This window comes from Acinetobacter sp. SH20PTE14, from assembly GCF_021391555.1.
Classification (GTDB): domain Bacteria; phylum Pseudomonadota; class Gammaproteobacteria; order Pseudomonadales; family Moraxellaceae; genus Acinetobacter; species Acinetobacter amyesii.
The window spans coordinates 1,381,207-1,494,424 of sequence record NZ_CP090067.1; the positions used below are offsets into that span (position 1 = coordinate 1,381,207).

Sequence of the window (113,218 nt, forward strand, 5' to 3'; positions counted from 1 at the left end):
GATTCAGTCTGAGGAATCGGACGAGATTATTGATGATGAGCCTACAAAGAAGCCAAGTACTTTACCTATCGGTAGTACTTATCGTGGTGGGGTATTTGGTGACGATGTCTTAAATATGATGCCTAGCATCAAGTGAGGCAATTATGGCGTTTGCAATCTCCATTAAGGCTGATAGCTCACCAATAGAGGCCATTCTTAATGAACTCACTAATTTTGATACCTATAAAGATGATTTATATGTAGAAATTGGTGGGTACGGTGTTGCTTCAACTCAAGAGCGTTTTTTTAACCAACACAATGTAGATGGTAATCCATGGAAGATGTCTTGGCGTGCAAGCTTGCAGGGACGAGAGGGCATGCAAGGTGGTCAGACTGGTCGTGACAATGGCGATTTGATGAATGAGCTGCATTTTAATTTGCATCCAAACGGAGTTGAGTGGGGATCAAATAAAACGTATGCACATGTCTTTCACTTCGGAGCTCATATCACTCCCAAAAATGGCCAGTACATAACTTTTGCCGTTGGTGGTCAATATCGGAAAGTGAAAGAAGCAAACATCCCTTCAAGAACTTTTCTAGGTATTAACGCAGAGGATGAGCAATCAATACTAAACATTGTTGGAGCTTTTATTGATGAGCACCTTCTTCGCGGTACGTGATGAAATTGCAGAAAAACTGAAAGAAATTTCAGAATTTAAGCAGATTTATACCCCGCTAAATTCAGTAGTGGTCACAGAGATGTCTCAGGTCACTCCATCGGCGCATATCAACTTTGTACGTATAGATAAGAAAGCCAGCGCGGGTAAAGGGCGTATTAATCAGATAGGTCAACAGTGGGCTGTGACAGTGGCGTGTCGCAATGCTCAGTCACAGAAGAATGATGGTCGAGCAGTTAGTGATGAAGCAGGGCTATTAACTGAAAAAGTAATTCAGCTTCTTTCAGGTTGGAAGCCGCAATCTTCTCGCAATGAATTAGATCTGATTTCGGTTCGTGATGGCTATAGCCCCGGGTTTGCATACATCACTATTATCTTTGAATCACAAAAATTTATTTAGGAGCCATTCATGGCAAAACAATATAAAGCCCGGCAACCCGTCGGGCGTTTTTCTGCCGGCGATATTGTTGGTGGACTGACAGAGAATCAAATCAGCAAATTACTCGCAGATAAAATCATTGAAGAAGTGAAGCCATCTGCTCCAAATAAACCCGCTAAAGAGGTGAAAACCGATGGCTAAAAATTATATTTCACTCCAAGGTAAATTCTATTTATCTGAGATTGCAAATGGTGTTGCAGGTGCTATGCGTCATATCGGTAACGTGCCTGAATTTGAACTTGAAATCACAACTGATCAGGTTGAGCACACAGAAAGCACATCCGGTCAGCGTACAACAGACTTTGTGCTAACCAAGACCACTGGTGTGAACTTTTCAGGACAACTCGAAGAAGTGGATGATGCCAACCTTCAGTACATCCTTTCTGGTATGAAGTCAGAAGTTGCTAGCGATACAGTGACGGATCAAGCACTGGGTACCGTGAAAGTCGGTGAAGAAATTAAGCTCAACGGCTATAGCCTTACAACAGTTTCGTTTAAAGCTGGTTCTACAGCAGTGGATGAAAGCAAATATGACTTAGATGCTGTATTCGGCACTGTGATCTTTAAAGAAACGATTGCAGAACCAGTAACGGCAACCTACACCACGGGTGCAGTAAGTCATACGACCATTGCGAGTGATTTCAATAAAGAATATGAACTGTTCTTTAAAGGGATTAACACAGCAACTGGTGACAATATGGCTATTCGTTTATGGCGTACTAAAAAATCACCAGAAACTACATTCCCATTAATTCATAAAGACCTTGGCCAATATGAAATTTCAGGTCAAGCCTTATCTGATGTGACCAAAGGAACGGATGCAACACTCGGTCTATATGGCCATGTGGTGACAATTCCAAAAACCTAAACCTATTCAGGCACAAAGAACTCCACGGCGCATAAGCGTCTTTTTTTGTGCCTGAATTTTGAGATTCAATCATGAATGATTTCTTTTTAGCGAATAATCGCTCGATCACAATTAAAGTGCTTGGCAATGATGTGGAAGTGAAGCAGCTGCAGATGCAAAACTTTGATATCTGGTCACCGATTGCATCAGTTATTCGTGACAGACTAAAGCAAAGTGATTATTCAGATTTAATCGGCGCAGGCCTGGTTAAAGATTATGGCGCGCATGTATTTCAACTTTGCTCAATGTGTACAAACACTGAAATAGAGATGCTATTAGATCTCGCTGAATCAGATCCGTTGGAGTTTAGCCATCTTCTTAAATATGTGATCGAAGTAAATGGTGCATATTTCAATGAAGACGTTAAGCCAGGCCCTAAAATTCGTAAGAAGAAAGGTGGTGTTGAACAAACTTGGTTTGATTCATTCCAGTACTTGATAGCTTATGGCCATCGTCATGAAGATATTCTGCAAATGACCTATGGGGCTTTTATTGGCTACTTAAAAGCGGCTGAAAAGTATCAACGAAACCGAGGCAAGTTTGACTCAAATGTCATTCGTGCAGCTCATCATGCTGATAAAAAAGGATTTACAACGTTCCAAGATGAGCTAAGTAAACATTGATGTAAGTTACGGTTTTCACTTAATATGTGCTCAATAATAAAATATTGAGGGTGTTGGGGTGAGAAAGCTAGCTTTAATATTGGCTCTATGTGTGTCTGCACAAGCATTTGCAGTAGATATGAGAGCACTGCGTGGTAGCAATGGTTTTGTTGAGCTTGGTAACTCAGAAGCTAGACTTAAAGATGTACTTGGACAACCTGAATCTGTAGATCGTCAAGTTGTGCACGACCGCAACGGATGGCCACATAAGGGCACAATCTACATTTATAAAGTAGATGGCCAGACCTACACCATTACTGTTATTGGTGGCAATGTTTACAAGATTAATTGGGAGCGTTGAGGATGGAGTTCTCTAAACAACAATTAATTGGCATGATTGGTGGGGTTGTATTATTACTTGGGATTTTTTTACCAGTTGTAAGTATGCCTATAATGGGATCAATTTCCGTATTTAGTAGCGGAAGAGTAGATGGTTATATATTGCTCGGATTGGCAATAATCAGTTTAATACTTTCGTTTATAAACAATTTAAAACCTTTGCGAATCACCGGTGGTGTATCGTTAGCAATGATTGTTTTTGGTTTTATTTACATCTTATTTAAATTAAACAATCTAAAAAGTGATGTTGCTGATAAGTTAAAAGATAATCCTTTTGGTGATATGGCCCAAGCAATGATGAGCACTGTTCAAATACAGTATGGTTGGGTATTTTTATTTATTGGTAGCCTTATGCTTGTTTATGCAGCTTTTGCTAAAAATAGTGAGAAATCTGTAGAGCTAGTTGCGGCTGAATTGATACCACAAGAAAGACAACCACCTAAAATAAGTAAGACAAAATTAGTTGCGACAGATATGTTTGAGCACAACTTAGGTAAAAAGGTTTCACAAGAAGCTCCAACTGATAGAACAGGTATAAAGTCATGTCCGTTCTGTGCCGAAGAAATAAAAATTGCAGCTATTAAATGCAAGCATTGTGGAAGCATGGTGGAAGAATGAAATACGGATTAATTGCAGCCGTAATTGTTGTTATGGCACTTTTTTATTTTATGTCACAAAGTAATAAGGCAGATGCCGAACGACTAAAGCAAGCTGAGGTTGCGCATCAGCAAAGACTTGAGCAAAATAGAGTTGATGAGGAAAAAGCAAAAAAGAGTCTTGAAGCGCAACGTATTCAAACTGAAAAAGCTAGGGCGCTGAAGGCTGAGCAGGATGAGCTGAATAGTCAGAAACAAGCGAAAGAGTTTGAACAAGCCCGACAAGCCAAAATACAAGCAGGGTTAAAGAAAATTGAGGATAAAATCAAAGCCGAAGCATTTGATGCTGCATCAATCCAATTTAGAAACCAAAAAGGAAATTGTGGTGAAGTGAATGCAAAAAATAGATACGGAGGGTATGTTGGCTTTAAGCGCTATATCTATGATCCTCAAACCGATTACGTTAGGATTGAAGGTGAAGCAAACGGATACACCCCATCTCTGGTTATTGATGCTTTATGGAAAATAGAGTGTGAATAAGGAAAAGCACCCTAGGGTGCTTTTTTTAAACCTCATATTTGAGGAGTGATCTGCAAATTTGCATATCATGATGCTGGAATTTCGGCATCATATCGAGACACTCAATTTGAGTGTCTGGAAGCACTTCTCATATTTGAGCATTGACCCTCAAATTGAGGGTCAAGGGTAACGGCACTCAATTTGAGGGTGGTTAGTCAGTGCTGATTTACTTTTCTTGGATGTCCTTTAGTTTTTTGGATAGCAATTGAGATAGGTGTTGCTGTGTTTTAAGTAATTCTTCTTGAATGGCCTTATTTTTTTTCATCTCTAGCATCAAATTTTCTAAAACTTCAACATTTGCTGATGCTGTCATGATGTTATTTAAATGGTTCTGCTCAATAACTGCTTGTCTTTCAGAGAGTTCAAAACTTTGCTCTAGGCGAGCAACCATCTCGGCACTTTGGGATCGATTGTTTTTCTCAGCCGACTCTTCAATTTTTTGTTTTAGCTCAGGCGGCACACGCAATCTAACTATGGTGTGATCAGTTTGATTACTCATTAAAAAAACCTCAATGCCACAAATTGTGGTAAATATTTCGCGATAGGTATTTACATTACCACAAAGTGTGGCTATAGTTATTAAAAGCCACAAAGTGTGGCATATGTGTGAGGCATCATGAAAGACAAAAGAAAAGACTCAACTGACGTGCGATTCCGCTTAATAAATGAATTGCATGAGCCGTTGAAAGAGTTGGCAAAAAAAGATCAGCGTTCAATGAATTATTTAATGAATAAGGCTGTTGAACTTTTATTAAACAAAGAGAGTGCGAAAGCATGAAACTTATAGGCAATAAAAAACCCCTAGCAATCTTGGCGGATGAAGGGGCTTTGAATGTTGACAAACTACAGGAATATCAACAATGAATAGTTTAACTCAAATCGCAGTACCTTTCCATAATTCTGAATTAATTGTTGTTGATTACAACAATCAGCCATACACAGCTATGCGTCCAATTGTGGAAGGTATGGGTTTAGCATGGCAGGCACAGTTTGATAAGCTAAAACAGCGCTTTGGTTCAGTTATCATGGAAATCATGACAACTGGTAAAGATGGCAAGCAGTATCAAATGTTGTGTTTACCTCTTAAAAAACTTTTCGGTTGGCTGATGACAATCAGCCCTAACAAGGTAAAACCCGAACTTAGAGACACGGTTATAAAGTACCAAAGCGAATGCGACGATGTGCTATGGGATTATTGGACAAAAGGGAAGGCGGTTAATCCACGTAAAACAACCCCGAAAGAACGCGAAAATCTACGCCATGCTGTATCGAACTTAGTATCACGTGTGAAGATCAATTTTTCAGATGCATACAACATGGTTTTGCAACGATTTAATGTTGAGCATATTGAAGAGATACCACTTGATAATCTCGATGATGCAGTTGAATACGTTCACGGCTTGATTTTGACATTTGATAAAGTTCAGCAACATTCACCAGTAGATATTAATGCAGTGCAGGATTGTCACGGTGTATTGCAATATCGCTTGATTGAGTATCACAGTCAGCTTGAAAAGGAAGTAAAGCGTTTAGGCGGCAAAATGCCTGAACACCCATCTTTTAATCCTGACCAAGTTGCACAAGCTTTGATGTCAAGAATACTTCAAGGTAAGCAGATGATGATCAAGCTAAATTATCAAGGCGGATTTTCTCTAGATTTGATTCCAAGGGATGCAGTAATGGTGGATGCCAATAGCATTCCAGAATTGGTAAATCGCACTGACCTAGTCTCAAAGGAGCAATTGCCACTAATAGTGCAAAATGCTATGGGTCGATTAGTTAAATAAGATCAGACATTTAAAAACCACTCTTCGGAGTGGTTTTTTTATGCCTAAGATTAAAGGAAAAAGTTCATGTCAGGCAAAAATCTTACTTTTAAATTAATTTTGGATGGTGATAGCAAGGGCCTGGTGTCCGCTGCAAAGCAATCGGAAGATGTAACGAAAAAACTGTTTGATTCAATTAAGTCTGAATCAGAGAAAATTAAACAAGCTTCAGAAGCAGCGTCAAGCCAAGTTGGGAATATCATTCCAAAGGGCACGACTGAATTAGCTGATAAATTAACGCAATCTCTAACAGCTGCAACTGGAATCATTCAGGATGCGGGGGATAATGCTAAATCCACAGCGAATAATTTTACTGATTTTGGGAACCAGGCTGAAAAATCTTTAGGCCAATTAAAAAGCGACTTAGCTGAAGCTAAGCGAAATTTAGAGGCATTCTCCAAAACAAATGCATCACCAGCTGATATTGAAGTTGCACAACGACAAGTCGATCAACTTGAAAAGGAAGTTCAGCAAGCAGACCAGGCATTTAACGATTTTCATGCTGAAGTTGGCAGAGCAAATAATAATTTAAAAGAAACTGATAGTGCTGCTCAAACCGCCCAGAAAGGTATTGCTGGTCTTAAGACTGGGTATACAGCTCTTGTTGGTGCTATGGCTGCCATTGGTGTTGGCCTGGGAATTCGCGAACTAGCCGAAACAGCAGATGCTTATACTAATCTTTCAGCACGTATCAACATTGCGACAAGTGAAGGCGGGAATTTCACTCAGGCCATGGCAGGTGTTCATCAAGTTGCATTGATGACAAATACAAGCCTTGACGCCACAGCAGGCCTATTCACGAAAGTGAATGATGTTGGCAAGCAAATGGGGATGACTCAGCAGCAAAGCTTAGATCTGGTCAAGACCATTAACATGGCCATCCAAACAGGTGGTGGATCAGCGCAAGCGAGTGAAGCCGCAATTGTGCAATTAACTCAGGCTCTACAATCTGGCGTACTTCGTGGTGATGAGTTCAACTCGATCATGGAGCAAGCCCCAGGCATTTCAACAGCATTAGCTAAGTCTCTAGGTGTTACCACTGGTGAGCTGCGCAAGATGGCTGAAAATGGTGAGCTGTCAGCAGAAAAAGTAATTAAAGCACTGCAAGATCAGTCAGCGGCTATTGAGGCAGATTACGCTAAATTTCCGACAACCATTGGGAATGCATTACAGCGTATTTCTACACAATGGCAAATCTTGATCGGCACTATGGATCAATCAACAGGAGCATCGGCAACGGTAGCGCAATGGCTGGTAACTCTTGCTGACAATATGGGTGTAGTGGAGACCATACTTGAAGATATTGGTGAAGGCTTTATTTGGGTGGGGGATCAACTCAAGAAGATTGATCCAGCCACAATTGAAGCCTTAAAAACAGCTCTGACTTCTGCTTATGAGGCAGTTAAGTCGATGGGGAGTGCATTAGGATCAGCATTTGAGGCCACTTCACAAGTATTAGAAACTGTTCTTTCTTCTATATTTGATTTTAATAGCGGAATTGATGGGGCGGATGACAAAACTAATGGTTTTACCAAGGCACTACAGGCACTTGATGTAACACTAGGTACGGTTAGTGATGGTTTTTCAGGGATAGCAATTTTAATCAATCTTATAGCGGGAGCGGCTTATTCAGCAGCAGGGGCATTCGCTTATTGGACTTCAAAAATTTCATTTGGAGAGGCTAAAGAAAGAGCTTTTAAAGATTTCCAAGATCTAACTAAGCTCTCTGATCAGTATTATGAAAAAGCCGATAAGCTCGCGATGGGTTTTGAGTCTAAAAGAAAAGAAGCCGTTGAGGAGATAAAAAAGACTCAAGATGAGAAAAACAAGGAAACAGTTGAAAATAACAAGGCAACTTTCGCTGAATTAACCAAACAAAACGAGGAATTAACCCAGAAGTCCAAAGAGCTTGCCACGGAGCGTCAAAGTATCGATGCACAGCTCAATCAGGCTCGCAAGGACGGCAACCAGTCCACCATTGATTCAATCCTTCAGAAATCCAATGAACTGGAAGCTCGTGAAAAAGAACATGCCACAGCCAAAGCAAAACTGGATAGCGATTTATTAGCATCAGCTCAAGCAACTGCAGAAGCTGCCATTAAAGCCAATGGCGGCGTAATGGATGGCGTGATGCAAGCCGATCTATTAACCAAAGGCTACATCGTCACCATTGATGAAGCGGGTAAAGTTTCAGTTCAGGCAGGTGAAAGCGCAGCGCAGGCAGCAGAAAATGCCAGAGTAAAGGAAGAGGCCTTAAAGCTAGCCAAAGACAATGTCAAAAAAGCTGACGAAGAATTGCTTGCCTACCAAAAACAAGCTGCTGTTGAGCGAGTTTTGTTGGATAAGCAGATCGAGGAGGCAAAAAAGACCGGTGACTTAAACGCATTAGCTTCAGCACAAGCATCAATAGATACTATTAACGCTAAGGAAATTGAGCTTAAGAATAACCGCGATATCCGTATTGCTGAACTCAATAATGCTTTAACTGGTTCTGGTCAAGTTGCTGAATCTGCGTACTCAAGAGCTTCAGCCGCGGCAAAACTATTTGGTGTTGATCTTGATGTTTCATTGAACAAAGTTTCTAAATCATTTTCGAGTTCCGGAAATGAGTTAGAGGAGTTTAGAAATCGACTGAGTGAAGCAGGAATTACTGGTAAGCAAGCTGGCGATGTAACATACCAGGCCTGGTTAAAATGGCTAGAAACAGCCAAAAGTCAGGCTGAAATTGATGCAGCTAATGCCAAAATGCGCGAGTTTGAAGCGCAAGGGGTGTTTTCAACCAAGCAGGTCGAGTTAGGCATCATTGCAATAAAACGGGCAAACTCCGAACTATCCGATGATTTGGATGAAACTGGAAAAGCTTTTGAGCGACTTGGTATTAAAACCAAAGAGCAGCTTAAGCTTGCAGCACAATTGGCTTTGGCTGACTTTGAGCTTGTCCGCAAGAGTGGGCAAGCGACACAAGAAGATCTCCAGAAAGCCTATGAAGAAACTATTCGTTTAGCTTATGCATCTGGAGATGCACAAGCAATTGCTGCTGCAAATTCTAAAGCAGCTTCACTGGGTTTGAAGATTCAGGTTGACGAAACAGGTAAAGCCTCGGTTGTATCAATGTCTAACCTTGAACAGACAATGCACAAGGTAAAGAATGCCACGTCTGGCGCTGAAGATGGATTTCGCAACCTTGGCCAAACTGGTCGAGACGAAGCGGATTCAGTTAAAAGCGCGTGGGAAGAAGCCGTTAGTGCTGCTTCAAGCGGTATGCATGAGACTCGAAAAGGTACCAAAGGTAAGATGGCTAAAAATGCCGAGGATATCGAAGCTGAACTTAAGGCCATGGGATATTCAGATGCGGCTGCTAAACAGCATGCAAAAGATATCTATGAAGGGACCAAAGGTTTGAATGGCTATAAGTCCTCAGGCTTTGGATTCTTTGGTGGCTTAAGCAACGTAGAGCAAGTGAATCGAGAATTAGAGCGTATGCAGCAGTATGCGCCGAATAATGTGTCTACCAAGGCGAGTGGCTTAGGGGCTTCATCAAAGAGTATTTCATATGAACTCAAACTAGGTAATGAAACAGTGCAACTAACAGGATCGGCTGAGAGTCAATCAAGCCTTGAAGCGATGCTTAAGCAGTTGGGTACATTGAGTAAATCAACATGAAAATAAAACGCATCTCAACATCAGAAACCGTCTCAATTGAAGACGGTTTTTTTTGGTCTGATGAATTTAGCTGGAAAGCCAAAGAACAGTCTTTGGAATATGCCATGGATGGCACACCCATTATTCAAGAGGGCACCAAGCTTTCAGGTCGGCCAATCACTTTAGAGCCTGCTGACAGTGGAATGGGGTGGGCATCATTAGGTGTCGTCCGCACGTTGCAGGCCTGGTCAGTGCTCAATGAGCAGTTTCAGATTCAATTTGAATGGGCACATGACACACGTACTTTTAATGTGGTTTTTAATCATGCTGATGGTGCTTTAGAAGCCACACCTGTGAAAGGTATTCCACCTGTATCACTTGATGATCCTATGAACTTAACGCTCAGATTTTGGAGTGAGTAATGCCAATTGAAACTAAAGATTTAGTGATCTATCACGCTGAGCGTGACACCGATAATAGCGACGGTGGTGGGAAATATAACGGTCAGATTGTGGCAGACGGTTTAAGTAATAACTTGTTCAATGACATATCTGAACTAGATCGTACCGTCGGTGATGTATCGATGCGAAAGATCTTTCCAGCTGTGACCACGAATGACACTGACTTACTTATGGGTGCCACGGTATTTGTATCTAAGCTTCCCGAGGATCCAAACGTATCAGCACTACTATTTAGCACAGAGTCATGGACCGACGAACGCCAGGCCGCACAAAACCGTGTCGAAAACTATCTGGCTAAAGGTGGCCAAATTGCTGGAACACCACTGGATACGCACTGGCAAGGTATGTCATCACTGCAAGTGGTAATGTTTCCCCAAGAAACTGAATCCAGTGTCGGTGATACGATCGTATTGATTTCAGATGAAGGAAAAGCGCTTCAATTTGAACAGTACGTGCGAATTACTAAGGTTGAGAACCGCACAGCAGTGATGGTAGTTGATCAAAAAGAAGTGGAATACAAAGTTGCGACTTATCAAATCAATGACCCTTTGGAGCGTGACTTTGTAGGCTTATCGGCTCGTCAGTGGTACGCCGGTAATACACCGTCCAAAACGGTTCTTCGCGATACGCTTGTTGCTGATACTGGTTTGTATTATTCATCGACACAACTAGCATCTGATGCTCATGTTGGTGAATACACGGTTAATGCTGATTCAATGTTTACGCAGCTCATTCCATCTGCTCAAAGTGAAACACCGATCATTGATATCAATGCTGCAGGTGAAAGTGTTGTGTTGGTGCCGGGTAGTGATGGTCGAATTACTGCTAATTTCACAGCAACTATTGGTTCGAATCAAAACATTTTTATAGGTTCATCTGTAATGCCATCTAGCATGTCATTTACATTGTTTGGACAATCAATAGCCGATCAGGCTGGGCTTTTGAAAACTCCCGCAGGCACACAGGTTGGAACAATTGACTACCAGAAAGGTCACATTAAATGGACTGATTCTGCGGGTACAGGGACCACAACTTTAACTATTAGCTTTACTCCAGCTTCAGCTCCGAATCAATACTATCAGTCATATTCACTACCAGTGACAAAACAAACCCAAGCTATGAATTACACGGGTGTGCTGATGCCAACCCCCACCCCAGGGGCTTTATCTATCACTTATATGAGTCAGGGAAAGTTCTACGAACTTAAGGACGATGGTGCCGGACAACTTAAAGGCTCCAACCCTTCATTTGGTTCAGGCATGATTAATTATGAAACTGGATCTTGGATTTTAACAACAGGCGCATTGCCCGATGTGGATAGCCCAATAATACTTCTTTGGGGTACACCAATTTCAACATTTATTCGCTCAAACTTGCCAGTATTACCAGCTAAGTTTGAATTTGATCTTGAGCAGGAGGCTCTTTTAGCAGGTGCTGTATCAGTCACATGGATGCTTGAGGGTGTAGAAAAAACAGCAACATCGAACAATGCTGGTCAATTTGTTGGTGATGCTGAGGGATTTGTTAATTTTGCGCTGGGACGAGGCACATTAATACCCAAAAAACTACCGCAAAAGGGTACGGTTTTTAATTTTTCTTATCAATTTGGGGATGCAAAAATTCAGGATGTACCAGCTGCGATTCCTAATGCAAACCAGCAGTTAGCTTTTACGATAGGTACTGGTGCGGCACTTCAACCAAACTCAATCATGCTTGAAGTGCCACTAACTTCAGCACTTGGTGACACTATAGTTTTTGTTGTAACTGATAATGGATCTGGAGTGCTAACTGACGCATTTGGTCAAGCACAAGGAACAGTGAATTACACAACTGGTGCTGTAGTAATGTCACCTATGATTTTATCGAGTTACTTTTATGAGAAAAAAATAGTAAACAACAATCTTTCAAGTGTGACGATCGAAGGAAGTTCGAGCAGCCCAGGAAAAACTGTGGCTAAGATCGAAAATTCAGTCACATATGCACCAAAAACAAATCCTTGGGCAAATTATGTAGCAGGTTAAAAAATGACAATTTATCAGTCATCAGTTAAAAATATAGTTCAATCCTCTGTGACATATAAAGCATACTCAGAAACAACCGGAATTAAAGCTCGTTATCGGGATGCGGATGGAGGTGCAATAGGTGCAAAGTCAATCACTAGCGGGAATTTAAAGTTTGATCTAACTTATGGTTTTAGTGAACAGATTTTACCAAGCTCTATTCGTTTCATATTAGGTGGAGAGACTTATATTGACCGTACTGGGACCTTATATAGAAATATTGATCAAAATAACGGGAGCGGCACACTTTCGGGTGAGGTTAAATATGGTACAGGTGAGATAAGTGTTAGCTCGTGGGCACCCAACACAGATAACATCTTAACACTGGAGTCATTAGCAACAACAACCGACCTGCCACCACTAAGCCATATTAGCTTCAGAACGCCCGTGATTCCACTTCGACCCAGCTCATTAACCGTGGTCGTAGGCACGCTTGAGCATGGTCAGCTCACACTGACTGCCGATGAAAACGGGGTGATTGAGACATCCCGTGCTCATGGCCTGGTGAATTGGGACAATGGTTTTGTACAGATTTATTTCTACACCAAAACTGAAGTGACTGCTGCCAATCGTGCGGAGTTGGAAGCTGAAGACTGGTACGATCCACTGCTTGAATATGAAGAAGCGAGTAAGACTTACATCAATGTGCCAGTGTGGGTAGATGCTTCAAGCGTTCGCTATAACGCTATTGCTTATACCTATCTGCCGATTGATTCTGAATTACTGGGCTTGTCTGCCACGCGCCTACCCATCGATGGTCGCGTACCGATTTTCCGAGTCGGTGGTATTGGTATTGTCAGCTCAACTAAGTCGCAGGAATTACCAAGTGCGATTGCTGGTACGACATACGATTTAAATGATCAACGTATTGCATGGTGTGAACTTGAAGATGCAAACGGCGTAAAAGTGGGTTATGACCTGTATACAGTTGATTATGATTATGGTCGCGTGACATTGGGTGGTGATTTTGTTCTGGCAAGTTTGGTTGAGCCATTGGTTGCCAAGTATCGTTATCAAGATATGGGGCAGATTCGTGATGTGCAGATTAATGGCCAAGTCACTTTTACCAAGCCATTAACCCACAACTACGATGCAGACAATACGATCGTTGGTTCTGCATTAGTCATTAATGACATGCAGGCACGTTATACCAAGAAATTCGTGCAGCAAACCTGGTCTAATCAATGGTTGGATGAACCGACAGGTACTTTGATTAGTGCAAATTACAACGATGCGCTTTACCCAATTCAAGTCACGAATAAAGGTGCAATTCAGGAGCGTTGGTATATCCAGTTTACAGACAGTACAAACTATAAATGCGTGGGCGAATACACTGGGCAAATCGGTACAGGAACAACGAATGCAGATTATGCACCGATCAATCCGGTCACAGGGGTGCCATATTTCGTGATTAAAAAAGAAGGTTGGGGTAGTGGTTGGGCCAATGGTAACGTTCTGCGATTTAACACCATCGCTTGTAATTTCCCGGTCTGGGTGATTCGCACTGTTAAGCAGTCTGAACCTGCAGTAATTTCCGATGCTTTCCAAATCATGCTGCGCGGTGATATTGACCGTGTTATTTAAAGTTTAAATTCAATATGGCCGCTTTATGCGGTCTTTTTTATGGATATTAAAAAATGGTCGCAAGTACAGATATCAAGTTTTATGTGCATACCAATACCAATGCACCGCAATTAACAAATAATTTCGGCTGTATGATTAATGTGCTTGATGCATGTTTAATTAATGGTATTAATGTTGGTCAAGCAACATCATTAACAGCAACCGGCACGGCAGCCACGTTACTTTTTGGAACAGGTCACAACTTAAAGCAAGGGCAAGTGATTAAGATACATGGTGCAGATCAACCTGAATTTAATGGTGAACATCGTGTTTTAACTATACCAAATAGCAATACAGTTACTTTTGAGTTGTTATCACCCTCGAGTGTATCAATAGCAACAGGCACCATCAATGCTTCTTTACCACCACTGGATTGGGAAAAGCCTTTTTCGGGCACAGGAAAAGCGGCTTATCGCTCCCCCAATACTATGTTGCCGACACGGCCTTTTTTGCGTGTTGTTGATGATATGGATGCCGCCTGGACTTCAACTTATGCCAAATATGCAAAGGTGGGTATCGTTGAGGAAATGACGGATATTGACACTATGTTTGGGGTTCAGGCACCGTTTGATAGCGCTAGCCCAAACAAGAACTGGGTTGGAACTGGTAGCGGCTCAAGTGCTCATAATGGCTGGGCTAAGTGGTTTTATGCTTTGGCATCTAATGAAGACACTAGCTCAATAAAGTCGGCTACGCCGCCAGAAGGTGCAAGGTCTTGGCTAGTGGTTGGTAATTCTGACTGTTTTTATATTTTCAACCGATTCCACACGGATTCTCGGTATGGGCAGCGTTTACTACCTCAATTCTTTGGTGCTATTGATACTGATTATAGTAAGGTATTCGGTCTAGCGGCTGTTTTTGACTACACCAGCGCAAGTACAAGCACTGCACCTTTTTCGGCTACACCTGTTTCTATTTCAGATATAGCAAATCATTTAATATTACAGCGTAATCATAATCTGAATGCCATTCCAGTTTTTTGTAACACAAAATCCCCTGCTGGAAGTAATGTCAGGTCTGGTTTCAGCAATTACATTGCTGCTCCAAGTGGCGCAGTTCCAGTTTTTTCATTCAAGGTTCCTGTATATGAGGGATCCACGCCTAGAGGGGTGATGCCTTTAATTGAGTGGTTGCAGCAGACTACACCATACGCAGACCTGACTTTTTTTAAAGATAGTCAGAGTTATAAAATTGCCGCGAATTGCATGGCTTACGGAGACGGGCAGGTACTCTTTAATTTAGGGAATTAATATGCTTTTTGATATAAAACCAAACATAAACCCACATGCTTATGATTTTAGCGTTAATTTTGAAAAACCCTTGAGTATAAAAGGGGTGGTAACAAAGCAAAATGTCAGAATACCCTGCAAGGTTAGGCTTTACGATAAACAGTCTGGTAGTTTCATTAAGGAAGTAGCCACAGATGACCAAGGAAATTATGAATTTACCCAAATCTCAAAAATGGTCTTTTTTATCGTGGCTCATGACCCAGCCTCTCAATTCAACGCTGTCATTCAAGATAACGTGGTGCCAAAATGAGTAAAACATCGATCAATGCTCGGCTTGCCATGATTCAAGCCTTTTCGGAATTTATGGATAACGGTAGCCAAAGTGCTACCGTTATTTTTTATGAGGGTGTGCAGCCTGCAAATACAGACGTTGCGGCAGATTCTAACAATGCTTTGGTCACTTTGGTTTTTCCTGAACCCTGCATTAAAGAAACTACGCCAACTTATGTTGAATTACATCCCACTGATACAGGCTCGGTGATTAAGTCGGGCACAGCTACATGGGCACGGATTTATAATGGTGCGGGCGAGGTGGCAGCAGATCTAACTGTGGGTACTGACATTAGCTTGGCTAATACCAATTTGGTCGTGGGCGGCACACTGTTTATCCAGTCCATCAAACTTAGACCGTAACTAAAAAGGGTGCTCATGTGGATTTTAAAAATAAGCTCGGCACCGTTGATGTACACAATCTAAACTTAAACTTTAAACCGGATAACACTGATAGCCATAACATCATTCTGAATTTTGAGCACCTGGCCGATGGCTCGACTAATCTCAACTTTGGGGATGATGTATCTGCAGTTGTTGATACGGTTTTAGAGACTGATTTTAGTTTTGAAGTCACTGTAATTTATGCCGAAAGTGATTTAAATACTGCAGTCATAGACACGGTGCTGGATTCCGAGTTTAGCTTTGAAGTTGTCGCAGTCTTTAAAGACAATATTGATGTCATTGGGCAGATTGATACCGTCCTAGACACCAGTTTTAGCTTTGAAATTGTTGCTGAATTCGCTGAAAACCTATGTACGATTGATACAGTTCTTGATACAAACTTCATGCTTGAGGTCGAGGCACTATTCGATATTAACCATGTTTTGGGTGTATCAATAAATCTTAGTACACAGTTCAAAAAAGCCATCGCAAGTTTAAGCGTGGTGGAAATACCGTGGTCAAAACCAATTCTAAGAGTCTCAAATGAGGCTCTTTTTTATGAGCAGGGTTTGGTTTTATGTAATCAAGCAAATATTCAGTACGAGCAAGCAGGATCATTGAGTCGCGCGATCAGATCCATTCATGAGCAAGCAACTGGTTTAAATTCTGATGCATATATGCACTGGGAGGAAGGTGATAAGCGCTTTATTCATCAACTCTATGTACATGAAGAGTCAATTAAGCTGCGTCACAATCGCGAATCAAAATGGCAAGAAATGATTCGTCGGCGTAAGCAATTCACCTACTCACATGAAGTCGCTGAGCAATTTGAGAAGCGCTTTTCATTTGAATGGGATAAAGGCTTAGAGATTATCACCAAGTCAGAATTGCCTTGGGATAAAGCCAAATCCATACATTATCGCAAGCATCCGATCCAACCTTGGCCAAAGCCTGAATTACCTAAATATGAAGGTAGCGGTGATTTAAATTTTGTCTGCTTGTGTCATGACGTTGATTCACACAATGTCATTTTAAATTTTGGTGCGGATGATTGTATTCCAGCACTGCCCAATCGTAATTGGTGGTATATCGTGAATAATTTAAGTGCTGAACGCTTGGATAATGGTGAGTCGATTAAGGTCATTAATGGCACATACAACGGCAGCCGCAGCACTTGGTGCTGGTCATACTCAATTAACGTGGCACACACTGAAAAAGAGAAGTTACAGCCAATCAATGACCTACCAGTGATTCTGAAATTGATGATCAATGGCTTTGAACATCATGTGTTACTTGAGACTGAAACAGAAACGATTAAGTTTGCGAATAAATCTTATACCTATGATGGTCGAAGTGTTACAGCGTTGAATGCAGTAGATTACGCTGCAAAACGATCCTTTATTCAAGACAATGAGCGAACGTCTGTACAGCTCGTGCAAGCAGAAATTGATCGAGCTCAATCTGGTACCGAATTGGATTGGAAGTTGATTGATGATGTGGGGTGGATCGTACCAATTGAGAGTCTGAGCTATGCAGAACTTGCACCTTTGGATGCAATAAAGCATGTTGTTGAAGTTGGTGGTGGTTTCATCTACAGCCAAAAGTCAGGTAATACGCTTTCAATCTTGCCTCGTTATAAAAAGGGCTATTGGGATGCAATGACTGTGGACGACTACGATATTCTGATTTCACAGAGTATCGTGATTCAACAAACCATTGAACAAAACAAGGATTACATCGCCGACTTCAATGCCATTAATGTCGTGAATAGTCGAAGTGGTGACAGCCTGACTGTGAAACAGCGCAATACTGCAGGTGATATTCCTCTTGAGGCTGTGACTGGTCCAATGTTCGATGTCGTGTCGGGTGCAAGCTTTGGCAAGATGGAGTTAATTAAAGCCAATATTCAAGAATTCCACACCTTGTCTGGTTTACCGGTCTCTCAAGAAATTGGAGAAATGCTGCCGGGTAAAACCGTGGCATTCCACGGACAGTGGTGGGGAGTCATTGATTCGGTGAGCGGTTCATTTAGTCATGGCAAAGTCACAGAATCTATCAAAGTGGAGCGCATTCATCGTGAGTAATCCATTATTTGAACTTCGCAAACTACTGAACCCGACGCATGTTGAGTTAATTGGAACAATTACTTCTTCAAACCATCCTGAATATCGTGTTCAAGTGGATGGAGGATCTGGACCTGTGCTTTGCACAAGCGGGACAGCTTACAACATCGGCCAACGTGTATTCATTTCAAATCAACAAATTTTACGGCCAGCACCATTAGGTCAACACAGTCAGATTGAAGTCTGAATCATTTAAACAATGGCACCGAAAGGTGCTTTTTTATTGCCAAAAATTAGGGGGCGCAATGTCGAATGACTACACAACTGATCCACCGATAGCAACAGCAGGGCAGTTGCTTGCTATCTCAGACAAGATCAGCGACATATCAAAAAATATGGATAAGTTAGCTGAAATGCCTCAAAAACTTGACCGCATGAATATGCAGTTGGAGCAGCTTAATAAAGACCATCAGCAGACCAGAAGTGATTTGTCGCAAACACGCGACAATCTGCAAGAAGATTTAGAACGAGCAAAGTTAAACTTCAAAAGTGAGATTAAGCAGCTCAGGAATGAAGTTGAGCCAAGATTTAAGGAGGTGGACTCACAGATCAGAGTGCTACATGAAAGTAAAACCAAAATTGATAGCATTACTAATCTTGTGCGCTTTGGGGGCATTTTCTTAGCAGGTTTATTCGTCGTCGCTTGGAATACTCAAACATCCAAGACAGACACAGTAAATACTCAAACCACGACCAACGCTCAAAGCATTCAGGTTCTTGAAAAACAATCTGACCAACTCTTAAGAACGGTTGAAGAAATCCGCAACAAAATTTATGAACGAAATATGAGAGAGGAAAAATGAAATTGATTGATAACTGGAAACAAGCTTGGAAACTCAAGTCGGTACAAGTGGGCGCATTAAGCGCCTTTTTTTATGCATTGATTTTATTCTCAGAGCAATTTTTAAATATCTGGAATGTTATTCCACAGGAACTTAAAAACAAGATTCCTGAAAACATTGCGGAGTGGGTTGGTGTGTTTGTTGGTGTGGCCATGGTGCTTGCCCGCCTGAAAAAGCAACCCGAACTGCACGATGTAAATCAATTTGTGACAATTACAGCAGGGCATAGCAACTCGGATCCGGGTGCGGTAAATGGCAAATATAAAGAAGCTGAATTGGTGCGACAATTCCGAAATGCTGTAGCACATTATCTTGCAGCCGCAGGCCTGTCTTATAAAACCGATGGCGCAGGAACAATCAATCTCCCGCTTACAAATGCTATCGCATTGGCGAAAGGTGCATCGATCGCAATTGAATTTCACATGAATGCATCTACAAATAGCCAAGCAAATGGTATTGAGACAATTGCCCTCCCCAAAGATAAGATCTTGGCTCAAAAATTATCTAAAGCTGTGGCCGATGTTTTTGGCAGTCGCTTACGTGGTGATAAAGGTTGGATTGATCAATCACAGTCAGCACGCGGTAAACTTGGATTTATCAATGCTGGTGGCTTGATTGTCGAGCTAGGCTTTATTTCCAATGAAGATGAGCTTGCTCGATTTAATGCGCGTTACTGGCTGGCTGCTAAGGCTGTGGCCAAAGTGTTGATCGATTATGAAAGTCGTAATTAAGGCTTTATTGCTGTGCCTCCTCTTATCAGGCTGCACAGCTCATTCAATTACGACGAATGTGAGTGTGGGGATATGCGTGAAGGTTATCTAGGTGCGGATTGTTTTTAGCTTTTCGAAAACATTATCCAAATTAGCCAATTCAGAAATATAGCCTAGTTCACCACTATAACTCTTTATCAGTATGCTTACTTGACCTTTGAGAGCCTGCCTATCATGCTGATACAACTTAATAGCGCCAATATAATCAATCATAAATCCTTGAAAATTATCATTCACAAGGTGCATTTGATTATCTTTGATTTGCCTATTTAAGATTGCTAATTTAAATGTAATCTGCGATTGAATGGGCATGATTTGGTTAAGCAGGTTTTCCTCTTCTTCAATGTAACCCTGCATAATATTAAATAGAGTTAAAATCAAACTTGATGTTTCATAAGCTACATTTCTGATAAATATTGTTTTTTCTTGAACCCTCCAATCATTAAATAAATAAGCTGCAATAAAAGCAGCCCAAAGCGTCGCAACCCCTCCAAAATAACTACCTAAAACATTAATAGCTTCCCTAGCTGCATTAGGTGAATCAAGACATAAAAATAAAACCCAAAATAAAATATAAGTTGCTGCGAGTATAGACACCCCGCCGACAACACTTAAAACAACTGGATTAATCTTCCTCAACTCCACACCCCACTCATCACTACAAAATTACTCTGTAAATTTAAAGCCCACCCGGGCTCCTTCCTAAAAATCTCTCCATTCTTAATCGTGTGCTCTATATAAAAGTAGGTCCATGTTTTCATATCCATCTCTTGTAGTTATTTTTTCCATCCAAATTATACCTATATATAGTCATTAAAAAAATGTAGACTGATTTGTAGACTGTTGAATTATATTTGTAGACTACTAGTGGTTGTTAGTGCGAAGTGTTGCATATATACAATATATTTAAAAACAATGATATACCGTTATTTACAGCCAATTAGATTAAACGCAGAACAATGTTCTCAGAACTGGCGCTTCTAGTAGTCAGAAAGTACAGGGTGATTTAAGTTGTTGTTATATATTAATTTATTATACATCACGTCTACACTAAAAAATAACGTGTAGACTATATGTAGACTGTTGAGTAATTTCAGGCTTAAAATGCAAGTGTCGAATTTGTAAATTAAGCTTGAAATGAAACTCAACAAATCTAATGTTGATGCTATTGCATTGACTGAAAAAGGGCAAGCCATCTATCGTGACTCAGATTTGATTGGTTTTGCAGTCCGAGCTACAACAAAAAGCAAATCTTATATTGTCGAGCGGAGACATGCCGGGAAGCTATTCCGTGTGACGCTAGGCAAGACTAATGAGATTACACCTGCAGAAGCCAGAAAAAAGGCTCAGTCCATTTTGGCTGATATTGCTAATGGTGTTTTTGAGAAAAAGAAAGATGCCTTAAATAATGAGATCACATTAAGTCAGGCGTTCGACCTGTACTTAAAGCAAAGAAAATTAAAACCGCTTTCTGTGAATACCTACAATCACTGCATTAATACCTTTCTTTCAGACTGGAAAGAACGGCCTATATTTGAAATCAATAAAAAGGATGTATTTGACCGGTTCATTAAGTTGACCGAATATAGCCCCACTCAAGCCAACCTTACTTTAAAAATGCTTGGGTCCATCTGGCGCTTCGCCCAAATCCATTGCTCAACTGATGAAAATCCCATTCTCAAACAAAACCCGGTTGATGTGATTCCTGCAAAACGTGGCTGGAATAAAACTAAAGCACGTACACGCCATCTGGATGAAAGTAATATCTATACTTTTTATAATGCAGTCTTGAATTATTTCACTGAGCGTTCTTTATATGAGGACGCATCCAAGAATGCCACACGAGATCTGGTGCTATTCATCATGTATACCGGGTGCCGCAGAAATGAAGCACAAACCCTGAAGTGGGAAAATGTAGATATTGAGAAGGGCTTATTTGTCTTTAAGGATCCAAAGAACGGTGATGACCACTTATTACCAATGGGTGATCATCTTTTTGAGATTATCAAACAGCGTTATGAGCTGCGAAGAAATGACTATGTTTTCCCGGGCTCCAATATGACTTCAGATGCAAAGCATATTGCAGGCGCTCAAGGCTTGTTAAGAACGATAGGCGAGCAAACAGGTATTGAAATTTCACTGCACGATTTGCGTCGAACTTTTGCGACAATCTGCAATAATTTGGACTATGGTCCATACACCATTAAGCGACTTTTAAACCATCGCTCTGGTGCTAAAAACGATGTGACTGGTGGTTATGTGCAGGTATCACTCAAGAAATTACGGCTTGCAATGAATGACATTGAAGCCGTGTATCAGGGTAAGCTCAACTGCTTCGACTAAGAGGCAAGTTGGGCTGTATTCATTACGGTTTGTCGCTCTTGGTAGGCCAGCACATCCGACTTCTTGTAAGTTACACATCGGCCTACCTTTGTATAAGGAATGCCACCACCTACACAGCGCAAGCGCTGCAAGGTATGAATGGAGCAGGAGAGGTATATTGCTACATCTTCCTGCGGAAATAACTGTTGATCTGATGCAGCAAGGAAGCGATCTAAGCGCATATCTTTGTCTTGCTGTGACATTTCATTTAGCTTAATTTTCATGACACCTCCTTCAAACTTTCCACAACATTTCTAGGCAACCCACTCAAATAACAACTAAACAAGTGATATAGCTCATCCGCATTCATTTCATTTACTTCGATCATTCCGCCTGTGCCATTCACTACACGTTGACGAGACCAACCGCGCATATTGAAAGTAAACTCATTGTCGTAATCGACTGCATTAACAATCGCATTAAACAGTTCAACCTCCTGTGTATCCCAATTTTCAAAGTAGGGCATATCTTTAGATGTGAGGTTGTCAATTTGGAGCTGAGCGAATTGAGGTTTTGTTAATTGAATTTCAGTCATTTTGATCCACCTTAACTTGAACAACACCACCACAAGAAAAATGTGCATTGCTGGTCATATCTTTCGCGCCATCATCTTTCCAGGTGAAGCTATCGAACACAGCGTCAACCACAGGGATTTCAAAAGCTACCATTTGAGCATGCATCAACTTTAGGCCATCTTTTAACTCATCCAAGCAATCATCAATTCGATCCACAGGGATGTTTAGTAGATCCTTTAGACTTGTAATTTTGTATTCAGTCATTGGTTGGCTCCTGAATTTCATATTCACCATTCGCCCAACCATCTTCATAATCAACATCAGGTGGTGAGACCATTTTCGCCACACCTTTAACATCGCTAAAATTTAGATTGTTCGCAGCCCAATCATGAATTTCATATTCATCTTCTTCAAAAAGTGGAGAGGTGTCTTCATTTAAGCTTTCGGCAATTGACACATTGTCTTTTTCCGCAAAATACTTAGCACGATGCTCCGCAATAAAGCGAACAGGGACCGCCCATTTGCTTCCATCTTCCATAACCACAACGTAATTTTTAGTTAAAATACCCATTAGTCTTGCTCCTGTGCTTCGATCACTGCCTCATACGCTTGTTTTGCCTCATCAATTGATAAGTAAACAGAGTTGCCGTGTTGATCTTCACCTAGTGCCACCGACCATGACATTTTTATAAGTGTCTTCTCATTGGGTTGTATTGGCACCAAAACAAACCCTTCCGGCACCGCTTGGGCTTTGGCTAATTCATCAAACATACGCTCAACGATTTCAGTAAAGGTGCAGCCTTCCATATTGTGATCAGCACCAAATTTGCAAAGTTTATTAATCGTTCTTAAGCCTTCGATTTCAATTTTTTCTGGATTTTCCATCACACCACCTTTGAGTATTTTTTATAGTCTTTAGCAAAAGACCAAGCCATAGGTTTCTTTCCAAACCCCAACAACTGCTCGCCATTCTGGACTTTAATATGTCTAATTTGATGGACTGAATTATTGTTGATATTTACAGCTAACTGACCAACCTTAAACATCACGCCACCTTCGCTAAATTATTTATCATCACAGCCTTGCGATACTTGCTCGCCATAGCTAAATGCAAATCCTGAATAAAACCTTTCCCATTATTGAAATACTGCTTTAGAAAAATCTCATAACGCTGGGATAGGTATTCGTCCAATTCGTAAAACTCTTTAATTTCGTGACGCCCGAAAGGAATCACGCTGCGTTTCACACCATCGCTAAATTGCTTTTTTACAATCATGGCGTTTTTCTTGAGTTCGATTTTGTGACCGCCACGATCTAGCCATTCTAAAAACGCTGCAGAAACCGAGTTTGCAAGTCTAGCCATGTCGATACCCCCAACTATTCACGAAATCCTGAATGCAATCCTCAATCCCAAATAGATTGATATTGCGGTAAGTTTTAACCCGACCGTTGTGCTGAATTAACAGCACTCGGGTGATTGCAGAATATTGATAGCTCATGGAGTTAGTGCTGCCTCTTGAGCATCGTAAGCACTACTGATCTGGTTGATTTGAGCCTCTGTCATTTGTGCGGTAAATGGCTCAAAGCGAGACTGCATTAGCTCATTTAGTTGATCTAAATCTGAGGCATTATTGATTTCAGAAATAACCGACTGTACAGAGGAATCAGGGAATGCTTCCGAGAGTTCAGCTTTGCGTGACTTATAAACGGAGTTAATCGTGGATTTGGCAGGCTCACCCAAATTTGCAGGAATTGTGTTGGCAATAGCCTTCAAATCATCCAATGATTGAGCTGTTTCAATAGCATCAAGACAAGCTTGAACATCAAAATCAACTTCAACAGCAGTAGATTCAACAGCTTGCTTTTTTGCCATCCGAGCTTTTAAAGCTGATGAACCACTATTGGATTTTGGCGCATTTACTTCTGATGAGGCTGGGGTGATATCGATCTCCTTATCTTTTTCCTCCTCAGCAATTGCCATGCCTTTTAGAACATCAGGGAAAATATCTCGCAAAGCGTAAGATCGTGCACGTAGCTTCAACATGCGTTTAGGGTATTGAGTCCATGGGCCTTGTTTACCTGATAATCCTGCTTTTTTCGCATCCTCCATAGTGAAGATCGACACCGCAGGTTCTTCGTTTTTACGCTTAACAGTACAGGTCGCTTTTGTACCATCTTCCGAGATTTCTTCACGAATAAAATCAAGTAGACCTGAGCTACGCACAAGTGCAAGCATTGCATCACCCCAGATAGAAGGGCGACCATTGATGACGGCAATATTTTGCATAGCCTGTAAAGGTTGTAATCCAATTTCAGCACCCCATTGCATAGCAACAAGAATGTTGCCAGGCTTGCGCTGATAATCTTTTGGCACAATATCCGAACCAGCAAGCAGATCCGCAATCTGCATAGCTTCCTGCAAGTTGGTTGGCGTTAAGAAATTCACACTTGCGGTTGGCACTTTAACGATTGAGTTCATTTTTTATTCCTTATAAATACTGGTTAAGACACACGTAAAACACGAGTGCTTGAAGTCTTCACAAATTGTTCGTAAATTTTTGGATGAGCTGCTTTCAGTGCTTTGCTATCCAGTGTGTTGCGCTCTTGGTACTTGAAAGTTGCCAGACGCTTTTCTTCTTGAATAATCATTTCCGCATCTTCCATGCGGCTGCAGATTTTTAGCTTCAGAGCATCCAGCTCTTTATCAGCGTCCTTAATGGTTTTGTTAAGGTCTTTATATTCAGCAATGGTTTCTACTAAATCATCATCAGCAGTTAAGGCTTGGTCAGCATTGTGATGTGACCAACGGTGCAACACATCATCGAAAGTTGTAGGGGCAGGCGGCATGTCTGCTTGCACATGCTCAAACCAAAACTTTGAGCACTCTTCCTGAAGCATTGCAAATAACTCTTCATCAAAATCAATCTGGTAGCTTCGAAATTTTTGCCCACCAATCAGCACACCTAGGCCACATAGGGTTGCGCCCGTATTTCCCATGTACCACTGACACTGAGTCAGGTAATAATCTGGTACTTGCTCGGATTGTTCATCACCCCAAAGCTTTGCCAAATATTGGTTTGCAGTCTTACACTCAAGAATACGATCAGTTGTAAGCTTGCCGTCTTTAATGCGTACATTGCCCGAGATTTCAGGGTTAATGATGGCGCGGTCAATATTGGCAATCATCCAGTCGTGTTCAGGATTTTTAATCGTGGCATTCACACGCTGGATCTTCACACCGTTTCGCTTTGCGTATTCCTTAGCTACAATATCTTCAAGTTGGTTGCCCCAGTAAGCAGGCTCACTTTCAGAATCATCCAAGTCAGCACGATTGGTCTTATCTAGCCATAACTGGTACGGAGACTTGTATTTGCTTAATCCAAGAATTGCAGCAACATCAGAACCACCAATACCAAGGCGACGAGAAGCAAGCCATTCTTGACGAGCGTTTTCAATTTCCTTCACATTAACTTGTGTGTTCATATCAATCCCCTTGGTACGCGCCAAGCACGTTTTTACGTGGGTAAATAGGTGAGGGTTTAATTTGTACAGTGTTTCTAACCACTGGTTTTTGATTAATGCGAGAAGCCCAACTTGCTACGTTTGCGTCTTCGTACAGGTCAACCCAAGTACCATTAACTAATTTTTGATTTGGCTTTGTGTCGCTACGAAAGAGACAAATCTGCCCATCTTGCAAAATGTGATGTGTTGCCAGAAGAGTGGGTTTAAGGTGTGCATTCATACTGATACCCCTAACCATTAACCGAGATGCGGAGAGATTCTTTACATTCGGCTGATTTCTCTTTTAACGCGCCATAAATCTTCTTTGCCGTCTCAACATCACCACACACCAAATTGAAAGGAATATCAAAACAGTGCCATTTACCAGGCTGAACATTTTGAGCACTTGCCTGATGGTTATCACCCATGAAGTCAGCAATCTCCTGAGGGAACTTAATTCCGAGTCTTAATTCAATTTCTGCAACACTTAGATTTCCAAGAAGGATGCTCATTTGACACCTCCCTTAATCGCAGCAACAGCCTGACGATCCATTTGTTCCGCATGCTTATAAAAAGCCATTAACGCCAATCCAAAGAAGATTGAAATAAGCAGGGCGATAGCGAAGAAATCACCAATGCGTTTTTTAGCTTTAGAAGGCTTCATTTCTTCAGCGGTAGGGTGTTGATAAAGACGCGCAGATGTTTGGCTTTTGTTAGAAGCAAACTCTGGTGTATTGCTATGTGAAAATTGTTGTTCCATAATGACCTCGCAAGTTGCAAAGCACATCAGTAGGTAAGAGGATTGATGTGCTTTTTTAATGTCTGTGAGATAAATATAAGAAAACTTAGTTTTATAGTCAATAGTTTTTATAAGAAATCTTATATTAATTCTTTGGAAACTTATTTTTGTGTTTTAATAGACAAAAGAAAACCCACCGCTGGGGTGGGTTCAATGGAGTTTCACCATGTTAGATCATAATGAAAAACTAAAACTTGTGATTGAGTTTATTCAGTCTGGCATCAAAGATGCTGATGCAATTATCTTTAATATCAACAAAATTGAGAAAGAGCTTTTTGAGAAAAAGAATTAATTATTCCCCTAGAAGCTTATCAATATCAACATTCTTATAATCAACAACCTTGTAGCATTGATTATAGAGCTTAAGAAAATACTCTCTAGGATTTTTCTGCTTTTGCTCATCCAGATTGTAATAAGATTCGGATTGAGAAATTTTTTCCATTAAATCAAAAGCAATTCTTTCAATCGAATTGTCTTTAATTTCAATTGGTTTGCTTATTTCCATTCTGTCTACCATTTACCTCTCCGCCCGATCTGTTCTTAAGGACTGCGTCGGGTTCGCAGTTTCAATAAACCCCAAGCACCCTCATGCTTGGGTGAATTGTCTTAATTCATTCTTGTTCTACGCTTAGCGCGATATGTATAGCGAATACAATCAACAACCTGACCAACAAAATGACAGTCCTCATCTAGAGGAATAATATTGGGTTGAAAGTTTGGATTTAGTGCTTGAAGGTATCGAGATCCATCAGTCTCAATTACCAATTTCTTAAATGTAGCGTCTTCAAGTCTTCTTACAACAATCATGTCTCCAGATTGCATATCATTGTAATAAACATCAGGATCAACAAGAATATAGTCACCTTCAAGGAAATCAGGATTGTTACTAATACCTTGAACTTTTAAGTAAAAACAATTTGTACATTCTTCAGGAAGTGGAAGCCATTCCTCTACTTGAGACATATCAACAGCTTGAACACTGGTGAATACGCCAGCCTGCACCCATGAAAGTACTGGGGCCATCTTTGACACAACAGGTGTTACATTTCCAAAAGTGCTACAAGGCTCGCCTTTACCGGTAAGAATGTACTCAGTAGAAACACCTAATTCATTTGCTATTGCATCAAGTGAAGCTGCTTTAGGTAAATAACTATCCTTTTCCCATTCCGTGACAGCAGGCGAACTTACACCTGCAATCTTAGCTAATTGCGCTTGAGTTAATTTTTTTGAGCGTCTAAGCGCACGTATACGCTGACCAATAGTTTGATTTTCCATATAAGTTATCTTACATATTGCTTTTATAAGTTTTCTTTGATTAAATACTAAGAAATCTTATTTTTAAGGTGTGCGAAATGACCAGACAAGAAGCTTTTGAGCTACTTGGCGTTAATGGTGTTGAGTTGGCTGAAATGCTTGGAATCAAGCCGCCAGCTGTTTACCAATGGCCAGAAAATAAAATACCACTTGCACGTGAATATCAGATTCGCGACTTAGCAAGCGGAAAAGTTCCACTTAAGCGCCAAACAGAGGTGTGCTTATGAGTCTTGATAAAAAATCTACACATGTTCGCTTGTCTCCTGAGAACCATGAACGTGCAAAGGTTCTCTCAAATATCAAAGGAAAAGATCTTGCACAGTACCTTGCTTATTTACTTGAGAAAGAAATAGCAGGTGAGTGGCATGTACTTAATTTACAAGCAAAATCATTCGAGCGCTTGGGAGTATCAGCTTTGTTGCGGGATTTAAGTACTGAGGTTCAATTCCACGAGGGATCGGAAGGGATTTGTAGGGATTTAGGCAAAGAAAAAGCCTGATGGTCTAGATCAGGCTTTTAGTAATTCAAATAACAGGAGTCATTGAATATGAAATCTAATTTAGCACAACAGCCCCAATGGGGCAAATGTCTAAGCCCTAAAAATATTCATTTCATCAGTGGTTTAACCCTTGCAAGCCCCTTCGAAGGAGCTTAGAAGCTATGCGCGAATATGGAAAAGTATCACCACACTTTTGGACAGGATCGACTGGTAAACAGTTGAGACAATGTCCTGAGTCTTTAGTGGTGTCTATGTATTTAATGACTAGCCCTCACGCCAATATGTTGGGGCTTTACTACATGCCACTTTTATATGTAGCTCATGAAACAGGCTTAGGCATGGAAGGGGCTTCGAAGGGGCTTCAATGGGCTTGCGAAGCAGGTTTTTGCAGTTATGACCACGCTTCCGAAATGGTGTGGGTGCATGAAATGGCTCGCTTCCAAATTGCTGACAAATTAAAGAGTACTGATAAGCGCAGTATTGGTGTTCAAAACGAATACAACTCATTACCTTCAAACCCTTATCTAGCAAGCTTTTACGATAAATACAGTCAAGCATTTTGTATGACTGAAAAACGTCAAAATACAGTTAAAAAAGTAGTTAAAAACGAAGCCCCTTCGAAGCCCCTTGCAAGCCAAGAGCAGGAACAGGAGCAGGAACAAGAGAATACACACACAAACGCGCAAGAAGATTTTTCAGAAAGTGATCATTGGAAACCAGATCTTGAACAACTGGCGATTGCTTTGAGAACCACAAAATATTCTCGACGAGTTTCTGAAATCCTAGGCATGGAAGATTTTCAATTCCATCTTGGGAATTTTAATACTCACCATGAAAACAATCACCAGCTCACTGATAACCAAAAACTTCGGAAGTTTGCACAGTGGATTTTTCAGGAATTTGAAAAACAACTGGCTAAGACTGAGCGTGAAGCTAAAAAATCTACAGGCCGTATTCCTGAAAAACAAAATTCACGAAACGTAAACGATGCGTGGGGTGAGGTTCAGCATTACGCACCTGCTAGTGACAACGTTGAATTGGAGGATTTGGTATGAACGCCTCAATCCTGAATACAAAAATCCAAATGAGTGCTGAGTTCTGTGAAGCTCACAAGGTTCAAAAAGTTCGAGTAGGGCAATCTGCAATTTGCAAGCAATGCGCTTCAGAGATTTTAAACAAAGCTCACAAGGATCACGAGGTTGAAGTAAATCGCATGGTTCGTGAAAAGCATTTTGAGGGGGCTAAGTTACCAGCTCGTCATGCGAATAGCGGCTTCAAAGATTACATCGTAAAAAATATTGGTCAGCAGAATGCCAAGCAACACTGCACAGTATTCACTAAGGACTTCAAGCAAGGCGTTAACCGCAATTTGATTATGGTGGGTCGTACAGGCACAGGCAAAACACATCTGGCATGCGCTGTAGCTCGAAACGTCTTGGAATCACGCAAATATGCTCGTTACATCACTTCGGAAGATATGGGTAATGAGATTGCGAATGCTTGGAAAAAAGCAGATGACAATGAATCAAACGCAATTCACCGATTCACCGAATATGACCTGTTAATTCTTGATGAATACGGCTTGCATGACCGTCACGAAAATCGGTTGCAGCTTGTGCACAAAGTTTTGTATGCGCGTTATGACGCAGCAAAGCCAACGATGTTGATTTCCAATATGACGATGGCTGAGTTGCAAAAGGATTTGGGTGATCGTCTTTGGTCGCGGTTTCAGCATGATGGCCTAGTGATTGTGGAATGTAACTGGGCGGATCAGCGTGTAGGAGGTGGGGTGTGAAGGATCAACATGACAACCTTACGATCGATTGGCTTGAACAAAATAATAATACAGGTGGTTTAAATGAGTTGGCTCTTTTCGCAGGCGCTGGTGGCGGAATACTCGGATCGCATTTGCTTGGATGGAACACAGTCTGCGCAGTTGAACGTGATGCCTACGCAGCACAAGTTTTGGCGCAACGACAAAATGATGGAGTTCTCCCGCTTTTCCCAATTTGGTCTGACGTGTGCAGTTTTGACGGAAAACCATGGCAAGGAATTATTGACGTTATATCTGGCGGATTTCCATGCCAAGACATTAGCTCAGCCGGAAAAGGTGCAGGCATTGATGGAGCAAGATCAGGAATGTGGGCCGAGATGGCTCGAATTATTGGTGAAGTACGACCTAGATACGTCTTCGTGGAAAACTCACCAATGCTTGTTTCCCGAGGACTTACCCGAGTCATCAGTGACCTTGCCAAAATGGGGTATGACGCAGAATGGGCACGTTTTTCAGCATCCAATTTTGGAGCGCCCCATCAACGGGACCGAATCTGGATTGTTGCCAAACGGGGAGAACTTCTTTCATACGCCCAACTGCACCGGCCTGAATGGTGGAAGCAACTCCAGGAGGGCTCTAATAAAGAGGCGGCAACAATTTCCAACACCCGTGGCATCCGATTGGAAGAGAAATGGATCTCCTGCGGATCTAGCGAGAAAATCACCAACCTTGGAGGTAATTGTTCAAACATATCCAACACCAAAAGCATCGGATGGAAACAAGCGAGGCAAGGTGAGCAGCCATCATCAAAACGGATTGGCGGGTGCGGTCAAGAGTGGACACGGTGGTGGAGTATTGAACCCGAATTGGGTCGAGTGGCTGATGGGGTGGCCAATCGGGTGGACAGACTTAAAGCCATTGGAAATGGACAAGTTTCAATCGTGGCTAAAAGCGCATTTGAATATTTAGGCGGTGCAGCATGAGCAAACCTAAAAAAAGAGTTCTCTTTGAAGACCAAATTAGTTTGATGTTGTTCGCTTGCTATGCAACTCAACCGTTTTCAGTCGCAGATGTGCAAGAGGCAGTTTTTGATTTCCATCGAGCAACAGTCTACAGCTTGCTAAATGAGCATGTGAAAGCGGGATATTTAGAGCGCGTTTCATCGAGTCATTATCAAGCGACTCAATACGCTAAAGACATCATGAATGTGAAAGGAGATGCAGCATGAATCTAACAATCGAACAAATGCGGGAAATTGTGGATGGGGCGCCTGAGTGGGCGGTTTTTTGGATCACTCGAAACGAGTACCACATTTCAATGCTGAGCTTTCCTAACATGACAGGGCAGCAAAGTTACTTAATTTCCGATCTACGTGCAGCCATCGCAGACCACGACCGAACCGATCATGTATCAGACATTCGCAATCATATTGCGCCGACGACGAGGGTGATTGAGGGATGAGTATGAATAAACGTCAGAAAAAGAAACTCAACAAAAGGGCTATGGATTTGTTAATTGATTGCGGCTGGTGTGAATCGGGTGATTTTGATCTCTGGGGTGGCGATTGGATTAAGTATGTACACATCGAAACCCGTGAGGAGTCTTGGGTTGATGAGGTTGAGCCTTTTGGCTATCTGAAAGGCTTGGTTCAAGACACATTGCTGGAATACATCGAAGTTAAAGATGATTCTAAATATGGTTTTCATATCGAGCAAGTTTGGAAAAGAGACCCAAATCTCAGTGTGATTGATGTGTTTTCAATTTTTAAAAACACCTATGGATTGAGATTGCATGACCAGTATCTCACTCGCTGAATATCACGCTCAATACGCGCACAAGACCAAACCCAAGTCAGGGCGCAGCAAATTTAACGCTCAGCGCATTGAAAAGGATGGAATGAAGTTTGATAGCGTCAAGGAGTATAAGCGCTATATCGAGCTTACAGCGCGAATGCAGAGGGGTGAAATTTCAGAGCTTAAGTGTCAGGTCAAATTTGTCTTGGCACCTAAGGTGAAATTGGAAGGAGAGAAAAGGGCAAAACCTGAATTGAGGTATTACGCGGATTTCACATACATCGAAAACGGGAAATTCGTTGTTGAGGATGTGAAGTCGCCGGGAACGAGAAATTTACCGAGTTATCGCAATAAGAAACACTTGATGAAAACAGTACACGATATCGATATTAGAGAAGTTTGAGGGATTGGGATGAATGCTAATAATTTTGATTGGGCACTTTATTCAAATGGTAAGTATTGGCTTTATGAGCACTGGAATGAGACCAATACAAATATCTATGGAAAAGCCAAATTTGATTCCAAGGAAGACTTCCTAAAACACGAAGGCAAACACTTAACAACAGAACAGATTGAAACTTTAGAGCAGGGCCGAGGCGTTTCAATCCCTCAACAGGACGGGACTACCTTGTTTTTTAAATACGTGAATTTGTAAGAGGGAATAGGGATGAATGCAGTAGCAGAAAAATTTGAACCGTTTGAGTGGTTGACCAAAGGTATTGCAGCGAAGTCACCAAACTTTGAGCCACAGGCACATGGCACTGGGGAGAAGCCTTTGAATTATGAAGATCGTTTGGGTGCGATTGCGAGCATGGAAACACAGCTTGCAAAGTCAGTTACAGCGCTTATTGTCTTTGATGGGAAGTGCGAAAGCGATTATGAGTATGTGCGTAATCACTTGGTTAAAATTATGTTGGTCAATGCTAAGGATGATAAGAAGCGCGAGCCTGAGCATATCACCATGAATCATTTGGCATACTTGGTTGCACGTATGGTAATTGACTTTGCATTAAATCCTGAGCTTGAAGGAAATTTTACAGCGCAAGGTCGATTGTATTATGCGGGTATTAATTCGATGCAGATGCAAGCCGAACTTTATCGTAAGACGTGGAAACCATACGAAAACCTGATGTGTTTGGCGCTTGAGTCTGCGATTGAAGAGGCTTCTCAAGCTGTTCAGAAGTATAAGAAAAATACTTACAAAGAAATGCGTGCATAGGGATTCCATTATTTCGGAAACCAAGGTATAGTTTTACTATACTGGTCGTATTACGCAGTTTCTGACCATGATTAAATTAAGCTCACCAAACGGTGGGCTTTTTTGTTGCCTGAAATTTATAAAGGTGCTTGTGACATGCACAAGTGATTTAACTGGAGAGCGGCCATGCCAGCATTTGCCTAACTAGCTATTAAGCTACGCTTAGACCCCGCGAAAGAGGGTACAACCCATGCAGTTCATCGAGCATGAATAGGATATGCAGGAAAGTAAAATCAGAATTGGGAGTGATGCCCCGCCAAAAAAATGAAGATGAAACCGAAAATTGATTAGTAGTGTGCCTATTCACTGGCGATCAAAGTAGGGAGTAGCTATGGACCACGGCATAGATCTACCGTGGTGATCTTTAATAGCTGAAATTTAGGGTATATTTGATATATTCTAGTAATTTGATTTTTTGATAATGAAAACGATTTTGAAGAATAATCCTAAGCTTTTTATTTTGTTGTATGTAATCTATGTGATTTTAATTGCAGTAATTACCGGTAATGAATATTCATTCTTAGTTCAGCCACTCATGGTACCCATAACTATTTTAGTCGGTATATTTATTTGGGAGTGGTAAGAGGGTGTAAAAAAGGATTCAGCAAAACAAGAAGTATATGAGAAAAACCTGAATGAGAAAGCTGAAAAAATATTCTTCATTTATACAATGTATGAGAAATGCATTCAGAACTTATATCGTTATTTCACTGATTTGAATGCAGTGCTTCAACCTCAAGCCTTAAGGCCAGTTTCGAAGTCTCAAGCAATTTCTCTTTTAATTGAAAAGATGGAGGGGGAAATAAAGCTCATACAGGGATTGGAAATAGAATTATATAATGAGGCTGTTCTATTTTATTACTTAGTGTCAAAAAAGCAGCCGGACATTAATGTTTATGAAGATGCAACAAACTTGAAGAATAATTTACACCAATTCGCATTTGTATCTGAAAAAGTCGCTAAATTTTTAGAAACCCATAGATATAGCGAAAAGTCCGGGCAAGATAAAGAGTTAGATCTACTTCAAAATTATTATAGATTGAAACCTGACATTAACTCTTTTAATTTCGGAGACCCGCAGGATTCTAAAGAAATTATTTACGTGAGGCCTCGAAAAAAGTTTTTAGAATTAACAAAGCCTTTATAAATTGTATTTTTAAGATTCATTGATAGCTACAGTTGATTTTTGCTACCCGGAGATCCACATGCTCCAATTTTTAAAATGCTTATTTGGCTTCCACAGTGCGGTTGAAATTGATCACACGATTGATGGTGATGAGATAAAGGTTTGTCGTAGTTGTTTGAAAGAAGTTAAATAATTTGCCGAACGTATTACGGCACATAAAAGCCCTCGCATTCTAGATGTTGAGGGTTTTTCTTTTCTATTGCGGGGTGATTATGGTTGATCGAGTAGAGGCATCCAAAAATTTAGAGCTGCTTAAAGCAAACCAAGCTCGCTTGATGAATTACAATCATTTGTATTCAAGTTATGCATTTCGTCAAGACTGCGGTGCTGAGTTGAGAAAGATTGGTAAGCAGATCGCAAGCATAGAAGAATTACTTCATGAGAAACCCAAAACGACTCGCTGAAATTAGAAAGCTACCGTGTGTGCGTTGTGGTAATCCAAACTCACAGGCGGCTCACAGTAATTCAGCCAAGCACGGTAAGGGTAGATCAATCAAAGCCAGTGATGAGTTCACAGTGCCGCTTTGCCATTCCTGTCACTTTAGGTTCGATACCTTTAAATTGGGTAATCGGGCAGAGAGTGAAGCAATGTTTGAGCAGTGGTTGGTGAGAGTTGAGCGGATGTTGGTGATGGAAGATAGAGAGGTGTTTTGATTAATTTTAGTTTGTTAAAAAATGTAATGTGATATTATTTTACTCCATAAGATAAATTTTATATTTAAGTAATGGGGAAATTATGCATACGCTACATCCGTACGGGATAAGAATGCACGATAAGATTGATGGAAAAGTCGGATATCCCTTACTTGGGTCCTTATTTAATGGCAAAGTAGATGCATTTGAATTGCTAAAAACATGGATCGAAGAAAAACAAAAGGAAGGTGCGGAAGTCGACCCAAAAGTTAAGTCAACAATAGTTTTTAGGGATGACTTTGTTTTTGATGTAGTAAATAGAAGAATTTATGGATGGATTTGCACTGGAAACTATGGGCAAAAAAATACAGTAATAAATGTATTTAATCCAGAAGAAAAATATGAAAAAGGGGTGAACTTCGCTGAACAAATACCTCATTTTATTTATTTCTATCTTCCCGCCTCAAAATCGGATGGTTTAGTATTATTTCATGGAGTTAGGGGATCAGGAATAAAAGCTGCGTTCTTAGAAATGCTTAATAAGATGTGCCGAACTAAATACGATAGAGTTTTCCAAATGAAATCGAAGTCGTATGCAAAGTCTCTTAAGATGTGGCAAGAAGCGATGACTAAAGAGATAAAAGCCATTCCTAAGAATAACCACTCTGATTTAGCGGATAAGGTTGCGAATATAACTCCTAAAGCAGAAACTGTGATTAGCATTAAAGCACCTAAGGGCGGCAACTTTGGTACTTGGGGTTCGTTTGGAAAGGACGACTCCAAACAACATCAATTACTAGAAGTCCTTGAACAAGATTATCAAAATATTGTAGCAACCGTTCAAAGAGATGGGAAAACAAGAAAGGTAAGAATTGGTACAAATATCACAGATGCAATTTGTATAATTGAAGCACCTGATGAGCTTGATTTTAATGATGGAAATCCAACTACAGAAAGTATCTTGGCGTGGTGCGAAACGATTAAATCAGATTTTTCAGCTTAACTGAAAATATTGAGTATAAAATTATGAGCAAAAAAATCGATATCATTTCTATTATACGAGGGCATTGCTCAACCTTAGGGAATAGTGATGGAACTTTTAACAAGTATGATTTTTTTACTTTCTATATTGTACCTCTAATTCTCTCCGGCTTAGCGGTGTATTATATGTCTGAAATTACAGGAGATACTCTCTCACTACTTGTTAATTTTGGATCCATATTTACAGCTTTACTATTATCGGTTTTGGTTTTGATCTTTGATCAAGAGAATAAAATAGATGAACAATATGAAAAGTATCTACTTTTTAAGGAAGAAATTGATAAAAACCCAAGTTTGAATGATTCTGCTGCATATAGATGGATTTTTAGTAAGAATCTTGATGAAAATTACACAGACAAAAAGGCGTTATTGAGACAGTTATATTTTAATATTAGCTTTTCAATTGTAGTAGCACTTTTGCTTGTCTTGGTGTGTTTAATTTACTCAAAAGTAGGGGAATTAACTCACACGGTATACACATGTATTTCTTCAAAGATTCTCATTTTTTTAATTGCATTTTTAATGCTCACAATATTTTTAAATATCTTAATGATTGTGAAAAGAATGCATACTATGCTTATTACCAATTAAATTAATGTGAAATTATGAACCACTCCATTCGGGGTGGTTTTTTTATTGGGAATAGGAAATGCAAAAAGCCGTGTTTCCTATCCAGTCACATGCCGACATCACCAAAGCCATTAACTTCATGCATACCAATTACACTCAGGCGATTAATGATGGCAAACCTTTGGTCGTTCGGATCAATCAAAAAGAAGATGACCGGAGTAAAGCACAGAATCGCCTTTATTGGATGTGGATGAACCAGTGGGCTAAGCGTCAAGGCACGGATAAAGAATACGAGCACTTGTATTTTAAGAAACAATTCTTGGCGCGTATCTATGCGCGTGATGATGTGGGCCAGTACAGAGCCACGTTTAACGCAGTCAAAGTTTTAAAAGAACAAAATCATCCGATGTATCAACAAGTGGCAGATGGGCTAAATGAGCTAATTAGCACAAGGGATGCAACGGTCGATCAGTTCACCGAGTATTTGAATGACATTCATGCATTCTGTAATAAACATGGGTGTTGGTTGCAAACACCTGATGATTTGATGTTTGCTTGGGAGATGAAGCAGTGAAACGTCCAATGCCGCCAGACGCTTTACTGGATATTGATCCTGTTGACCCAATGGGATTTGAACCAGCGCATGAATTAAAAGACTGGATATTGCAGACTTTCATTAATGAAGAAGGCGAACTACACAACCCCGACCATGCTCATATCTCTCCATGGGATGATGATTTATTCAAAGTGCTATGGGCTTCAAAAGGGTTTATTAAGGCTGAGCAAGTGGTATTAGGGCAGACTGAAAAGTTTGCACCAATGGCGGGTGGTTGGCGTAAGGCTCGGCAAGAAAAACAAATGATTGATTGGTTTGGCTGTGTGCCTAAATTCATTATCACTATCGATGCATGGTTTGCTTACAAGGCAAGCGATGTTGATTTTTGTGCCTTGATTGAACATGAGTTGTATCACATCGGCGCTAAGCGTGATGAAGATGGAAACTATCTGGTAAGCACATCCACTGGTGAATACAAATATTATTTACGCGGTCACGATGTCGAAGAGTTCCATGGAGTCGTCCAGCGTTACGGTGCATCTGAGTCAGTTAAAAAAATGGTAGACCTTGCAAACAATGGCCCAACAATTTCTAAGGCAAATATTGCTCAAGCATGCGGTACGTGTTTATTGAAGTTGGCTTAAGTTTTTTTGCCTATCTTGCTATACGTAGCTATACAAAGAGGTGGTTATGGCAGCCCTAAAAGAGCCTGTAAAAATATTTATAGTTCAAGCTCTTGCGTGCCGTGATACCCCTCAAGAAGTCGCGGATCTTGTTAAGCAAGAATATGGACTGAAAATTGAGCGCTCACAAATCGCTTTATACGACCCAACAAAGATATCCGGCAAGAACCTATCAAAGAAGTTTGTTGATTTATTTCATGAAACCCGAGCTGAATTTGACAAAGGCTTAATTGATATACCAATTGCTCAGAAGTTTTACCGCATGCGCCAGTATCAAAAGCATCTCGAGAAGAATGCTAAAAATACAGTGATGTCACTCAAAATTCTAGAACAGGCTGCAAAGGATGCAGGTGGTCAGTTTACAAATAAAACCGAGGTAACAAGCGAAGTAACCCAAACCACGGTTACCCAGGCCACTCCTGAGCAGGTTGAAGATGCAATAAGGAAGGCTAAAGAGGAATATTAAAATGGATCTGCAAACACAGGTTGAAAAGAAGCTGTGTGAGGATGAACATTTATATTTCACACGGCGTTTCTTTAAGCCACGCATGGGCTTTAAATTCACCGTAAATTGGCACCATGTCTATATTTCATGGATTATCGATCAAGTCATTGCTGGTGAAATAGCCAACGTTGTGATTAATGTTCCACCTGGTGCAGGTAAAACAGAACTCATGACTAATTTGATTCCACGCGGCCTGGCATTAAATGCACGTTCACGATTCCTTTACTTATCTTTCTCCCAATCCTTAGTTGAAGGTGTTTCTGATGTGGCTAGGGATATTGTTAAGTCAAAAGACTTTCGTAGCATGTGGGATTTGAATGTATCGAATAGCACAGACTCCAAGAAAGAATGGAAGATCACAGTTGAGGACTATGATGTTGGTCATGTGTACGTAGCTTCAATGGGTGGTCAAGTTACAGGTCGTCGTGCTGGCACATTGGCTGATGACGGTTTTACTGGTTGTATCACCATCGATGACCCATTAAAGCCTGAAGATGCTTTTAGTAAGATTAAGCGGGATGCGGCGAACCGTAAATTATTGAACACGGTGAACTCACGTAAAGCGAAGTCTGATACGCCGATCATCATGATTATGCAGCGACTCCACACTGAAGATCCGACTAACTTTGTAATGACTGGAAACCTACCTGGTGAATGGACTCAGATATCTATCCCAGCACTGATAGATGATGAATACATTGCAACCTTGCCAGAACATATCCAAAAGCTTGTACCGCGAGATGTTGAGTGTGATGAGCAGGGTCGTCAAAGCTATTGGCCTAAAAAGGAATCCTTACAATCGCTACTTCAGTTAGAGAAGGGTGGTAAGGATAAGGAAGGTGCAACCGTCTCACGTTACACCTTCAGCAGCCAATACATGCAACAACCTAAGAAATTGGGCGGGGATTTAATTAAGTCAGAGTGGTTTGGGTTCTATAAAGAAATCCCTACGCTTCAGTGGCGTGCAGTCCTTGTAGATACAGCTCAAAAAACCAAAGAGCACAACGATTACTCAGTATTTTTACTTGTTGGCCTGGGTGTTGATGGAAAGCTGTACCTACTGGATCTTTTGCGTGGTAAATGGGAAGCACCAGAACTTAACCGTCAGGCGAAAGCTTTCCTCGACAAGCATAAGGAATATACATGGGAAACCAAGCCTATTCGCTATATGAAAGTAGAAGACAAGGCATCGGGTACGCAACTAATCCAAACTCTAGGCACTTACTCGGGTGTGGCTGTCATACCAGTCCAGCGTCATACAGACAAGCTATCCCGTTTCATGGATGTACAGGTCCATCTTGAAGCGAACTATAAAGATAAGCCGGAAGATCGCTTTGTAATGGTACCTAAGGATGCACACTGGGTTGGGGAATTTTTTGAGGAGTGTGAGGCATTTAATGCAGCATTTACTCATGACCATGATGACCAAGTCGACACATTGATTGATGCAATTGAAGACGCAGTAATCGCAATTAATTACAGCCCTCCGGCTGCATAGGTTTTATTTATGGCTAAGAAAAGAAAAAATCCTGAGAATAAAAAGCCGGAGTCTGGTGCACTTTATTCTCATGAGGCTGAACAGGCTTTAATCAGCTATCTAACCAAAATGCCTGACGGTGATGAGGTGCTACGAAAAGCTGGTGTTACTCGTCCACGCCTAAAAGTCATGATGTATGACGATGAGATTTATCAGGCAATTGAAAAACGCCAAGATAAACTTGAGAGCGCGGCATGGCGTGTAGAACCAATGGATCGACCTGAATCTAAAATCATCATGGAGCATTTGCGTGAATGGTGGTCAGAGATTCTACTTGGTGCACAGAATGCTCGCTGGTACGGGTATTCGGTATTAGAAGCCATCTATACGAAGCCTGAGGAGCCGAGCTTGCATATTGATGGCGATACAATTACACCGTTTATTGGGTTTAAGTGGATTGGTGAAAAACCTATGCAATGGTATGAGCCGAAAAATGATGGGCGTTTATTATTGCTCGCCAATTACAACGCAACTCGGCAGGATCAGGAAGTGGACCAACGGTTTAAGCACTTTCTGACACGTTGCAAATCTACTTATGAAAATCCATTAGGCGAGGCTTTATTAAGTCGACTGTACTGGGTGTGGTTCTTTAAAACATCGGGCTTCAAATTCTGGGCAAAGTTTGTAGAAAAATTTGGTTTGCCAATGCTGGTTGGTAAAACTGCTGGCAAGACTACAGATATGCGTGACGCACTACTCAAAGCTCATGCTAGCTCGGTTATTGCTCTAAGTGGTACGGATTCAGTTGAAATCCAAACTGCCAATACCAATGGCAATGCTTCTCAAACATTTGAAGTGTTTGATAAGAATCTTGAACGTCGTATACAGAAAGTCATCTTAGGTCAGACATTGACAAGTGGAACTGATGGAGCAGGCTCAAGGGCTTTAGGGGATGTTCATCTAGAAGTACAGAATGCGAAGTATAAAGCCGACGTACGAATGATTATGCCTACGATACAAGCCATTATTAATGCGCTATGTGATATCAATGGCTGGGAGCGTCACCGGGTTATCATTGGTGAAGAGAAGTCACTGGAAGAGCCTAAAGCAGACCGTGACGTGAAGTTAAAAAATGCTGGTGCAGTACTAACCCCACAATACTTCAAACGTGAGTATGGTCTGGAAGATGGTGATGTGATTGAGCAGGTATCTACTAACTTAAACCAATTCTCAGCTATACCCAAACGTGCATTTAGCTTTAAAGCCCAGGCCAATAAACTTTCAGCTGAACAGCAAGAAGTTGAGGAATTAACCGATGGCCAAAAGGATCTGCAGCTTTTAAGTAATGAGCAGATTAAGCAGCTTGTTGCTGAGTCGGATAGTCCCGATGGCCTGGCATTCAATTTAATGCAGTTGATTCCGTCTGTATCTGAATCTCAGTTTAAGGCCAATTTAGATCAGGCTTTATATGCTGCAGATGTATTGGGGTATGCGACTGCTGCTAAGGGGAAATAGATGCAACCAGTTACGTTCCTTGAGGCGCTTCAGTACGCGCATGACAAAAAGATTGTGCTACCTGATGAGTTTTACTCAATGGACTTAAAGACTCGGCAGATGGCGACAACAGTGAGCTTTCTATCGAGTCTTGAGCAAATTGAGACAGTGATTAGGTCACTGAATACAACATTGGCCGATGGCGGAACGTTTAACGATTTTCAGAAGCTCATTGCTGAGTCTGAAATCATTCTACCTAAGCATTATTTAGATACCGTATTTCGTACCAATATCCAAAGTGCTTATGGTCATGGGCGATGGCAGCAGCAGAATCGAAATAAAGCCAAACGTCCTTACTTGATGTACTCGGCTATCGATGATAGTCGTGTACGTCCTGCACATTTGGCATTGAATCGAATTGTACTGCCGATTGATCATCCATTTTGGCTAACGCATTACCCGCCACTAGGCTTTCGTTGTCGCTGTACTGTTATCGCACTCACAGAGGCTCAGGCACTCAAATACGGCATTACACCGGATGATAAGTTGCCGGAAGTTGCTGAGGCATTGGACTGGTCATCGCATCCTTTGCAGTTTGGTGATCTAGAAGAGTTAGTTGATAAAAAGATCAATGTGTCGGTACTAGATAAGGAATATCTCCTCGAGCAGAAGGAGGTTATCAAAGCTGAATGGACTGCATCGAAAAAGCTTACGAGCCTATTTGCTCCTATGGATGATAAGACTCGGGACCTATTCGATACGGTGGCCAATACTGTGATTCCACTTGATCCATCGATTCGACCTAGTGCTATTCGTACTTTCTTGGACTATGTGCAAGGCAATGACCAGGCCATTACAAACTATTTGAATAGCAAAGCTGTATCGAAAGCTGACCAAGTGCTTAAGCAATGGTTGGTTCAGGATATAGCAGCGATTCATGCTGTTGCTAAAAACACTGCTGAAGTTGTTACCGGCACAACCACACTGGCTTACGCAGCTTCACTTGAAGTAGGCAAGGTGGTGACTTTGGATGCACCAATGCTTTTGGCAGGTCAGTCAAACATCATGATTCAGATTGAGAATGCTAATGGCCTGGGGATTGATCTTGAAAAGCTGAATGTTGGTGAAGGGGTCTTGCTACCTTTGGGAGTCTCATTTGAAGTTGTTTCGATGGAGATGGTTGAAGGGGTGATGGTTTATACACTGAAGGCATTGGTAAATTAAATTGAAATTAACTAGAGACCGTCCGAAAGGGCGGTTTTTTTATGGAGCATGAAAATGCCAGATCCAAATGAAGAGCGATTGAAGTATCTATTCAATGCTGCAGCTATTGAAGTCCTGAAGGTTGAAGAGGGGCAAAAACGAAAATTTAAAGGCACTGCTTATGCAGGTGGCCGTGTAGATGGTCATTGGTATTGGGGCCGTTCTGGTGTGGTCTTTGATCTTGATGGGATTGAGATTGATAAGCCAGCAGCCTTACTTGAAGAACACTTTAGCTCAAGTCGAATTGGTGTTGTTCAAACAGTAGATACAAACGGAAAGATTGATGTTTCAGGCGATTTTCTTACGAATGCTAAGGCGCAGGAAATCGTTCAGGACTCTGATGATGGCTTTCCATTCCAGATGTCAATGATGATTGATCCTGGATCTATTGAAGAAGTCTCACAAGGCAAGACAGTGACTGTGAATGGTCAAGTATTTGAAGGTCCTATCACAATCTTCCGTCAAAACCGCATTCGTGAGTTCACGATCTGCTCGACTGGTGCCGATCGCAATACCTCAATTAAAGCCTTCTCAGGCAAAGCTAACCCTAACCCAACCAAAGAGGACACCGACGTGACCGAACTTGAAAAAGAAAAAGCTGCTCGTGAAAAGGCAGAGCAAGAACGCGATGCTGCACAAGCCGAACTTAAAAAGTTTAAAGCAGACAAGCGCGAAGAAGACATCAAGTCGCTTGAAACAGCAATGAATAAACAATTCAGTGCTGAAGAAAAGAAATCCTATACAGATATGGATGATGCTGCATTCGCATTTATGGCACAGCAGTTAAAGCAATTCTCTGCAGGTAATCAACAACCAGCTGGTCAACAGCAACAAACACAGCCAACACCTGGTGTGAATCCAGCATTCGCACATTTATTCACTCATCAAGCGAATGGTGGTCAGGGTGGTCAGCAGACTAACCAAAATGACACTCACAAATTTACTTCAGGTGCACAAGCATTTGCACAGCAAAAGGGGAAATAATTCATGGTAACTCACTATGTACCAGCTGTTTCAATCACCTCAAAACGATTGGTCTTGGACAATGAAAAGTTACGCCGTTCCAATGCAAAAGTACCAACCGCTACAGCATTTAAATACGGTGATCTATTGACGCTGTCAGATACCAATGTACTGGCTCACGCTGTAGATGAAAAAACATGGGATGTGATCTGTGGTCAGGATGTGTCAGCTGCAGAAGCCACAATCAAGGCCGCTGATGGTATCGAAATACCAGTGTATTACGGCGGCGTTTTTAACGTTGAGGCTGTATCACTTAATGGCGCTTTGCTTGCTGCTGAGAAATATGATGCAGCACGTGCTCAAGCAACTAAAAACAAAATCGAACTTTCTAAGGTGTAATAAACATGCCACAGTCTTTTAATATTGAGGGTGCTCCGCTCGAACTTCTTGATGTTGGTGAACTTGCGTTAATTCACTCGAATTACCGCCCAATGGATACTTGGCTTTTAGATAAGCTTTTTCCAAATCGCCCCTTATTCACTCGTGATGATGTGCCACTGGCTGAATTGTCAGCTGAACATGATCTTGCACCATTGGTATCTCCACAGCAGCCTGGTAAGCCATTTGATACTACTCAATCTGGTGAAGTGCGCCATGTAAAGCCGGCTTACTACAAACCAAAGAACCAGGTTACTCCAGCAGATACGTTTGAAATTGCATTACTGGAGCGTTTACGTACAGCAGGCATCATTTCTACTGGTAATCAGCAATTATCTGACCAAGAAAAAATGATCATCGCTCAGATCGCAGTGATGAAGCGTAATCATGACGCGATTGATAACTCCGTCTTGATGATGGCGATTGATCTCCTAAAAAATGGTAAATACGCGCTTCATTCAGATGACTATGAATACAACTTAGTGGATTATCGCCGTGATGCATCTTTGACATTCACACCGCTAACGAAGTGGAATGATGCTGGTGCTAAACCAGTAACAGATATTCGCACAATGCTTGAACGTCAATTGGCTGCCGATGGTGGTGAGGCGAAACTAGCTGTAATGTCTGGTTTGGTGTGGGCTGCTCTATGGAACAATGAAGAGTTCAAGAAAGAATTCATTACGCCATATGCAGGTATTTCTGTTCCAGTTAATCCAAGTTTTGGTGCCAAAGAGTCTGCGACTTTTAAAGGTACTTTTGACGGGATCGAGTTCTGGGTTTATGACGCGACCTACCGAAACAAAGGTCAGGTGAAGCGCTTTATTCCTAAAGATTACTTCTCATTAATATCTGATACGAATGGCTCAGTCGCTCACTGTAAGATTAAAAATATGTTGGCCAACGGTGTTGCTCAGCAGTATTTTGACCGTCAGTGGTACTGCGAAGATCCAAGCGGCATCATGCTGATGACTGAATCAGCTCCATTAGTTGTACCGTCTAACAAAAATGGTGTAGTCGGTGGTACTGGATTTATCACCCTATAAGGAGCATGAAATGCCAAAGTACATAGCAAAACAATCCATCGGGCATTTTATGCCAGGCCAAGAAATCACAGGGCTTGAAGCTAAACAACTTCAGGCCCTTTTAGCATCTGGGGCGATTGAAGAAGAAAAAGCTCCAGCAGAACCCAAGGCTGATGGTGCAGCCGCACGCTTAGCTGAGCTTGAAAAAGCCAATACTGATCTTATTGCAGCAAATAAGCTGATGACTGATGAAAAGGTCAAATCAAATCAGGAGAATGGTGAGCTTAAAGCGAAGGTTGCAGAGCTTGAAAAAGCATTAGCTGCATCTGAAGCTGCCCTGAAAAAAACAACTGCCGAAGCGAAGAAGGCTGCTTCAGAAGCTAAGTAGGTGACCTATGTATGCGACTAAATCTGACTTGGTAGCGCGATTTGGTGGTGAGTTAGAGCAGCTTTTAATGATGCTACCAAACGTCACTGCTGTAGATGATGCCATTCAGGACGCGACAGAGGAAATTAACGGTCACATAGGTGGCCGTTATTCTTTGCCGTTGCCAAATGTGCCAAGCAACTTAAAACGCATGGCATGTGATATTGCTCGCTACCGCTTGTATTTCCAGCAACCAACTGAAGAAGTCCGAAAGCGCTATGAGGATGCAATCTCATTCTTAAAGCGCGTGGCTGAAAACAAGGCACATTTACAGATTCAGTCTGAGGAATCGGACGAGATTATTGATGATGAGCCTACAAAGAAGCCAAGTACTTTACCTATCGGTAGTACTTATCGTGGTGGGGTATTTGGTGACGATGTCTTAAATATGATGCCTAGCATCAAGTGAGGCAATTATGGCGTTTGCAATCTCCATTAAGGCTGATAGCTCACCAATAGAGGCCATTCTTAATGAACTCACTAATTTTGATACCTATAAAGATGATTTATATGTAGAAATTGGTGGGTACGGTGTTGCTTCAACTCAAGAGCGTTTTTTTAACCAACACAATGTAGATGGTAATCCATGGAAGATGTCTTGGCGTGCAAGCTTGCAGGGACGAGAGGGCATGCAAGGTGGTCAGACTGGTCGTGACAATGGCGATTTGATGAATGAGCTGCATTTTAATTTGCATCCAAACGGAGTTGAGTGGGGATCAAATAAAACGTATGCACATGTCTTTCACTTCGGAGCTCATATCACTCCCAAAAATGGCCAGTACATAACTTTTGCCGTTGGTGGTCAATATCGGAAAGTGAAAGAAGCAAACATCCCTTCAAGAACTTTTCTAGGTATTAACGCAGAGGATGAGCAATCAATACTAAACATTGTTGGAGCTTTTATTGATGAGCACCTTCTTCGCGGTACGTGATGAAATTGCAGAAAAACTGAAAGAAATTTCAGAATTTAAGCAGATTTATACCCCGCTAAATTCAGTAGTGGTCACAGAGATGTCTCAGGTCACTCCATCGGCGCATATCAACTTTGTACGTATAGATAAGAAAGCCAGCGCGGGTAAAGGGCGTATTAATCAGATAGGTCAACAGTGGGCTGTGACAGTGGCGTGTCGCAATGCTCAGTCACAGAAGAATGATGGTCGAGCAGTTAGTGATGAAGCAGGGCTATTAACTGAAAAAGTAATTCAGCTTCTTTCAGGTTGGAAGCCGCAATCTTCTCGCAATGAATTAGATCTGATTTCGGTTCGTGATGGCTATAGCCCCGGGTTTGCATACATCACTATTATCTTTGAATCACAAAAATTTATTTAGGAGCCATTCATGGCAAAACAATATAAAGCCCGGCAACCCGTCGGGCGTTTTTCTGCCGGCGATATTGTTGGTGGACTGACAGAGAATCAAATCAGCAAATTACTCGCAGATAAAATCATTGAAGAAGTGAAGCCATCTGCTCCAAATAAACCCGCTAAAGAGGTGAAAACCGATGGCTAAAAATTATATTTCACTCCAAGGTAAATTCTATTTATCTGAGATTGCAAATGGTGTTGCAGGTGCTATGCGTCATATCGGTAACGTGCCTGAATTTGAACTTGAAATCACAACTGATCAGGTTGAGCACACAGAAAGCACATCCGGTCAGCGTACAACAGACTTTGTGCTAACCAAGACCACTGGTGTGAACTTTTCAGGACAACTCGAAGAAGTGGATGATGCCAACCTTCAGTACATCCTTTCTGGTATGAAGTCAGAAGTTGCTAGCGATACAGTGACGGATCAAGCACTGGGTACCGTGAAAGTCGGTGAAGAAATTAAGCTCAACGGCTATAGCCTTACAACAGTTTCGTTTAAAGCTGGTTCTACAGCAGTGGATGAAAGCAAATATGACTTAGATGCTGTATTCGGCACTGTGATCTTTAAAGAAACGATTGCAGAACCAGTAACGGCAACCTACACCACGGGTGCAGTAAGTCATACGACCATTGCGAGTGATTTCAATAAAGAATATGAACTGTTCTTTAAAGGGATTAACACAGCAACTGGTGACAATATGGCTATTCGTTTATGGCGTACTAAAAAATCACCAGAAACTACATTCCCATTAATTCATAAAGACCTTGGCCAATATGAAATTTCAGGTCAAGCCTTATCTGATGTGACCAAAGGAACGGATGCAACACTCGGTCTATATGGCCATGTGGTGACAATTCCAAAAACCTAAACCTATTCAGGCACAAAGAACTCCACGGCGCATAAGCGTCTTTTTTTGTGCCTGAATTTTGAGATTCAATCATGAATGATTTCTTTTTAGCGAATAATCGCTCGATCACAATTAAAGTGCTTGGCAATGATGTGGAAGTGAAGCAGCTGCAGATGCAAAACTTTGATATCTGGTCACCGATTGCATCAGTTATTCGTGACAGACTAAAGCAAAGTGATTATTCAGATTTAATCGGCGCAGGCCTGGTTAAAGATTATGGCGCGCATGTATTTCAACTTTGCTCAATGTGTACAAACACTGAAATAGAGATGCTATTAGATCTCGCTGAATCAGATCCGTTGGAGTTTAGCCATCTTCTTAAATATGTGATCGAAGTAAATGGTGCATATTTCAATGAAGACGTTAAGCCAGGCCCTAAAATTCGTAAGAAGAAAGGTGGTGTTGAACAAACTTGGTTTGATTCATTCCAGTACTTGATAGCTTATGGCCATCGTCATGAAGATATTCTGCAAATGACCTATGGGGCTTTTATTGGCTACTTAAAAGCGGCTGAAAAGTATCAACGAAACCGAGGCAAGTTTGACTCAAATGTCATTCGTGCAGCTCATCATGCTGATAAAAAAGGATTTACAACGTTCCAAGATGAGCTAAGTAAACATTGATGTAAGTTACGGTTTTCACTTAATATGTGCTCAATAATAAAATATTGAGGGTGTTGGGGTGAGAAAGCTAGCTTTAATATTGGCTCTATGTGTGTCTGCACAAGCATTTGCAGTAGATATGAGAGCACTGCGTGGTAGCAATGGTTTTGTTGAGCTTGGTAACTCAGAAGCTAGACTTAAAGATGTACTTGGACAACCTGAATCTGTAGATCGTCAAGTTGTGCACGACCGCAACGGATGGCCACATAAGGGCACAATCTACATTTATAAAGTAGATGGCCAGACCTACACCATTACTGTTATTGGTGGCAATGTTTACAAGATTAATTGGGAGCGTTGAGGATGGAGTTCTCTAAACAACAATTAATTGGCATGATTGGTGGGGTTGTATTATTACTTGGGATTTTTTTACCAGTTGTAAGTATGCCTATAATGGGATCAATTTCCGTATTTAGTAGCGGAAGAGTAGATGGTTATATATTGCTCGGATTGGCAATAATCAGTTTAATACTTTCGTTTATAAACAATTTAAAACCTTTGCGAATCACCGGTGGTGTATCGTTAGCAATGATTGTTTTTGGTTTTATTTACATCTTATTTAAATTAAACAATCTAAAAAGTGATGTTGCTGATAAGTTAAAAGATAATCCTTTTGGTGATATGGCCCAAGCAATGATGAGCACTGTTCAAATACAGTATGGTTGGGTATTTTTATTTATTGGTAGCCTTATGCTTGTTTATGCAGCTTTTGCTAAAAATAGTGAGAAATCTGTAGAGCTAGTTGCGGCTGAATTGATACCACAAGAAAGACAACCACCTAAAATAAGTAAGACAAAATTAGTTGCGACAGATATGTTTGAGCACAACTTAGGTAAAAAGGTTTCACAAGAAGCTCCAACTGATAGAACAGGTATAAAGTCATGTCCGTTCTGTGCCGAAGAAATAAAAATTGCAGCTATTAAATGCAAGCATTGTGGAAGCATGGTGGAAGAATGAAATACGGATTAATTGCAGCCGTAATTGTTGTTATGGCACTTTTTTATTTTATGTCACAAAGTAATAAGGCAGATGCCGAACGACTAAAGCAAGCTGAGGTTGCGCATCAGCAAAGACTTGAGCAAAATAGAGTTGATGAGGAAAAAGCAAAAAAGAGTCTTGAAGCGCAACGTATTCAAACTGAAAAAGCTAGGGCGCTGAAGGCTGAGCAGGATGAGCTGAATAGTCAGAAACAAGCGAAAGAGTTTGAACAAGCCCGACAAGCCAAAATACAAGCAGGGTTAAAGAAAATTGAGGATAAAATCAAAGCCGAAGCATTTGATGCTGCATCAATCCAATTTAGAAACCAAAAAGGAAATTGTGGTGAAGTGAATGCAAAAAATAGATACGGAGGGTATGTTGGCTTTAAGCGCTATATCTATGATCCTCAAACCGATTACGTTAGGATTGAAGGTGAAGCAAACGGATACACCCCATCTCTGGTTATTGATGCTTTATGGAAAATAGAGTGTGAATAAGGAAAAGCACCCTAGGGTGCTTTTTTTAAACCTCATATTTGAGGAGTGATCTGCAAATTTGCATATCATGATGCTGGAATTTCGGCATCATATCGAGACACTCAATTTGAGTGTCTGGAAGCACTTCTCATATTTGAGCATTGACCCTCAAATTGAGGGTCAAGGGTAACGGCACTCAATTTGAGGGTGGTTAGTCAGTGCTGATTTACTTTTCTTGGATGTCCTTTAGTTTTTTGGATAGCAATTGAGATAGGTGTTGCTGTGTTTTAAGTAATTCTTCTTGAATGGCCTTATTTTTTTTCATCTCTAGCATCAAATTTTCTAAAACTTCAACATTTGCTGATGCTGTCATGATGTTATTTAAATGGTTCTGCTCAATAACTGCTTGTCTTTCAGAGAGTTCAAAACTTTGCTCTAGGCGAGCAACCATCTCGGCACTTTGGGATCGATTGTTTTTCTCAGCCGACTCTTCAATTTTTTGTTTTAGCTCAGGCGGCACACGCAATCTAACTATGGTGTGATCAGTTTGATTACTCATTAAAAAAACCTCAATGCCACAAATTGTGGTAAATATTTCGCGATAGGTATTTACATTACCACAAAGTGTGGCTATAGTTATTAAAAGCCACAAAGTGTGGCATATGTGTGAGGCATCATGAAAGACAAAAGAAAAGACTCAACTGACGTGCGATTCCGCTTAATAAATGAATTGCATGAGCCGTTGAAAGAGTTGGCAAAAAAAGATCAGCGTTCAATGAATTATTTAATGAATAAGGCTGTTGAACTTTTATTAAACAAAGAGAGTGCGAAAGCATGAAACTTATAGGCAATAAAAAACCCCTAGCAATCTTGGCGGATGAAGGGGCTTTGAATGTTGACAAACTACAGGAATATCAACAATGAATAGTTTAACTCAAATCGCAGTACCTTTCCATAATTCTGAATTAATTGTTGTTGATTACAACAATCAGCCATACACAGCTATGCGTCCAATTGTGGAAGGTATGGGTTTAGCATGGCAGGCACAGTTTGATAAGCTAAAACAGCGCTTTGGTTCAGTTATCATGGAAATCATGACAACTGGTAAAGATGGCAAGCAGTATCAAATGTTGTGTTTACCTCTTAAAAAACTTTTCGGTTGGCTGATGACAATCAGCCCTAACAAGGTAAAACCCGAACTTAGAGACACGGTTATAAAGTACCAAAGCGAATGCGACGATGTGCTATGGGATTATTGGACAAAAGGGAAGGCGGTTAATCCACGTAAAACAACCCCGAAAGAACGCGAAAATCTACGCCATGCTGTATCGAACTTAGTATCACGTGTGAAGATCAATTTTTCAGATGCATACAACATGGTTTTGCAACGATTTAATGTTGAGCATATTGAAGAGATACCACTTGATAATCTCGATGATGCAGTTGAATACGTTCACGGCTTGATTTTGACATTTGATAAAGTTCAGCAACATTCACCAGTAGATATTAATGCAGTGCAGGATTGTCACGGTGTATTGCAATATCGCTTGATTGAGTATCACAGTCAGCTTGAAAAGGAAGTAAAGCGTTTAGGCGGCAAAATGCCTGAACACCCATCTTTTAATCCTGACCAAGTTGCACAAGCTTTGATGTCAAGAATACTTCAAGGTAAGCAGATGATGATCAAGCTAAATTATCAAGGCGGATTTTCTCTAGATTTGATTCCAAGGGATGCAGTAATGGTGGATGCCAATAGCATTCCAGAATTGGTAAATCGCACTGACCTAGTCTCAAAGGAGCAATTGCCACTAATAGTGCAAAATGCTATGGGTCGATTAGTTAAATAAGATCAGACATTTAAAAACCACTCTTCGGAGTGGTTTTTTTATGCCTAAGATTAAAGGAAAAAGTTCATGTCAGGCAAAAATCTTACTTTTAAATTAATTTTGGATGGTGATAGCAAGGGCCTGGTGTCCGCTGCAAAGCAATCGGAAGATGTAACGAAAAAACTGTTTGATTCAATTAAGTCTGAATCAGAGAAAATTAAACAAGCTTCAGAAGCAGCGTCAAGCCAAGTTGGGAATATCATTCCAAAGGGCACGACTGAATTAGCTGATAAATTAACGCAATCTCTAACAGCTGCAACTGGAATCATTCAGGATGCGGGGGATAATGCTAAATCCACAGCGAATAATTTTACTGATTTTGGGAACCAGGCTGAAAAATCTTTAGGCCAATTAAAAAGCGACTTAGCTGAAGCTAAGCGAAATTTAGAGGCATTCTCCAAAACAAATGCATCACCAGCTGATATTGAAGTTGCACAACGACAAGTCGATCAACTTGAAAAGGAAGTTCAGCAAGCAGACCAGGCATTTAACGATTTTCATGCTGAAGTTGGCAGAGCAAATAATAATTTAAAAGAAACTGATAGTGCTGCTCAAACCGCCCAGAAAGGTATTGCTGGTCTTAAGACTGGGTATACAGCTCTTGTTGGTGCTATGGCTGCCATTGGTGTTGGCCTGGGAATTCGCGAACTAGCCGAAACAGCAGATGCTTATACTAATCTTTCAGCACGTATCAACATTGCGACAAGTGAAGGCGGGAATTTCACTCAGGCCATGGCAGGTGTTCATCAAGTTGCATTGATGACAAATACAAGCCTTGACGCCACAGCAGGCCTATTCACGAAAGTGAATGATGTTGGCAAGCAAATGGGGATGACTCAGCAGCAAAGCTTAGATCTGGTCAAGACCATTAACATGGCCATCCAAACAGGTGGTGGATCAGCGCAAGCGAGTGAAGCCGCAATTGTGCAATTAACTCAGGCTCTACAATCTGGCGTACTTCGTGGTGATGAGTTCAACTCGATCATGGAGCAAGCCCCAGGCATTTCAACAGCATTAGCTAAGTCTCTAGGTGTTACCACTGGTGAGCTGCGCAAGATGGCTGAAAATGGTGAGCTGTCAGCAGAAAAAGTAATTAAAGCACTGCAAGATCAGTCAGCGGCTATTGAGGCAGATTACGCTAAATTTCCGACAACCATTGGGAATGCATTACAGCGTATTTCTACACAATGGCAAATCTTGATCGGCACTATGGATCAATCAACAGGAGCATCGGCAACGGTAGCGCAATGGCTGGTAACTCTTGCTGACAATATGGGTGTAGTGGAGACCATACTTGAAGATATTGGTGAAGGCTTTATTTGGGTGGGGGATCAACTCAAGAAGATTGATCCAGCCACAATTGAAGCCTTAAAAACAGCTCTGACTTCTGCTTATGAGGCAGTTAAGTCGATGGGGAGTGCATTAGGATCAGCATTTGAGGCCACTTCACAAGTATTAGAAACTGTTCTTTCTTCTATATTTGATTTTAATAGCGGAATTGATGGGGCGGATGACAAAACTAATGGTTTTACCAAGGCACTACAGGCACTTGATGTAACACTAGGTACGGTTAGTGATGGTTTTTCAGGGATAGCAATTTTAATCAATCTTATAGCGGGAGCGGCTTATTCAGCAGCAGGGGCATTCGCTTATTGGACTTCAAAAATTTCATTTGGAGAGGCTAAAGAAAGAGCTTTTAAAGATTTCCAAGATCTAACTAAGCTCTCTGATCAGTATTATGAAAAAGCCGATAAGCTCGCGATGGGTTTTGAGTCTAAAAGAAAAGAAGCCGTTGAGGAGATAAAAAAGACTCAAGATGAGAAAAACAAGGAAACAGTTGAAAATAACAAGGCAACTTTCGCTGAATTAACCAAACAAAACGAGGAATTAACCCAGAAGTCCAAAGAGCTTGCCACGGAGCGTCAAAGTATCGATGCACAGCTCAATCAGGCTCGCAAGGACGGCAACCAGTCCACCATTGATTCAATCCTTCAGAAATCCAATGAACTGGAAGCTCGTGAAAAAGAACATGCCACAGCCAAAGCAAAACTGGATAGCGATTTATTAGCATCAGCTCAAGCAACTGCAGAAGCTGCCATTAAAGCCAATGGCGGCGTAATGGATGGCGTGATGCAAGCCGATCTATTAACCAAAGGCTACATCGTCACCATTGATGAAGCGGGTAAAGTTTCAGTTCAGGCAGGTGAAAGCGCAGCGCAGGCAGCAGAAAATGCCAGAGTAAAGGAAGAGGCCTTAAAGCTAGCCAAAGACAATGTCAAAAAAGCTGACGAAGAATTGCTTGCCTACCAAAAACAAGCTGCTGTTGAGCGAGTTTTGTTGGATAAGCAGATCGAGGAGGCAAAAAAGACCGGTGACTTAAACGCATTAGCTTCAGCACAAGCATCAATAGATACTATTAACGCTAAGGAAATTGAGCTTAAGAATAACCGCGATATCCGTATTGCTGAACTCAATAATGCTTTAACTGGTTCTGGTCAAGTTGCTGAATCTGCGTACTCAAGAGCTTCAGCCGCGGCAAAACTATTTGGTGTTGATCTTGATGTTTCATTGAACAAAGTTTCTAAATCATTTTCGAGTTCCGGAAATGAGTTAGAGGAGTTTAGAAATCGACTGAGTGAAGCAGGAATTACTGGTAAGCAAGCTGGCGATGTAACATACCAGGCCTGGTTAAAATGGCTAGAAACAGCCAAAAGTCAGGCTGAAATTGATGCAGCTAATGCCAAAATGCGCGAGTTTGAAGCGCAAGGGGTGTTTTCAACCAAGCAGGTCGAGTTAGGCATCATTGCAATAAAACGGGCAAACTCCGAACTATCCGATGATTTGGATGAAACTGGAAAAGCTTTTGAGCGACTTGGTATTAAAACCAAAGAGCAGCTTAAGCTTGCAGCACAATTGGCTTTGGCTGACTTTGAGCTTGTCCGCAAGAGTGGGCAAGCGACACAAGAAGATCTCCAGAAAGCCTATGAAGAAACTATTCGTTTAGCTTATGCATCTGGAGATGCACAAGCAATTGCTGCTGCAAATTCTAAAGCAGCTTCACTGGGTTTGAAGATTCAGGTTGACGAAACAGGTAAAGCCTCGGTTGTATCAATGTCTAACCTTGAACAGACAATGCACAAGGTAAAGAATGCCACGTCTGGCGCTGAAGATGGATTTCGCAACCTTGGCCAAACTGGTCGAGACGAAGCGGATTCAGTTAAAAGCGCGTGGGAAGAAGCCGTTAGTGCTGCTTCAAGCGGTATGCATGAGACTCGAAAAGGTACCAAAGGTAAGATGGCTAAAAATGCCGAGGATATCGAAGCTGAACTTAAGGCCATGGGATATTCAGATGCGGCTGCTAAACAGCATGCAAAAGATATCTATGAAGGGACCAAAGGTTTGAATGGCTATAAGTCCTCAGGCTTTGGATTCTTTGGTGGCTTAAGCAACGTAGAGCAAGTGAATCGAGAATTAGAGCGTATGCAGCAGTATGCGCCGAATAATGTGTCTACCAAGGCGAGTGGCTTAGGGGCTTCATCAAAGAGTATTTCATATGAACTCAAACTAGGTAATGAAACAGTGCAACTAACAGGATCGGCTGAGAGTCAATCAAGCCTTGAAGCGATGCTTAAGCAGTTGGGTACATTGAGTAAATCAACATGAAAATAAAACGCATCTCAACATCAGAAACCGTCTCAATTGAAGACGGTTTTTTTTGGTCTGATGAATTTAGCTGGAAAGCCAAAGAACAGTCTTTGGAATATGCCATGGATGGCACACCCATTATTCAAGAGGGCACCAAGCTTTCAGGTCGGCCAATCACTTTAGAGCCTGCTGACAGTGGAATGGGGTGGGCATCATTAGGTGTCGTCCGCACGTTGCAGGCCTGGTCAGTGCTCAATGAGCAGTTTCAGATTCAATTTGAATGGGCACATGACACACGTACTTTTAATGTGGTTTTTAATCATGCTGATGGTGCTTTAGAAGCCACACCTGTGAAAGGTATTCCACCTGTATCACTTGATGATCCTATGAACTTAACGCTCAGATTTTGGAGTGAGTAATGCCAATTGAAACTAAAGATTTAGTGATCTATCACGCTGAGCGTGACACCGATAATAGCGACGGTGGTGGGAAATATAACGGTCAGATTGTGGCAGACGGTTTAAGTAATAACTTGTTCAATGACATATCTGAACTAGATCGTACCGTCGGTGATGTATCGATGCGAAAGATCTTTCCAGCTGTGACCACGAATGACACTGACTTACTTATGGGTGCCACGGTATTTGTATCTAAGCTTCCCGAGGATCCAAACGTATCAGCACTACTATTTAGCACAGAGTCATGGACCGACGAACGCCAGGCCGCACAAAACCGTGTCGAAAACTATCTGGCTAAAGGTGGCCAAATTGCTGGAACACCACTGGATACGCACTGGCAAGGTATGTCATCACTGCAAGTGGTAATGTTTCCCCAAGAAACTGAATCCAGTGTCGGTGATACGATCGTATTGATTTCAGATGAAGGAAAAGCGCTTCAATTTGAACAGTACGTGCGAATTACTAAGGTTGAGAACCGCACAGCAGTGATGGTAGTTGATCAAAAAGAAGTGGAATACAAAGTTGCGACTTATCAAATCAATGACCCTTTGGAGCGTGACTTTGTAGGCTTATCGGCTCGTCAGTGGTACGCCGGTAATACACCGTCCAAAACGGTTCTTCGCGATACGCTTGTTGCTGATACTGGTTTGTATTATTCATCGACACAACTAGCATCTGATGCTCATGTTGGTGAATACACGGTTAATGCTGATTCAATGTTTACGCAGCTCATTCCATCTGCTCAAAGTGAAACACCGATCATTGATATCAATGCTGCAGGTGAAAGTGTTGTGTTGGTGCCGGGTAGTGATGGTCGAATTACTGCTAATTTCACAGCAACTATTGGTTCGAATCAAAACATTTTTATAGGTTCATCTGTAATGCCATCTAGCATGTCATTTACATTGTTTGGACAATCAATAGCCGATCAGGCTGGGCTTTTGAAAACTCCCGCAGGCACACAGGTTGGAACAATTGACTACCAGAAAGGTCACATTAAATGGACTGATTCTGCGGGTACAGGGACCACAACTTTAACTATTAGCTTTACTCCAGCTTCAGCTCCGAATCAATACTATCAGTCATATTCACTACCAGTGACAAAACAAACCCAAGCTATGAATTACACGGGTGTGCTGATGCCAACCCCCACCCCAGGGGCTTTATCTATCACTTATATGAGTCAGGGAAAGTTCTACGAACTTAAGGACGATGGTGCCGGACAACTTAAAGGCTCCAACCCTTCATTTGGTTCAGGCATGATTAATTATGAAACTGGATCTTGGATTTTAACAACAGGCGCATTGCCCGATGTGGATAGCCCAATAATACTTCTTTGGGGTACACCAATTTCAACATTTATTCGCTCAAACTTGCCAGTATTACCAGCTAAGTTTGAATTTGATCTTGAGCAGGAGGCTCTTTTAGCAGGTGCTGTATCAGTCACATGGATGCTTGAGGGTGTAGAAAAAACAGCAACATCGAACAATGCTGGTCAATTTGTTGGTGATGCTGAGGGATTTGTTAATTTTGCGCTGGGACGAGGCACATTAATACCCAAAAAACTACCGCAAAAGGGTACGGTTTTTAATTTTTCTTATCAATTTGGGGATGCAAAAATTCAGGATGTACCAGCTGCGATTCCTAATGCAAACCAGCAGTTAGCTTTTACGATAGGTACTGGTGCGGCACTTCAACCAAACTCAATCATGCTTGAAGTGCCACTAACTTCAGCACTTGGTGACACTATAGTTTTTGTTGTAACTGATAATGGATCTGGAGTGCTAACTGACGCATTTGGTCAAGCACAAGGAACAGTGAATTACACAACTGGTGCTGTAGTAATGTCACCTATGATTTTATCGAGTTACTTTTATGAGAAAAAAATAGTAAACAACAATCTTTCAAGTGTGACGATCGAAGGAAGTTCGAGCAGCCCAGGAAAAACTGTGGCTAAGATCGAAAATTCAGTCACATATGCACCAAAAACAAATCCTTGGGCAAATTATGTAGCAGGTTAAAAAATGACAATTTATCAGTCATCAGTTAAAAATATAGTTCAATCCTCTGTGACATATAAAGCATACTCAGAAACAACCGGAATTAAAGCTCGTTATCGGGATGCGGATGGAGGTGCAATAGGTGCAAAGTCAATCACTAGCGGGAATTTAAAGTTTGATCTAACTTATGGTTTTAGTGAACAGATTTTACCAAGCTCTATTCGTTTCATATTAGGTGGAGAGACTTATATTGACCGTACTGGGACCTTATATAGAAATATTGATCAAAATAACGGGAGCGGCACACTTTCGGGTGAGGTTAAATATGGTACAGGTGAGATAAGTGTTAGCTCGTGGGCACCCAACACAGATAACATCTTAACACTGGAGTCATTAGCAACAACAACCGACCTGCCACCACTAAGCCATATTAGCTTCAGAACGCCCGTGATTCCACTTCGACCCAGCTCATTAACCGTGGTCGTAGGCACGCTTGAGCATGGTCAGCTCACACTGACTGCCGATGAAAACGGGGTGATTGAGACATCCCGTGCTCATGGCCTGGTGAATTGGGACAATGGTTTTGTACAGATTTATTTCTACACCAAAACTGAAGTGACTGCTGCCAATCGTGCGGAGTTGGAAGCTGAAGACTGGTACGATCCACTGCTTGAATATGAAGAAGCGAGTAAGACTTACATCAATGTGCCAGTGTGGGTAGATGCTTCAAGCGTTCGCTATAACGCTATTGCTTATACCTATCTGCCGATTGATTCTGAATTACTGGGCTTGTCTGCCACGCGCCTACCCATCGATGGTCGCGTACCGATTTTCCGAGTCGGTGGTATTGGTATTGTCAGCTCAACTAAGTCGCAGGAATTACCAAGTGCGATTGCTGGTACGACATACGATTTAAATGATCAACGTATTGCATGGTGTGAACTTGAAGATGCAAACGGCGTAAAAGTGGGTTATGACCTGTATACAGTTGATTATGATTATGGTCGCGTGACATTGGGTGGTGATTTTGTTCTGGCAAGTTTGGTTGAGCCATTGGTTGCCAAGTATCGTTATCAAGATATGGGGCAGATTCGTGATGTGCAGATTAATGGCCAAGTCACTTTTACCAAGCCATTAACCCACAACTACGATGCAGACAATACGATCGTTGGTTCTGCATTAGTCATTAATGACATGCAGGCACGTTATACCAAGAAATTCGTGCAGCAAACCTGGTCTAATCAATGGTTGGATGAACCGACAGGTACTTTGATTAGTGCAAATTACAACGATGCGCTTTACCCAATTCAAGTCACGAATAAAGGTGCAATTCAGGAGCGTTGGTATATCCAGTTTACAGACAGTACAAACTATAAATGCGTGGGCGAATACACTGGGCAAATCGGTACAGGAACAACGAATGCAGATTATGCACCGATCAATCCGGTCACAGGGGTGCCATATTTCGTGATTAAAAAAGAAGGTTGGGGTAGTGGTTGGGCCAATGGTAACGTTCTGCGATTTAACACCATCGCTTGTAATTTCCCGGTCTGGGTGATTCGCACTGTTAAGCAGTCTGAACCTGCAGTAATTTCCGATGCTTTCCAAATCATGCTGCGCGGTGATATTGACCGTGTTATTTAAAGTTTAAATTCAATATGGCCGCTTTATGCGGTCTTTTTTATGGATATTAAAAAATGGTCGCAAGTACAGATATCAAGTTTTATGTGCATACCAATACCAATGCACCGCAATTAACAAATAATTTCGGCTGTATGATTAATGTGCTTGATGCATGTTTAATTAATGGTATTAATGTTGGTCAAGCAACATCATTAACAGCAACCGGCACGGCAGCCACGTTACTTTTTGGAACAGGTCACAACTTAAAGCAAGGGCAAGTGATTAAGATACATGGTGCAGATCAACCTGAATTTAATGGTGAACATCGTGTTTTAACTATACCAAATAGCAATACAGTTACTTTTGAGTTGTTATCACCCTCGAGTGTATCAATAGCAACAGGCACCATCAATGCTTCTTTACCACCACTGGATTGGGAAAAGCCTTTTTCGGGCACAGGAAAAGCGGCTTATCGCTCCCCCAATACTATGTTGCCGACACGGCCTTTTTTGCGTGTTGTTGATGATATGGATGCCGCCTGGACTTCAACTTATGCCAAATATGCAAAGGTGGGTATCGTTGAGGAAATGACGGATATTGACACTATGTTTGGGGTTCAGGCACCGTTTGATAGCGCTAGCCCAAACAAGAACTGGGTTGGAACTGGTAGCGGCTCAAGTGCTCATAATGGCTGGGCTAAGTGGTTTTATGCTTTGGCATCTAATGAAGACACTAGCTCAATAAAGTCGGCTACGCCGCCAGAAGGTGCAAGGTCTTGGCTAGTGGTTGGTAATTCTGACTGTTTTTATATTTTCAACCGATTCCACACGGATTCTCGGTATGGGCAGCGTTTACTACCTCAATTCTTTGGTGCTATTGATACTGATTATAGTAAGGTATTCGGTCTAGCGGCTGTTTTTGACTACACCAGCGCAAGTACAAGCACTGCACCTTTTTCGGCTACACCTGTTTCTATTTCAGATATAGCAAATCATTTAATATTACAGCGTAATCATAATCTGAATGCCATTCCAGTTTTTTGTAACACAAAATCCCCTGCTGGAAGTAATGTCAGGTCTGGTTTCAGCAATTACATTGCTGCTCCAAGTGGCGCAGTTCCAGTTTTTTCATTCAAGGTTCCTGTATATGAGGGATCCACGCCTAGAGGGGTGATGCCTTTAATTGAGTGGTTGCAGCAGACTACACCATACGCAGACCTGACTTTTTTTAAAGATAGTCAGAGTTATAAAATTGCCGCGAATTGCATGGCTTACGGAGACGGGCAGGTACTCTTTAATTTAGGGAATTAATATGCTTTTTGATATAAAACCAAACATAAACCCACATGCTTATGATTTTAGCGTTAATTTTGAAAAACCCTTGAGTATAAAAGGGGTGGTAACAAAGCAAAATGTCAGAATACCCTGCAAGGTTAGGCTTTACGATAAACAGTCTGGTAGTTTCATTAAGGAAGTAGCCACAGATGACCAAGGAAATTATGAATTTACCCAAATCTCAAAAATGGTCTTTTTTATCGTGGCTCATGACCCAGCCTCTCAATTCAACGCTGTCATTCAAGATAACGTGGTGCCAAAATGAGTAAAACATCGATCAATGCTCGGCTTGCCATGATTCAAGCCTTTTCGGAATTTATGGATAACGGTAGCCAAAGTGCTACCGTTATTTTTTATGAGGGTGTGCAGCCTGCAAATACAGACGTTGCGGCAGATTCTAACAATGCTTTGGTCACTTTGGTTTTTCCTGAACCCTGCATTAAAGAAACTACGCCAACTTATGTTGAATTACATCCCACTGATACAGGCTCGGTGATTAAGTCGGGCACAGCTACATGGGCACGGATTTATAATGGTGCGGGCGAGGTGGCAGCAGATCTAACTGTGGGTACTGACATTAGCTTGGCTAATACCAATTTGGTCGTGGGCGGCACACTGTTTATCCAGTCCATCAAACTTAGACCGTAACTAAAAAGGGTGCTCATGTGGATTTTAAAAATAAGCTCGGCACCGTTGATGTACACAATCTAAACTTAAACTTTAAACCGGATAACACTGATAGCCATAACATCATTCTGAATTTTGAGCACCTGGCCGATGGCTCGACTAATCTCAACTTTGGGGATGATGTATCTGCAGTTGTTGATACGGTTTTAGAGACTGATTTTAGTTTTGAAGTCACTGTAATTTATGCCGAAAGTGATTTAAATACTGCAGTCATAGACACGGTGCTGGATTCCGAGTTTAGCTTTGAAGTTGTCGCAGTCTTTAAAGACAATATTGATGTCATTGGGCAGATTGATACCGTCCTAGACACCAGTTTTAGCTTTGAAATTGTTGCTGAATTCGCTGAAAACCTATGTACGATTGATACAGTTCTTGATACAAACTTCATGCTTGAGGTCGAGGCACTATTCGATATTAACCATGTTTTGGGTGTATCAATAAATCTTAGTACACAGTTCAAAAAAGCCATCGCAAGTTTAAGCGTGGTGGAAATACCGTGGTCAAAACCAATTCTAAGAGTCTCAAATGAGGCTCTTTTTTATGAGCAGGGTTTGGTTTTATGTAATCAAGCAAATATTCAGTACGAGCAAGCAGGATCATTGAGTCGCGCGATCAGATCCATTCATGAGCAAGCAACTGGTTTAAATTCTGATGCATATATGCACTGGGAGGAAGGTGATAAGCGCTTTATTCATCAACTCTATGTACATGAAGAGTCAATTAAGCTGCGTCACAATCGCGAATCAAAATGGCAAGAAATGATTCGTCGGCGTAAGCAATTCACCTACTCACATGAAGTCGCTGAGCAATTTGAGAAGCGCTTTTCATTTGAATGGGATAAAGGCTTAGAGATTATCACCAAGTCAGAATTGCCTTGGGATAAAGCCAAATCCATACATTATCGCAAGCATCCGATCCAACCTTGGCCAAAGCCTGAATTACCTAAATATGAAGGTAGCGGTGATTTAAATTTTGTCTGCTTGTGTCATGACGTTGATTCACACAATGTCATTTTAAATTTTGGTGCGGATGATTGTATTCCAGCACTGCCCAATCGTAATTGGTGGTATATCGTGAATAATTTAAGTGCTGAACGCTTGGATAATGGTGAGTCGATTAAGGTCATTAATGGCACATACAACGGCAGCCGCAGCACTTGGTGCTGGTCATACTCAATTAACGTGGCACACACTGAAAAAGAGAAGTTACAGCCAATCAATGACCTACCAGTGATTCTGAAATTGATGATCAATGGCTTTGAACATCATGTGTTACTTGAGACTGAAACAGAAACGATTAAGTTTGCGAATAAATCTTATACCTATGATGGTCGAAGTGTTACAGCGTTGAATGCAGTAGATTACGCTGCAAAACGATCCTTTATTCAAGACAATGAGCGAACGTCTGTACAGCTCGTGCAAGCAGAAATTGATCGAGCTCAATCTGGTACCGAATTGGATTGGAAGTTGATTGATGATGTGGGGTGGATCGTACCAATTGAGAGTCTGAGCTATGCAGAACTTGCACCTTTGGATGCAATAAAGCATGTTGTTGAAGTTGGTGGTGGTTTCATCTACAGCCAAAAGTCAGGTAATACGCTTTCAATCTTGCCTCGTTATAAAAAGGGCTATTGGGATGCAATGACTGTGGACGACTACGATATTCTGATTTCACAGAGTATCGTGATTCAACAAACCATTGAACAAAACAAGGATTACATCGCCGACTTCAATGCCATTAATGTCGTGAATAGTCGAAGTGGTGACAGCCTGACTGTGAAACAGCGCAATACTGCAGGTGATATTCCTCTTGAGGCTGTGACTGGTCCAATGTTCGATGTCGTGTCGGGTGCAAGCTTTGGCAAGATGGAGTTAATTAAAGCCAATATTCAAGAATTCCACACCTTGTCTGGTTTACCGGTCTCTCAAGAAATTGGAGAAATGCTGCCGGGTAAAACCGTGGCATTCCACGGACAGTGGTGGGGAGTCATTGATTCGGTGAGCGGTTCATTTAGTCATGGCAAAGTCACAGAATCTATCAAAGTGGAGCGCATTCATCGTGAGTAATCCATTATTTGAACTTCGCAAACTACTGAACCCGACGCATGTTGAGTTAATTGGAACAATTACTTCTTCAAACCATCCTGAATATCGTGTTCAAGTGGATGGAGGATCTGGACCTGTGCTTTGCACAAGCGGGACAGCTTACAACATCGGCCAACGTGTATTCATTTCAAATCAACAAATTTTACGGCCAGCACCATTAGGTCAACACAGTCAGATTGAAGTCTGAATCATTTAAACAATGGCACCGAAAGGTGCTTTTTTATTGCCAAAAATTAGGGGGCGCAATGTCGAATGACTACACAACTGATCCACCGATAGCAACAGCAGGGCAGTTGCTTGCTATCTCAGACAAGATCAGCGACATATCAAAAAATATGGATAAGTTAGCTGAAATGCCTCAAAAACTTGACCGCATGAATATGCAGTTGGAGCAGCTTAATAAAGACCATCAGCAGACCAGAAGTGATTTGTCGCAAACACGCGACAATCTGCAAGAAGATTTAGAACGAGCAAAGTTAAACTTCAAAAGTGAGATTAAGCAGCTCAGGAATGAAGTTGAGCCAAGATTTAAGGAGGTGGACTCACAGATCAGAGTGCTACATGAAAGTAAAACCAAAATTGATAGCATTACTAATCTTGTGCGCTTTGGGGGCATTTTCTTAGCAGGTTTATTCGTCGTCGCTTGGAATACTCAAACATCCAAGACAGACACAGTAAATACTCAAACCACGACCAACGCTCAAAGCATTCAGGTTCTTGAAAAACAATCTGACCAACTCTTAAGAACGGTTGAAGAAATCCGCAACAAAATTTATGAACGAAATATGAGAGAGGAAAAATGAAATTGATTGATAACTGGAAACAAGCTTGGAAACTCAAGTCGGTACAAGTGGGCGCATTAAGCGCCTTTTTTTATGCATTGATTTTATTCTCAGAGCAATTTTTAAATATCTGGAATGTTATTCCACAGGAACTTAAAAACAAGATTCCTGAAAACATTGCGGAGTGGGTTGGTGTGTTTGTTGGTGTGGCCATGGTGCTTGCCCGCCTGAAAAAGCAACCCGAACTGCACGATGTAAATCAATTTGTGACAATTACAGCAGGGCATAGCAACTCGGATCCGGGTGCGGTAAATGGCAAATATAAAGAAGCTGAATTGGTGCGACAATTCCGAAATGCTGTAGCACATTATCTTGCAGCCGCAGGCCTGTCTTATAAAACCGATGGCGCAGGAACAATCAATCTCCCGCTTACAAATGCTATCGCATTGGCGAAAGGTGCATCGATCGCAATTGAATTTCACATGAATGCATCTACAAATAGCCAAGCAAATGGTATTGAGACAATTGCCCTCCCCAAAGATAAGATCTTGGCTCAAAAATTATCTAAAGCTGTGGCCGATGTTTTTGGCAGTCGCTTACGTGGTGATAAAGGTTGGATTGATCAATCACAGTCAGCACGCGGTAAACTTGGATTTATCAATGCTGGTGGCTTGATTGTCGAGCTAGGCTTTATTTCCAATGAAGATGAGCTTGCTCGATTTAATGCGCGTTACTGGCTGGCTGCTAAGGCTGTGGCCAAAGTGTTGATCGATTATGAAAGTCGTAATTAAGGCTTTATTGCTGTGCCTCCTCTTATCAGGCTGCACAGCTCATTCAATTACGACGAATGTGAGTGTGGGGATATGCGTGAAGGTTATCTAGGTGCGGATTGTTTTTAGCTTTTCGAAAACATTATCCAAATTAGCCAATTCAGAAATATAGCCTAGTTCACCACTATAACTCTTTATCAGTATGCTTACTTGACCTTTGAGAGCCTGCCTATCATGCTGATACAACTTAATAGCGCCAATATAATCAATCATAAATCCTTGAAAATTATCATTCACAAGGTGCATTTGATTATCTTTGATTTGCCTATTTAAGATTGCTAATTTAAATGTAATCTGCGATTGAATGGGCATGATTTGGTTAAGCAGGTTTTCCTCTTCTTCAATGTAACCCTGCATAATATTAAATAGAGTTAAAATCAAACTTGATGTTTCATAAGCTACATTTCTGATAAATATTGTTTTTTCTTGAACCCTCCAATCATTAAATAAATAAGCTGCAATAAAAGCAGCCCAAAGCGTCGCAACCCCTCCAAAATAACTACCTAAAACATTAATAGCTTCCCTAGCTGCATTAGGTGAATCAAGACATAAAAATAAAACCCAAAATAAAATATAAGTTGCTGCGAGTATAGACACCCCGCCGACAACACTTAAAACAACTGGATTAATCTTCCTCAACTCCACACCCCACTCATCACTACAAAATTACTCTGTAAATTTAAAGCCCACCCGGGCTCCTTCCTAAAAATCTCTCCATTCTTAATCGTGTGCTCTATATAAAAGTAGGTCCATGTTTTCATATCCATCTCTTGTAGTTATTTTTTCCATCCAAATTATACCTATATATAGTCATTAAAAAAATGTAGACTGATTTGTAGACTGTTGAATTATATTTGTAGACTACTAGTGGTTGTTAGTGCGAAGTGTTGCATATATACAATATATTTAAAAACAATGATATACCGTTATTTACAGCCAATTAGATTAAACGCAGAACAATGTTCTCAGAACTGGCGCTTCTAAGTGAAGCAAAATTTGAGCAAAAAAAACGCAGCTTAGGCTGCGTTTTTTTTGCAAATGATGAGCTGAGAAATCAATCTTTAAACGTATCATTCAGTGCCTGTTGTACTGCTTCAACACGGGTCTTGCAGGCTTTATAGGCTTGCATCGATTCTTCAACGATTTTCATAAGATTATCAATATCGGGTTCTTGCTGAGATTCGAGTAATTCAGCATTACGTTTTAAAACTTCATAGCCTTCTTTAAAACTTAGAGTATCAGTCGTCATGATTTTTTACCTGTATATGTTGAATGTCAGCCGTGATGATGCCGTCTTGCATTTCAATTTCAATCGGTGAATGCGTTGAAGGCTGAAGATTTTTCGTTGCGCGAATGGCGTGACCTTGCTGCCGCACGATGGCATAACCTTTGGAGAGCACATGTGCAGGGTTTTGCAACAAAGTCTCACGCATGAGTATTTCAATATTCTGTGCAGCTGTTTTAAGTTGTAACTGAGCAAAATAAGCAGTGTTATCTTGGTATTGCTGTAAGAGCCGAGTTGAGTCATTGATTTGACTTTGAGCCAAGGTCTTTATGACCTGTAGCAACTGATCATTTTGACTTTGATACAGAGCAATTTGATGTTGAGAGCGTAGTTGAAGGCTTTGTAATGCCTCTAAAACTTCCTGAGTTCGCTCAACAATATGATTACGAATCCCCCCAATCACTTTACTCGGGGTGTCGAAAGAACGATGTGCAATTTCATCTAAGATCGTACGGTCTTTTTCATGGCCGATACCGACCCAAATTGGCACGCTACGCTTAGATAGAAGTACAGCCAAATCATAATCATTCAGATAAGCAAGATCGTTAACAGCACCGCCACCACGAATAATCACGATCAAATCTGGCGCAGTTTGAAAGTCATTGGCCCATTGTCTTAAACCCAGTGCTAAAGCATCTCGGATACTTTGTGCTGCGGTATTTCCTTGAAAGGTTGCAGCATGATAGACAAATTCACACACGCCAGCATGTTGTAGTGCATCTGCATCTTTTTTAAAGTCACCTAAGCCAGCCGCATTTTCAGGCGCAATAACCAAGACATGCTGAATATCAAATGGCGCAGGCAAGTTTCGATTTTTATGAATCAGACCTTCGCTGGTGAGTTTTTCTAAAATTTGTTGATAGCGTCGAGCCAGATCACCCAAAGTAAAACTCGAATCAATTTCTTCGATATTGACTGAAAAGCCGTACTGCGGGTCAAATTTGGCACGCACTTTAACCAAGACATTTAAGTCACGACTGAGCTCAATGCCGCTTTCACGTTCAAATTTTCCGACAACTTTATTTGCAGTAAATTTCCAAATTGTGGCCTTACAACTGGCAATGACTCTATCACTTTCTTGTTCTTTTTCAGCTAATTCTAGATAGTAATGTCCACCTTTGATGTTTAAATTTCGAATCTCGGCTTTGACCCACACGGCATCATCAAAAGCCAATTGAATGACTTCTTTGACCGCAGATAGGTATTCGCTCAGCGTTAATTGAACATCAGACATAATTTAAAATAGGAGAATATACAAATGAATATTCATTTAAATACTAAATAAATATTCAGCAATTGCAAATGATCATTTCGGTTAACACAGCAGACATTAACAGCGCCACTACAGCGTAGCGTTTCAATCAAACGTTTTATTTCACACGGAGCAGTTCGTTCCAATTACTCAGATAAGCGGGGGAACACAGATTTTTCTTCATCCGCCATGTTGCAGCATCGTCCTGCGCTAAGCCGATCGAGACAAAATGATGCCCAAATTTTTTTTGAATATCGTCGATGGTGTCGGACAGTTTCAAACGGCTTTGTCTTAACGCCATATCGCAAAACAAATCTGGGGTAAAATTTTGTTTTGGAATGATTTCTAATAACACTACACCGGCTTTTTTATATTTAAATCCCGCTCTAAAGATTTTTTCGGCGGCACGCGTTGCTGCTTGGGTGATACTAATTAAGTCATCGGTATGCTCATTCAGTGTAATGGCCAGATAAGGTGCGTATTTTTCAGCAGAATTAAAGCGACTCGTTTGAATAAAAACTCCCACCATACGACATAGAGAATGATCTGCTCTTAAACGTGTGACGGCTCGCGCGATATATACACGAATAGAGGCCTTAATATCTTCCAGTTCGTAGACTGGCTGACCATAGGAACGACTACTGATAATTTGCTGTTTGCTCGGTGCTTCTTCTTCAATAGACAGACAAGATAGACCTTGCAGTTCCAAGACGGTTTTTTCCATCACCACACTAAATTTTTTTCGAATATCTTTAGGCTGTGCATTGATCAGATCTAAAACATAATGAATGCCAAGCTGATTCAGGGCTTTTGTATGATTGCGACCGACGCCCCAAACTTCATTGACTGGTGTCTGCGCAAGGAGTTGTTCTGAGGAACAAGGGTCCATTTCAACTAAATTGCACACACCGTTCAAATAAGCATTTTTTTTGGCAAAATGGTTGGCCATTTTGGCTTCCGTTTTAGAGCGACCAATCCCGACACAGCAGGTTAAACCTAGCCATTTTAGGATCGTATCTCGTATTTCTTTGGCATATAGGCTCAAATCAAACAGTTCTTGATAGGCAGTGAAATCTAAAAAACACTCATCGATCGAGTAAACTTCACGGTCTTCGGGGCCGACATACATGCCTAAAATATTCATAAATCGATTAGACATTTCGGTGTAGAGAGCATAGTTACTCGACAACACCTGAACATGATGCTGTTGGATTAAATCCTGAATTTGATAGACCGGTACAGCCATTTTAATCCCGAGGTCTTTGGCTTCCTGACTTCGAGATACAACACAGCCATCGTTATTGGACAGCACGACGACAGGGACATTATTGAGCTTTGGGTTAAAGACACGCTCACAACTGACGTAGCAGTTGTTAAGGTCAACTAACGCAAATATTTTATTTGCAGCTTTCATGGTGAATTCTTGTGTTTAGGTGTGTGATGAGCGCTTATAAAATTGCTTTAAATTAAAGGTCACGACACCCTGAACAACGATAGATTCGCTATCTGAAGGGATAATATGCGCATAGGCTGGATTTTCTGCTTTTAGCCAAATTTTGGGTAAGACTTTATTGGGGTCACCAAAAATGTCGGCAATTTCTTCTTTTGACATTTTTGCGGTGATCATCAATCGCTTTAAGGTGATTTCACGATTATCAATCAGTGCAACCACGATATCGCCATGTTTGGCTTTTAAGCTACGATCGACTAAAAAAGTATCATTAATTTCAAAGCCGGCGTTGAGTAAAGACTCGCTATCGACATGCGCAATAAATGTAGCGAGCGGGTTAATTACCAAATAATCATTTAGGTCTAAGGCTTTTTCAAAAACATCTTTATTGGCGAAAGCTGGGCCAGCAGGAATACGTTCCAAGGCAACGGGAAGTTCAATACAGGTATTTTTCTGAACAGGCTGAACATTGAGCGAAGAATCCAAAAATGGATCCATAGATAGTTCTTGAGATTGCCTTTCAAGCAGGGCATTGATGGTGGGACTGGGTTTGCCATCTGCGCCCATGAGCTGTTGCAAAGACGACCAAGCTTCGTCCGAAAAATAAATCGGCAGTTTTTTTGACATATTTTGCTCCTACGCAACGTGGCGTGTTTGAAGAAAAGTACTTTTTTAGCATACGCGTTGAGCAGGTCATTTTTCAAATTTATAAAACCTTTAAAATCAAAGCTGCGACAAGTTTAGTCGTTTTAAATATTGCAAAAATCATCATCAGTTCAAAGAAAATGACGTTCTGTATTTTGAACATAGGGCACATTGCTGCCGAATTACAGAACGTGGAATGACAGCTAAAAATTGCAATAAATAACTCGTTTATTTGGCACAAACTTGATAAGTTAAATTTTTATATTCAGAAATAGACTTGATGAAAAATATATGGATTTTAGCTGCACTGACAGCATTTATGGCGGGTTGTAGCACAACACAGCAAACTGAAACGACACCAAAAAAAATTGGTATGGCAAATCCAGCCAGCCAGTATTGTGTAGAACAAAAAGGTAAACTTGAAATTCGTGATGAAGCAAATGCTCAGGTCGGGTATTGTCATCTGCCAAACGGACAAGTGGTTGAAGAGTGGGCATTATTCCGTAGTAGCCAAACTGAATGTGTCGCGGATAAAGCCAAGACGCTGATTGGCCAAGCAAAATTGACTGAAGATCAGATCAAGGCGATTAGCCAAGCTCAAATTGTCCGTTTAGTAAAACCTGGGCAGCCAGTAACAATGGATTATCGTGTAGAGCGCGTCACCGTCACTGTAAATCCAATCAATCAAAAGATTATTCAAGCAACTTGTGGTTAATTTAAACGCATAAAAAAGGCCCGAAAGGGCTTTTTTTGTTTGTTCGGTTGCGACTAATTTAAATGACAAATCCATTACGATCTTTTATATTGCCCCTCGTAAGGAGAAGTTCATGAAAAAGTTATTTGCTTTATCCGTTATGGTGGCTTTGGTCGGCTGTGCTGAAAAAAAACCATTAACCCCTGAAGAGCAGTGGCAGGGTTACTGCCGCAGTGTAGGTAATGCTGCACGTACGATTATGTTAGATCGTCAAAATGCAATTGAAAAAGACAAAGCAGTTGAGCATGCCAACAAAATTGAGGATGAAACCACCAAAGGATTTATCCTGAACATCATTGATGAAGTTTATGCCTTGCCGCAAGCTGAGATTAATACTGATGTTGAAAAAGCACGTGAAAAAATTCGTGCTGAGTTTACTGAAAAATGTATCGCAACACCGCATACCGAAATGCCAGATTATAAACCGTTCTAAGGAACGGTTTTTTATGCGAGAAAGCGCGTAAAGCAAAACCTAAAGGCTCTATTCAGCAGTGAGTAGTTACAACGGGGCAACTATCCGTTGTTTAGCCATATGATGGAGTTCATGCTTATTTTGCGAATGCATATTTATCTTCGGGTTACTTTGAATATGAGATGCTTAAAGATTTTTAAATAGCCTAAGCAGAGAGAAACACAAATTGTGACAACTTGCTAAATCATAAATATAGAAAAGCAAATCTTTTTAATGAATAATGAAATGGAGAATAAAAAACAGTAGAGGAGCAGAATATGGACGTTATAGGTTATATGCATCACTCAGATCTACTCCTAGAAGATGAACAAGGCGTAGCAATTATCGGTGGTGGGAACTACGTGCTCAGCATTGGAGATAAAGTCACATTACGCCAAAAAATAGATGAATTTTCTCAGCGTTATTTGGTCGATATCAGCTTTGCAAGTAATCAACATCAAACCACATGTCAGGACGAATGGTGCCTCAGATTTACAGGCGATCGAGCAGAACTTCAGCAATATATCACTGCAACCACTGTACACTAAGGTGGAATATCCAATACTGATAAAAACAGGCAACATTTAGTTGCCTTTTTTTGATGGTTAATTTTAGTCAAAAGTTAATATGCGCAAGAAAAGCGTGTTCTAAGTATTGATTTTGCTTAATGTATAAACGATATGAGGATCATTTATTTATAAAATAACGGGCATCACGAAGAAACACTTGTAGTGCATTAACTTTTAACTGGAATTTTAGTAAAATTTAGCAGTCCATATTATTTGCGTAGCTTTATTTAAAGCAGGAATGCGTAAATAATTTTTTAAAAAAGAGGAATAACACCGTGCTAGAAGCTTACCGCCAACACGTTGAAGAACGTGCCGCACTCGGAGTCCCACCGAAGCCACTTGACGATGCTCAAACAGCTGCATTAGTTGAATTATTAAAAAACCCACCAGCTGGCGAAGAAGCATTTTTAGTTGATTTACTAGAAAACCGTGTTCCAGCGGGTGTTGACCAAGCTGCATACGTTAAAGCTGCTTTCTTAGCTGCTTTGGCAAAAGGTGAAGCGACTTCTCCACTAGTAACTAAAGAACGTGCGGTTTACCTACTAGGTACTATGCTTGGTGGTTATAACGTTGCTCCTTTAGTTGCACTTCTTGATGATGCAGAGCTTGGTGAATTAGCTGCTGACGCACTTAAGAAAACTCTTCTTGTATTTGATGCCTTCCACGACGTTGCTGATAAAGCAAAAGCGGGCAATGCGAATGCACAAGCAGTTATGCAATCTTGGGCAGATGCTGAATGGTTCACTAGCCGTAAAGACGTTCCTGAAGAAATCAAACTTACAGTTTTCAAAGTAACTGGCGAAACGAACACAGACGACTTGTCACCTGCACAAGACGCGTGGAGCCGTCCAGACATTCCGTTACATGCTAATGCAATGCTTAAAAACGTACGTGACGGTATCAATCCAGAAGTTCCTGGCGAAGTTGGTCCACTTAGCCAAATCAAAGAGCTTATCGCGAAAGGCAACCAAGTTGCTTACGTAGGTGACGTTGTTGGTACTGGTTCTTCTCGTAAGTCAGCAACTAACTCTGTACTTTGGTTCTTTGGTGACGAAATTGCTCACATTCCGAACAAAAAAGATGGTGGTTATTGCTTAGGTTCTAAAATCGCTCCGATTTTCTTCAACACTATGGAAGATGCTGGTGCATTGCCAGTAGAAATCGATGTTCAAAACATGAACATGGGCGATGAAATCACGCTTAAAATCGACCACGCTGCTGCTAAAGTAACTGCGTTCAAAGACGGCGTTCAAATCGCTGAATCTGAACTTAAAACTCCAGTTCTTTTAGATGAAGTACGTGCTGGTGGCCGTATCAACCTTATCGTTGGTCGTGGTTTAACAACTAAAGCTCGTGAAGCTCTTGGTCTTGCACCTTCAACTTTATTCCGTACTCCAGTTCAACCTGCAGCTACTGGTAAAGGCTTCACTCAAGCTCAAAAAATGGTTGGTCGCGCTTGTGGTCTTCCTGAAGGTCAAGGTGTACTTCCAGGTACTTACTGTGAACCTAAGATGACTACTGTTGGTTCTCAAGATACAACAGGTCCAATGACTCGTGACGAACTTAAAGATCTTGCTTGCCTAGGCTTCTCTGCTGACCTAGTTATGCAATCTTTCTGTCATACAGCTGCGTATCCAAAACCAGTTGACGTTCAAATGCAGCACACGCTTCCTGATTTCATCATGAACCGTGGCGGTGTTTCTCTACGTCCAGGCGATGGTATTATCCACTCTTGGTTAAACCGTATGCTTCTTCCAGATACAGTTGGTACTGGTGGTGACTCGCATACTCGTTTCCCAATCGGTATTTCATTCCCAGCGGGTTCTGGTCTTGTAGCGTTTGCTGCTGCAACTGGCGTTATGCCACTAGACATGCCTGAGTCTGTTCTTGTTAAGTTCAAAGGTAAAATGCAACCTGGTATCACTCTACGTGACCTAGTACATGCGATTCCTTACGTTGCGATCCAACAAGGTGACTTAACTGTAGAGAAAAAAGGTAAGAAAAACATCTTCTCTGGCCGTATCCTTGAGATCGACCTTACAGAAATGGAAACTGACCTTACTGTTGAGCAAGCGTTCGAACTTTCTGACGCATCTGCTGAACGTTCAGCTGCTGGTTGTTCTATCACGCTTTCTGAAGAGAAAGTTGCTGAATACCTTCGTTCAAACATCACTATGCTTAAGTGGATGATTTCTGAAGGTTATGGCGATGCGCGTACTATGGCTCGTCGTGTTGAGAACATGGAAAAATGGTTGGCTAACCCAAGCCTAATCAAAGCAGATCCAGATGCTGAATACACTAAAGTGTATGAAATTGACCTTTCTACAATTACTGAACCAGTTCTTTGCTGCCCGAACGACCCAGATGACGCTAAATTGCTTTCTGACGTTGCTGGTACAAAAATTGACGAAGTATTTGTTGGTTCATGTATGACTAACATTGGTCACTTCCGTGCGGCTGGTAAACTTTTAGACAAAGTTCCTGGTGGTTCTTTATCTACTCGTCTATGGTTGGCTCCTCCAACTCGTATGGACGAACGTCAATTGATGGAAGAAGGTTTCTATAACATCTATGGTAAAGCTGGCGCTCGTACAGAAATGCCAGGTTGTTCATTATGTATGGGTAACCAAGCACGTGTAGCTCCGAACACTACTTGTGTATCGACTTCTACTCGTAACTTCCCGAACCGTCTAGGTCAAGGTGCGAACGTTTACTTAGCTTCTGCTGAGCTTGCTTCTGTTGCTGCTGTACTTGGTAAATTACCAACTCCAGCTGAGTACCAAGAATACGCAGCTCAAATTGATAGCATGTCTGCAGACATCTACCAATACTTAAGCTTCGACAAAATGAGCGACTATACTGACGCTTCTAAAGATGTTGATACTAAGAAAATTGCTGCTGCTCAATTGTCTTAATTGATTGATAATTAAGCAATTGGTGGTATAAGATAAGGGCTGAGTAATCAGCCCTTATTTTTTGAGAATTTTATGATAGATGATTTAAATAAAATTAAAGAGATAATTAATAATTTAGAACAAATAATAAGTAAATTAAAAATTAAACTTCCTGATATTGAAGTTGATGAAAAAGTTTTAAAGTTTTATAAAGTAATAATGTCAGAAATTAATCTATTGTCTGAAATTCATGAAGATATTGTATATAGAGCAAAAAATCTTATACGTATACTAATTATGATTTAAATAAAAATCCATTTAATGGACAAGGTGCGGAGTATATAGCGAAAAATAATCAAAAAATTATTGTTGAATTATCAAATATAGAAAAATCTATTGCAAAATTTATAGAGAAAGTGGATGAAGGAGTTTATGAGAGTAAGCTTGAAGATTCAATGTTGAATATATTTGCAATAAAAGAAATGCTTAAGGATACATATGGTAAATTTGGTTTAATTGATTTTACGCTCTGTAGTAATTTTCAAAGTGATCTTGATTTTAACGAAAAGAAAATTCGTGAACTTTCTAAATCTTACAAAAATTTAGATAATGAATTTAAAGAACTTAATCTCTGTACACGACAAAAATAGATAACTCATTGAAATAATGTCACAATAATTGTTTTCTAACGACGAATACTATGACACATCTCAATGAGTTATATCTTATCTTAAACAAATCTCTAAAATGGAACAAGTCACATTTAAAGTGCTTTGCGCTCATCATGCTTGTGATTATTTTAAAGCAAACATGTAATCTTTCTTCTGCATCTAAAGCCTTGCCCATCAAGTGTTTACCACAATCATTTTATCGACGTATGCAGCGCTTCTTTGCAGGTCAGTATTTTGATTATCGTCAAATTTCTCAGTTGATTTTCAATATGTTTTCATTCGACCAAGTGCAACTGACTTTAGATAGAACCAATTGGAAATGGGGAAAACGAAATATTAATATCCTGATGCTCGCAATCGTTTATCGTGGAATAGCGATACCTATCCTTTGGACATTGCTTAATAAACGTGGAAATTCAGATACGAAAGAGCGTATTGCTTTGATTCAACGCTTTATAGCCATTTTTGGTAAAGACCGTATTGTGAATGTGTTCGCAGACAGAGAGTTTATCGGTGAGCAGTGGTTTACATGGTTAATTGAACAAGACATCAACTTCTGCATTCGTGTTAAAAAAACTTCATTGTCACCAATCATTTAGGAAAGAATCATAAAATTAGTGATTTATTTCGCCATCTTAAAGTTGGTCAAATTGAATGTCGTAAACGACGGATTTTGGTTGGTCGGGTGAAACTATATATAAGTGCACTACAGTTAGAAAATGGAGAGCTTTTACTCGTCGTTTCTCCTCAGTTTAATGCCAATGCTATTCAGGATTATGCATTACGCTGGGAAATTGAAACCTTATTCAGTTGTCTCAAAGGACGCGGGTTTAATCTTGAAAATACGCGCTTGACAGACCCTAGACGAGTGAAAAAATTGATTGCGGTGTTAGCTATAAGCTTCTGTTGGTTGAATATATCAGTAATAATGATCCACTAATTACACTTAAAAGTAGTCCACTTAATTCACGCAAAAACCGGCAAGATCATGACCTTAAAATTCATTAACAATCATTTTAAGATCTAATGCGTATTCTTATCCAACTGGACAACGGTTCTACGTTTATAATTCCACCCCATATTATAATAATAAATATTTCAGTATAATTTTAATAAGTATTACAAAAGGTCTACCTGCTTTTTTATCTTCCAAATAGACCAATAGTATTTATAGTTCAATGAAACTTAAGAAATTTACTTACTTATCTGTTTCCATTTCAATCATAAACCTAGATTTTCGCTGATTTTTTATGTCTCCCCATGGCATTCTTCTTTGTTTAGGATACGAGACATACAACCACCGTTTAGCTCTTGTTATAGCGACAAATGCACTATTACGTTCTTCCTCAAGTTCTTTTTGTGAAAGTGCACGATAATCAGGGAATACTCCTTCACACATCCCCATTAAGAAAACAATATCTTTCTCTAAACCCTTCATTGTATGAACTGTACTAAGAGTTAAACCTTTTTCAGAATTACTTTCAGAAAGCTGTCCTAACACTAGTGCATTCCTAAAAGCTGTCAAAGAGTCTCCAATGCCTTTTCTTTTAAATCTTGTCCATGTGTGATCAAATTCATCTAACTCTTCAAGACTTCGTTTAATATCCTCATATTCTGCATCTAAAATATTTAATTTATCTTCACGATAAATAGTGAATTTATCACGAAAATCTTTGATTAATTTAGGTATTTTAGGGTTGTTAATTTCCAAATTATAAACAGCTATTAATAATTCTGAGAGCAGTTGATGATTAGAATCACTTGAAATATTCATTTTTTCTGCTAAGTCTAATAACAAATCATTATTCCAATTTACCGGTTCATCTAATTGGAGCAGTTGACATAATTTTTTACCGTTCACCCAATCCTTTGGATTCAGCTTAATTCGAATAGAGAAATCTAAGGTTTTAGCAAATTTAGTTGAAGGCTCAAGCAGCCTTTCTCCTTTCTTAAGAGAATAGACAATATTGTTATCTTTAAGACCACTCTCTAAACTATGAAACACGAAACGATTTCTCGCTATAACCACCATCTTTTCGAGTGTGATTTCACCTTCAATTTCATCATGTACTCTCATTTGAAGTAAATTTTGAATCTGAGCTACTATCCCTTTAGCTTCATCTATTTCATTCTCATACTCATTGAAATGTACTTGCCCCTCTAGAGCATACTCACTTACAACCTGAGAATCAGATTTTAGCTTATTCACAACTTTAATAACTTCTCTAGTACTTCTATAGTTCTCTTTTAAATCATATTTATTTGGTAAAAAATCCCTAACAAATTCTTCACATAAATATCTATTAGATGATCCATTAAAACCATAAATCATCTGATTAGGATCACCAACCATAAAGACACTTTTTAATGTATCACCACAAAAAGCCTTGATAAATTCATACTGTATTTTGTTAAGATCTTGAGCCTCATCAACACAAATATGTTTATATTTAGCTCTATAAATTTTGGCTATCCAATCATGTGTTATCAATATTCTGTGTGAGTAAACTAAAATATCATCATAATCAATTCCTCCACTACGGATCATGGAATCTTGATAATCTTGATATATCTTCCATACATTTTTATTTGGATACTTTTCAAAAATATCAAACTCTGTAAGTAGCTCTCTTTTAATCTGAGCAAATACATCTAAATACTTCTGTAACTTCTTCTCCCTATCTTTTAACTCTCTCGAATCATCCACATTAAGATATTCATCAACATTTATGCCATCTTCACGTAAAGATTGCATAAAAATTTCCATTTTATCCTGATCTCTTTCATAAACATGAAGATTGGTAGGTAATCCCACAGTATGACCATATTTTTCAAGAATCCTTTGTCCCATTGAATGAATAGTCGTAATCCATGTTCTTTCTTGAATATTTTCCTCTAAAGATAATCGCATCAACATTTCATCAGCAGCTTTATTAGTAAATGTTAGCGCTATCACTCCATTCTTTTTTGTATTCGCTAAGATATATTTTATACGCTCAGTTAAGACCCTAGTCTTTCCTGCACCAGCAGATGCTAAGACCTGAATTGGTACATCCAGAGGAGACTCAACAACCTGAAGTTGTGTTTGTGAGAGATTCATATCCAATTCCAGTAGTTATTTGTTGAAAAAGATCTTTTAGTTTTTGTGGCAATTCATCAGCAGTTAAAGACACTAAACTTTCAGCAATAGCCTTTGCATACTGAGGTTTACTTGAATCTAAAATTTCAAGAATCGCTCTCTTTCTACCTTCATCTCCGCTAAAATCTCTAAGTGGCGATTCAAATATAGGTTGATTACATGATGTACATGGTGGTCTCGCCGATCTTGTAGGTTTTAATGGAGTACCATTTTTACGCTCTATCCAGTCTTCTATAAATTCTTCACCCTTTAGCGATTTAATAGAGCTCACTATCAATTCAATATAATTCTGTTCTAATAAATATCCTTCAAAATCTGTATCCTCTAAAATAGTTATATTATTACAACTTGCTAAGTCAACTTCTCCAAAGACTTTTTCATAGTTAGTCTTTAGCTCTCGTACAGTTTTAGATTCCCCATCAGAAAATATAAATACTGGTATATCAAAATCTTTAGCTAGTATAAGAAAAGGAAGATATTTAGCCCCTGAGCCGTTTACTCCAACAAAATTTACACCTAGCTCAAAAGGCGTCTTTCCAGAGTAAGCCTCAAATAACAATGGTAAAACTTGATCTTCTGTCTCTCCTTCAGAAAGAACTATGGCCCTTGAAAATAGCAATTCTCCTCTCGAATGAATCACTTCACGTTTTATTTTTCTTAAATCATCGTCTTCAAAATTTCCTCTTAACTCAAATACCTTTACTGAATCCTCAATAATCTTCAAGTATCTAATCTCATTAACATCTGCTAACCCAGCAATATAAGGTGAGTGCGAACTAATTATGACTTGGCCAGGGGAGTTAATTAATTGTTTATACAACGTCCTTTGAGCATTTGGATGTAAATGTGCTTCAGGTTCTTCTGCTGCCATGATTGGAAACAATGGCTCCATTTCCTCTGTATGTTTATGCACTAATAACTCAGAAAAGGCTTTAACAGAAAGCATAGATGCCCAACTTCTTGTCCCCATCCCATGGTATTCCATAGAAAATGAACTATCGACTGAGCTACCATAATGCACACTAAACCTTTTTGAAAAATCTCGTATCTTTTTCGGAAATGGTGTTAATTCAGTTGATCCTTGGCTGTTTAAAGATTGGTTTAATGCATCTAAATGGCCTTTTAGTTTTTTTAATGCATCACTTTTTTCGATGGCTGTGTGATTTACCGTAGCAACCATTTGTTCTAGTGATGCAACATCTTCTAGATTGTATTCTATACCAGAAAGAATACGACCAATAAAAGACGATTTCTCTTTTAATTCGCTGTGAATATCACGTTGAGCATCAATCGAAATAAACGGAATACAATCTAATTTTTTCTTTAATTTATTATTAATACTTACGTTTGTAATCTGCCAATTATCGAAGCTTGGCCAATTATCTAGATGATACCTTTCAAGAGTATATCCACCTTTAATCAAGTCAGGTTTGACAATAGTTCGAATAACTACAAATTGCTGCCCATCTGCTTGTGACTGTATCTTATCCTCAAAAGCTTGTTGCCAAGCTTCAGAAAAGCTCTCTTTTTGTTCATCTTCAAATGCGATAAACCTCACATCAATAATGATTTTCTTTTGATCAGATGTATTTTGATTTATATGAAAGTCTTCATCCGACAAAAAACGAGAATAATCTCCTAATGCTAACTGTAGTGCTTTAATGACCGAAGTTTTACCAGCATTATTTTGCCCTAAGAGTACCGTGACTTTAGACAAAGTCATTTCAAGATTCGAAATACCGCGAAAACCACAAACTCTGACCTTATCTAATAATATACCCAAAATTTTTCCCCAAAAAAATAATATAACTAAGCCACCGCATCATTAAACGCTTCAACAACCCCAAATATGTTGTCAGCATCCGCATCACCAAACACACCATCAATCCCTTCATAGTGGATCTGATTAAACGGTGGTTCATATAACTGCGCTGCTTCTAGCACGCCATTTTGAGTTAAATGATCAATTAGCATTTCCACAAAACGTATTTGTTTCTCGTTATACGTTGAGCCTTGCAAATACTTAGAAAAGGCTTCTTGTACCGCCTGACGCTCTAATCCGACCAGAGAACGAATGAAGAGAGGTAAGGATTTTTCAGTCCCAAAACATTCTTCAAATTTATCTCGGCTTTCAACTTCTTGAGCTTCAAAAACAAAGCGTTCTAACTCACTTAAATCAGTCGGTGTAAGAGTCAAACCACGTTTTAACTTTGCAATCGTAATATGATTTTCATTCGCTTTGATGAAACTTTCTACACGCTTACGGTACTGTGCAAGATTGACACCACTTGATACGACAGGAATATCAACCGCTTGCATATCTCCAATTTCATCATCAAGCATGGAGTAGACAATGGTTGAGGTTGATTTCTCTATAAGTTTGACCAAACCGCGAATACGTTTACGCATCGCCTCAAGCATTGGCAAGGTAATGCCTTTCCAATATTCAACGGTTTGAATGTCTTGAATTAGCGCAATCTGTTCTGCAACAACAGGAATATTTTCTTTGCTTTCCAGTTTAGAAGCAATTTCAATCACTTTATTGGCATAACTCTGAATCGCTGTATTGTTCTTTTGCAATACTGCCAACTCAAGGTTGTAGCAAAGCATATCAAACAGTTTGGCTTCTAAGGTTTCAGGCTCAAGTTGGTTTGGTAATTTAGAAATGTGTTCTCGTAACGTACCAATGGCAAGGTCATCCAAGTTGTTCCAAGCATCATCATTTTTGAAGTGTTCAACATGCTCAAGTTCAGATTTCACAATGAAATTCTCATTGTTCATGGACTTCACTTCAGTCTGTAAACTCTGACGCATATCTTGCTGTACAGCTTTTAATTCTTCGGTGGCATCGTCCTTCGCATTGAGCAGACTAATGATATTTAAACGTGCTTTAAACAAGCGTTGTCCGAGTGGCTCTGTGGTCGCAACAGGCGCACCATCTGGATTTTCATTGAAGTATTCAAAGTTAGAACAGTAGTCAAAGATATAAAATTCTTTTTTATCATCTTCAGGGCTAAACAATTCTTTGCAGAGTCGTGTACCACGCCCAATCATCTGCATAAATTTGACTTTAGAGCGAACCGCTTTAAAGAATACTAAGTTGACCACTTCAGGTACATCAATCCCTGTATCGAGCATATCCACTGAAATCGCAATCTGTGGCTCAGGTAAATCTTTCTTGCTAAAGTCATCAATTAAGCTTTGTGGATACTTAGTGGCATGAGTAATGACACGGGCAAACTTACCATCATATTGCGGATAGTTTTCATTGAAGCGATCAGCAATAAACTGGGCATGTTTTTGATTGACGGCAAAGATAATGGTTTTACCAAGACGATCACCGCCTTCGGTCTTAATACCATTTTCCATCAAGTGCTTGAGCATTAAATCAATCGTGCCTGTATTAAACAGCTCTTTATTAATCTTGGATGCTGAGACTTCTTCAGGTGCATCTTGATTGCCCCAATTTAGACTATCCCAATGTTGTTTTTCTTCTTCTGAGAGTTCATCATATTTCACGCCTTCACGCATGAATTTAAGTGGGACAGAATAGGCTTTCGGTGGCACAAGATAGCCATCGGCAATGGCTTGATCAAGGTCGTAGTAATCGGTTGGGACACCGCTTTCTAAGCCAAACAGTGCGTATGTATCACGATCTACTTCATCTCGTGGCGTTGCAGTTAAACCAACAAGCAAACTATCGAAGTATTTAAAAATCTCACCAAATTTTTGGTATACGCTTCGATGCGCTTCATCAATAATAATTAGGTCAAACATGCCTGTACCGAATTTACGTGTACCATCGGCATTCATTTCATCAATCAAACCCATCATGGTTTGATAGGTCGAGAAATACACTCGACCAACCTGATTTTTATCCTCAAGTAAATTAACGAATGAGGCATCTTTTAAATTGGCTTTAAAAGCGTTGTGTGCCTGATTGACCAATGAAGTTCGGTCTGCAAGGAATAATGCTTTTTGCACTACATTGGCTTTCATCAGCACATCGACCAGTGCAATGGCAGTACGTGTTTTACCTGTGCCTGTTGCCATAATCAGTAAGCCTGCACGTTCTTTACGTTGATAGGCTGCAAGCATGGCTTTGATGGCACGAGTTTGGTAGTAACGCTCGACAATCTCTGCATTGATCGGGAAGCTGCTTAAATCAGGGTTGTTCTTACGTCTTTCGATCAAGCGTTTGAGTTCTGCTTGTGTGTAAAAGCCATGAACTAAGCGTGGTGGGCCACCTTGCACATCATTCCAGATTCGGGTTTTGTAGCCATTGGTATAGAATATGACTGGTCGTTGTCCTGTTTGTTGCTCTAAACAGTCTGCATAGAGTTTGGCTTGTTGCTGTCCTATATCAGGATCAGTCGATGTGCGTTTTGCTTCAACCACCGCCAAAGGCAAGCCATTGGCATCATACAGCACATAATCCACTGCACCTTTACCCGATAGACTCGGCATACCTGTTACAGCAACTTCCTCTCGAACCGATGTACCTATTTCCCAGCCTGCTTCTTCAAGCATGAGGTCAATTTTAAGTTTTCGAGTTTCGTCTTCTTTATAGTCGGTAGGGTCTTCGATTTTGCTGTTGGCAATCTTGGCTTGTTCAACGTCTGCACGTTTTTGTGCAAGTTCAGCATCTATATTTGCAAGTAATTTTTCACGCTCTTCTAAACTTGCGGACAGTTCAAATAATTTTTGTTCACGTTCCCGTAAAGCTTTATGTTGTTCAGCAAACTGTTTTTCTTTAGCTTCTGTTTCTTTTTGCAGTTGTTCTTGGTTGGCGATGATTTGCTGAGTATTGTCAGCATTTGGTATTAGTTTTGGGTTAAATAAAATCGACTGTGAACGATCTTTTGATGGTGAACCATAGTTGCGTTCAAACCAAACATACATCAGGAATAAATGGCTGATGTGCTTGACGGTTTCTTCGGTGGTGAGTTGTTTGAACTTTTTCCCATGTACGGCACTGTTGCCGACCATGCGGATATTATCCATTTTGTCCCAAATATAGGGCGGGATAATTTCTTTAAACTTTATGTCGTTGAGTAAGTTATGCAGTGAAGCATCATAGGGTTGGGTCAGTTTTTTATCGTATTGATACAGCCACAGTACAAGGTTTTCAAGTGATGTTCGAGCCGCAGCAAGGGCAAATTGAGGGGATATATACGTGAGCTTTTCGGCTTCTTTAGCAGTCGCTGCCAAGCTTTTAAATTCAGGTTCTAAAAACTGAAAATTGCTCATGTATATATTCCCTCATATTTTAATTAAATGTTATAAAGTGCCGTTAAATGCTTGGGTTTGTAATGATGCAAAAAGATTGTCATTCTGCACTTCAGAATCACGCATTTTATCTTTTTGAATGTTAATTAACTTGGCAATTTTCTCAAATTTTTCGATCATATGATTAGCAGGTTTAATTAAATCAAATGACTTAAAATCCGTTGGAGATATATGTGGGACTGTAGTTTCAGTAATTCGACAATGTTTTTTAAATTCAGGCATAGAAAGTATTTGAAAAAGAAAATTTGCTCCGAAACTTTCTTTAACTCTTAACCTAGCAACACGTTGAACTAAAAGCATATTAGGGTCATTTTCTTTAACTAAAGTTATTTTAAATCCAGTTGAGATCCATGGACGATCCATAGCTACTAAAATATCATTTTGAAGAATTTTAAATCTTGAATATTTTTCAAGTTCTTTCTCATTCCAGTAAGCAGTATCATTCCAATCTAATGTATTTGGTAAAATATTAATACCTCTACATAACTTGATTCCTGAATCCTTAAAATCAGCACTTTTAAATGCAAAACCTGTTAAAAATTCAACTTCATCTTCAAATTTAACTTTTTCCCACCCTTTAGGATTACTGACAGGATCGCCAAACATATCAATAAACGTGGCTTGTAAAAGCTGATCTAACTTTTCAATCGCTTGCTGACGTTTTTGGCGTAGCTCATCCGCTTGATCTAAAATAGAAGCAATTTGGCGTTGTTCTGCAAGTGGTGGGAGTGGGACAGATACAGATTTAACTAATTCTGTATTTAAGTTTTTTACGACTGCACCTGCGGCTAAGCCTGTGAATTTTCGATACATAAAATCACTACCTAATAAGTGATAAAAATAATCTGTATCTACTTTTGTTTTGTCAGCACTTAAAACCAACCAGCCATCATGAATACAACCAGTCGTTTTCATGATGTAAGGACGACCAAAACTCATCGAATTAGTCAATAGAAAATCATTTGGATGCACTAAACGAGTTTTATGCAGACCTTCAGGTTTAATCTTTTTTTCAGTTTTATAAATATATTTTGAACTATTAGATGCATCTTTAATGCTAATCCAATTTAATCCATTAGGATCATCTGTAATATATTGATCAATCGGACGTGGAGAACCACCACGAGCAATTTCGAAAATATCACCTAACTTAACTTGCTCCCAACTCACTTAAGCATCTCCTTAAGCGTAGCCATTCCTTTTAAAATATCCTGCTCAAGCACTTCTAAATCCGCCAAAATCTTGCTTGGTGCTTCATATTCTACTTGCTCATACACCACTTCTTTATAACGGTTAATCGACAAGTCATAACCATTGGCAGCAATATCGGCTTTATCCACCATAAAGCTTTGCTCTGTGGCTTTACGGTCTTTTTCACCCTCTAAGTTTTTAAAACGGGCAATAATGTCAGGAATGTTGTTATTTTCATGCTTTGAACTATCTAGCTCATTGCGCTTATCATCAAGCGAATAACCATCCGCCTGCATATCATAAAACCAAACTTTGTCCGTACCGCCCGACATGGTTTTGGTGAAAATCATAATGGCAGTTGAAACCCCTGCATACGGCTTAAATACTCCTGACGGCATCGAAATAATCGCTTCAAGCTTTTGCTCTTCCACAATCTTTTGACGCAAATCTTTATGCGCTTTTGATGAACCAAATAACACACCATCAGGCACAATCACCGCAGCACGACCACCTGTTTTTAATAGACGTAAGAACAAGGCTAAAAATAACAATTCAGTCTTTTTGGTTTTAACTACGGCTTGAATGTTCTTGGCACAGCTTTCATTGTCCAAACTGCCTGCAAATGGCGGATTGGCAAGAATCAGACTGTATTTTTCCGCAATATGCGAATGCGCTTCACTTAAAGAATCACGGTTTTCAATTCGTGGGTTTTCAACACCGTGCAGCATCATGTTCATCGAACCAATACGAAGCATGGTGCTATCAAAATCATAACCAAAGAAAGTTTCTTCACTAAAACGTTTTGCAGCTTCAGGATTGGCAAAAATCTCAGTGCTGTAATGATCGTTTAAATATTCACTTGCAGCGACTAAAAAGCCCGCTGTACCACAAGCAGGATCACAAATGGTATCGGTTGGCTTAGGTTGCATCAACTCCACAATCATCTTGATGATATGGCGAGGAGTACGGAACTGACCGTTTTGACCTGCTGAAGCAATTTTACCGAGCATATACTCGTAAATATCACCTTTGGTGTCTTTATCATCCATTGGCACTTCAGCCAATAGGTCAACCACTTTGGTTAAAAGTGCAGGTGTAGGAATAGTAAAACGAGCATCTTTCATATGATGACTGTAAGTAGTGTCATCCTCATTACCAATATTTTTTATGAATGGAAAAACTTCATTAGCAATGGTGTCATAAAGCTGTGTTGGATCACCAAGCGTAATAAATTTAGACCAACGTAAATGGTCTTGTTCTGGCGTGAAAATTGGTTTTTCTACAGCAGTTTTTAAACGGTTGGCTTTCTTTTCTTTGGTGATTTGAATTTCATCGAGTCGGCGGATAAAGAGCAGATAAGTCATTTGCTCCATGACTTCTAGAGGATTGGAAATACCACCACTCCAAAAAGAGTTCCAGATCTGGTCAATTTTGCTTTTAATTTCGCCTGTAATCACAATGATGACTCTCAAATTTCTTTGAGGGTATTGTGGTAGAAATCAAGAAAAAAAGCCATTTGAATTAAAGGGGATGCGACAAGGCTTGGCGTTATTAGATGATATTTAAAAGTAAATCAGAATAAACTTAGCAATAACTCTTAATGCTACCATTTAAATTTTATGAATGATTTCCCCCAAGTAATAGTTTTTGACGCTTTTGGAACTCTTGTGAAAATTGGTGAGAGCCGATCTCCATATCGTAAGTTGATGAAATGGTTGAAAGATAATGGTAGAAAACCAGGCACAAAAGACGCCAATATTATTATGTCTAATGCTGTTGATATTGAGCAATTGACTAAGCTCTTTGGAAAAGTGATTCCAGCACCACTTTTGAATGAAATTAATGATGATCTACAGTTTGAGGTAAATACAATCGAACTATACGAAGATACTGTTCATACACTTAGAAGTTTAAAAAACCTTGGCTTCAAAATCGCGCTCTGTTCTAACCTGGCAATGCCTTATGGCGAAAGGCTTAAAACACTGCTTCCTAATCTATTTGATGTGGTTATTTTGAGTTACGAGGTAGGAGCAATAAAACCTGAACATCACATCTATGAAGTAATACGAGAGCAATTAGCCTGCCAAATGCCAGATATGCTATTCATTGGAGATAATCCTCTTTTAGATGTGGAAGTACCTATCACTTTAGGAATGTCGGCAAGGTTAATTGAAAGAAATAAAATGCAAAATTTAAGGGAGGTACTAAGCGATCTACTACCTAATGACTGATTCTCTTATGGTAATAACTCTTTGGGATCAACTTTCAAAGTATTCGCAATTTCATAAAGCTTATCAATCGTCATATTGACTTCTCCACGCTCTATACGCCCCATATAACTACGATCAATGCCACACTGCAATGACAGAGATTCTTGCGTAATATTTTTCTCTTTTCTTTTATTGCAGATTAATTGACCAATTTTGATGGATAATTCTGACATTTGAGATCAACTGTTTAAAAAACAGAAATATCAGCAATTGAGGACTATACATCCACGGACTATAATCCTCTTTTTATGTAGGTCTATGAAACATGGCAAAAAATTTACCTCTACTTGATCGCTTTTTTGACATTTTTGAAGAACATGAAATTATTGATTGGAAAGCTAATCGTTTTTGGCAGCACATGGAATCAGAATTTTTAGATAACACAAACAAAGTTAAGGGACAGATGTATAGATATTTAAAAATATTTGTACAAAAAGGTTTTTTAGTCGCCAAACCATCTAAAATAAATAAAAGAATATATTTATATAGTGCCTCTGAAAATTTAATTAGTATGCAAAAAAAACATAAAGAAGATAGATTGAATCATGTTTTTGAAGAAAATATTATTGATATAAAAGAAAATTTAAAAAATATAGAGATAGAATTGGATTTTATTAATAAATTAATTTTACAACATTCTGAAATTAGTGAGAAATTAGAAGAATATAAAAATAAAATATTAATAGATTTTAAGAAGTATGAAATTCAATTAAAGACAATTGAAAATGTTGTTAGATTTTGTTTTTAAATAAAAATAAACACCAAATAACAAAAACATATATTTAGTTATATCAACAACTTAAATATAATTTCAGCTTGACAAGAGCTGTTTTTTTATTCTAAATTTAGCTCAAATTTAGTCAAGTTTATTCAAATATGATCAAGTCTATTGAACAGGTAAAAGAAGATTTTTCTTCTACTGGAAAATCGATTGCTAAATGGGCTAGAGATAATAAATTTTCTCCTGATTTAGTATATAGAATTTTTAGAAACAACAAGATTCCACAACGTGGCGAAAGCCATAAAATAGCTGTGAAGCTAGGAATTAAGGAGCAAAAAGATATGGATTAATTTACATTAATTTTTTATTTAAACTGCAGAAAGTATAAAGACCCATGCGGCAACATGAGTCTTTATAGATTTGTCTTTAACTTGCACGTACAAGACAAATTTATTCTAAAAGACATTGATGCTTTTATCAATGTTTAGGGTGCTTTCTGCCTCATTTTTTATTCTGAGGTATAATTATGAACACATCTATTGAAAAAATTAGGCTAGTAATTAGCTATATATTTAGTCATAAAAGCAATCGAGAAATAGCTAAAATTGTAGAAATCTCTCGTGAAACTGTGTCAAAAATCAAGTCCTTACTAATTTTGACAGAATTAACTTATGAAGATTTTACTAAACTAAACAATTCAGAATTAGAACAAAAATTAAAAATTAATCGCTCAATAAAACGTATCAAAAAGTCACAACCTGACTGCGAAGCGATTTGTAGTGAGTTAGCTACGTATAAAGGGCTTACAAAGGCTATTCTTTGGGAAGAATATAGATTGAAAACTCATGGAAATGGTGTTGGATACACACGGTTTTGTGAACTAATAAATCAAGCACAAAAACAAAAAGACATTCCAATGAAGCAAGAATATTATCCGGGTGAAATAGTACAAATTGATTACAGTGGGGATCTTGTAGATATTGACTTATTTAATGGTGATGTAATAAATGCCAATATTTTTGTTGGGGCTTTACCTTTTTCTAGTTTAATTTTTGCTTATGCCACGGAATCACAAAAAACCGAAGATTGGATTCGAGGATGCTCTCAAATGTTTGATAAAATTGATGGTATTCCTCAAACTATTGTTTGTGACAATGCTAAAGCATTAATTACCAAACATAGAAATCGAATCGTTGAAGTTAATCCATATTTTCAAGAATTTTTAGAATTTCATAAAATTAATGTTCTTCCAGCTCGACCACGGAAACCAAGAGATAAGGCAGTCAGTGAAAATGCCGTGAATATTGTACAAAAGCAGATTTTAATGAGAATACGTCATGAAAAATTTACAAGTATAAAGGCTTTGAATGAAAGACTTGAATATATGGTGGATTGCTATAATCATAAAAAAACTAAAACTTTTTCGCAGGGGCGGATGGCTATATTTCTTGAGCATGAAAAAAAATTACTTAGACCCTTACCTTTAATCAAATACAAAGTATTGAATGAATATTCGAAAACAATAGTACCTTCTGATTATCATGTGAAATATTTGAACAATTCTTACTCTGTTCCTCATCAGTATATTAGAGAAAAAGTTGAGCTAAAAATTTTAGATAATCAGCTATATATCTATCAAGATAAAAAACTAATCGCTCAACATACGCTTCTTCAAGGCGAAGGAAAAATCTCTACATTTTATGAACATAAAACGGAGAATCATAGAACTACAGATTATCTATCGAAGGAAAGTATTTTAAATTGGTCCCAATCAATTGGCACTAACACGTTTAATTACTGCAATATGATTATTTGCAAAAACTCAAATTTATACAACAACTTAAATTATTTATTTGATTTCAGAAGTTGGGTTAATAGTAAACAATTCATTGATCGACTTGAACAGGCCTTATGTTATGCCTATAAATTAAAAATAGAAAATTTGGCTAGATTAAAGTCCATTATTGAATCAAGATCATATTTGGAGTTTGATCAACAAGATGTTGTAAAAGAACATAAAAATCTGCGTGGTTCCAGTTATTATAAAGGGGGTAAATAAATGTTAAATCCTCATTTATCAACATTACTTGCACAGTTGAAATTGCATGGTTTTACTCAATCATTAGATTCTAATATTGATGCTGTTTATTCAGGTGAAATCAATTTTGAAGAAGCTATGATTGATGCTTGTAAAACCGAGTTGTTAACTCGAGCACGAAAGCTCACTGAACGACTAATACGAAATGCGCATCTAAGATATCCTCATGCTTGTATTGATGAAATTAAGTTTGATATAGAACGTCGTGGCTTATCAAAGCAATTTGTTAATAGATTTTCAGAGTGCACTTGGATTAATTTACATAAGAACATGAGCATACAAGGTCCAACTGGGGTAGGAAAAACATGGCTTGCATGTGCTTTCGCAACTGAAGCATGTAAAAAAGGTTATAAGACTATTTTTTATAGAGCATCTGAGTTTTTTGAAGCATTAGAACAAGCTATAGATCAATCAAATGAAAAGCTTTTTATTAAAAAATTGATTAGATATGATTTACTGATAATTGATGATTTTGGTCTTAGTAATATTCCTCCAAAAATAGAAACTCTTTTACTAGAATTTATTGATAATTATTCAATATGCGGCAGCTTACTTATTACAAGTCAATTCACATATGATTTATGGCACACAAAATTCCAAGATCCTACCATTGCTGATGCAATTCTAGATCGAATTATCCATAACTCTTATACACTGGAAATAGATGGTGACTCAATGAGGAAAACTGTAATGCTAGATACAACTACCACTCTTTAAGAGTGGTAGATTTTAAAGTGAAATGGGTGGCAGATTTTGAGTGTGATATACATGTTGGTGTTACTTAACGGGTGAATGGCAACATAATCAAAAAAAAGCGATAAAAATAAAGAAGCATGGACGACTCTCAATGAGTTTATTTCGCTATGGTTTAGACTATGTTCAAATGGCGATTCAGCGTTTAATTGGTTTTGGGAAAAAAGAAGAGTTTAAGGAAATTTTGGCAATTTTAAGAAAGCAGAATCCTGATAGGATAAGGGTTCTGTGAAATTTGTCGTGTACAGAGGAACTTAATATAAATTATATTGACTTTAATAATAAAATTTCAGACTCTTTTAAAAAGCTTACTTCAATCAGTATTGAAATAAATACACTAGAAAATGAGCTATCATTGTATAAAAATAGCATTAATAAACAGTTATCAGAATTCATCTCAGTTGAAAAAAAGTATATTGATGATCATCTTGTAAATTTACTAAATAATTTAAATATTAAATTTGAAGAAGCCGAAGTACAGATTAATAATCAAATTGAAAAAATAGAAAACACTAGTAAAAGTTTTAACGATTTTATTAGTGATGAGACTTCTATTAAGTTAACAAATAACTTCAAAGAAAAATCTGAGAGTGAGAGGAAATGGTATTATGGCTTCAATATGGTTAGTGGGATAGCAATTATATTTGCTATTTGTATGTCGTATTTTAGTTTGACTGAATTTGCTGATAATCATGCTAAAAATTTCACCCAGTTAGATTTGTATTATTTAGGAATAAGACTTTTATTCTCTTTTTTAATTTTTTCGACAGTTGCCTTTACAAATAAATTGGCAAATAAGCATTATTATCATTGGAAGAAAAATGAAAGTACGTATTTAAAATTGACAGCACTTAACTCATTTATTGCAAACATGTCACCTGAAAAACAACAGGAAATTCATGAGAAATTGATAGATGTATATTTTGGTAAGGAGGACTTAGATCCTACTATTTATAAGAAATATGATAATACTTCAGAAAATATTCTAAAACTATTTGCTGATAAGCTACCTAGCATTGGAGCTGAAACGAAGAAAGGAAATTAATATAATTGCATGATTTATGACATAATCCATTTTATTGAATTTAGTTTTTAAATTTATGCCCAAACAATCTCGCTTTCTCTGTATCGGTGGCTTCCTCAACGGAACACAAGTCAAAGACCAAGGTGACAGCTTTGTCTGTGTCGAAAATGGCAAACAGGTGACTTACTACAAAAAAGAAATCTTTAACCAAGATGCTTGGGATCAAGATTACTATGTCTGTGAAACCACCAGTGATAAAGAGGCGCATAACTGGGTATTCGACATCAAATAATATCTCAAAAATCTTTATATTCAGTCATAAATAACCAATGCTCAGCACATCACATACGCTGAGCATTTTTATTTATTTCAATTATTAGAGTTCAAAAAAGTGCTACAAATGAGGGGGTGAATAGCGTATTTACATTTTTCTAGCTGAAAAACTCCAATAATTATATAAAAAGATAAATAAAATTGAGCACTTAAGATTAAATTATGAATTATGAGCTAGATGCTTTTTTGACAATTGTCGTGGCGGTATTGGTTTTATTTATCGGGTATTTCTTTGTACATAAAATTTCCATCCTGAAAAATACAACATTCCTGAACCTGTAGCAGGTGGTCTAGTTGCAGCTGTAATTACTTTTATATTATTTAAAAACTTTAATATCACCGTAAATTTTGATGCAAAAATTCAGCAAATATTCATGCTGATGTTCTTTACATCTGTGGGTTTGAGCGCAAGTCTTGGAAAACTCAAAGAAGGCGGAAAGGCGCTGGTGCTGTTTTTAGGTTGCGTGATTGTTTTTGTCATGCTGCAAAACATCGTTGGTATCAGCTTGGCCAAAGTTTTGGGACTAGATCCACTCATCGGCTTAATTACAGGTTCCGTAACACTTACAGGTGGTCACGGTACAGCAGGCGCATGGGGTACAGTCTTTGAACAAGATCATGGTATACAAGGTGCAGTCGTACTCGGTATGGCAAGTGCAACCTTTGGCTTGGTGATTGGCGGCATGATGGGCGGGCCAGTGGCGAAATTCCTCATCCGCCGTTTTCAGTTGGCAGAAGAACTTGTACCGACAACAGGGCGTAATGAAGCACCGCCTGCATCCGAAACTGCACCATTCGAATATCCTGAAAAAACTCGTTTAATTACCGCAGATGATGCCGTCAAAACGATGGGGATGTTTGCCATATGTATCAGCTTTGCTTATTTCATGACAGACTTTGCTCGCGGTCAGTGGTTTGAGTTGCCTACATTTGTTTGGGCATTGGCTTGCGGTGTATTTTTAAGAAATACCCTAGAGCTTGGTTTTAAGATTGAAATGTTTGATCGCTGTATCGATGTCTTTGGTAATGCATCATTAGCGCTGTTTTTATCGATGGCGTTGATGTCATTGCAGCTCTGGTTATTGGCAGATCTTGCAGGCCCACTGGTAATTATTTTACTGGTACAAACCCTTGTTTTAGCACTGTATTTATACTTTGTAACTTTTAGGGTCATGGGAAAAAGTTACGATGCAGCAGTACTTTGTGCAGGGCAATGCGGCGTGAACCTCGGTGCGACGCCTACAGCGATTGCCAATATTCAGGCAGTGACTAATACCTATGGACCTTCACATAAAGCCTTTTTGATCATACCTTTGACAGGGGCGTTTTTTGTAGACATCGTCAATGCCGTGGTCATTCAGGCAACGATAGGCTTCTTCGGTTAACGCTGTATACAACGTTTAAAAATTGCTAAAGCATCTTTAGAGGGTGCTATAGCATTTCATTTTTTTCATCATCTTATTGATCAAGAATAATTAACAATGAAAACTTCAAAACATTACTCATCTCACATCAAATTGTGCATGCTATTTGTATTAACAGTACTTCCATTTTCCATAACCTATTCAGCTGAAATTGATGTCCAAAAGACCATCATTCAAGCGCAAAATAACCAAAAGCAGGCGCTGTATGATTTGGCTGTGCTGAAACATATGGGGCTAGAAGGTGTGGAGATTAATCTGCCCGAAGCCATAGCGTTGTATAAACGTGCTTCTGCCTTAGGGCACCGCTCTGCAAATCAAAATTTGGGATTGATATATTACAAAGGTGTCGGTGTAAAAGTAGATTATGTGGAAGCTGCAAAATGGTTTGAGATTGGTGCTGAAAGAAATTTAGAAGATTCAAAGCGTATGCTATTGATCATGAATAAATATGAACTCATTCCAAGGAATGAGAAAAAATTGGAAAGTCTTTTAATTGAATTTGCTAATAAAGGCAAGCAAGAAGATATCGAACAATTGGCCGACTATTATTACTATACGAAGCAAAATATGCAACTTGCTGAAAAGCCAACGATGTTATTGGCTGAACAAGGCTTGGCTCAATATCAGTCCCGTTTGGGTATGATTTATTATCAAGGTATTGATGAAAAGCCTGATTATAAAAAGGCTTATCCGTGGTTTTTAAAGGCTGCGGAAGCAAATGATTTGAACGGAAAAATTAGCGTAGCAAGTTTTTATTTGGGTGGGCTAGGCGTACAGCAAAATTTTGAAAAAGCTGCTGCATGGTTTAATTCGGCTTATGAGCAAGACCCTGTGAAAACATGTGAAATTCACAGTCTTGTTTTGTCAAAATTGAACAATGAAATACAACAATGTGAGCTAAGTAGAAAACAATAAAAAGCCCCATGGTTAGGGGCTAGTCGTATCACTCGCGTGATACTCATATAAGGCTCATCTCATACTGCGTGTATTAAAGCATAAAATTGAAAAAAATGCTGAGTAAATTGACAGTTAAAACTTTGTTGTTTTAGGAAAAAGCGATCGCTATACTTTGCCATGAACATTTGTTCACTTCACTATAACCATAAAGAACTATATTGATGAAAGAATATAAAGTTGTTATCTATCAAGAAGGTATGCTGGGATCTTTGCTGCTTGGCTCTTCAAAAGTTGATCCTGTTAAATTCACCAATTTTTTAAATCAAAATGCACAGCAAGGTTGGGCGGTGATTACGATGGAAAAGGATATCCGTCGTATGCTGCTTTTTTGGAAGCGCGAAGCTTATGTAGTTGTTTTGGAGAGAGAAAAATGAAATACGGTGTCTTTAGTGCACTTATTATTTCAGTTTTATGGGGTTTATTAGCCATCGCTCAATTATGGTTTGAGTTGCTCAGTGTCGAAGTATTTACCAAACTAACCGTCACAGTAGCGATCTTAGAAGCCATCATTATTATTGCAACATTGGTCATACGTGAGTATTTGACAGATAAAAAATTGAAAAAAGATGGCTATATAGATTAGAACACATAAATAGGGCAATTGAGTGCTGAACTCAATTGCCCTTAAATTTTAAAGTCATCTTATAGATTAGATCTATATTGGCTCATTACTCAATCATCATGAGGTCAGCACTGCTGGCAGATTTTAATTGTCGTAGCGCAAAAATAGAGCGGGTATGGCGTATACCTTTCATAGAATATAAATTTTTACGTAAAAAACGCTCATAGTGTTCAGCATTTTTAACTGCAACTTTCACCAAATAATCATAATCGCCAGTGACTAAATGTGCTTCTACTACTTCTGGCATATTGGCTAAAGTTTCACTAAATTGATCTAAAATTTCATCGTCGTGACGTTCTAATGTGATTTCAATAAAGAATAATTCATTGATCCCAATCGATTTTGGATTAATGTTGGCTGTATAGCCGTCGATAATTTTTAAATTTTCTAGACGCTTTAAGCGTGTCCAACACGGCGAAGAGGAGAGACCAACACGTTCAGAAAGCTGGGCTATGGTGAGTCGTCCATCTTCTCTTAATGCGGATAATATTAAACGATCAATTCTGTCGAGGTTGTGTCGTGCTTCACTCATGCCAAAATAGAATATAATTGAGAAAAAATAGTTATATCATTTTTTGCAATAGTCGGCTGATGAAAATAAGTACACTTGGACGTTCAGTGCAGATTTTAAAGATAGAAAATAGAATATGTAAGCTGTCAGGCAGTTTGAATGAATCTAAAAGTAGAAATTATTGTGCAGTCCATAAAAAGACCACTCAGCCGGATTACTGACTGAGTGGTAAAAACTTAAGCGTGTAACTGTTGTTCAATGATCGGCCATAGGTTTTGATGTGACGATTTAAACATCAACATATGTCCGATGGCTTTATGACCTGTTTCTTTCGGTTTTAACTCAATCATTTGAGTCAAAGCATTCGGGTATAAACGCAACAAGTCTTTGACATTGGCTTCCGTGGCGATTTCGTCATCAGAGCTCCATACGGCAGTGATCGGGCAGCTCACTTGTTGATGAAAATCATGCTGAACAGTTTTGCCTAAGGCATTGATGACATAACCGGGTTTGCTACAAAATTCAGCCCATTCACGAGCTACATCTTTTGGCAAATTTTCCCCCATGCCAATTGCATTGGTCGGGCCATAGCCAATGGTATAGCGTGCAATGGGGAAGATCACATTAAACATCACTGGAGCTAAAAGCTTGGTGCGACCTTTAAGATCTTTGATATGACCTGTAGAGCCAGAAACAGCAACCATTTTGGCGACTTTGTCAAAATTTGGCACGATGCCTAATAGTTGTCCGCCTGCGCTATGACCAAGTAATATCACTTTAGGCGCCTGCGTTTTACTGATTAAAGCGTCGATTGCCGCCGGGATATCAAGCTGCCCCCATTGAACAATACTTGCTGTCGATTCTTTTAGAGGGCTGTGTAGCGACTCACCAATACCACGAAAATCAAAAACTAAAACGTCATAGCCTTGTTGGCTCAACCATGTTGCATAACTATTATAAAATTGCTTGGTAATGCCTGTGGCTGGACAAATCAACACAGGTAAAACCTGTTTGAGCTCTGTCTGGTGTGGATAATAGCGCGCACTCAGTGAATAGCCGTCTTGGCAATGAATCGTGAGTTTTTCAGATGATGACATGATTCAAACTTCATGGGTGTGTTCCGATGACTCTAATTTACACAAGTTCCAAAAAGAAACCTGAAAAGAGTATGACTCTAAAGTCATGTCATAACAGGTTTGAAGTAAGTATTATTGGAGAAGAAATACAGATAAAAATAATGCGTGTAATTGAACAATGGATGTAAATTAAAAATGGACATGCTTCAACTTTCGGGTGCAGTAAAAATTGCGATAGTCTTTAGTGGGATTTATTTATGGGTAGGTATGCTCACGGGTGTGTGGAAATATGCACAAATAAGACAGTCTGAACTGGCACGTGCGCATTATTATGTCGATATAGCACATCGGAGCAGTTTGTTATACGCCCCAGCGACACTCATTTTGGCGGTATTGGCCTATTTTTCAGCACTTCCACATACACTCAATTTACTGTTTGTAATCATCAATCTGTTCTTTTTTAGCTTTTCGATTTTAAGCTATATACTGCATGGCTATTTAGCCGATACCACCAATCAATTTAAAGTCCCGCACGTCTTAGGCAAATGGCATTTACCTAAATGGATGATGAGTATGGCAATGCTTGGATTGGTGATTGGCGAGTTAATTGCAACACTCGGATTGCTCTTTGGAGTCATTGTTAAATTTTGGTTTTAAGCAAAGTAGTATCAATCATAAATAGTACCAATTAGATTGGAAGCTAATCAGGAGATAAAAGCTTTTAAAGTGCAGACGATGGCTATGTAGAAGAATTTATAAAACAAAATTTGAAGTTCTGCAGAATTGAAAATTTATGAGAAAAGGCTGATGATTTTCTGGTTATTTTAGGGATTATTTGTATTGTTATTTAAAAAGGATTAAATGATCGAGAAGGTAGGGATTGGCATCTTTTCTTTTTTCAAGATGGATGATGCCTCATCCATCTTCTAACTTAAAATTCTGTTGATTTTTGCTTTCGATATTTGTGGTCAATGACTGCCCATAAATAAAAGGCTACAGAGACAATAAGCGCATAAGCAAAATATTCAGGTCTTAAATTTCCTTGTATTAAGCCTTGAATAAGTAGTGTCAGCATGAGAGCAATAGTGGTGCTTGTATAGGTCACCATGTTCTTATTTGCCTTCAGAGCGTTAATGAAGAATTGCTTTTTGAAATGTACTGATAACATCTCCACCCCTCCGTGTTGTTGTTAGCCAAAACCCATGATTTTGGTCAGGTTTGAACTACTGTTGTACTTCGAAACTAGAAGTATTTCAATAGCAAATGTCATTATTTTGTCATAAAACTATGTTAGATCATCATATAAGAATAATCATTTTATTCATATACTAAATATTATGAATCTAAAGGTGTTGACTGGTGAGTAAAATGGTCGATGCATAATATCTATGTATGAATAAGCAATATATATACCAACACGAGTATATCGGCTTTATGACACGAAACCGCCTAGCTTACAGTCTGAATCGGGCTTAATCATGGAGTTTGTGTACGGTGTATTTTGCAGAAAGTATTTGTATTTTAACTATTATTATATTTTGTAGCCAAATGGCTGGCTTTTTTTCTCATCATGAAAATAAAACTTTATTTAAAAGTTCAATGAATTAGGATTATTGCGCTGTAGTAGGACAAATAAATGTCAGTTTGGGTAAAACTCGACAATTATTGGTCACAGGTAAAATCGTCATTCGGGTAAAACTCCGATTTTAGACAAGTCAAAAAAGGTTATTTTTTAACTTTATCAATTACAGCAGCAATAATCAGCACAATCGCAGAAGGGATCAGCCATGCTAAATTTTGTTGAGCAAGCGGTAGATTGGCAATAAAGCTTGGAAGTGCATCTTCGAAACCAGCCACTTTTAAACCGTCAAAAATACCGAAAATAAACGCACATGCGGTAACAGGCGCAATAACTCTTGATGGTGAAATAAACCATTTAGAGCAGAAGCTAAGTAGGATAACTGCAATCGCAGGTGGATAAATCGCACTTAAAACAGGTACTGAAACAGCAATGAGTTTGGTTAAACCTAAGTTTGAAATAAGCAGTGAGAAGCCAACTAAAATGAACACAAAAACTTTGTATGGAATTTTAGTCAATTCTGAGAAATATTCAGCACATGCGCAGGTTAAGCCAATCGCGGTCACCATACATGCAACAAAGATCATTGCAGATAGGAAATAAGCGCCCATATCACCAAAAGCATGTTGTACATATGCATGCAGGATCACTGCACCATTTGTTGCATTTGGAGCAATATCATGGCTGCCCATACCGAGTTTGAATAAGCTGATATAAACCAGGGTAAGACCAATACCAGAAATAATACTGGCAATGACAGCATATTTGGTGACGAGCTTACTATCCGTTACGCCGCGTGAAGTAATGGCTTTGACGATCACAATACCAAAAACTAAAGCGCCTAATGTATCCATGGTTAAATAACCATTTACCACACCTTCTGAAACTGGTGCAGCCACGTAGTTATCAATTGCAGGTGAAATCACACCGGCTGGGATAAAGAACGCAGAGATACCCAGTATAACGAGGCCTAAAATCTTGAGTGGTGAAAGGAAATAACCCACAGTATCCAAAATTTTGTTTGGATAAAGTGAAACAATGGTCACTAATGCAAAATAAATCACGCTATAAATCAGCAGACTGTTTGCGCCGTTACCAAAATAAGAAGAGAAACCAATTTCATATGAAACGGTAGCTGTACGAGGTGTTGCAAATAAAGGTCCAACAGCTAAGTAACACGCGACAGTAAGGATAATGCTGGCTACTTTACCCAAAGGCGAACTTAAAACTTGAATAGAACCTTCAACACGCGACAAAGCAATAATCGTGATGACAGGTAGACCAACTGCGGTGATTAAGAAACCAAATGCAGCTAACCAAACATGTTCACCCGCTTGCTGTGCGACAATTGGTGGGAAAATAATGTTACCTGCACCAATAAACAGTGCGAAGGTCATAAAACCTAAGGCAACAATATCCCGTGTACGAAGACTTGTCATAAAGGGGAGATGAACTGTGAAAAAGGCAATTTTAGTGCAATTAAGCTCGTTTTTGGAGCAAAATTTATAAATCGTATAGATAGTTTTTATAATACGAATTATGAATATATTGACAGATAAAATAATGTTTTATTTATATCTATGATAAATAAAAGAAATTTATTGTATATAAATTTTTTATAGGAATATGTTTAACTATTAAGATTTATCAGATATAAATCAATTGTTCTAATTTTCAGCACTAAATAGGATGCTATAAGCCGAATAAATGCAGAAATATTGGCTGAATAAAACAAAAAAAATCTAAAAGGTCTATAATTCGGTGTATTCAAATTTGAGGATATTCAGATGAAAGCTTCCAAAATCACGATTAAAACCGAGCAAGATATTGAAAAATTACGCATTTCAGGTCGTTTAGCTGCTCAGGTTTTAGAGATGATCGGGGAGTATGTCAAGCCGGGCGTGACCACTGAATATCTAGACGATATCTGCAATGATTTTATCGTCAACACACTTAAAGTGATTCCTGCCAACGTTGGCTACTATGGCTATACCAAAACCACCTGCATTTCACCGAATGAAGTGGTTTGTCATGGTATTCCTTCGAAAGAAACCGTATTGAAAGATGGTGACATTATCAATATTGATGTTGCCATCATTAAAGATGGTTATTTTGGTGATACCAGTCGTATGTACTATGTGGGTGAGGTTTCGCCTGCGGCTAAAAAGTTAGTCGAAACTACCTACGAAGCGATGGTTGCAGGGATTCATGCAGTTAAACCGGGAGCAACTTTGGGGGATGTAGGCTATGCCATTCAACAAGTTGCTCATCGTGAAGGCTACAGCATTGTACGTGAATATTGTGGTCACGGGATTGGTAAGGTTTATCATGAGCAACCAAGTGTTTTACACTATGGTCAACCGGGTCAAGGTGTCATTCTGAAAAAAGGCATGGTCTTTACCATTGAACCGATGATTAATAGCGGTAAAGCGCGTACTAAAGAGTTAAAAGACGGCTGGACAGTAATTACTGCAGACCGTTCTTTATCGGCACAGTGGGAACATATGGTTGTTGTAACCGATACTGGTTTTGAGTTGTTATCTCCATGGCCAGAGGGTACAGGCGAATATCCCGCGATCTAAGCTCTGTAGTGTTGTTAATGCCATATCTGCTGTGTCCAAATGATTGAAGTTAAATAAAGTTATACAGTTGTATATTTTTTGACTTTAGTCTAGATGTTCGTGGTGATTATGGGCGTTATCGTTTTTAAGACTAACTACATTTCTCTAAGTCTTAATTTGTAAGGCTTTGCCTATAGCTCAAAAAATCAGTTAGAGCTATTAACGATTTAATAAAGATGTATTTTATTTCTCTGTACACGACAAAAATAGATAACTCATTGAAATAATGTCACAATAATTGTTTTCTAACGACGAATACTATGACACATCTCAATGAGTTATATCTTATCTTAAACAAATCTCTAAAATGGAACAAGTCACATTTAAAGTGCTTTGCGCTCATCATGCTTGTGATCATTTTAAAGCAAACATGTAATCTTTCTTCTGCATCTAAAGCCTTGCCCATCAAGTGCTTACCACAATCATTTTATCGACGTATGCAGCGCTTCTTTGCAGGTCAGTATTTTGATTATCGTCAAATTTCTCAGTTGATTTTCAATATGTTTTCATTCGACCAAGTGCAACTGACTTTAGATAGAACCAATTGGAAATGGGGAAAACGAAATATTAATATCCTGATGCTCGCAATCGTTTATCGTGGAATAGCGATACCTATCCTTTGGACATTGCTTAATAAACGTGGAAATTCAGATACGAAAGAGCGTATTGCTTTGATTCAACGCTTTATAGCCATTTTTGGTAAAGACCGTATTGTGAATGTGTTCGCAGACAGAGAGTTTATCGGTGAGCAGTGGTTTACATGGTTAATTGAACAAGACATCAACTTCTGCATTCGTGTTAAAAAAACTTCATTGTCACCAATCATTTAGGAAAGAATCATAAAATTAGTGATTTATTTCGCCATCTTAAAGTTGGTCAAATTGAATGTCGTAAACGACGGATTTTGGTTGGTCGGGTGAAACTATATATAAGTGCACTACAGTTAGAAAATGGAGAGCTTTTACTCGTCGTTTCTCCTCAGTTTAATGCCAATGCTATTCAGGATTATGCATTACGCTGGGAAATTGAAACCTTATTCAGTTGTCTCAAAGGACGCGGGTTTAATCTTGAAAATACGCGCTTGACAGACCCTAGACGAGTGAAAAAATTGATTGCGGTGTTAGCTATAAGCTTCTGTTGGTGTTACTTAACGGGTGAATGGCAACATAATCAAAAAAAAGCGATAAAAATAAAGAAGCATGGACGACTCTCAATGAGTTTATTTCGCTATGGTTTAGACTATGTTCAAATGGCGATTCAGCATTTAATTGGTTTTGGGAAAAAAGAAGAGTTTAAGGAAATTTTGGCAATTTTAAGAAAGCAGAATCCTGATAGGATAAGGGTTCTGTGAAATTTGTCGTGTACAGAGATTTTATTTATACAATAGCCCTACAGATTCTGCTGTAGTTTCTGATTTTACTTAGTTTTTAAGTTTTCGCTTACCCATCACATGGGTAAGCTTTTTTTTTGCTTAAAATTTAGCGTGTTCATGTTGGCTGAGTTTTTTAACTAAGTAATCAATGAATACACGGACAGCAGGTAGTAAGCCACGACGAGATGGATAAACTGCATGGAAAATACCATGTGCAGCTTTCCATTCAGGTAGTACACGAACCAAAGCACCTGATTTCACGTGATCGGACACAATACTGTCGGGTAATAACACCACGCCACAATCTTGGCAGGCCAGTGCAGCTAACATCGATAGGTCAGAGCCCATCACGGTTGGGTTAACTTTGATTTTTTTCTGATGATGCTGTGCATCGGTCACAATAATATGTTGATCGAGATGCTCATCCGCCATACTTAATATTTGATGCTGTGATAAATCTTCGGGCTGTTTGAGTTCACCAAATTTATTTAGATACGCCTGACTGGCAAATAAGTGCTGCTCAATTGTTTCAAATTTACGAATGACTAAATTTGGGTCATCGTCTAAATTTGAACGGACACGTAGAGCAAGATCGAAGCCTTCATTAATGATATCTACGCGGCGATTGGTCACCATCATTTGCACTTTAATTTCTGGATATTGCTTTAAAAATTTAGGCAAAATTTTGGTCATTTCATTTTGCGCGATGGAAACAGGTAAGCTGACTTTAATTAAGCCGCGCGGCTGTGTGCTGAGATGATCAACCAAATCGTGTGCGGCTTGAGCGGCATTCATCATGACTTGTGCATGGCGATAGATATTCATACCAATATCTGTAACAGCAAAATGTCGTGAGCTACGTTGAATCAGGCGGACACCTAAACGTTCTTCTAAGTTATAGACCCGACGACTCAGTTTTGATTTTGGAATATCTGTTGCACGTTCTGCTGCACTAAAACCACCATGTTCGACCACTTGGGCAAAACAATAAAAATCATCTAGATCACTCAGCACTGTTCTTATTCCATATTTGCAACGATTTTGCTAATTAACTTGAATTGTTTCATGAAGTCAATCACGTTTTGTAGTTTTTCATGTGAGAAGGTTGAGCAAAATTGCCAAGACTAAAGTCGGGTTAACCTTGTAATCGTTTCACATTAGCATGACCAAATAATAAATCTGGTGTATACATCTTTTAAATAACCGAATTTGAAGGATGTGATTTGAGTGTCGTCCTGATATATTCAAATAAAAGACCATTATGAAAGAAATTCGACATTAAAGGACAATGTCATGGAATTAAGACATTTACGTTACTTTGTCGCCGTTGTAGAAGAACAGAGTTTTACGAAGGCTGCTGAAAAGCTATTTATTGCTCAACCTCCTTTAAGTCGTCAAATTCAAAATTTAGAAGAAGAGTTGGGTGCACAGCTTTTTGAGCGTGGCAGCCGTCCTTTGAGAACCACCACCATTGGCCGTTTCTTTTATCAGCAAGCCGTGAAATTACTTTCCAATGCAGAAGAAATTAAGCTCATTACGCAGCGGGCCAGTGCCACTGAACGTACTATTAATATTGGGTATGGCGGTTCGTTACTCTGTGGTTTATTACCTCGAATTGTTTATTTGTTCCGTCAGCAATATCCACACTTAAATGTAAATTTAATTGAACTGAGTGCAGTCGATCAAATTCAGGCTTTAAAAGAAGGTCGGGTTGATGCATGTTTTAGCCGAGTTCGTGTGTCGGATCAGGCGGTTAAACGTGTGCTATTGCGTGAAGAGCCGCTAATTGTTGCGGTGCATTCAAGCCATCCTTTATCTTCACAGCAGCAGATTGCATTAAATAATCTCAAAGATGAGCAGATTTTTATCTATCCAGCAACGGATGGTCAAAGTTATGCAACGCTGATCAAGTCGTTGTTTTTAGAATATGGTATGGAGCCGAAACGCTTTAACACTCAAGCAGATTTGCAGCAATCACTAGGCATGGTTGCCGCAGGCGAAGGCATTTGTATTGTTCCTGAATCTGTACAAATTATGCAGTTTAGGCATGTGAATTATGTGAAATTATCGGATAGTGCGGCCATTAGCCAAATTTACTTGATCGTGCGGAATGATGATGAAGGGGAATTGGCGCGTCCTTTATTTGATTGTGTTTACCAAGTATATGATTTGGAAGCAATTGAATACGATCGTCGAGTTTTCTAACATTTGTTTTAAAATTAATTTAGATGTTAATTTCGAAATTCAATTTAGAAGCAAACAGTTAAGTAACACTTTCCTTCATACAAAAATAGGCTCAATCTTGAAAGTTTTGAGCCTATTTTTTTTATTTAGTGTTATTAGACCGCTTGTTTTAAAAACTTGGTGACTTCACGGCTGAATTTGACCGGTTCACTGATTAATGGAGTGTGTCCCGATTTTTTAAAAATAATCTGCTCAGCATTGACTAGGCTGTCAGCAATAATTTTTTGACCTTGGGCAGGATAGAGGATCGATTTTGCACCGGTGAAAAAAGTCGTCGGTGCGGTGAGTGCGGCAATGGCTTCACGATAATCTTCAGTATGGTTTAAATAATTTTGAATATACCAATATAAATAGGCCACACTTTGTGAAGGTAACATCAGCTTCTGTAAAGTTGGTTGTTGGTATGCAAAACGGAAAGCGGATAATGCATAAGGATTGCTATTTTGTAAGTCTATGAATCTTAACCAAGCATCGACCAGACCTTGACGGTCATGTTTATTCATCTGCTGTGCAAATGGCACGGAGAGGTTAGTTACAAGTACCTTCGATATGTCTTCTAAAATACTTAAAAACTCAGTGTGACGTTTGCCATATAAACCATATTGCCAATCTTCATCTACTCTAATTTTAGGCGTTTGATCGATGTGCAAATAACGTTTAATTTTTTCGGCAAACTGACCGTATTTTAAACCGTGCATGGTGGTCGTTGCCCCCATGGAGTAAGCAATCACCGTGATTTTATCGTAACCAAGCTGGGAAACTAAGCTGTCAATATCTCGCCAATGGCTTGAAATGGTGTCCGTATTCGGAATTTGACAATGTTTAGAGCCGCCAAATCCACGCCAGTCTGGAATGATAAATTTAAAGTGTTTTCGGTGTTGATATAGAAAAGGGTGCCATTGCCAACTTTGCATGCCGAGTCCAGATAAAACCAGGATGGGTTCTCCTTGACCATATTCACGAACATACAGTTGTTGTTGATCTGGCATTGTATAGTGCGGCATGCGGCTTCCTATTTATTTTTTTGTTTTAGCGATTAAATTTATGCAACTGTGGAATGATGGTTTCAAGCCATTTGATCCAACCGATTTCCAAATCAATCCCAAGCTGTAAAATCATTTTATGAATGTACAAAGTACGGTCTTCATCATGCGCATGTGCAAAGTCTTTTGCAAAAATAGACTGGTACACTTTTAGTTTTTCTTTGTGAATTTCTAGATGACGTTCTAATTCGGGTAATACGCCATTTGTACCCAGCTGAGCTTCTGCACGTAAACGAACCATCAACTCTTCACGTAATTGAGCCGGAGGGCTTTGCTCAACCATCCAATTGGCTAATTCAACACGTCCAAGCTGTTCAACTTGGTAAGTTTTTTTACGGGTTGTACTGTGCTCATCTTCAATGGTGCTGATCCAGCCTTTTTGCAGCATGCCATTGAGTTCACGGTAGATTTGCTGATGTGTTGCATTCCAAAAAAAGCCCATAGAGCGGTCAAAACGGCGTGCAAGGTCGATTCCTGTACTCGGTTTTTCAAGTAAGCTCGTGAGTAAAACATGGGCTAAAGACATATATGGCTCAGTCAAAATAGTTTTGTACTTTTTATTATGCAACATGTTGCATAAAAATCAAATCTCGCATATAAATTAGTGCAACAAGTTGCAAAAATATTGTATACGTAGATGGAAAGAGAAAGCTCGTATACAAGTGAAGATAAAAATAGCCAGCTTTTCAGCACGCTAAGGAGAAAAAATGTCAAATTATCCAAATTTATTGGCACCACTAGATTTAGGTTTTACAACGCTAAAGAACCGTGTATTGATGGGTTCTATGCATATCGGCCTTGAAGAAGCACCGGGTGGCTATGAACGCATGGCAGCTTTTTATGCAGAACGTGCGAAAGGCGGTGTAGGTCTGATTGTAACCGGTGGTATTTCTCCCAATGATGATGGTGTGACATTTGCTGGTGGTTCAAAATTAGACTCTTTAGAAGAAGCAGAAAAACATAAAGTGATTACGCAGGCGGTACATGATGCTGGCGGTAAAATTGCGATGCAGATTTTGCATACAGGTCGTTACTCGTATCAGGCCAATAATGTTGCACCTTCATCTATTCAAGCACCAATTAACCCAGTAAAACCGCAAGCTTTAAGCAAAGCAGACGTCGAACGCACGATCAATGATTTTGCTCGATGTGCTCAGTTAGCACAGACAGCGGGTTATGACGGTGTAGAAGTCATGGGGTCAGAAGGTTATTTAATTAATGAGTTTATTGCTGCACGTACCAACCACCGTGATGATGAATGGGGTGGCAGTTATGAAAACCGGATTCGTTTTCCAATTGAGATCGTGCGTCGTACGCGTGAATTAGTCGGTGAAAATTTTATTATTATTTACCGTCTTTCTATGCTGGATCTGGTTGAAGGTGGTTCGACTTTCGAAGAAGTTGTGCAACTTGCAAAAGCCATTGAAAAAGCCGGTGCAACTATTATCAATACCGGTATTGGTTGGCATGAAGCGCGTATTCCGACCATTGCAACCAAAGTGCCACGTGCTGCATTTACATGGGTGACCAAGAAATTAAAAGGTCTTGTGAATGTTCCTTTAATCACCTCAAACCGTATCAATACTCCTGAAATGGCTGAGCACGTACTTGCTTCGGGTGATGCAGATATGGTGTCCATGGCACGTCCAATGCTAGCAGACCCACGTTTTGTGGAAAAAGCAGAACAAGGTCGTAGTGATGAAATTAATACCTGTATTGCTTGTAACCAAGCCTGCCTAGATCATATTTTCTCGATGAAAATTGCAACATGTTTAGTTAACCCTCAAGCTTGCTATGAAACTGAACTGATTTTTAAAGAATCTGCACAGGTGAAAAATATTGCTGTGATTGGTGCGGGACCTGCAGGTTTAAGCTTTGCAACTTATGCTGCAGAGCGTGGTCATAACATAACTATTTTTGAAGCATCGAGCCAAATTGGTGGGCAGTTCAATATCGCGAAAACGATTCCTTGTAAAGAAGAGTTTTATGAAACGCTGCGTTATTTCAAACGTAAAATAGAACTATTGCCTCAGATTAAATTGGTATTGAACCATACAGCAACGTATGAAGAATTAGCTCAGTCTGATTTTGATGACATCGTGGTGGCGACGGGTGTAACACCGCGTCAGTTAGATATAGATGGTATTGATCATCCAAAAGTATTGAGCTATTTACAGGTATTACGTGAACGTCACCCTGTTGGCAAACGTGTAGCAATCATTGGTGCAGGCGGTATTGGTTTCGATACGGCTGAATATTTAACGCATGAAGGTGAAAGCGGTAGCCTCAATCCTGAGAAATTTTATGATGAATGGGGAATTGATACCACTTATGCACAAGTTGGTGGCTTGAAACATCCAGACGTCGAAGAATCGCCGCGTGAAGTGTATTTATTGCAGCGTAAGGCTAAATCGGTCGGTGCTGGCTTAGGTAAAACCACAGGTTGGATTCACCGTACGGGTTTGAAACACCGTGATGTGAAAATGATTGCGGGTGTAAGCTACGACAAAATTGATGATCAAGGTTTGCATATTACCGTTGATGGTCAACCACGTATTTTAGATGTTGATCATGTGGTGATTTGTGCAGGTCAGGAATCCTATACCGCGATGTATGAACAGCTACAAGCAGATGGGAAAAATGTGCATTTGATTGGTGGTGCGAAAGAAGCAGGTGAGTTAGATGCTAAACGTGCCATTCGTCAAGGTGCAGATTTGGCTGCGGTGATTTAATCAGCCTCATGCTAAACCACGACAACTTCATTCAATTTAATATGCAGTTGTCGTGCTTCCTCTCCATTTGGGAGAGGAGTTTGAGGAAAGGGAAATGATTCATCAAAAAAAAGGACATAAACATGACTATTGAAACAACAAAAAAATCTGTTGCACGTTGGCACGAAATGCTTAACACACGGGATATGAATATTTTAAATGAACTCTTGGCAGAGGATGTGGTGTTTCGTTCACCTGTCGCGTTTAACCCATATCCAGGTAAGCCTGTAGTAACTTTTATTTTGACCAATGTGATTCAAATTTTTGAAAATTTTACTTACCACCGTGAGTTTTATAGTGAGGATGGCCTCAATATTGTACTTGAGTTTTCTGCCAATGTTGGCGAGAAAAAGTTAAAAGGGATCGACATGATTCAGTTTAATGAACAAGGTCAGATGATTGATTTTGAAGTCATGCTTCGTCCAAAAAGTGGCTTGGAAGCATTGGCGGCGAAAATGGGTGAGCGCATTATGCAATATCAGCCTTAAATCTGCTGATTTTAAATGCTCATCACAGAATGATAAAAAGCATGATGGATATTGTCATGCTTTTTGCTTTTGAGGCTTAAGCAAACAAATATTGCTAGCGAGATATGGTTTTGTAGATACATTTTTTTACTGGGCATTGTTAGTCAAAGTGAAAAGATTGAAATGATTTGCTGTGGTGCGAAGCGAGGTGAAGGTAAGGTCAATGAATAATGTGATGCATAAAGGGCGTCAGGCTCTTTTAAACTTTGTAGATCATGCAATTGGTGCAGAATTACCACAGCTTTATTATCATCCTGAAGGGCAAATGAAAGATGTGCTGCCGAAGTTAAAGCAACTACATGAAAAATATCGTCCTACGCCTTGGTTGTCGAATACTCATGCACATTTACTGTATTTTGATGTCATTAAAAAGCGCCAAGTAAAGCTCAAATACGACGCCATAGAGCAACTAACCATGGCTGATGGTGGAATCACAGCCATTGCATGGTTGGGCTTAGATTTGCCTGCAGATGTACCAACCGTGGTGCTCATGCATACGATTACGGGAACGCCTGAAAGTATGCGAGAAGTGGTTCGGGATCTTCATCTATATACTGGTTGGCGTATTGCACTGTGTTTAAGGCGTGGTCATGCCAATTTACCTATGCCTGTTGCCAAAATAAACTTATTTGGTTCAACCGATGACCTGCGTGAACAGATTGCCTTTATTCAGCAGAAATTTCCCGAATCGAATTTATTTGGCGTCGGTTCATCTGCAGGAACGGGGTTATTGGTCCGCTATTTAGGCGAACAAGGTGAGGAAACACCACTTAAAGCGGCTTTTGCTTTATGTCCGGGCTATGACACTGAGCTTGGCTTTAAAAATGTACATCCTTTTTACAGTAAAATGATGACGAAAAAGCTCTTTCAGAAATTTGTAGAACCCTATTCTGCAATATGGTCAACGACTCCATCTATAATTGAAGTCCTAAAAAGTAAAGATCTGGCGCAGTTTGAACGTACATATTTTCAAATGGCGGGTTTTACTGATTATGAAAGTTATGCCAAATCCACCAACCCAATTTATGTATTTGAAAATCTTAAAATTCCATTGATGATTTTAAATGCGGAAGATGATCCAGTTTGCCACATTCAAAACTTTGAACCCTATAAAAAATTAATCCGTTCTTTGCCGAATGTTGTGGTGGTGACCACCAAAAAAGGCAGTCACTGTGGTTATTATGAGGGTTTAGTCGACACCCATTCATGGGCAACCAAATTGATGGCAGATTTTTTAAAGTTATATGCGAACTAGAAACAAAATAGCCTATTGTTGATAGGCTATTTTTGTATGTTACTCAGCTTGTGCGCAACATGCAGATGTTTGAGGTTTAAGCTTCATTTGAATCAATACTAAAATTAACGCTACAGCACTCAGTGTCGCGCCTGCATAAGATACTGCAGCATAGCTTAAGTTTAGATTTAGCACTGCGGCACCTGCGACTGCACCCAATGCATTTCCAAGATTAAATGCACCAATATTTACAGAAGAAGCAAGGCCAGGGGCATCGTGAGCTACTGTCATAACACGCATTTGTAAAGGTGGCACGACTGCAAAGGCGGCTGCTCCCCAGATGATTAATGCAATCGCCGCGCCAATGGTGGTGGTTGCTAAAATTGGAAATAACAGCATCATCAGCATGAGTAAGACTAAAAAGCCAATCAAGGTTTTATCTAAGGATTGATCTGCAAACTTACCACCGAAATGGTTGCCGATTGAAAATCCGATCCCGATTAAGACCAACATGAAAGTGATAAGCTCAGGGCTTGCATGGGTAAAGACTTTTAAGCTCGGTGCGATATAGGTATAGAGCGCGAACATAGCTCCAGCACTCATGACCGTGGTCAGCAGTGCTAAAACAACAGGAATGCGTGTTAATACTTTTAACTCTGCTCGTACATCAGGTTTTTCGGTCTGTTGCTGATGGGGTAGTGCTTTCCATAATGCCAACATGGTGATGATGCCCAGTAAGGTAATGGCCGCAAAAGACATACGCCAACCTATATTTTGCCCTACCCACGTTGCGAGCGGAACACCGCCAATATTCGCAATGGTTAACCCCATAAACATCATGGCTACAGCACTGGCTTGTTTATCTTTTGGAACAACACTTGCTGCGACGACAGAGCCTAAGCCAAAAAAGGCGCCGTGGTTCAAACTCGTCACTAAACGCGCAGCCATTAAACCTAAATAATCTGGCGCAACTGTGGCAAGCAGATTGCCAAGGGTGAAAATTGTCATTAATAACATGAGTGATGTACGTTTTGAAAAACGTGCAAGCCATAAAGTCATAACGGGTGCACCAATCATGACGCCAACGGCATAGGCACTAATCAGTAAGCCCGCTTGAGGAATGGAAACCGATAAATCTGCTGCGATTTCAGGCAAAAAACCCATCGGTGAAAATTCTGTTGTGCCAATTGCAAAAGCACCTAAGGCTAATGCAATTAATGGAAAATTGAATTTCATATTAAATATCCCACACTGGAGCAAGTTCAGGTGGGTTCACTTCACGCGCATTTCTATCGAGTATGGCAATGGCCTGCATCTGTTCAGGTGTTAAATGAATCTCTTGAGCTTTTAAATTACTGATTAAATGTTCAGGTTTGGTTGACGATGGAATCACGGCATAACCTTTTTGCAGTGCCCATGCGAGTGCAATTTGAGCTGAAGTAGCTTGGTGTTCGGTCGCGATGTTTAACAGCGTTGGGTCTTGCAAAACTTTGCCATAGGCCAAAGTCATATAGGATGTGACATCTATATTGTTCGCTTGCAGATAATTGGCTAAGTTTTGATTTTGCAAATATGGACTGAGTTCAATTTGATTGGTTGCAATATTTTCCAGCCCGATGTGATCAATGGCTTGTTGAGTGAGCTCAATATTAAAATTAGATACACCAATATGTTCAGTCAAACCTTGTTTTTTTGCCTCAAGTAAATGTCCCATTAATTCAGGAATATTGACTCCAAGTGCAGGTGCAGGCCAATGAATAAGTGTGAGGTTAACTGCATCCGTCCTTAATTTAATTAAGCTGTCCTTTAGGCTGGGTATCAGTTTGTCGGCAGCATAATTTTCAGTCCAAATTTTCGTGGTTAAGAAAATATCAGCTCGATTGACCTGACTTTCATGGAGTGCTTGGCCTACTTCTGCTTCATTAGCGTAAATTTGTGCGGTGTCTACAGCACGATATCCAAGCTCTAAGGCTGTTTTAACTGAGTGAATGACAGTTTCACCTGCCAAACGGAAGGTACCGACACCAAATTGGGGAACAATCATCAGGAATTCTCTTTTTTGAATTGATGCTATTGTGCTGCTAATTTTAATGAAGAAAAATGCATGAGTTTGGAATATATTATTGATTAAAAATCACGAATTAGAATATGCAATGAAATCGACCATTGAGGAGCTGCAGGCTTTTACTGTTATTGTAGATAGCGGCTCTATTATCAAAGCAGCAGAAAGATTAGATCAAACAGCATCTGGTGTCAGCCGCGCATTACAGCGTCTGGAATCTAAATTAAATGTAACCCTGTTAGAACGAACAACCCGCAAAATTAAGCTGACGCAAGAGGGGCAATTGTTTTTAGCTAAAACACGGCGGATATTGAATGATTTGAGCGAAGCGGAAGATTCTCTGCTGAAATTAGATGCAGATACTTCGGGTTTGGTGCGAGTTGATTCTGCTATTTCGTTTATTCTGCATATGATCGTTCCCTTGATTCCAGAATTTAATGCACGTTATCCGCATATACAGATTGAATTGGTGAATCATGATCAAGTGATTGACTTATTAGAGCATAAAGCAGATGTCGCAATTCGCTTTGGAAAATTAAACGACTCCAGTTTACATGCAAAACTCATCTATAAGAGTCGACTGTGTTTGGTGGCGAGTCCTGAATATCTTCAGCAGCATGGACGTCCGCAAAATGCTGAAGAGCTAACCGCACATGCTTTACTTGGATTTAGTCAAATTACCCATATGAATACTTGGCCGATCCAAGTCGCAGGGAAACCTTTGACGATCCGACCAAATATTAAGGCATCAAATGGTGAAACGATACGCGAGCTTGCGATTCATGGGATGGGCATCGCTTGTCTTTCGATTTTTATGTTAGAAAAAGATATTGCAGAAGGACGATTGGTACAACTTTTAGACGATCAAATTGAGCCACATGAACAGCTTATTCATGCTGTCTATTATCAACAAGAGCATTTACCGAAACGTGTTCGTTTATTTATTGAATATTTAGCTGAAAAATTACAAGAATAGTTGTGAGAAAAAACAGTGCATTGTTGGGTACATATTTTATTTACATAGAAACAATAAAAAAAACCCGACAATTGCCGGGTTTTTTGATCATTGGTTTGATAAAAC

General features: G+C 39.7%; 134 protein-coding genes and 3 pseudogenes (1 of these 137 cut by a window edge). 99 read left to right on the forward strand and 38 right to left on the reverse strand.

The features are described 5' to 3' along the window. From LXF01_RS06795 to LXF01_RS06835, 9 genes are all read left to right on the forward strand, one after another. Positions 1-136, forward strand: partial view of a gp436 family protein gene (locus LXF01_RS06795; protein WP_180182811.1) — the 3' end only. It extends 305 nt beyond the left edge of the window; only the last 136 of its 441 coding nucleotides appear in the window; the start codon falls outside the window, past its left edge; its stop codon occupies positions 134-136. A gap of 7 nt (positions 137-143) precedes the next feature. Continuing rightward, positions 144-659, forward strand: coding sequence for a phage virion morphogenesis protein (locus LXF01_RS06800; RefSeq protein WP_233945277.1), 516 nt, complete (start codon positions 144-146; stop codon positions 657-659). Further along, entirely contained in the window at positions 634-1,056 is a 423-nt protein-coding gene (locus tag LXF01_RS06805; protein WP_180073692.1) for a phage tail terminator protein, read from the forward strand. Before LXF01_RS06800 ends, LXF01_RS06805 begins: the two co-directional genes overlap by 26 nt. A 9-nt stretch (positions 1,057-1,065) precedes the next feature. After that, positions 1,066-1,236, forward strand: coding sequence for a hypothetical protein (locus LXF01_RS06810; RefSeq protein ID WP_168377671.1), 171 nt, complete (start codon positions 1,066-1,068; stop codon positions 1,234-1,236). After that, complete coding sequence (locus tag LXF01_RS06815; RefSeq protein WP_233945278.1) at positions 1,229-1,963, forward strand: hypothetical protein; 735 nt, start codon at positions 1,229-1,231, stop codon at positions 1,961-1,963. Before LXF01_RS06810 ends, LXF01_RS06815 begins: the two co-directional genes overlap by 8 nt. Positions 1,964-2,034: 71 nt before the next feature. After that, entirely contained in the window at positions 2,035-2,625 is a 591-nt protein-coding gene (locus LXF01_RS06820; RefSeq protein ID WP_233945279.1) for a hypothetical protein, read from the forward strand. 58 nt (positions 2,626-2,683) lie between these two features. Then, on the forward strand, positions 2,684-2,965 hold the full coding sequence (locus LXF01_RS06825; protein WP_180108216.1) for a hypothetical protein: 282 nt from the start codon (positions 2,684-2,686) through the stop codon (positions 2,963-2,965). Between the two features lie 2 nt (positions 2,966-2,967). Beyond that, entirely contained in the window at positions 2,968-3,621 is a 654-nt protein-coding gene (locus tag LXF01_RS06830) for a sulfite exporter TauE/SafE family protein (protein ID WP_233945280.1), read from the forward strand. Then, positions 3,618-4,139, forward strand: coding sequence for a hypothetical protein (locus tag LXF01_RS06835; RefSeq protein ID WP_233945281.1), 522 nt, complete (start codon positions 3,618-3,620; stop codon positions 4,137-4,139). The genes LXF01_RS06830 and LXF01_RS06835 overlap by 4 nt, the downstream gene beginning before the upstream one ends. Positions 4,140-4,344: 205 nt before the next feature. Here the strand turns inward: LXF01_RS06835 and LXF01_RS06840 are convergent, their stop codons facing one another. Further along, positions 4,345-4,677: an Arc family DNA-binding protein gene (locus LXF01_RS06840; RefSeq protein WP_233945282.1), complete on the reverse strand. Its 333-nt coding sequence runs from the start codon at positions 4,675-4,677 to the stop codon at positions 4,345-4,347. A 117-nt stretch (positions 4,678-4,794) separates the two neighbouring features. Here LXF01_RS06840 and LXF01_RS06845 point away from each other — a divergent pair, with 117 nt between their 5' ends. The 13 genes from LXF01_RS06845 to LXF01_RS06905 all read left to right on the forward strand — a co-directional run bounded on the left by LXF01_RS06845 (position 4,795) and on the right by LXF01_RS06905 (position 19,429). Beyond that, on the forward strand, positions 4,795-4,956 hold the full coding sequence (locus tag LXF01_RS06845; RefSeq protein WP_233945283.1) for a toxin-antitoxin system HicB family antitoxin: 162 nt from the start codon (positions 4,795-4,797) through the stop codon (positions 4,954-4,956). Positions 4,957-5,038: 82 nt separating this feature from the next. Further along, positions 5,039-5,965 (forward strand): phage antirepressor N-terminal domain-containing protein, encoded by a 927-nt coding sequence (locus LXF01_RS06850; protein ID WP_233945284.1) that lies wholly within the window; start codon positions 5,039-5,041, stop codon positions 5,963-5,965. 66 nt (positions 5,966-6,031) lie between these two features. Beyond that, complete coding sequence (locus LXF01_RS06855; protein WP_233945285.1) at positions 6,032-9,667, forward strand: tape measure protein; 3,636 nt, start codon at positions 6,032-6,034, stop codon at positions 9,665-9,667. After that, positions 9,664-10,068, forward strand: coding sequence for a hypothetical protein (locus LXF01_RS06860; protein ID WP_233945286.1), 405 nt, complete (start codon positions 9,664-9,666; stop codon positions 10,066-10,068). Before LXF01_RS06855 ends, LXF01_RS06860 begins: the two co-directional genes overlap by 4 nt. After that, positions 10,068-12,128, forward strand: coding sequence for a hypothetical protein (locus LXF01_RS06865; protein WP_233945287.1), 2,061 nt, complete (start codon positions 10,068-10,070; stop codon positions 12,126-12,128). Before LXF01_RS06860 ends, LXF01_RS06865 begins: the two co-directional genes overlap by 1 nt. Positions 12,129-12,131: 3 nt before the next feature. After that, on the forward strand, positions 12,132-13,751 hold the full coding sequence (locus LXF01_RS06870) for a hypothetical protein (protein ID WP_233945288.1): 1,620 nt from the start codon (positions 12,132-12,134) through the stop codon (positions 13,749-13,751). Between the two features lie 53 nt (positions 13,752-13,804). Then, positions 13,805-15,040 carry a hypothetical protein gene (locus LXF01_RS06875; protein WP_233945289.1) on the forward strand — a complete coding sequence of 412 codons (1,236 nt, stop codon included), beginning with the start codon at positions 13,805-13,807 and terminating at the stop codon, positions 15,038-15,040. 1 nt (position 15,041) lies between these two features. Continuing rightward, positions 15,042-15,329 (forward strand): carboxypeptidase regulatory-like domain-containing protein, encoded by a 288-nt coding sequence (locus LXF01_RS06880; RefSeq protein WP_233945290.1) that lies wholly within the window; start codon positions 15,042-15,044, stop codon positions 15,327-15,329. Beyond that, the gene (locus LXF01_RS06885) at positions 15,326-15,712 is read left to right on the forward strand and encodes a hypothetical protein (RefSeq protein WP_233945291.1); all 387 of its coding nucleotides are present in this window, start codon (positions 15,326-15,328) and stop codon (positions 15,710-15,712) included. Before LXF01_RS06880 ends, LXF01_RS06885 begins: the two co-directional genes overlap by 4 nt. Before the next feature lie 17 nt (positions 15,713-15,729). Then, complete coding sequence (locus LXF01_RS06890) at positions 15,730-17,817, forward strand: hypothetical protein (protein WP_233945292.1); 2,088 nt, start codon at positions 15,730-15,732, stop codon at positions 17,815-17,817. After that, entirely contained in the window at positions 17,810-18,043 is a 234-nt protein-coding gene (locus tag LXF01_RS06895; RefSeq protein WP_233945293.1) for a hypothetical protein, read from the forward strand. The genes LXF01_RS06890 and LXF01_RS06895 overlap by 8 nt, the downstream gene beginning before the upstream one ends. Before the next feature lie 58 nt (positions 18,044-18,101). After that, on the forward strand, positions 18,102-18,659 hold the full coding sequence (locus LXF01_RS06900) for a hypothetical protein (protein WP_233945294.1): 558 nt from the start codon (positions 18,102-18,104) through the stop codon (positions 18,657-18,659). Next, positions 18,656-19,429 (forward strand): N-acetylmuramoyl-L-alanine amidase, encoded by a 774-nt coding sequence (locus LXF01_RS06905; protein ID WP_233945295.1) that lies wholly within the window; start codon positions 18,656-18,658, stop codon positions 19,427-19,429. The genes LXF01_RS06900 and LXF01_RS06905 overlap by 4 nt, the downstream gene beginning before the upstream one ends. A gap of 87 nt (positions 19,430-19,516) precedes the next feature. On the opposite strand, the gene LXF01_RS06910 is transcribed toward LXF01_RS06905, so the two are convergent. Next, on the reverse strand, positions 19,517-20,113 hold the full coding sequence (locus tag LXF01_RS06910; protein ID WP_233945296.1) for a hypothetical protein: 597 nt from the start codon (positions 20,111-20,113) through the stop codon (positions 19,517-19,519). A gap of 492 nt (positions 20,114-20,605) precedes the next feature. Between LXF01_RS06910 and LXF01_RS06915 the strand changes: the two genes are divergently transcribed. Further along, positions 20,606-21,811 (forward strand): tyrosine-type recombinase/integrase, encoded by a 1,206-nt coding sequence (locus LXF01_RS06915; RefSeq protein WP_233945240.1) that lies wholly within the window; start codon positions 20,606-20,608, stop codon positions 21,809-21,811. Here the strand turns inward: LXF01_RS06915 and LXF01_RS06920 are convergent. The 13 genes from LXF01_RS06920 to LXF01_RS06980 are packed head-to-tail and all read right to left on the reverse strand — an operon-like array spanning position 21,808 to position 26,626. Next, positions 21,808-22,074, reverse strand: coding sequence for a helix-turn-helix domain-containing protein (locus LXF01_RS06920; protein ID WP_233945241.1), 267 nt, complete (start codon positions 22,072-22,074; stop codon positions 21,808-21,810). The genes LXF01_RS06915 and LXF01_RS06920 overlap by 4 nt on opposite strands. Beyond that, entirely contained in the window at positions 22,071-22,385 is a 315-nt protein-coding gene (locus LXF01_RS06925; protein ID WP_233945242.1) for a hypothetical protein, read from the reverse strand. The genes LXF01_RS06920 and LXF01_RS06925 overlap by 4 nt, the downstream gene beginning before the upstream one ends. Then, positions 22,378-22,629, reverse strand: coding sequence for a hypothetical protein (locus tag LXF01_RS06930; protein ID WP_233945243.1), 252 nt, complete (start codon positions 22,627-22,629; stop codon positions 22,378-22,380). Before LXF01_RS06930 ends, LXF01_RS06925 begins: the two co-directional genes overlap by 8 nt. Beyond that, on the reverse strand, positions 22,622-22,936 hold the full coding sequence (locus LXF01_RS06935) for a hypothetical protein (protein ID WP_233945244.1): 315 nt from the start codon (positions 22,934-22,936) through the stop codon (positions 22,622-22,624). The genes LXF01_RS06930 and LXF01_RS06935 overlap by 8 nt, the downstream gene beginning before the upstream one ends. Then, positions 22,936-23,250 (reverse strand): hypothetical protein, encoded by a 315-nt coding sequence (locus LXF01_RS06940; RefSeq protein ID WP_233945245.1) that lies wholly within the window; start codon positions 23,248-23,250, stop codon positions 22,936-22,938. The genes LXF01_RS06935 and LXF01_RS06940 overlap by 1 nt, the downstream gene beginning before the upstream one ends. Beyond that, entirely contained in the window at positions 23,250-23,411 is a 162-nt protein-coding gene (locus LXF01_RS06945; protein WP_233945246.1) for a hypothetical protein, read from the reverse strand. The genes LXF01_RS06940 and LXF01_RS06945 overlap by 1 nt, the downstream gene beginning before the upstream one ends. After that, complete coding sequence (locus LXF01_RS06950) at positions 23,411-23,728, reverse strand: hypothetical protein (RefSeq protein ID WP_233945247.1); 318 nt, start codon at positions 23,726-23,728, stop codon at positions 23,411-23,413. Before LXF01_RS06950 ends, LXF01_RS06945 begins: the two co-directional genes overlap by 1 nt. After that, the gene (locus LXF01_RS06955; RefSeq protein WP_233945248.1) at positions 23,721-23,864 is read right to left on the reverse strand and encodes a hypothetical protein; all 144 of its coding nucleotides are present in this window, start codon (positions 23,862-23,864) and stop codon (positions 23,721-23,723) included. Before LXF01_RS06955 ends, LXF01_RS06950 begins: the two co-directional genes overlap by 8 nt. Further along, positions 23,861-24,844, reverse strand: a complete 984-nt coding sequence (locus LXF01_RS06960; protein ID WP_233945249.1) for a recombinase RecT — start codon at positions 24,842-24,844, stop codon at positions 23,861-23,863. Before LXF01_RS06960 ends, LXF01_RS06955 begins: the two co-directional genes overlap by 4 nt. A 23-nt stretch (positions 24,845-24,867) precedes the next feature. Then, positions 24,868-25,848, reverse strand: a complete 981-nt coding sequence (locus LXF01_RS06965) for a YqaJ viral recombinase family nuclease (protein WP_233945250.1) — start codon at positions 25,846-25,848, stop codon at positions 24,868-24,870. Position 25,849: 1 nt separating this feature from the next. Beyond that, a complete protein-coding gene (locus tag LXF01_RS06970) occupies positions 25,850-26,107 on the reverse strand; it encodes a hypothetical protein (RefSeq protein WP_233945251.1) in 258 nt (85 codons plus the stop codon). A 10-nt stretch (positions 26,108-26,117) separates the two neighbouring features. Beyond that, entirely contained in the window at positions 26,118-26,378 is a 261-nt protein-coding gene (locus LXF01_RS06975; RefSeq protein ID WP_233945252.1) for a hypothetical protein, read from the reverse strand. Next, positions 26,375-26,626 carry a hypothetical protein gene (locus tag LXF01_RS06980; protein WP_233945253.1) on the reverse strand — a complete coding sequence of 84 codons (252 nt, stop codon included), beginning with the start codon at positions 26,624-26,626 and terminating at the stop codon, positions 26,375-26,377. The genes LXF01_RS06975 and LXF01_RS06980 overlap by 4 nt, the downstream gene beginning before the upstream one ends. A gap of 205 nt (positions 26,627-26,831) precedes the next feature. On the opposite strand from LXF01_RS06980, the gene LXF01_RS17530 reads away from it, so the two are divergent. After that, on the forward strand, positions 26,832-26,957 hold the full coding sequence (locus LXF01_RS17530) for a hypothetical protein (protein ID WP_267967531.1): 126 nt from the start codon (positions 26,832-26,834) through the stop codon (positions 26,955-26,957). Here LXF01_RS17530 and LXF01_RS06985 read toward each other — a convergent pair whose 3' ends face one another. Both LXF01_RS06985 and LXF01_RS06990 read right to left on the reverse strand, forming a co-directional pair. Then, positions 26,958-27,182: a hypothetical protein gene (locus LXF01_RS06985; protein WP_233945254.1), complete on the reverse strand. Its 225-nt coding sequence runs from the start codon at positions 27,180-27,182 to the stop codon at positions 26,958-26,960. It lies immediately after the preceding gene. 89 nt (positions 27,183-27,271) lie between these two features. After that, complete coding sequence (locus LXF01_RS06990) at positions 27,272-27,940, reverse strand: LexA family protein (RefSeq protein WP_233945255.1); 669 nt, start codon at positions 27,938-27,940, stop codon at positions 27,272-27,274. Between the two features lie 77 nt (positions 27,941-28,017). Between LXF01_RS06990 and LXF01_RS06995 the strand changes: the two genes are divergently transcribed. The 35 genes from LXF01_RS06995 (at position 28,018) to LXF01_RS07165 (ending at position 49,976) form a co-directional block, all read left to right on the forward strand. Next, positions 28,018-28,206 carry a Cro/CI family transcriptional regulator gene (locus LXF01_RS06995; protein WP_180004867.1) on the forward strand — a complete coding sequence of 63 codons (189 nt, stop codon included), beginning with the start codon at positions 28,018-28,020 and terminating at the stop codon, positions 28,204-28,206. After that, positions 28,203-28,478, forward strand: coding sequence for a hypothetical protein (locus LXF01_RS07000; RefSeq protein ID WP_078191951.1), 276 nt, complete (start codon positions 28,203-28,205; stop codon positions 28,476-28,478). Before LXF01_RS06995 ends, LXF01_RS07000 begins: the two co-directional genes overlap by 4 nt. A gap of 161 nt (positions 28,479-28,639) precedes the next feature. After that, positions 28,640-29,533: a hypothetical protein gene (locus LXF01_RS07005; protein ID WP_233945256.1), complete on the forward strand. Its 894-nt coding sequence runs from the start codon at positions 28,640-28,642 to the stop codon at positions 29,531-29,533. Further along, complete coding sequence (locus LXF01_RS07010) at positions 29,530-30,273, forward strand: ATP-binding protein (RefSeq protein WP_233945257.1); 744 nt, start codon at positions 29,530-29,532, stop codon at positions 30,271-30,273. The genes LXF01_RS07005 and LXF01_RS07010 overlap by 4 nt, the downstream gene beginning before the upstream one ends. A gap of 23 nt (positions 30,274-30,296) precedes the next feature. Then, complete coding sequence (locus tag LXF01_RS07015) at positions 30,297-31,235, forward strand: DNA cytosine methyltransferase (RefSeq protein ID WP_233945434.1); 939 nt, start codon at positions 30,297-30,299, stop codon at positions 31,233-31,235. Continuing rightward, positions 31,232-31,480 (forward strand): hypothetical protein, encoded by a 249-nt coding sequence (locus LXF01_RS07020; protein WP_233945258.1) that lies wholly within the window; start codon positions 31,232-31,234, stop codon positions 31,478-31,480. Before LXF01_RS07015 ends, LXF01_RS07020 begins: the two co-directional genes overlap by 4 nt. After that, positions 31,477-31,713: a hypothetical protein gene (locus LXF01_RS07025; RefSeq protein ID WP_233945259.1), complete on the forward strand. Its 237-nt coding sequence runs from the start codon at positions 31,477-31,479 to the stop codon at positions 31,711-31,713. Before LXF01_RS07020 ends, LXF01_RS07025 begins: the two co-directional genes overlap by 4 nt. A 2-nt stretch (positions 31,714-31,715) precedes the next feature. Beyond that, positions 31,716-32,066, forward strand: a complete 351-nt coding sequence (locus tag LXF01_RS07030; RefSeq protein WP_233945260.1) for a hypothetical protein — start codon at positions 31,716-31,718, stop codon at positions 32,064-32,066. After that, a complete protein-coding gene (locus tag LXF01_RS07035; RefSeq protein WP_233945261.1) occupies positions 32,044-32,448 on the forward strand; it encodes a DUF1064 domain-containing protein in 405 nt (134 codons plus the stop codon). Before LXF01_RS07030 ends, LXF01_RS07035 begins: the two co-directional genes overlap by 23 nt. A gap of 9 nt (positions 32,449-32,457) precedes the next feature. Further along, positions 32,458-32,700, forward strand: a complete 243-nt coding sequence (locus tag LXF01_RS07040; RefSeq protein WP_233945262.1) for a hypothetical protein — start codon at positions 32,458-32,460, stop codon at positions 32,698-32,700. Between the two features lie 12 nt (positions 32,701-32,712). Further along, positions 32,713-33,264 carry a hypothetical protein gene (locus LXF01_RS07045; RefSeq protein ID WP_233945263.1) on the forward strand — a complete coding sequence of 184 codons (552 nt, stop codon included), beginning with the start codon at positions 32,713-32,715 and terminating at the stop codon, positions 33,262-33,264. A gap of 763 nt (positions 33,265-34,027) precedes the next feature. Continuing rightward, positions 34,028-34,450, forward strand: a complete 423-nt coding sequence (locus tag LXF01_RS07050) for a hypothetical protein (protein ID WP_233945264.1) — start codon at positions 34,028-34,030, stop codon at positions 34,448-34,450. Between the two features lie 251 nt (positions 34,451-34,701). Beyond that, entirely contained in the window at positions 34,702-34,893 is a 192-nt protein-coding gene (locus LXF01_RS07055) for a hypothetical protein (protein ID WP_233945265.1), read from the forward strand. Next, positions 34,868-35,143, forward strand: a complete 276-nt coding sequence (locus LXF01_RS07060) for a DUF968 domain-containing protein (protein WP_233945266.1) — start codon at positions 34,868-34,870, stop codon at positions 35,141-35,143. Before LXF01_RS07055 ends, LXF01_RS07060 begins: the two co-directional genes overlap by 26 nt. Before the next feature lie 112 nt (positions 35,144-35,255). Beyond that, complete coding sequence (locus LXF01_RS07065) at positions 35,256-36,125, forward strand: hypothetical protein (RefSeq protein WP_233945267.1); 870 nt, start codon at positions 35,256-35,258, stop codon at positions 36,123-36,125. A 23-nt stretch (positions 36,126-36,148) separates the two neighbouring features. Continuing rightward, the gene (locus LXF01_RS07070; protein ID WP_233945268.1) at positions 36,149-36,754 is read left to right on the forward strand and encodes a hypothetical protein; all 606 of its coding nucleotides are present in this window, start codon (positions 36,149-36,151) and stop codon (positions 36,752-36,754) included. A 58-nt stretch (positions 36,755-36,812) separates the two neighbouring features. Next, positions 36,813-37,307: a hypothetical protein gene (locus tag LXF01_RS07075; RefSeq protein WP_233945269.1), complete on the forward strand. Its 495-nt coding sequence runs from the start codon at positions 36,813-36,815 to the stop codon at positions 37,305-37,307. Beyond that, the gene (locus tag LXF01_RS07080; RefSeq protein WP_442781354.1) at positions 37,304-37,933 is read left to right on the forward strand and encodes a putative metallopeptidase; all 630 of its coding nucleotides are present in this window, start codon (positions 37,304-37,306) and stop codon (positions 37,931-37,933) included. The genes LXF01_RS07075 and LXF01_RS07080 overlap by 4 nt, the downstream gene beginning before the upstream one ends. A gap of 46 nt (positions 37,934-37,979) precedes the next feature. Further along, positions 37,980-38,438 (forward strand): DUF2280 domain-containing protein, encoded by a 459-nt coding sequence (locus tag LXF01_RS07085; RefSeq protein ID WP_233945270.1) that lies wholly within the window; start codon positions 37,980-37,982, stop codon positions 38,436-38,438. A gap of 1 nt (position 38,439) precedes the next feature. Next, a complete protein-coding gene (terL, locus tag LXF01_RS07090) occupies positions 38,440-39,975 on the forward strand; it encodes a phage terminase large subunit (RefSeq protein ID WP_233945271.1) in 1,536 nt (511 codons plus the stop codon). Positions 39,976-39,984: 9 nt separating this feature from the next. Then, positions 39,985-41,469, forward strand: coding sequence for a phage portal protein family protein (locus LXF01_RS07095; protein WP_233945272.1), 1,485 nt, complete (start codon positions 39,985-39,987; stop codon positions 41,467-41,469). After that, positions 41,470-42,672: a phage head morphogenesis protein gene (locus tag LXF01_RS07100; protein WP_233945273.1), complete on the forward strand. Its 1,203-nt coding sequence runs from the start codon at positions 41,470-41,472 to the stop codon at positions 42,670-42,672. A 54-nt stretch (positions 42,673-42,726) separates the two neighbouring features. Then, the gene (locus LXF01_RS07105) at positions 42,727-43,695 is read left to right on the forward strand and encodes a YkyA family protein (protein ID WP_233945274.1); all 969 of its coding nucleotides are present in this window, start codon (positions 42,727-42,729) and stop codon (positions 43,693-43,695) included. Positions 43,696-43,698: 3 nt separating this feature from the next. Then, positions 43,699-44,073, forward strand: a complete 375-nt coding sequence (locus LXF01_RS07110; protein ID WP_233945275.1) for a hypothetical protein — start codon at positions 43,699-43,701, stop codon at positions 44,071-44,073. Between the two features lie 5 nt (positions 44,074-44,078). Next, entirely contained in the window at positions 44,079-45,158 is a 1,080-nt protein-coding gene (locus LXF01_RS07115) for a major capsid protein (protein ID WP_233945276.1), read from the forward strand. A 10-nt stretch (positions 45,159-45,168) separates the two neighbouring features. Then, positions 45,169-45,525 carry a hypothetical protein gene (locus LXF01_RS07120; RefSeq protein ID WP_233945436.1) on the forward strand — a complete coding sequence of 119 codons (357 nt, stop codon included), beginning with the start codon at positions 45,169-45,171 and terminating at the stop codon, positions 45,523-45,525. Positions 45,526-45,532: 7 nt separating this feature from the next. Then, positions 45,533-45,973 (forward strand): gp436 family protein, encoded by a 441-nt coding sequence (locus LXF01_RS07125; protein WP_180182811.1) that lies wholly within the window; start codon positions 45,533-45,535, stop codon positions 45,971-45,973. A gap of 7 nt (positions 45,974-45,980) precedes the next feature. Then, complete coding sequence (locus LXF01_RS07130) at positions 45,981-46,496, forward strand: phage virion morphogenesis protein (RefSeq protein WP_233945277.1); 516 nt, start codon at positions 45,981-45,983, stop codon at positions 46,494-46,496. Next, on the forward strand, positions 46,471-46,893 hold the full coding sequence (locus tag LXF01_RS07135; RefSeq protein ID WP_180073692.1) for a phage tail terminator protein: 423 nt from the start codon (positions 46,471-46,473) through the stop codon (positions 46,891-46,893). The genes LXF01_RS07130 and LXF01_RS07135 overlap by 26 nt, the downstream gene beginning before the upstream one ends. Before the next feature lie 9 nt (positions 46,894-46,902). After that, positions 46,903-47,073 carry a hypothetical protein gene (locus LXF01_RS07140; RefSeq protein WP_168377671.1) on the forward strand — a complete coding sequence of 57 codons (171 nt, stop codon included), beginning with the start codon at positions 46,903-46,905 and terminating at the stop codon, positions 47,071-47,073. Continuing rightward, the gene (locus LXF01_RS07145; protein WP_233945278.1) at positions 47,066-47,800 is read left to right on the forward strand and encodes a hypothetical protein; all 735 of its coding nucleotides are present in this window, start codon (positions 47,066-47,068) and stop codon (positions 47,798-47,800) included. Before LXF01_RS07140 ends, LXF01_RS07145 begins: the two co-directional genes overlap by 8 nt. A 71-nt stretch (positions 47,801-47,871) precedes the next feature. Next, positions 47,872-48,462: a hypothetical protein gene (locus LXF01_RS07150; protein ID WP_233945279.1), complete on the forward strand. Its 591-nt coding sequence runs from the start codon at positions 47,872-47,874 to the stop codon at positions 48,460-48,462. A gap of 58 nt (positions 48,463-48,520) precedes the next feature. After that, positions 48,521-48,802, forward strand: a complete 282-nt coding sequence (locus LXF01_RS07155; RefSeq protein ID WP_180108216.1) for a hypothetical protein — start codon at positions 48,521-48,523, stop codon at positions 48,800-48,802. A 2-nt stretch (positions 48,803-48,804) separates the two neighbouring features. Then, positions 48,805-49,458: a sulfite exporter TauE/SafE family protein gene (locus LXF01_RS07160; RefSeq protein WP_233945280.1), complete on the forward strand. Its 654-nt coding sequence runs from the start codon at positions 48,805-48,807 to the stop codon at positions 49,456-49,458. Then, positions 49,455-49,976 (forward strand): hypothetical protein, encoded by a 522-nt coding sequence (locus LXF01_RS07165; RefSeq protein WP_233945281.1) that lies wholly within the window; start codon positions 49,455-49,457, stop codon positions 49,974-49,976. The genes LXF01_RS07160 and LXF01_RS07165 overlap by 4 nt, the downstream gene beginning before the upstream one ends. A 205-nt stretch (positions 49,977-50,181) precedes the next feature. Here LXF01_RS07165 and LXF01_RS07170 read toward each other — a convergent pair whose 3' ends face one another. Then, positions 50,182-50,514, reverse strand: a complete 333-nt coding sequence (locus LXF01_RS07170) for an Arc family DNA-binding protein (protein WP_233945282.1) — start codon at positions 50,512-50,514, stop codon at positions 50,182-50,184. A gap of 117 nt (positions 50,515-50,631) precedes the next feature. Between LXF01_RS07170 and LXF01_RS07175 the strand changes: the two genes are divergently transcribed. The 13 genes from LXF01_RS07175 (at position 50,632) to LXF01_RS07235 (ending at position 65,266) form a co-directional block, all read left to right on the forward strand. Then, a complete protein-coding gene (locus tag LXF01_RS07175) occupies positions 50,632-50,793 on the forward strand; it encodes a toxin-antitoxin system HicB family antitoxin (protein WP_233945283.1) in 162 nt (53 codons plus the stop codon). Positions 50,794-50,875: 82 nt separating this feature from the next. Then, the gene (locus LXF01_RS07180) at positions 50,876-51,802 is read left to right on the forward strand and encodes a phage antirepressor N-terminal domain-containing protein (RefSeq protein WP_233945284.1); all 927 of its coding nucleotides are present in this window, start codon (positions 50,876-50,878) and stop codon (positions 51,800-51,802) included. Positions 51,803-51,868: 66 nt separating this feature from the next. Next, entirely contained in the window at positions 51,869-55,504 is a 3,636-nt protein-coding gene (locus LXF01_RS07185; protein ID WP_233945285.1) for a tape measure protein, read from the forward strand. After that, a complete protein-coding gene (locus LXF01_RS07190; RefSeq protein ID WP_233945286.1) occupies positions 55,501-55,905 on the forward strand; it encodes a hypothetical protein in 405 nt (134 codons plus the stop codon). Before LXF01_RS07185 ends, LXF01_RS07190 begins: the two co-directional genes overlap by 4 nt. Continuing rightward, positions 55,905-57,965, forward strand: a complete 2,061-nt coding sequence (locus LXF01_RS07195) for a hypothetical protein (RefSeq protein ID WP_233945287.1) — start codon at positions 55,905-55,907, stop codon at positions 57,963-57,965. Before LXF01_RS07190 ends, LXF01_RS07195 begins: the two co-directional genes overlap by 1 nt. 3 nt (positions 57,966-57,968) lie before the next feature. After that, positions 57,969-59,588 (forward strand): hypothetical protein, encoded by a 1,620-nt coding sequence (locus LXF01_RS07200; RefSeq protein ID WP_233945288.1) that lies wholly within the window; start codon positions 57,969-57,971, stop codon positions 59,586-59,588. Positions 59,589-59,641: 53 nt separating this feature from the next. Continuing rightward, on the forward strand, positions 59,642-60,877 hold the full coding sequence (locus LXF01_RS07205) for a hypothetical protein (RefSeq protein WP_233945289.1): 1,236 nt from the start codon (positions 59,642-59,644) through the stop codon (positions 60,875-60,877). A gap of 1 nt (position 60,878) precedes the next feature. After that, positions 60,879-61,166: a carboxypeptidase regulatory-like domain-containing protein gene (locus tag LXF01_RS07210; protein ID WP_233945290.1), complete on the forward strand. Its 288-nt coding sequence runs from the start codon at positions 60,879-60,881 to the stop codon at positions 61,164-61,166. After that, entirely contained in the window at positions 61,163-61,549 is a 387-nt protein-coding gene (locus tag LXF01_RS07215) for a hypothetical protein (RefSeq protein ID WP_233945291.1), read from the forward strand. Before LXF01_RS07210 ends, LXF01_RS07215 begins: the two co-directional genes overlap by 4 nt. Positions 61,550-61,566: 17 nt before the next feature. Further along, positions 61,567-63,654: a hypothetical protein gene (locus LXF01_RS07220; RefSeq protein ID WP_233945292.1), complete on the forward strand. Its 2,088-nt coding sequence runs from the start codon at positions 61,567-61,569 to the stop codon at positions 63,652-63,654. Further along, entirely contained in the window at positions 63,647-63,880 is a 234-nt protein-coding gene (locus LXF01_RS07225) for a hypothetical protein (protein WP_233945293.1), read from the forward strand. Before LXF01_RS07220 ends, LXF01_RS07225 begins: the two co-directional genes overlap by 8 nt. A 58-nt stretch (positions 63,881-63,938) precedes the next feature. After that, a complete protein-coding gene (locus LXF01_RS07230) occupies positions 63,939-64,496 on the forward strand; it encodes a hypothetical protein (protein ID WP_233945294.1) in 558 nt (185 codons plus the stop codon). Continuing rightward, complete coding sequence (locus LXF01_RS07235; protein ID WP_233945295.1) at positions 64,493-65,266, forward strand: N-acetylmuramoyl-L-alanine amidase; 774 nt, start codon at positions 64,493-64,495, stop codon at positions 65,264-65,266. The genes LXF01_RS07230 and LXF01_RS07235 overlap by 4 nt, the downstream gene beginning before the upstream one ends. 87 nt (positions 65,267-65,353) lie before the next feature. Here the strand turns inward: LXF01_RS07235 and LXF01_RS07240 are convergent, their stop codons facing one another. The 5 genes from LXF01_RS07240 to LXF01_RS07260 all read right to left on the reverse strand — a co-directional run bounded on the left by LXF01_RS07240 (position 65,354) and on the right by LXF01_RS07260 (position 69,919). Next, positions 65,354-65,950 (reverse strand): hypothetical protein, encoded by a 597-nt coding sequence (locus LXF01_RS07240; protein WP_233945296.1) that lies wholly within the window; start codon positions 65,948-65,950, stop codon positions 65,354-65,356. Positions 65,951-66,359: 409 nt separating this feature from the next. Beyond that, positions 66,360-66,554: an exodeoxyribonuclease VII small subunit gene (xseB, locus tag LXF01_RS07245; RefSeq protein ID WP_078188551.1), complete on the reverse strand. Its 195-nt coding sequence runs from the start codon at positions 66,552-66,554 to the stop codon at positions 66,360-66,362. Next, complete coding sequence (xseA, locus tag LXF01_RS07250; RefSeq protein ID WP_233945297.1) at positions 66,544-67,824, reverse strand: exodeoxyribonuclease VII large subunit; 1,281 nt, start codon at positions 67,822-67,824, stop codon at positions 66,544-66,546. Before xseA ends, xseB begins: the two co-directional genes overlap by 11 nt. A gap of 136 nt (positions 67,825-67,960) precedes the next feature. Further along, complete coding sequence (locus tag LXF01_RS07255; RefSeq protein WP_233945298.1) at positions 67,961-69,256, reverse strand: Y-family DNA polymerase; 1,296 nt, start codon at positions 69,254-69,256, stop codon at positions 67,961-67,963. A 15-nt stretch (positions 69,257-69,271) separates the two neighbouring features. Next, on the reverse strand, positions 69,272-69,919 hold the full coding sequence (locus LXF01_RS07260; RefSeq protein ID WP_233945299.1) for a LexA family protein: 648 nt from the start codon (positions 69,917-69,919) through the stop codon (positions 69,272-69,274). A 298-nt stretch (positions 69,920-70,217) separates the two neighbouring features. On the opposite strand from LXF01_RS07260, the gene LXF01_RS07265 reads away from it, so the two are divergent. The 7 genes and pseudogenes from LXF01_RS07265 to LXF01_RS07295 form a co-directional block, all read left to right on the forward strand. Then, entirely contained in the window at positions 70,218-70,652 is a 435-nt protein-coding gene (locus LXF01_RS07265) for an I78 family peptidase inhibitor (RefSeq protein WP_233945300.1), read from the forward strand. A 112-nt stretch (positions 70,653-70,764) separates the two neighbouring features. Continuing rightward, entirely contained in the window at positions 70,765-71,124 is a 360-nt protein-coding gene (locus LXF01_RS07270; protein WP_078193938.1) for a hypothetical protein, read from the forward strand. Positions 71,125-71,420: 296 nt separating this feature from the next. Beyond that, positions 71,421-71,690: a hypothetical protein gene (locus tag LXF01_RS07275; protein ID WP_078193937.1), complete on the forward strand. Its 270-nt coding sequence runs from the start codon at positions 71,421-71,423 to the stop codon at positions 71,688-71,690. A gap of 296 nt (positions 71,691-71,986) precedes the next feature. Further along, entirely contained in the window at positions 71,987-74,626 is a 2,640-nt protein-coding gene (locus tag LXF01_RS07280) for a bifunctional aconitate hydratase 2/2-methylisocitrate dehydratase (protein WP_233945301.1), read from the forward strand. 72 nt (positions 74,627-74,698) lie between these two features. Next, positions 74,699-74,911, forward strand: coding sequence for a hypothetical protein (locus LXF01_RS07285; protein WP_233945302.1), 213 nt, complete (start codon positions 74,699-74,701; stop codon positions 74,909-74,911). Positions 74,912-75,021: 110 nt separating this feature from the next. Further along, on the forward strand, positions 75,022-75,255 hold the full coding sequence (locus LXF01_RS07290) for a hypothetical protein (RefSeq protein ID WP_233945303.1): 234 nt from the start codon (positions 75,022-75,024) through the stop codon (positions 75,253-75,255). Positions 75,256-75,305: 50 nt separating this feature from the next. After that, positions 75,306-76,186: pseudogene (locus LXF01_RS07295) on the forward strand (IS4-like element ISAba1 family transposase); the annotation flags it as partial. Positions 76,187-76,474: 288 nt separating this feature from the next. Here the strand turns inward: LXF01_RS07295 and LXF01_RS07300 are convergent. Genes LXF01_RS07300 through LXF01_RS07320 form a run of 5 tightly spaced genes read right to left on the reverse strand, consistent with a single transcriptional unit; the run spans position 76,475 to position 86,352 of the window. After that, entirely contained in the window at positions 76,475-78,376 is a 1,902-nt protein-coding gene (locus LXF01_RS07300) for an ATP-dependent helicase (protein ID WP_180089531.1), read from the reverse strand. Beyond that, the gene (locus LXF01_RS07305) at positions 78,342-80,198 is read right to left on the reverse strand and encodes an ATP-dependent nuclease (protein WP_180089529.1); all 1,857 of its coding nucleotides are present in this window, start codon (positions 80,196-80,198) and stop codon (positions 78,342-78,344) included. The genes LXF01_RS07300 and LXF01_RS07305 overlap by 35 nt, the downstream gene beginning before the upstream one ends. 26 nt (positions 80,199-80,224) lie before the next feature. Then, entirely contained in the window at positions 80,225-83,665 is a 3,441-nt protein-coding gene (locus LXF01_RS07310; protein ID WP_233945304.1) for a DEAD/DEAH box helicase family protein, read from the reverse strand. Positions 83,666-83,695: 30 nt separating this feature from the next. After that, complete coding sequence (locus LXF01_RS07315) at positions 83,696-84,874, reverse strand: restriction endonuclease subunit S (RefSeq protein ID WP_233945305.1); 1,179 nt, start codon at positions 84,872-84,874, stop codon at positions 83,696-83,698. After that, the gene (locus LXF01_RS07320) at positions 84,871-86,352 is read right to left on the reverse strand and encodes a type I restriction-modification system subunit M (RefSeq protein WP_233945306.1); all 1,482 of its coding nucleotides are present in this window, start codon (positions 86,350-86,352) and stop codon (positions 84,871-84,873) included. The genes LXF01_RS07315 and LXF01_RS07320 overlap by 4 nt, the downstream gene beginning before the upstream one ends. A gap of 162 nt (positions 86,353-86,514) precedes the next feature. Between LXF01_RS07320 and LXF01_RS07325 the strand changes: the two genes are divergently transcribed. After that, positions 86,515-87,126, forward strand: coding sequence for an HAD family hydrolase (locus tag LXF01_RS07325; protein ID WP_005171196.1), 612 nt, complete (start codon positions 86,515-86,517; stop codon positions 87,124-87,126). A gap of 5 nt (positions 87,127-87,131) precedes the next feature. Here LXF01_RS07325 and LXF01_RS07330 read toward each other — a convergent pair whose 3' ends face one another. Beyond that, the gene (locus LXF01_RS07330) at positions 87,132-87,338 is read right to left on the reverse strand and encodes a helix-turn-helix domain-containing protein (protein WP_005171195.1); all 207 of its coding nucleotides are present in this window, start codon (positions 87,336-87,338) and stop codon (positions 87,132-87,134) included. A gap of 92 nt (positions 87,339-87,430) precedes the next feature. Here LXF01_RS07330 and LXF01_RS07335 point away from each other — a divergent pair, with 92 nt between their 5' ends. From LXF01_RS07335 to LXF01_RS07385, 11 genes and pseudogenes are all read left to right on the forward strand, one after another. After that, entirely contained in the window at positions 87,431-87,913 is a 483-nt protein-coding gene (locus tag LXF01_RS07335) for a hypothetical protein (protein WP_233945307.1), read from the forward strand. Between the two features lie 128 nt (positions 87,914-88,041). Further along, the gene (locus LXF01_RS07340) at positions 88,042-88,236 is read left to right on the forward strand and encodes a DNA-binding protein (RefSeq protein WP_180089521.1); all 195 of its coding nucleotides are present in this window, start codon (positions 88,042-88,044) and stop codon (positions 88,234-88,236) included. Between the two features lie 176 nt (positions 88,237-88,412). Next, entirely contained in the window at positions 88,413-89,945 is a 1,533-nt protein-coding gene (gene istA, locus LXF01_RS07345) for an IS21 family transposase (RefSeq protein ID WP_180089519.1), read from the forward strand. Further along, the gene (istB, locus tag LXF01_RS07350) at positions 89,946-90,701 is read left to right on the forward strand and encodes an IS21-like element helper ATPase IstB (protein ID WP_017386450.1); all 756 of its coding nucleotides are present in this window, start codon (positions 89,946-89,948) and stop codon (positions 90,699-90,701) included. 52 nt (positions 90,702-90,753) lie between these two features. Then, positions 90,754-90,969 (forward strand): annotated as a pseudogene (locus LXF01_RS07355) (IS4-like element ISAba33 family transposase); the annotation flags it as partial. 3 nt (positions 90,970-90,972) lie between these two features. Further along, positions 90,973-91,782 carry a hypothetical protein gene (locus LXF01_RS07360; protein WP_233945308.1) on the forward strand — a complete coding sequence of 270 codons (810 nt, stop codon included), beginning with the start codon at positions 90,973-90,975 and terminating at the stop codon, positions 91,780-91,782. A gap of 55 nt (positions 91,783-91,837) precedes the next feature. Beyond that, a complete protein-coding gene (locus LXF01_RS07365) occupies positions 91,838-92,053 on the forward strand; it encodes a hypothetical protein (protein ID WP_233945309.1) in 216 nt (71 codons plus the stop codon). A 203-nt stretch (positions 92,054-92,256) separates the two neighbouring features. Continuing rightward, a pseudogene (gene gltS / locus LXF01_RS07370) lies at positions 92,257-93,479 on the forward strand (sodium/glutamate symporter). A gap of 138 nt (positions 93,480-93,617) precedes the next feature. Next, positions 93,618-94,433, forward strand: a complete 816-nt coding sequence (locus LXF01_RS07375; RefSeq protein ID WP_233945310.1) for a tetratricopeptide repeat protein — start codon at positions 93,618-93,620, stop codon at positions 94,431-94,433. Between the two features lie 203 nt (positions 94,434-94,636). Continuing rightward, positions 94,637-94,849: a DUF4177 domain-containing protein gene (locus LXF01_RS07380; RefSeq protein ID WP_078193931.1), complete on the forward strand. Its 213-nt coding sequence runs from the start codon at positions 94,637-94,639 to the stop codon at positions 94,847-94,849. After that, positions 94,846-95,058 carry a hypothetical protein gene (locus LXF01_RS07385; RefSeq protein WP_180004964.1) on the forward strand — a complete coding sequence of 71 codons (213 nt, stop codon included), beginning with the start codon at positions 94,846-94,848 and terminating at the stop codon, positions 95,056-95,058. The genes LXF01_RS07380 and LXF01_RS07385 overlap by 4 nt, the downstream gene beginning before the upstream one ends. An 85-nt stretch (positions 95,059-95,143) precedes the next feature. Here the strand turns inward: LXF01_RS07385 and LXF01_RS07390 are convergent, their stop codons facing one another. Continuing rightward, a complete protein-coding gene (locus LXF01_RS07390; RefSeq protein ID WP_078188537.1) occupies positions 95,144-95,629 on the reverse strand; it encodes an Lrp/AsnC family transcriptional regulator in 486 nt (161 codons plus the stop codon). 215 nt (positions 95,630-95,844) lie between these two features. Further along, a complete protein-coding gene (locus tag LXF01_RS07395; protein WP_180093605.1) occupies positions 95,845-96,705 on the reverse strand; it encodes an alpha/beta hydrolase family protein in 861 nt (286 codons plus the stop codon). 174 nt (positions 96,706-96,879) lie between these two features. Between LXF01_RS07395 and LXF01_RS07400 the strand changes: the two genes are divergently transcribed. Next, positions 96,880-97,341 (forward strand): hypothetical protein, encoded by a 462-nt coding sequence (locus tag LXF01_RS07400; protein ID WP_180122366.1) that lies wholly within the window; start codon positions 96,880-96,882, stop codon positions 97,339-97,341. A gap of 274 nt (positions 97,342-97,615) precedes the next feature. On the opposite strand, the gene LXF01_RS07405 is transcribed toward LXF01_RS07400, so the two are convergent. Together LXF01_RS07405 and brnQ are read right to left on the reverse strand one after the other, a co-directional pair. After that, positions 97,616-97,852: a hypothetical protein gene (locus LXF01_RS07405; RefSeq protein ID WP_078188534.1), complete on the reverse strand. Its 237-nt coding sequence runs from the start codon at positions 97,850-97,852 to the stop codon at positions 97,616-97,618. Positions 97,853-98,409: 557 nt separating this feature from the next. After that, positions 98,410-99,702 (reverse strand): branched-chain amino acid transport system II carrier protein, encoded by a 1,293-nt coding sequence (brnQ, locus tag LXF01_RS07410; RefSeq protein WP_180102483.1) that lies wholly within the window; start codon positions 99,700-99,702, stop codon positions 98,410-98,412. Positions 99,703-100,050: 348 nt separating this feature from the next. Here brnQ and map point away from each other — a divergent pair, with 348 nt between their 5' ends. After that, complete coding sequence (map, locus tag LXF01_RS07415; protein ID WP_078193926.1) at positions 100,051-100,845, forward strand: type I methionyl aminopeptidase; 795 nt, start codon at positions 100,051-100,053, stop codon at positions 100,843-100,845. 299 nt (positions 100,846-101,144) lie between these two features. Beyond that, positions 101,145-102,235 (forward strand): IS4-like element ISAba1 family transposase gene (locus LXF01_RS07420; protein WP_151725855.1). Its coding sequence is split into 2 segments (ribosomal slippage): positions 101,145-101,685 and positions 101,685-102,235, totalling 1,092 coding nucleotides; the frame shifts between segments, so codons are not numbered across the junction. A 120-nt stretch (positions 102,236-102,355) separates the two neighbouring features. On the opposite strand, the gene LXF01_RS07425 is transcribed toward LXF01_RS07420, so the two are convergent. After that, positions 102,356-103,270 carry a LysR substrate-binding domain-containing protein gene (locus LXF01_RS07425; protein ID WP_233945311.1) on the reverse strand — a complete coding sequence of 305 codons (915 nt, stop codon included), beginning with the start codon at positions 103,268-103,270 and terminating at the stop codon, positions 102,356-102,358. A gap of 279 nt (positions 103,271-103,549) precedes the next feature. Here LXF01_RS07425 and LXF01_RS07430 point away from each other — a divergent pair, with 279 nt between their 5' ends. Next, the gene (locus LXF01_RS07430) at positions 103,550-104,461 is read left to right on the forward strand and encodes a LysR family transcriptional regulator (protein WP_078188530.1); all 912 of its coding nucleotides are present in this window, start codon (positions 103,550-103,552) and stop codon (positions 104,459-104,461) included. Positions 104,462-104,595: 134 nt separating this feature from the next. Here the strand turns inward: LXF01_RS07430 and LXF01_RS07435 are convergent, their stop codons facing one another. Further along, positions 104,596-105,504 carry an alpha/beta fold hydrolase gene (locus tag LXF01_RS07435; protein WP_233945312.1) on the reverse strand — a complete coding sequence of 303 codons (909 nt, stop codon included), beginning with the start codon at positions 105,502-105,504 and terminating at the stop codon, positions 104,596-104,598. Positions 105,505-105,529: 25 nt separating this feature from the next. After that, positions 105,530-106,069: a PadR family transcriptional regulator gene (locus LXF01_RS07440; RefSeq protein WP_078194002.1), complete on the reverse strand. Its 540-nt coding sequence runs from the start codon at positions 106,067-106,069 to the stop codon at positions 105,530-105,532. A gap of 181 nt (positions 106,070-106,250) precedes the next feature. Here LXF01_RS07440 and LXF01_RS07445 point away from each other — a divergent pair, with 181 nt between their 5' ends. The 3 genes from LXF01_RS07445 (at position 106,251) to LXF01_RS07455 (ending at position 110,096) form a co-directional block, all read left to right on the forward strand. Next, positions 106,251-108,275, forward strand: coding sequence for an NADPH-dependent 2,4-dienoyl-CoA reductase (locus tag LXF01_RS07445; protein ID WP_233945313.1), 2,025 nt, complete (start codon positions 106,251-106,253; stop codon positions 108,273-108,275). A gap of 122 nt (positions 108,276-108,397) precedes the next feature. After that, the gene (locus tag LXF01_RS07450) at positions 108,398-108,802 is read left to right on the forward strand and encodes a nuclear transport factor 2 family protein (RefSeq protein ID WP_180102480.1); all 405 of its coding nucleotides are present in this window, start codon (positions 108,398-108,400) and stop codon (positions 108,800-108,802) included. 202 nt (positions 108,803-109,004) lie between these two features. Continuing rightward, positions 109,005-110,096 (forward strand): YheT family hydrolase, encoded by a 1,092-nt coding sequence (locus LXF01_RS07455; RefSeq protein WP_233945314.1) that lies wholly within the window; start codon positions 109,005-109,007, stop codon positions 110,094-110,096. A gap of 39 nt (positions 110,097-110,135) precedes the next feature. Here LXF01_RS07455 and LXF01_RS07460 read toward each other — a convergent pair whose 3' ends face one another. Both LXF01_RS07460 and dkgB read right to left on the reverse strand, forming a co-directional pair. Further along, positions 110,136-111,311 carry an MFS transporter gene (locus LXF01_RS07460; RefSeq protein ID WP_233945315.1) on the reverse strand — a complete coding sequence of 392 codons (1,176 nt, stop codon included), beginning with the start codon at positions 111,309-111,311 and terminating at the stop codon, positions 110,136-110,138. Between the two features lies 1 nt (position 111,312). Then, positions 111,313-112,122: a 2,5-didehydrogluconate reductase DkgB gene (gene dkgB, locus LXF01_RS07465; protein WP_233945437.1), complete on the reverse strand. Its 810-nt coding sequence runs from the start codon at positions 112,120-112,122 to the stop codon at positions 111,313-111,315. Positions 112,123-112,228: 106 nt separating this feature from the next. Between dkgB and LXF01_RS07470 the strand changes: the two genes are divergently transcribed. Then, complete coding sequence (locus LXF01_RS07470; RefSeq protein WP_180133199.1) at positions 112,229-113,113, forward strand: LysR family transcriptional regulator; 885 nt, start codon at positions 112,229-112,231, stop codon at positions 113,111-113,113. Positions 113,114-113,218 lie beyond the last annotated feature (105 nt).

Excerpts from the sequence above, each read along its gene's own strand:
- LXF01_RS07005 (WP_233945256.1), top strand. The coding sequence starts at position 28,640 with ATGCGCGAATATGGAAAAGTATCACCACACTTTTGGACAGGATCGACT.
- LXF01_RS06965 (WP_233945250.1), bottom strand. The coding sequence starts at position 25,848 with ATGAACACACAAGTTAATGTGAAGGAAATTGAAAACGCTCGTCAAGAA.
- LXF01_RS07330 (WP_005171195.1), bottom strand. The coding sequence starts at position 87,338 with ATGTCAGAATTATCCATCAAAATTGGTCAATTAATCTGCAATAAAAGA.
- LXF01_RS07010 (WP_233945257.1), top strand. The coding sequence starts at position 29,530 with ATGAACGCCTCAATCCTGAATACAAAAATCCAAATGAGTGCTGAGTTC.
- LXF01_RS07210 (WP_233945290.1), top strand. The coding sequence starts at position 60,879 with ATGCTTTTTGATATAAAACCAAACATAAACCCACATGCTTATGATTTT.
- LXF01_RS07455 (WP_233945314.1), top strand. The coding sequence starts at position 109,005 with ATGAATAATGTGATGCATAAAGGGCGTCAGGCTCTTTTAAACTTTGTA.
- LXF01_RS06835 (WP_233945281.1), top strand. The coding sequence starts at position 3,618 with ATGAAATACGGATTAATTGCAGCCGTAATTGTTGTTATGGCACTTTTT.
- map (WP_078193926.1), top strand. The coding sequence starts at position 100,051 with ATGAAAGCTTCCAAAATCACGATTAAAACCGAGCAAGATATTGAAAAA.
- LXF01_RS06905 (WP_233945295.1), top strand. The coding sequence starts at position 18,656 with ATGAAATTGATTGATAACTGGAAACAAGCTTGGAAACTCAAGTCGGTA.
- LXF01_RS06985 (WP_233945254.1), bottom strand. The coding sequence starts at position 27,182 with ATGGTAGACAGAATGGAAATAAGCAAACCAATTGAAATTAAAGACAAT.
- LXF01_RS07025 (WP_233945259.1), top strand. The coding sequence starts at position 31,477 with ATGAATCTAACAATCGAACAAATGCGGGAAATTGTGGATGGGGCGCCT.
- LXF01_RS07130 (WP_233945277.1), top strand. The coding sequence starts at position 45,981 with ATGGCGTTTGCAATCTCCATTAAGGCTGATAGCTCACCAATAGAGGCC.
- LXF01_RS07310 (WP_233945304.1), bottom strand. The coding sequence starts at position 83,665 with ATGAGCAATTTTCAGTTTTTAGAACCTGAATTTAAAAGCTTGGCAGCG.
- LXF01_RS07085 (WP_233945270.1), top strand. The coding sequence starts at position 37,980 with ATGGCAGCCCTAAAAGAGCCTGTAAAAATATTTATAGTTCAAGCTCTT.
- LXF01_RS07105 (WP_233945274.1), top strand. The coding sequence starts at position 42,727 with ATGCCAGATCCAAATGAAGAGCGATTGAAGTATCTATTCAATGCTGCA.
- LXF01_RS06925 (WP_233945242.1), bottom strand. The coding sequence starts at position 22,385 with ATGACTGAAATTCAATTAACAAAACCTCAATTCGCTCAGCTCCAAATT.
- LXF01_RS07275 (WP_078193937.1), top strand. The coding sequence starts at position 71,421 with ATGGACGTTATAGGTTATATGCATCACTCAGATCTACTCCTAGAAGAT.
- LXF01_RS07380 (WP_078193931.1), top strand. The coding sequence starts at position 94,637 with ATGAAAGAATATAAAGTTGTTATCTATCAAGAAGGTATGCTGGGATCT.
- LXF01_RS07125 (WP_180182811.1), top strand. The coding sequence starts at position 45,533 with ATGTATGCGACTAAATCTGACTTGGTAGCGCGATTTGGTGGTGAGTTA.
- LXF01_RS06930 (WP_233945243.1), bottom strand. The coding sequence starts at position 22,629 with ATGACTGAATACAAAATTACAAGTCTAAAGGATCTACTAAACATCCCT.
- LXF01_RS07095 (WP_233945272.1), top strand. The coding sequence starts at position 39,985 with ATGGCTAAGAAAAGAAAAAATCCTGAGAATAAAAAGCCGGAGTCTGGT.
- xseA (WP_233945297.1), bottom strand. The coding sequence starts at position 67,824 with ATGTCTGATGTTCAATTAACGCTGAGCGAATACCTATCTGCGGTCAAA.
- brnQ (WP_180102483.1), bottom strand. The coding sequence starts at position 99,702 with ATGACAAGTCTTCGTACACGGGATATTGTTGCCTTAGGTTTTATGACC.
- LXF01_RS07460 (WP_233945315.1), bottom strand. The coding sequence starts at position 111,311 with ATGAAATTCAATTTTCCATTAATTGCATTAGCCTTAGGTGCTTTTGCA.
- LXF01_RS07385 (WP_180004964.1), top strand. The coding sequence starts at position 94,846 with ATGAAATACGGTGTCTTTAGTGCACTTATTATTTCAGTTTTATGGGGT.
- LXF01_RS07110 (WP_233945275.1), top strand. The coding sequence starts at position 43,699 with ATGGTAACTCACTATGTACCAGCTGTTTCAATCACCTCAAAACGATTG.
- LXF01_RS06960 (WP_233945249.1), bottom strand. The coding sequence starts at position 24,844 with ATGAACTCAATCGTTAAAGTGCCAACCGCAAGTGTGAATTTCTTAACG.
- LXF01_RS07115 (WP_233945276.1), top strand. The coding sequence starts at position 44,079 with ATGCCACAGTCTTTTAATATTGAGGGTGCTCCGCTCGAACTTCTTGAT.
- LXF01_RS07340 (WP_180089521.1), top strand. The coding sequence starts at position 88,042 with ATGATCAAGTCTATTGAACAGGTAAAAGAAGATTTTTCTTCTACTGGA.
- LXF01_RS07170 (WP_233945282.1), bottom strand. The coding sequence starts at position 50,514 with ATGAGTAATCAAACTGATCACACCATAGTTAGATTGCGTGTGCCGCCT.
- LXF01_RS07150 (WP_233945279.1), top strand. The coding sequence starts at position 47,872 with ATGAATGATTTCTTTTTAGCGAATAATCGCTCGATCACAATTAAAGTG.
- LXF01_RS07070 (WP_233945268.1), top strand. The coding sequence starts at position 36,149 with ATGAGCAAAAAAATCGATATCATTTCTATTATACGAGGGCATTGCTCA.
- LXF01_RS06945 (WP_233945246.1), bottom strand. The coding sequence starts at position 23,411 with ATGTTTAAGGTTGGTCAGTTAGCTGTAAATATCAACAATAATTCAGTC.
- LXF01_RS07060 (WP_233945266.1), top strand. The coding sequence starts at position 34,868 with ATGAGAAACCCAAAACGACTCGCTGAAATTAGAAAGCTACCGTGTGTG.
- LXF01_RS06955 (WP_233945248.1), bottom strand. The coding sequence starts at position 23,864 with ATGAGCTATCAATATTCTGCAATCACCCGAGTGCTGTTAATTCAGCAC.
- istB (WP_017386450.1), top strand. The coding sequence starts at position 89,946 with ATGTTAAATCCTCATTTATCAACATTACTTGCACAGTTGAAATTGCAT.
- LXF01_RS06830 (WP_233945280.1), top strand. The coding sequence starts at position 2,968 with ATGGAGTTCTCTAAACAACAATTAATTGGCATGATTGGTGGGGTTGTA.
- LXF01_RS07055 (WP_233945265.1), top strand. The coding sequence starts at position 34,702 with ATGGTTGATCGAGTAGAGGCATCCAAAAATTTAGAGCTGCTTAAAGCA.
- LXF01_RS06915 (WP_233945240.1), top strand. The coding sequence starts at position 20,606 with ATGAAACTCAACAAATCTAATGTTGATGCTATTGCATTGACTGAAAAA.
- LXF01_RS07285 (WP_233945302.1), top strand. The coding sequence starts at position 74,699 with ATGATAGATGATTTAAATAAAATTAAAGAGATAATTAATAATTTAGAA.
- LXF01_RS07260 (WP_233945299.1), bottom strand. The coding sequence starts at position 69,919 with ATGTCAAAAAAACTGCCGATTTATTTTTCGGACGAAGCTTGGTCGTCT.
- LXF01_RS07375 (WP_233945310.1), top strand. The coding sequence starts at position 93,618 with ATGCTATTTGTATTAACAGTACTTCCATTTTCCATAACCTATTCAGCT.
- LXF01_RS06820 (WP_233945279.1), top strand. The coding sequence starts at position 2,035 with ATGAATGATTTCTTTTTAGCGAATAATCGCTCGATCACAATTAAAGTG.
- LXF01_RS06845 (WP_233945283.1), top strand. The coding sequence starts at position 4,795 with ATGAAAGACAAAAGAAAAGACTCAACTGACGTGCGATTCCGCTTAATA.
- LXF01_RS17530 (WP_267967531.1), top strand. The coding sequence starts at position 26,832 with ATGTTAGATCATAATGAAAAACTAAAACTTGTGATTGAGTTTATTCAG.
- LXF01_RS07230 (WP_233945294.1), top strand. The coding sequence starts at position 63,939 with ATGTCGAATGACTACACAACTGATCCACCGATAGCAACAGCAGGGCAG.
- LXF01_RS07180 (WP_233945284.1), top strand. The coding sequence starts at position 50,876 with ATGAATAGTTTAACTCAAATCGCAGTACCTTTCCATAATTCTGAATTA.
- LXF01_RS07215 (WP_233945291.1), top strand. The coding sequence starts at position 61,163 with ATGAGTAAAACATCGATCAATGCTCGGCTTGCCATGATTCAAGCCTTT.
- terL (WP_233945271.1), top strand. The coding sequence starts at position 38,440 with ATGGATCTGCAAACACAGGTTGAAAAGAAGCTGTGTGAGGATGAACAT.
- LXF01_RS06920 (WP_233945241.1), bottom strand. The coding sequence starts at position 22,074 with ATGAAAATTAAGCTAAATGAAATGTCACAGCAAGACAAAGATATGCGC.
- LXF01_RS07120 (WP_233945436.1), top strand. The coding sequence starts at position 45,169 with ATGCCAAAGTACATAGCAAAACAATCCATCGGGCATTTTATGCCAGGC.
- LXF01_RS06885 (WP_233945291.1), top strand. The coding sequence starts at position 15,326 with ATGAGTAAAACATCGATCAATGCTCGGCTTGCCATGATTCAAGCCTTT.
- LXF01_RS07395 (WP_180093605.1), bottom strand. The coding sequence starts at position 96,705 with ATGTCATCATCTGAAAAACTCACGATTCATTGCCAAGACGGCTATTCA.
- LXF01_RS06990 (WP_233945255.1), bottom strand. The coding sequence starts at position 27,940 with ATGGAAAATCAAACTATTGGTCAGCGTATACGTGCGCTTAGACGCTCA.
- LXF01_RS07165 (WP_233945281.1), top strand. The coding sequence starts at position 49,455 with ATGAAATACGGATTAATTGCAGCCGTAATTGTTGTTATGGCACTTTTT.
- LXF01_RS07400 (WP_180122366.1), top strand. The coding sequence starts at position 96,880 with ATGGACATGCTTCAACTTTCGGGTGCAGTAAAAATTGCGATAGTCTTT.
- LXF01_RS07175 (WP_233945283.1), top strand. The coding sequence starts at position 50,632 with ATGAAAGACAAAAGAAAAGACTCAACTGACGTGCGATTCCGCTTAATA.
- LXF01_RS07430 (WP_078188530.1), top strand. The coding sequence starts at position 103,550 with ATGGAATTAAGACATTTACGTTACTTTGTCGCCGTTGTAGAAGAACAG.
- LXF01_RS06870 (WP_233945288.1), top strand. The coding sequence starts at position 12,132 with ATGACAATTTATCAGTCATCAGTTAAAAATATAGTTCAATCCTCTGTG.
- LXF01_RS06855 (WP_233945285.1), top strand. The coding sequence starts at position 6,032 with ATGTCAGGCAAAAATCTTACTTTTAAATTAATTTTGGATGGTGATAGC.
- LXF01_RS07195 (WP_233945287.1), top strand. The coding sequence starts at position 55,905 with ATGCCAATTGAAACTAAAGATTTAGTGATCTATCACGCTGAGCGTGAC.
- LXF01_RS06940 (WP_233945245.1), bottom strand. The coding sequence starts at position 23,250 with ATGGAAAATCCAGAAAAAATTGAAATCGAAGGCTTAAGAACGATTAAT.
- LXF01_RS06975 (WP_233945252.1), bottom strand. The coding sequence starts at position 26,378 with ATGAGCATCCTTCTTGGAAATCTAAGTGTTGCAGAAATTGAATTAAGA.
- LXF01_RS06950 (WP_233945247.1), bottom strand. The coding sequence starts at position 23,728 with ATGGCTAGACTTGCAAACTCGGTTTCTGCAGCGTTTTTAGAATGGCTA.
- LXF01_RS07440 (WP_078194002.1), bottom strand. The coding sequence starts at position 106,069 with ATGTCTTTAGCCCATGTTTTACTCACGAGCTTACTTGAAAAACCGAGT.
- LXF01_RS07335 (WP_233945307.1), top strand. The coding sequence starts at position 87,431 with ATGGCAAAAAATTTACCTCTACTTGATCGCTTTTTTGACATTTTTGAA.
- LXF01_RS06900 (WP_233945294.1), top strand. The coding sequence starts at position 18,102 with ATGTCGAATGACTACACAACTGATCCACCGATAGCAACAGCAGGGCAG.
- LXF01_RS07185 (WP_233945285.1), top strand. The coding sequence starts at position 51,869 with ATGTCAGGCAAAAATCTTACTTTTAAATTAATTTTGGATGGTGATAGC.
- LXF01_RS06840 (WP_233945282.1), bottom strand. The coding sequence starts at position 4,677 with ATGAGTAATCAAACTGATCACACCATAGTTAGATTGCGTGTGCCGCCT.
- LXF01_RS07470 (WP_180133199.1), top strand. The coding sequence starts at position 112,229 with ATGAAATCGACCATTGAGGAGCTGCAGGCTTTTACTGTTATTGTAGAT.
- LXF01_RS07100 (WP_233945273.1), top strand. The coding sequence starts at position 41,470 with ATGCAACCAGTTACGTTCCTTGAGGCGCTTCAGTACGCGCATGACAAA.
- LXF01_RS07035 (WP_233945261.1), top strand. The coding sequence starts at position 32,044 with ATGACCAGTATCTCACTCGCTGAATATCACGCTCAATACGCGCACAAG.
- LXF01_RS07265 (WP_233945300.1), top strand. The coding sequence starts at position 70,218 with ATGAAAAATATATGGATTTTAGCTGCACTGACAGCATTTATGGCGGGT.
- LXF01_RS07235 (WP_233945295.1), top strand. The coding sequence starts at position 64,493 with ATGAAATTGATTGATAACTGGAAACAAGCTTGGAAACTCAAGTCGGTA.
- LXF01_RS07270 (WP_078193938.1), top strand. The coding sequence starts at position 70,765 with ATGAAAAAGTTATTTGCTTTATCCGTTATGGTGGCTTTGGTCGGCTGT.
- LXF01_RS06935 (WP_233945244.1), bottom strand. The coding sequence starts at position 22,936 with ATGGGTATTTTAACTAAAAATTACGTTGTGGTTATGGAAGATGGAAGC.
- istA (WP_180089519.1), top strand. The coding sequence starts at position 88,413 with ATGAACACATCTATTGAAAAAATTAGGCTAGTAATTAGCTATATATTT.
- LXF01_RS06865 (WP_233945287.1), top strand. The coding sequence starts at position 10,068 with ATGCCAATTGAAACTAAAGATTTAGTGATCTATCACGCTGAGCGTGAC.
- LXF01_RS06815 (WP_233945278.1), top strand. The coding sequence starts at position 1,229 with ATGGCTAAAAATTATATTTCACTCCAAGGTAAATTCTATTTATCTGAG.
- LXF01_RS06810 (WP_168377671.1), top strand. The coding sequence starts at position 1,066 with ATGGCAAAACAATATAAAGCCCGGCAACCCGTCGGGCGTTTTTCTGCC.
- LXF01_RS06800 (WP_233945277.1), top strand. The coding sequence starts at position 144 with ATGGCGTTTGCAATCTCCATTAAGGCTGATAGCTCACCAATAGAGGCC.
- LXF01_RS06980 (WP_233945253.1), bottom strand. The coding sequence starts at position 26,626 with ATGGAACAACAATTTTCACATAGCAATACACCAGAGTTTGCTTCTAAC.
- LXF01_RS07075 (WP_233945269.1), top strand. The coding sequence starts at position 36,813 with ATGCAAAAAGCCGTGTTTCCTATCCAGTCACATGCCGACATCACCAAA.
- LXF01_RS07255 (WP_233945298.1), bottom strand. The coding sequence starts at position 69,256 with ATGAAAGCTGCAAATAAAATATTTGCGTTAGTTGACCTTAACAACTGC.
- LXF01_RS07145 (WP_233945278.1), top strand. The coding sequence starts at position 47,066 with ATGGCTAAAAATTATATTTCACTCCAAGGTAAATTCTATTTATCTGAG.
- LXF01_RS06850 (WP_233945284.1), top strand. The coding sequence starts at position 5,039 with ATGAATAGTTTAACTCAAATCGCAGTACCTTTCCATAATTCTGAATTA.
- LXF01_RS07365 (WP_233945309.1), top strand. The coding sequence starts at position 91,838 with ATGCCCAAACAATCTCGCTTTCTCTGTATCGGTGGCTTCCTCAACGGA.
- LXF01_RS07435 (WP_233945312.1), bottom strand. The coding sequence starts at position 105,504 with ATGCCGCACTATACAATGCCAGATCAACAACAACTGTATGTTCGTGAA.
- LXF01_RS06805 (WP_180073692.1), top strand. The coding sequence starts at position 634 with ATGAGCACCTTCTTCGCGGTACGTGATGAAATTGCAGAAAAACTGAAA.
- LXF01_RS07190 (WP_233945286.1), top strand. The coding sequence starts at position 55,501 with ATGAAAATAAAACGCATCTCAACATCAGAAACCGTCTCAATTGAAGAC.
- LXF01_RS07325 (WP_005171196.1), top strand. The coding sequence starts at position 86,515 with ATGAATGATTTCCCCCAAGTAATAGTTTTTGACGCTTTTGGAACTCTT.
- LXF01_RS07065 (WP_233945267.1), top strand. The coding sequence starts at position 35,256 with ATGCACGATAAGATTGATGGAAAAGTCGGATATCCCTTACTTGGGTCC.
- LXF01_RS07160 (WP_233945280.1), top strand. The coding sequence starts at position 48,805 with ATGGAGTTCTCTAAACAACAATTAATTGGCATGATTGGTGGGGTTGTA.
- LXF01_RS06970 (WP_233945251.1), bottom strand. The coding sequence starts at position 26,107 with ATGAATGCACACCTTAAACCCACTCTTCTGGCAACACATCACATTTTG.
- LXF01_RS07140 (WP_168377671.1), top strand. The coding sequence starts at position 46,903 with ATGGCAAAACAATATAAAGCCCGGCAACCCGTCGGGCGTTTTTCTGCC.
- LXF01_RS06875 (WP_233945289.1), top strand. The coding sequence starts at position 13,805 with ATGGTCGCAAGTACAGATATCAAGTTTTATGTGCATACCAATACCAAT.
- LXF01_RS07030 (WP_233945260.1), top strand. The coding sequence starts at position 31,716 with ATGAATAAACGTCAGAAAAAGAAACTCAACAAAAGGGCTATGGATTTG.
- LXF01_RS07405 (WP_078188534.1), bottom strand. The coding sequence starts at position 97,852 with ATGTTATCAGTACATTTCAAAAAGCAATTCTTCATTAACGCTCTGAAG.
- LXF01_RS06860 (WP_233945286.1), top strand. The coding sequence starts at position 9,664 with ATGAAAATAAAACGCATCTCAACATCAGAAACCGTCTCAATTGAAGAC.
- xseB (WP_078188551.1), bottom strand. The coding sequence starts at position 66,554 with ATGACGACTGATACTCTAAGTTTTAAAGAAGGCTATGAAGTTTTAAAA.
- LXF01_RS07200 (WP_233945288.1), top strand. The coding sequence starts at position 57,969 with ATGACAATTTATCAGTCATCAGTTAAAAATATAGTTCAATCCTCTGTG.
- LXF01_RS07020 (WP_233945258.1), top strand. The coding sequence starts at position 31,232 with ATGAGCAAACCTAAAAAAAGAGTTCTCTTTGAAGACCAAATTAGTTTG.
- LXF01_RS07135 (WP_180073692.1), top strand. The coding sequence starts at position 46,471 with ATGAGCACCTTCTTCGCGGTACGTGATGAAATTGCAGAAAAACTGAAA.
- LXF01_RS07000 (WP_078191951.1), top strand. The coding sequence starts at position 28,203 with ATGAGTCTTGATAAAAAATCTACACATGTTCGCTTGTCTCCTGAGAAC.
- LXF01_RS07450 (WP_180102480.1), top strand. The coding sequence starts at position 108,398 with ATGACTATTGAAACAACAAAAAAATCTGTTGCACGTTGGCACGAAATG.
- LXF01_RS07205 (WP_233945289.1), top strand. The coding sequence starts at position 59,642 with ATGGTCGCAAGTACAGATATCAAGTTTTATGTGCATACCAATACCAAT.
- LXF01_RS07300 (WP_180089531.1), bottom strand. The coding sequence starts at position 78,376 with ATGAATCTCTCACAAACACAACTTCAGGTTGTTGAGTCTCCTCTGGAT.
- LXF01_RS06995 (WP_180004867.1), top strand. The coding sequence starts at position 28,018 with ATGACCAGACAAGAAGCTTTTGAGCTACTTGGCGTTAATGGTGTTGAG.
- LXF01_RS07045 (WP_233945263.1), top strand. The coding sequence starts at position 32,713 with ATGAATGCAGTAGCAGAAAAATTTGAACCGTTTGAGTGGTTGACCAAA.
- LXF01_RS07445 (WP_233945313.1), top strand. The coding sequence starts at position 106,251 with ATGTCAAATTATCCAAATTTATTGGCACCACTAGATTTAGGTTTTACA.
- LXF01_RS07040 (WP_233945262.1), top strand. The coding sequence starts at position 32,458 with ATGAATGCTAATAATTTTGATTGGGCACTTTATTCAAATGGTAAGTAT.
- LXF01_RS07390 (WP_078188537.1), bottom strand. The coding sequence starts at position 95,629 with ATGAGTGAAGCACGACACAACCTCGACAGAATTGATCGTTTAATATTA.
- LXF01_RS06880 (WP_233945290.1), top strand. The coding sequence starts at position 15,042 with ATGCTTTTTGATATAAAACCAAACATAAACCCACATGCTTATGATTTT.